The organism is Amycolatopsis sp. MEPSY49, from assembly GCF_051337345.1.
GTDB lineage: Bacteria > Actinomycetota > Actinomycetes > Mycobacteriales > Pseudonocardiaceae > Amycolatopsis.
The window spans coordinates 1496228-1607499 of the sequence record NZ_JBDLYJ010000001.1 but is presented as its reverse complement, the minus strand read 5'-3'; the positions used below and the strand labels follow the sequence as shown (position 1 = coordinate 1607499).

Genomic DNA, 111272 nt, shown 5'->3' with positions numbered 1-111272 from the left:
GAGTTCGGCGTCGTAGCTGTGCCGCCCGTCGCGCACCTCGGCGAAGAACGCGTTCAACGCGTCCGAGTCCGAGCGATCGACCCCGTTCCGGGCGGCGGTCATCACCCAGTACTTGCTCAGGCCGAAATTGCGCTCGTCGGCCATCGCGGCCGGAAACTCGGCCATCGCCTTCGTGACGGCACCTTCGAGATCCACCAGTGGCTCGCCCATCGGGTCGGCCAGCTCGGTGTCGTGGAGGTAGCGAAGGAACAGCCGCAGCGTCTCGGGCACGAGAACGGCCTCGTCCGCGGTGGCCGAGAGCGTGCGTGGCACGTACTTCAGCAGGAAGTCGCTGACCAGCGCGGCGGTCCAGTACGCGAGCCGCCCGTCGATCGAGGTGTGGCGGAACTGGAGCGCGGAGACCATGGCGAAGGGGTCGATCTCCCGGCCTTGAGCGGCGGCCCAGGTGGCGAAGCGCCGGACCAGGAGATCCTGCCCGGCTTCGTAGCCGTCGTAGTCTTCCTCGTCGTAGTAAGTACGCACTCGGCTTCCCATCCTGTCGCTTGCCGACGAAGGTAGCGACGAGAGCCGGCACGGCCACGCGAGGGGCATCGGGTGCGTCAGGCAGCCGACCTTCCAGAGGGTCGCCGGAAACATCTCACTCCCTGATCGCCCCTTCGCCTGCCAAGATTCACTACAACGAGTGACGTGCGGTTGCCGGTCGTGGTCGGTTGCCGAGGCGCTGGTGGTCCAGAGCGCGTCGGCAGGCCTCGCCGTACCCCTGGCACCTGTCAGGTAGCCTGTCCGAGTAACGCAAGCCCTCGTAGCTCAGGGGATAGAGCACCGCTCTCCTAAAGCGGGTGTCGCAGGTTCGAATCCTGCCGGGGGCACAAAACCCCTGGTCGGGGTCATGACCAGGGGCTTCGCGCTAGGCCAACCCTCGCTTAACCCTCATCTTTGGGAAGCTCGATCTTCGGACGCTCAGCCAGCGCCGGACCGACGTCCTCGCCCACAACGCCCCGTTCCATGTAGTCCTCTTGAGTCGTGCTGATTCGCTCGTGTCCGAGGTAGTCGGCAATCTCGCGAGCGGTTAGGCCGGCGTCATCAAGGACCCCGGCGACGTAGTGCCGGAAGTCGTGCGGGTGCAGACCCTTGTACGGCGTCTTCGCAACGACCATCCGGAACCGCGCCCGGGTGTTATCCGGGTCCCGCAAGGTGCCGGTCGCCGACGAGAACACCCATTGCGTCTCAGCCTCCGCGTGACGACGTTTGAGGATGTCCATCACCCAGGCAGGCGGACGGATCGTGCGCATGCCCGCACGGCTCTTGGTGTGGTCCTGCACGAACAGACCCCGCCCGGTTACCCGGATCGCGGTCCCGTGGAACCGGATCGTGCCGGCGTCGAAGTTGACCGAGGTGTCCCAGTCGAGCGCGAGCAGTTCGCCGATACGGCAGCCGAGCCCGGACAGCACGTCGACCATGTCGACCAAGTCCCATCGCTTCGCATCCTCGGCCGCGTGGAACACCCCGAGAATTGGACTGATGGTCTTCGCGTTGACCGTACGTTCTTTCTTGCGCTTCTTGGCACCCAGACTCTCGATCTCACGGACCGGGTTCTTGTCGAGCGCGTCATGTCGGACGACCAGAGCGAAGATCCCGGACAGCACCACTTTGACGTGTGATGCCGCACCACGACCGTTGCGATCCCGCGTCTCCGTGATCAGGCGATTGACTGTCGAAACACGGATGTCCCGGATGCGAAGGTGCCCCATGGGCGTTGCCAAGTAGCGGTTCCACGTGTCGCGGTACTCCCGCTTGGTGCGCGCGGCCTTGCTCGATTCGTCAATCGACTTCAACCACATGTCCGCCGCGACGGAAACCTTGGTTTCCGCCTTGATCTCACCGTCGCCCGACCTTCGCGCGCGATCACGTAAGGCTTCAAGCAGGTTGTTGATCGCTTTGGCCTTTGTCGACCCGACCCGTTCGACCGGTCGCGTAACGCCGTCGTAGTCCTTGTAGTTCGCCACGGCCCGCGTTCCGCCGTGCGGTAGGTCGTACGTGCGGATCTTTCCCCAGGTTCCCAGTGGGAGCGATGGCCTGCCCATCAGACCACCCCTTGCTGATCGACCCACGAGTCGACGTCCTCGGAGCGGTAACGGACGTACTTGCCAATGCGGCGGCCGGTCGGCCCGTAGCCCTTGGTGCGCCACTGGTAGAGGGTGTTCTTCGGGATGCCGAGGTAGTCGGCAACATCTTCGATACTGAGCAGCTTGCTATTCATGGTCGTTTTCCTTGCTGTACTTGAGTTTGCGGTCGTCTCGGATGCGTTCGGCGATACCGGCGGCGAGTTCGCGTTCGGCGTCGTCGCGGTAGCCGGAGCCGTCGAAGCACCAGTCGTTGACCACGGCGATCGAGTCGGCCCGGCCGTCGAGCCCGAGGCGTTCGAGGGTTTCGGCGAGCCGGAAGGCCTGACGGTCACCTCGGATGGCCTTGAACGTCGTGGAGTAGGCCAGGGACTTGGTGAGGAAGTGGCCCCGGAAGGCGAGCATGTGCGCCCACCGGCGGAGCTTCAGGTCCTCGTACGCGGGCAGCTCCCCGAGATCCCAGGCGGTTTGGATGATCCGGCGGTGATGGGTGGTCACCTTGAGGTGGTCGATGTCGAGCTGGGAGCGGATCGGCCGGTCGGCGGCTTCGCTCTTGCCGGTGCCCTTGGTGGCGTACTTCGCGATGTACGCGGCGAGCCGAGCTTCGGAGATCTGGCCGGCATCGTCCTCCAGCTCAGCCGACGCGGCAGGCTCGATCCGGCGGACGTCGACCTGAGTGCCCCACGTCAGTCGCAGCTCGGTCCCGTCCGGGTACGCGGTCCGCACGAGGACGGCCCCAGCAGCCGCGTAGACGGCGTCTTCGAGCAGGTCCGGGTGCGCCCACCGGGGAGCCGGAGACACCGCACCATCGGGGCCGTCGAGGCGGACCACGGCGTGGAAGTGCACGAGCCCGCGCCGCTGGTATTCGGCGACCTTGCCGTAGGAGAGCCGAGCCTGTTCGGCGAACTCGCGTGCCTTGAGCCCGGCCCGTTTGGCGATCTCCCGGCGCAGCCGCATCGTGAAGCGCTGCCACAGCACGCCGGCGTGGGCCTGCCAGAGCACCGACCCGACGTAGTCGTAAGCCTCCGGGTCCCGCGGGGAACCAATGCGGGTGTCGTCGTCGTGGTGGTACTCCCCACAGCCGCACGGCCGACGCTTCCCGGACTTCGTGGTGTGGGCGGTGTGGACGGGGCCGAAGGACGGGGCGGTGAGGGTGACGAACGCGCGGGGCCGGTCGCCCACAGAGGTCGGGATGCCCTTGTGGCCGCCGATGAGCCCGGCGCGGATGAGGTGGAAGGCGTCGGCGGCGTAGCGGTCGGAGCAGGCCGGGCAGACCCCGGACCGGCGGTTGCCGCACGGGGCGAAGATGTCCCCGCCGTGGTGATGCAGCACGGCGCCGGTGGTGGCGTCCTGGAGCTGGTGCGCCCCGGAGAGCCGGATCGGGCGGGCGCAGCCGTTGACGGCGCGGACCTTGGCTCGCCAGTCGTGGTAGTCGTGTGCCTTCACGCGGGCGGCGAGGCGGTCTTCCAACGTCAGCATGTTGAAGCCTTTCGGTTGGCGGGCATGAAAAACGGCGCGGGAGCCGGGTTGGTGGCCGGGCTCCCGCGCCGTAGGCGGGTGCGTCGAGCTGGTTCAGCTGGTGGTGAGTTCGTGCAGGATCTGCGCAGCCATCGGTTCCGGGACGCGGACGACTCGGCGGATCTCCTCGATGGTCAGCTCCCGCCCCTCACTACGGGCGGTCTCGGCCACGGTGTTGATCCGACTGGTCAGCTCGGCGGGGAGCTTGAGCCGGGGCCGGGCCGGAGCGACCACAGTGGCAGGCGCAGGTGCAGGGTGGGTGACGACGTCGGTCCGGGAGGCGGTCACGGTGACCGGTACGGGATCCGCAGCGGGTCCCGGTGCCACCGTGGTCTCCGGGGCCGGGGCGCGGCGCATGAGGAGCTTGACGACGACGAGGAACCCGAGTGCCGGCATCGCCGCGACGAGCCATCCGGCCGGGGTGGGTTCGGCGAGCGCGACCTGTGCGGCCATCTGCACGCCGAACCCGGCCACCAGCACGGCGAGCGGGAAGGTGAGCTTGCGGGTTCCGCCGGCGCGGTGGTCGCGCTGGATCTCGAACCCGGCGACGATGACGATGCCCTCGATCACCACCGCGTCGGCCCAGGCGGTCCAGCCGAGCTGTCCGTGGTGGACGGCCCAGTCGTGGGTGTGGGTGAACCCGGCCGCCGCGCCGATGGTGCCGAGGACAACGGCGACCAGGATTCGGATGGTGTCCACCAGCCGACGAGTCCGGTTCGTACTGTCCGCAGTGGACATGATGAGTCTCCTTTCGTGCCTGTTATTGATGGGCCTGGGTCGTCACGCGGCGATCAGGGCGGCCGGCGCGTCGAGAGCGGCGTGTAGGGCGTCGCCGATGTGTCGGGTGTAGGCGGGCGGGATGGCCTGGGCGAGTTCGTGCCGGACGTCGGTGTGATGGATGCCCATCGCGTCCTGCCAGTCGGTGACGGTGCCCTTGCCGCCGCCGTCGCCGTAGACCGCGACCATGTCCCCGTCGTGGCGGACGCCGTGACGCCAGCCGGCCACCCGGTGCCCTCGGTGGGACTGGTGCGGGTGCCCGAGCACGAGCACCCCGTCGATCTCGAAGTACCGGTGGCGGAACACCCGCAGCCCGAACGTGAGCCCGCACAGCACGAGGTCTCGACGCAACGCGGAGCCTTGAACGTTCTCCATCACGGTCGGGATACCGGTGCGCGTCCGGATGTCGGCGAGCGCGGTGCGGGTGGCCGGGATCAGGTCGGCGTGGTCGTCGTGCCACCCGACGCGCTTGCGGTTGCCCGCAGTCAACGCCGTGGCGTTCAGGCACGGCGGCGAGGCGTGGATGGCGTCGAACTCGTGGCCGTGGTCACGGATGAACTCGACGGCGTCGCCCTGGTGGAACTCGTAGGGGTAGTTCGGCTGCGCTGCGATATCCACGCCGACGACCTCGAACCCGGCATCGTGGTAGCCCTTCGCGGCGCCGCCAGCGCAACAGAAGGCGTCGAGGATGCGCTTGCGAGCCATCACGCACCACCGAACGAAGCGAGGTTCGACCAGCGTTGGAGCATGTCCCGACCGCGTCGAGTCAGCCGCAGCGGCAGGACGGGTTTGCGGACGACGCCGTGCAAGCACGAGACCGTTTCCCGGGCCGGACTGCGTTCGACGTAGCCGATGGACACCAGGTGCATCACGACGTCGTCCTCCTGAGCGGCCCGGCAGTGGCCCTCGCCGTCGAGCACCATCACGCGGTCGGTGTCGTCCAGGAGCCCGAACTTGCCGTCCCGGACTTCCGCGAGCACGTCCTTGGCCACCAGCGGGTTCCCGGGCGACCCGAGCGGCTTGCGGCGTCCCCGAGCCGGTGGGCAGGCGCGGCCGGTCGTCGGTGCCGGCGTCGGGGCGGGAGTGCCGAACAGGCCGAGCTGTCCGGGGTCGGCGCGACGGGTCATCGGATGCGCTCCCGTCCGATGTCGCCGAACTCGCGGTTGCGGAACTCGGTGATCCCAAGCACCAGCCGAGCCCGACGCAGCCGAACACGGCGGCCACGATCCAGAACAGCACCGAGTCGCCCTGCGCGAGGTAGATCAGCCACAGCACCAGGCCGGCCGGGGTGCCGTACTTGGCGTAGAGCCAGGCTCGCCACACGAAGAATCCGAGACGCCACATGGTCAGTCCTCTTTGTCGGGTCGGTGGGTCGGGCAGAACACGAGCTGTTCGGACGTCCAGCGCCAGCCGGGCTCGTGGGTGAGGTACTGGCCCAGGTCCTGCCAGTCGGCGAAGCGCATTCGGTCGTTGTTGGAGAACTCGCCGCACACGACGCAGCGGGCGTAGTAGGCGACGCTGTACTCCGCGATGAGGACCTTGTCGCCCGGCTCCCGCAGCACGCTCGCCCACGTTGCGGCGTCCTCGCGGGAGGAGTACAGGCGATCGCTGAGCCGCTGCAGACCGGCCTTGAAGTCCACTTTCTCGATCGCGAAGTGCGGCGCGTGGACCACGGCCGGGTAGTTGACCTCTGCCATCACGCCACCACCGACAGACCCGGAGCCGGGCGGCCGGAGCGGATGAACGCGATCAGTTCGTCGATCTCGCGGTCGTCGACGTAGGCGGCGCGAACGCGCTGCGGGACGCGGATGCGCTGCCGGATCACGTACCCGATGCCGGCGGTGTCCGCGACGTTCGGGATCTCATCCGCCAGCGCCCCACGCAGCCGAGCACCGTCCCCGAGGACCATGTCCACGTGCGACTGAGCGGTGACCCGCAAGCACACCCGGGTCGGGAACAGCTCCCGGACCGGGACCACGTCCTTGGCGGGTTCCTGCACCAGCGCAGTCATGAAGTGCCCCGTGGCGCGCCCCTGCGAGCCGACGATCGCAAGCAGCTTGCGCAGGTTCCGGGCAATGGTCCCGTCACCGTAAGCCAGCAACGCCCCGATCTCGTCGATGATCAGCAGGTTCAGCGGGGTCTCCCGCGACACCTCGATCTTGCGGCGCCCGGTCCCGGCGAACGACTGCTGTACGGCGCGCAGGTCCGCGACGTACTCCTCCACCAGCTCCGCGCACGCCTGCTCGGTGTCGGCGTAGCGGTAGGCGACGTCGGCATCCCCGAGCTTGCGGAACTCCAGTTGCTTCGGGTCGCAGATCCACAGCCGGACTAGACCGTCCCGGATCAGCGGAGCCAGGGCACGCAGCTCGGAGAAGACGATCGAGTTCTTGCCGGCCCCGGTCGCTCCCGCGATGAACAGGTGCGACCGCAGCCCGAGCCGCCAGTCGGTGCCGTACTCGGTTTCACCGACGTAGATGTCGTCGATGTCGACCGCGTCGGACCCCTCGGGCATCTCCGGAGCCGGGATGGTCTCGGTGAACGGCTCCGAACGCTCGATGATCAGAGCGACGTAGCCGGGCTTCGGGCGCTCGAACGCGATGCGCTGCACCCTCAGCGTGTCCGCGAGCCGTTCGAGGTTGTCCTCGATCGTGCGGCGTCCCTGCCCACGCGGCAACGCCAACGTCACGACGTCCACCGACGAGGAGTAGGACCGCAGCCGGGTGATGCGCGGGAACAGGTCCTCGCCAGTCTTGCGGTCGGTGACGTACATATCGCACGCCTGCAAGGCCCGGGTGAAGCGCGGCCCGCAGTAGACCGACCAGCGGCGGCGCCACGCTCGAAGCCGCGGGGCAGCGAAGTGGTCGAAGGTGTCCGGGTGCGCCCGGTACCAGCAGAGCAGGGTGCCGGCGGTTCCGCCCGCGATGCCACCGATGGCGGTCCAGCCGAGCTCGAGCCCGGACCCGAGGACGGTTGCCGGGGCGACGGTGGCACCGGGGTGGCGGAACAGCCACTTCAGCGCTCGGAATTCGGTCCCCGTCTTGCGGGACGACTTGGGGGTGTTCATGGGGTTGGTGGTCCTCTCGAACAGCACGAGACCGGCCCCGCGTCCCGTGGTGGGAGGTAGCGGGGCCGGTCGCGCGCGAAACGGATCATGTGCGGTTGGTCAGGCTTTGATGGCGGTCCGGGCGTCGGTCAGCTCAGTGGTGAGCGTGCCCATCGCGCGGGCCATGCGGTCGTGCGCGGCCTTGAACCCGTTCTTGTGCAACGGCATCCCGCGCATCGAGTCCTTGAGCTGGGTCAGCGTGGAACCGAGGTCATCGACGACCCGGTCGACCTGGTGTGCCATGTCAGAACCTCCAGTCTCGGGAGACCAGCTCGGCCTCGTGCTTCTTGCCGAGCACGCGCAGCCGGTCCAGTTCGTCGAACGCCTTGGTGCGCAGCGCCTTGAGTTCGTCCTTCGTGGCGATGGTCCAGGATTCGGCCATCGCGCCGTCGTCGTAGCGGTCGATGAGCTTGTCGACCTCGCCGAGGACTTCGGCGACCATGTCCAGGTTGGACACGAAGGTCGCGTAGCGCTGCTGCGCTCGCCGGTTTTCTTGTTCAAGGCGGCCCCTCCGGGGCCGCTCGGCCCCAGCTCATTGCCCCGGCCAAGCCCTCGCGGGGGCGTGCGGCCTGGCGGCCGGTCCCCCGCGAGTCGGCCGGGGCGAGTGGGCCGAAGGGTTCGGGTAGGCCGCGGATCCGAGAAGAGATGTCCTCGCCGGACGGGCAGGTCTCCGAGATGGCCGACAGGGCTCGCACGTTGCGTCCGTGGTTGGCCAGACGGCACCTCGTCAACCTCCCAGAGGGCTATCACGCCGCATCAAGGGGGCGGTTTCGAAGTTCGGTCACGAAGGCGGAGAAGTGCCCCCTTGACCCGACGTGATCGGGCTGCGCCAGGTCGACGAGATGCCGAGAGGCCACCCACTAGCAGGTGAAGGAATTAGCAGTGGTCCGGCGATCGCACCACGGTTCGGATCGGCCTGATGCACGCCGGCCAGGACTTCGGCCGGCAAGCTGATGAACTTCAACGGCGCGTCAGACACCCCATCTGGCTGTTACGGATGCAAACGACAGACCGCGACTGTACAGACTGTCTGATCGAGCTAGAGTAAGCAACATGTCTGAGCACGAACAGGATTCGACACCCGATACGGTCAACAATGAAGCTTCAATGGCGCAGGGTCGAACTCTAGTGCTCGCTGCCTTCACAGAAGCTCGCTCGTCAGGACGTCCCAACTGGAACGTTATGACCACAGCCGTCCTCAAGAATCGCATCCTCGACGCGACCGATCGAACTTTCAAGGAGCGCGAGTACGGCGTTTCTACAATACTTGAATTCGTCCACCTGTTCCCCGAACTACTTTCCGTCGATTCGACTAGCAAACCTCCGCTAGTCACTCTTACGGCCACCGAATCCCTACCTGAACTACCTTCAAGCGAGCACGAAGAGGACACCCACAGGCGCAACCCAAGAGTTCGCCCCGACCTGTGGCGAGCGATTGTAGACTACCGCAGCGAGAATAGCTACGTATGGGATACGGTTGCTCGCATTGCACGCGTTGCCGACGCCGAAGACGAGAACCCTGAACTGCCAACCCTTTCCTCCAGCACCGTTGCACGGATGAGAGTCAAATTCGCAGAGGAAGTCAGACCGACGGGCGTTGCCGAACAGATTCTCAACGAATGGCTTGAAAGAAACTACAGTAATACTTTTTTGCCAACGCCCCTCAGGGGCCAGTGGGCAGGCTTCTTCCGCCAAGAAGTCCTAGAACGCATCCGTCGATTTTTCGACGAGAACGGATTAGCTCTCCCCGAGGATCTACTAATTGAAGATTCTCATCCGCCAGCCAAGACAACAAACAGTAGCGTCAGCAATGACACGGAACTGACAAGGTTGCGATCCCTAGTCCAGCGATGCGTTGCCGTGATGACGAAGGAGGAACTGTCAGATCTTCGAATTAGCCCAAGCGTAATGGTGCGCGCGATTAACACGGGAGCATAGTATGCCTCCGTGGAGCAACGCAAAACCTCTCATTTTCTTCGTTGCCCCACCGAAAAAGAGAGAAAATTCCCAGCAGGAACAGGGGCGTCGTTCCGTGCAGACGTGGGCAGAACGGCAAGATTGGCTCATTAGAACAAGACGCACCGTCGACACTCGCGTCCTCGAAGGCGAAAATAGCGGCCGTCTTCTTGAAATGGTCGAACCCCTGGATGCAAACGACCTTTACCATTTGATGCATCGTCATCCGACCGCAGTCATACAAATTGGTAATCCAGCGATAAGACTAAACCCGTCCGCCCCCGTAACAATGCGTAACGCAAAAAAGCTCCAAATGTTTGTGCGTTACAAGGCATTCTGGTCACCACTTGGGCGAGTCGATTCAAGCTTCAATCCAGAAATCCTTCTTGAAGAATTTTCCTCGTGGATCACCTCAACGGATTGCACAGGCGAACGAGACGCGCGCTGCATGCCACTTCACGTTGTAAGCCCTGACCGCGACTGGTCAAACCTGCATGTCGCCGCAGGAATTACAGAGTTCGAAAAAATTCACGGACGAGCAACGAAAAGAACGGACGAAGACGGGCGACACTGGAGAACTCCGAACGCCCTACATGGCCGCGAAGTAGCGACCGTAGCAGGCATGGATCTGCGCGCAGGATTCCACTGGGACGTCGTCAGCACAAATGGCGCAAGCAGTCTTCACACTAGTTCAGAAGTTTGGAAATTCGCACGGGATTCCTATTGCAACGTTTACCCCGACGCATCTATCAGGCGAGGACAAAGCGCGGGCAAGTCAGCAAAATTGGTATGGCAAGCAGAACGACCAGCAAATACCCAGAAGGGCGGCGGGAAAAACCGAACCGCGAAGCGACCGGGGCGCCGCTAAGGCGACTTCGAATATACACAGATCCCCGTTGGCCAACGTGACCTGGGGCATGTGGCGCTCTTAGCTCAGGCGATGTATCGTGGGCCTTGATCCGCTGAGGGTAACCTCACCGGAGTCAGGCGCGGCTAGGCCAGTCGCGTCTGAAGCTCGCTAGCAGCGTAGTGGCGACAAGGGTGTGCAGTTCAGACGAGCCCCCGAAGCATGGTCTTCGGTCATGCACATGCCGACACCGCCACGGCCCGAGAGGAGAGCTAGCGTTGCCTGTCTAGAGGCTCGCATATGACTGGATGCCCTGATGGCGAGATCGCTATCGGGGCATCTTTCATTGACCAGGTCTTGCCGTCGCAGACGCGGTACAAATCCGGCACAGGTGGCACCGACCAGCAACGACCACCAACCGGCACAACCCGCAGGTCAGAGCCCCTCACCCGAGCTCCGTCTAGCAGGCACGCAGTTCACCAACGACTGCCGCAGCAGTACGTAGGTCACAAGGCCGAGTGAGGCTGCGGTCCTCAGTACCGCGATCGCCGGGTGCTCTGACCATGCTGCTCGGCGCCGTTGACTCTCCCAGACTGGGCCAATGCACCCCTGACGCGTTCGACACACGCTGCCGGCTCGCGCCGCAGGTCGTGGTCCCAGATCCGTACCACGGACCAGCCGAGCGCTCGAAGTTCTTCGTTGACCTGTGCGTCTCGTCTCTGGTTGCGCTCGATTTTAGTGAGCCACTTCACACTGAGGCGGTCGGGGTGGATACGTGAGGGGTGGCCATGCCAGAATGCACCGTCGACGAACACGGCGACCTTCCACCGGGTGAAGGCGACGTCAGGGCGGCCTGGGATGGCACGGAGGTCGACACGGTACCCGGTAAGGCCAGCGTCGCGCAGCAAGCGCCGTAACGCGAGTTCGGGTTTGGTATCGCGACCCTTGACCGCAGCCATCCGGACGGATCGCTCCTGGGGAGTCAGGAAGTCCGACATGCACCCGTCCTCGTAACCTCGTCACGGCGTGTTGAGTGTGGCACACGCGGCCGGCCGCACGGTCGCGATAAGGTGTCGCCCATGCGGTCGGTGGAACTTTTTGCTGGTGGAGGCGGGCTCGCCTTGGGGACACATCTCGCAGGCTTCACCACCGAGGTGGTTTCGGAGTGGAACCGCTGGTCCTGCGACACGCTCCGGGAGAACCAGTTCGCCGGTCACCCCCTCGTTCAGGGCATGAGCATCCAGGAAGGCGACGTTCGCGCCGTCGACTGGAATGCTCTCGGGGACGGGGTGGACCTGGTCAGCGGGGGACCGCCCTGCCAGCCCTTCAGCGGCGGCGGCAAGGGCAGGGCTGCCGATGATCCACGTGACATGTTTCCGGCCACCGCCGAGGTCATCCGCACGCTTCGCCCCCGGGCTTTCATCGTCGAGAACGTACGCGGGTTGACTCGCGCGGCCTTCGCTGACTACTACGCCTACATACAGCTGCGGTTGGCACATCCTGAGCTGCAACCGCGCGACGATGAGCAGTGGACAGATCACTACGCTCGGTTGCAGGCGGAACACACCTCCATCCGCTCCGACCTTCAATACCGGGTCGTGCCCACGGTGGTCAACGCCGCAAACTACGGCGTACCCCAGCAGCGATGGCGCGTGTTCTTCGTCGGGTTTCGCACCGACGTTGACGCGGAATGGTCGTTCCCGGAGCCGACGCACTCCGCCACGGCCTTGCGCTATCAGCAAGAGGTCACCGGCGAATACTGGGAACGGCACAAGGTACCAAAGAAGGACCGCATCTCGCCCCTGCCGGGCAGCTCCACCGTCCCCATGCTTGATGGCGGGAAGTCGCTCGGCAAGCCCTGGCGTACGGTGCGGGACGCAATCAGCGACCTGCCCCGCCCCAGCCTCAATGGAAGCAAGAAATATCTGAACCACGTTCTCCAGCCAGGTGCCCGTTCTTATCCGGGCCATACTGGATCGCCGCTCGATGCTCCGGCCAAGGCGCTGAAGGCCGGTGTACATGGCGTGCCCGGCGGAGAAAACATGTTGCGGCGCGCGGATGGCAGTGTCCGGTACTTCACTGTCAGGGAGGCCGCACGGTTACAGACGTTTCCCGACCGCTACAACCTCCATGGTCCATGGAGCGAGGCGATGCGTCAGCTGGGAAATGCGGTACCGGTGCTGCTCGCGCAGATAGTCGCGTCGTCCGTAGCCGAGCACCTCGCCCTCGCCGAACTGCGCGCGCACACGACGAAGCCAGCCCGTGGACGCCAGCGTAACGAAGCGGCGACTGCCTAATGAAACCCTCTTACCAGGCGGAACCCTTCAATCCCCTCGCTATGGACAATCTCGCGCACAGCATCGTGACTAGGATGATGGAGACGGAAGCCACACCGCTGGACGACGTGCTGCGGTTCGTGGGTGCCGGCCTATACGCCATCTACTACAGCGGCTCGTTCCCGGCCTACGAGCTGCTGCGACGCGCGAACGAGGACAAGCTTGTCGTCCCTATCTATATCGGTAAGGCCGTGCCCAAGGGCGGCCGCCGCGGGATCGAAGTCACCGCGCATACAAACAGCCGAGCACTCTCAGACCGCATCCGCGAACACGCCAACAGTGTCCGGGCCGCTGACAACCTCGATATTGCCGACTTTCACGCCCGCTGGCTCGTCGTCGAAGACATTTGGATTCCCTTGGGCGAATCTGCGCTCATCCGGGAACATAGACCGGTCTGGAACGCGCTGCTCGACGGTTTCGGCAACCACGATCCGGGCAAAGGGCGCAGAGCTGGCATCCGCACACGTTGGGACACCCTGCACCCTGGACGACCCTGGGCGCCCAACTTCCCACCACGGGACGAAACACCTGACGCCATCGAGCAGGACGTTCGCGAGTACCTTCGGTCGCGGTTGTAGTTGGATGGGGTCCGAGCGTCAGTTGGCGGTCGACAGACACCTACCGGATCGGTCCGACCGAGTGTTTTCGGCCAGGAGTGTTAACAACTACAGGCTGCCGGCGTTCCCACGCTTTACCCTCACCAATCAATGACAGGCGACTGCACAGGAGCATTGATGACGCACGTTTGCGTTTGCTATCAGTGCAGGCCACCACGCCTGACGGTGAGCGTCGATAGCCAACGGCAGACAAGCAGTCATAAAGCGGGTGTCGCAGGTTCGAATCCTGCCGGGGGCACCTTCAAGCACGGGCCAGGCGCAGAGCGACGCCGAGCATCACGCCGGACGCCACGACGAACAGCAGGGTCGTGCCGCCGAGCAATACGGTTTCTCCGCGGCGATTCGCCGTGCGCAAGCGGTGGTTCGCAGCCAGCGCCACCACGGCCGCCGCGATGGGAACTGCCCACGACCAATGGGGATAACGCACGATGCCCCAAATGGCGAACCCCGCGAATACCAGACTGAGGAGCCAGACGCCGAAATACGCTTTGCGGAGAATGGCGTCGGCGTCGAACAGCGGTGAGCCGTTTCGCGGGTCAGCCATCGAGCCAGTCCACCTCGGAAAAGTCTTCGTCTTCATCCGCGGAGGCCGGACGCGCTCGGCGGCGCGGCGCGGGTTCGTCCTCCGAGGACGCCAGCCGCACCAAGGCAATTCGTCCTGCTTCGGCCTGTGCGTCCTTCTCGGCTTCGGACAGGTTGCCGTACCACACGGCGAAACCTCGCGTGTTTGCGGCGAGGACATCCGCGTACAGGTTCGTGCTCAGGATTCCGCGTGGAGACACGTTGCCGGCCAGGAGCTCGCGGGCCATCTCCGCTGCGGCCGGGTTGGCCATGGAAGCCGCCAGCTTGGTCAAGAGCGCTTGCCGGGCGCGGTTCTGCACCGGGTCCGGGGAGAATTCCGGTGACACGGTCAGGCTCCCGGGTGGTCGTAGCCGGCGGGCAGGGGGTGGGCTCCGAAGTTGCCGCCGGAGCCGATGACGTCGAGGACGCCGCCGTGGATCAGGCGGATCGTGTTCTGGACGTTCATCAGCAGGTTCGTCATCTGCTTCCAGCCGTCGACCACGTTCTTGCATTCCAGCGCGGCGAGGCTCCAGAGCACAGCCGGCCCCACGACTGTCTCGGCGAGGACTCCGCCCGCGGCGAGTTCGACCGCGCCCCAGAAGATGCTGTCGAAGATGTCCTGGATGACGTCGTTGATCGTTTCGGAGAACTCCCAGACACCCTGTGCTGCTTCGCGGTACTTGTCACGCAGGGTGCCTGGGCCCGCCGCGTAGCCATCGACGGTGCCGGCAAGCCCGTTGAAGTACTGGAAGGCCTCGTTGGCCGCGTTTCCCGTCCAGCTGGTCAGCAAGGTCGTGACGTTCGTCTTCAGGTCATAGGCGAGGTCACCGCAGAAGAGGGACAACGAGTTCAAGGCGTCCGACGCCTTCGCGAACTGCTCCCAGTCGCCGGCCACCCAGTTGGAGAACTCCTCGACGGGGTTCACCTGGATGGTTGCGTCCAGAAACTGTTGCGTCCAGTAACCCGCGCTGATCAGGTTGCCCAAGTCGTTCACGAGCTGGACGGGATTGGTGAATTCGGCCGCTTGGGGAGGCTTCAACCGTTCTGCCGGATGGGTGATCTGGCGGACGGCCTGGGTGCTGGTATCGGCGGGCAGACCCGGTACCGACGGCATCCGCGGCGGGCTTCCAGGGTCGGGGTACGTCCGGTCCAGCCGCTCGGCCGAGCCTTGGTCGACGCGGTCGTACATCTGCCGGACGCGGTCGAGTTCGGCACTGCTCGCCTCGCACACCGATGCGAGGCCGGTCAACGCCTTGACAATTTCGCCCTTGGCCTGCTCGTGGCTGCCGACCAGTTCGGCGATCAGCCCCGGCTGTGCGCCGATCTGGAGGTTGGCCTCGGCGAATCCTTCAGCGGCCTTCGCGTCGCCGTGGTGGTTTCCGAGGACTCCGCCGTACTGCGCGACTTGGAAAGTGTCCACTGTGAACGCCACCGGGCTGCTCCCTAGCGTAGTCGATCAACCGCAGAGAGTATGACAGCTCAGGGCCGAGGCGCCCACCGCACGCCGTAGGCCAGGCCTGGCATCAGGCCGCGGGATCGCAAATGGACCTCCCCCGCCGAGTCCACTTGCTCCGGACGTCCCTGGTACCCCGGGTCCGACACGTCCCTCTGGAACGCCCCCTCCAAAGCCCAAACCCCCACAGGAGCACCAGCACCGAAACGAACCCGCAGGTCGAACGAGTCGCAAGGCTGCCGAGGCACCGTCACCATGTACGGCCGCAGCGACTGGGGGCGGAACAGCAGCGCCACCTCCCACGACTCGCCCCGGGACAACGGGCGCGGCAGCTCCACCCCGTACCCCCAGCGCGAGGACGTCTCCATCCCGCGATCGACCAACGAACCGCCGTACAGAACAGTGACTGCAGGACGCCCGGCGGGGAGCGATACCGCCAGGTCCACGAACTCAAGCCCGTCCTGATCCGCCACGATCCGGCGCCGCTCGAGGACCAGGAGCTCGTCCACCACGCAAGCGATCGACAACGACGACGTGTGCCAGCGATCCGAAGGCGAAGCGACCGGCGACGAAGATGACGAAACCAGCTCCGCCAGCAACACGATCGCCTCGTCCACTCGACGGCGGACCGTCCGCGGGTCACGGTCCACCCGGGATGCCGCCCACCGCACCCGGTCCTGGTACAGCGGCTGGCGGGCCTCCGCGGAAATCGCGAAGGCCGCCAGCGCCGCCAGGCGCAAGTCGTCCGGCAGCTGAGACGCCAGTTCGGACAGACGGCCGGATACCTTCTCCCGGATCGCCACCTGGCCGTCGTCCGAAGACACCGCGCAGGCCGATCTCAAGAACGGCCCGACTCGGCCGTCGAGACGGCCCGCCAGCCCTCGGCCCTTGCGCAGCGTCTTCAGCTCCTGGACCAGCTCGGCGCGCTCCACTGGCTTTCTCCTTCAGTGCGTCTCCATCGTCAGCACCCCCTTGTGGACAGCCTGCGGGCGGGCGGTGGACCGGAAGTGGACAGAACGTGCATCACCGACGCGATCAGCGCCGTTCCCAGGCGGACGCCGTCCCGGCTCAAGTAGCAACGGAACGTCCCGATCCGCCCCAACGCCTCTTCGTCCGCGTCACCGACTCCGAACGTCACCACTCGAGGGCGGTGCGACCAGGTCGGATCCGACAGGAACGAAAACGCCGGCGGCCAGGTCACCGGGTCCGTCGGCTGGCCGTCGGACAGGAAGAACACCATCGGGCGGTGCACCCGGACCCGGTGCGCCGCGAGCAAACCCAAGTCCTCCTCGATCACCGCGCGCAGGAACGTGAACGCCGGCCCGAAGTTCGTTCCCGCGCACGCCCCGGGCGCGGGAAGGTCCACCAGGTCGTCCATGGGCAGCATCCGCTGCACGACCGAAGGCTCCGCCCCGAAGCCGATCACGCTGCACAGCACCCGGTCGGTGATCGACGCGTCCGCGTGCACCGCGCCGCGGAACTCGCGCAGGCCCTGGTTCAGCTCTTCGAGGTGGTCGGCCATCGAAAGCGAGACGTCGCACGCCACGTAACACGGCAACACGTCGGACCCCATACCGGTTTCTCCTTCACCCCTGATTCGACCGGCGGAAGCCTCGCAACCCGGTGTGTATCGAACGTGCAAGAAATGCGGATCACCGAAACTCCAACGGCCGATTGCGCGACATCAACAGGGGAAAGCAAGCTGACGCCGGGGAGGCTGCGTGGAGTTCCGGATGCTCGGCCCGCTGGAGGCGTGGCACGACGGCGCGCCGGTGCCGCTGGGTGACCAGCAGCAGCGGTTCGTCCTCGTCGTGCTGCTCCTGAACGCGAACAAGCCGGTGTCGACCGCGCGGCTCACGGAGATCGTCTGGACCGGGAGGGAAACCAAACCCACCCTGGTCCGCGGCTACGTCAAGCGGCTGCGCGACGTCGGCGTCGGCATCGAGACCACTCCCACCGGCTACCTCCTGCGGCTCGGCGACGACCAGCTCGACACCGTCCGGTTCGACCGGCTGCGCGACGAGGCCGGCCGCGCCGACGACCCGCGGCGGAAGATCGAGCTGCTGCGGGAAGCCGTCGGCCTGTGGCGGGGCCGGTTCCTCGAGGACATCGACATCGACCGCGTCGGCGGGCCCGAGGTCGTGGTCCCGGAAGAGACCCTGCCCGACGCCGTCGGCGACCTCGCCGAGCTGGAGCTCGACACCGGCGACCACCGCTCGGCACGCGACCGGCTGCGGCCGCTCGTGCGGTCCGATCCCGCCAGCCAGAAGCACGCCGGGCTTCTCATGCGCGCCCTGCTCGCCGGCGGCGATCAGGTCGGCGCGCTGCGCGTGTTCCAGAGCACCCGTACCGCCCTCGCCGAGCTGCGGATGGAGCCCGGTCCCGTGCTGCGCAACCTCGCCGCGCGCGCCGAGCACGGCGAACCGCCCAGCTCGCTGCCGTCGCGGCCCGGCGGGTTCACCGGGCGCGCCGCGGAGCTTGCTGCACTCGAGAAAGCCGCGGCCGGGAGCGCCGTTTGGATCAGCGGCGCGCCCGGCGTCGGCAAGACCGGCCTCGCCGTCGAGGCCGCGCACCGGCTGCGCGACCGCTTTCCCGACGGCCAGCTGCTGGCCCGCCTCAACGGCTTCACCCCCGGCGTCGCCGAGACCAGCGTCGGCGACGCGCTCACCGAGCTGCTGGTCGAACTCGGCGTGCCCGCCGAACAGATCCCGGCCACCGTCGGCCGGAAAGCCACGCTCTACCAGACGACATTGTGGGGGACGCGCACGCTGGTCGTGCTCGACAACGCCGCGACCCCGGAGCAGATCCGGCCGCTGCTGCCCGAGGCCGACGGCTGCCTCGCCGTCATCACGAGCCGGCGGATGGGTGACGTCGGCGAGCCGGTCCGGCTGTCGCCGTTGCCGCCGGACGAAGCCGCCGAGCTGTTCACCGCGCTGACCGACCCGCCGCGGGTGCGCGGGCGGGCGGCCGACGTCGCGCTGGTCGTCAAGCGCTGTGGGTACCTGCCGATGCCGATCCGGGTGGCGGCCGCGCTGTTCCGGCGGCACGAGCGGTGGCCGCTGGAGCACCTGCTGCACCTGCTCGAAGAAGGCGGGCCGTGGGGCGAGGAGGACGGCATCGCCGCCGTCCGGGTGTCCTACCAGCAGCTCGGCGAGCCGCAGCGCGCCATGTTCCGGCTGCTCGGCAGCCTGCCCGGGCCGGACGTCGGCGTCGCGGGCGGCGCCGCGCTGGCCGGCTGCGACGTCGCCGAAGCGCGGCTGCTGCTCGACGACCTGCACGAGGTCAGCCTGCTCGAGGAGGCCGCGCCGGAGCGGTACCAGATGCTGGACCCGCTCAAGGAGTTCGCCGCCGTCGAACCGGCGTCCGAGCAGGCGCTGGTGCGGCTGCTGGACTTCTACCTGGTGACGCTGGCGGCCGCGGTCGGCGCCGCGTACCCCTTCGACCGGGCGCAGCTGCCCGCGCCCGACCGCTCCTGCCCGGTGACGCCGCAGTTCGCCGACGAAGCCGCCGGCCTGCGGTGGATCGTCGCCGAACGGGACAACCTCGTGGCCGCGATCCGCTACGCCGCGCGGCACGGCCTGCCCGAGCACACCTGGCGGCTGGCCGTGCTGCTGTGGCGCTACTTCAACACGACCAACCAGTTCGAGGACTGGATCGGCACGCTCGAACTCGCGTGGGAGACCGTCTCGGCCGACCCCGGCAACGACCTCGGCCAGGCGCACGTCCTGCTCCGGCTGGCCACCGCGAACGACCGGCGCGGGCACCTCGCGCAGGCACTCGAGCTGGCCGCGCGCGCGTTGCCGAAGTGGCGGCGCCTCGGCGATCCGCGGGGCGAGGCGGCGACGTTGTGCGCGCTCGCGATCCCGACGATGGAGCTGGGCAAGCACGAGCAGGCGATCGCCCACCTCGAGGCGGCGCTGGAGAAGTACGAGCAGAGCGAGGACCGGCGGGGCGAGGCCCACGCGTTGAGCATGCTCGGCTACCTCAACGAGCTGCACGGCAACCTCGACGTCGCGCTGCGCCAGCACTCGGCGGCCGCGCGGTTGCTGCGCGAAGTCGGGCACGTCCAGGGTCTGGCGCACGCGGTGAACAACCTGGGGTCCGTGCAGGAGCATCTGGGTCTGCTTTCGGAGGCGCTGGCCAGTTACACGGAGGCGCACGGGCACGCCGCGGAGGTCGGCGACCACTGCGTCGAGGCCTACGCGCTGAACAACATCGGCAACGTGCACCGGCAGCAGGGCCGGTTCACCCAGGCGGTGCGCTACCACGACAAGGCGCGCGAGGTGGCGGCGAACGTGCCGGACGCCGACCTGCGCACCCAGCTCTACCTCGACCGCGGCGCGACGGCGTTGGCCCGCGGCGCGCGGCAGGACGCCTTGACGGCGTGCGAAGCGGCGTTGGACCTCGCCGTCGGTGCCGGCAACCGCACCTACCAGGCTCGGGCGCATCTCGGTGTCGCGGAAACGCTGCACGCGATGGGCGAGCACGACCGCGCCGTCAAGCACTGGGACGCGGCCGCGACCGCCTTCGCCGAACTCGACCTGCCGGAAGCGGGCGAAGTGCGTGACGAACGCGCGGCCTTGGACTGCGCCTGCGCTTCGCGGTGACCGGGCCGGCCGGGTTCACGGCCGGCCCGGCCGGCACGTCAACCGTGCCAGGGGTTGCCGTCGGTGCCCGCCGGCGGCGGGGTGCTGCTCGACGGCGGCGTGCTGCCGCCGCCGTCCGCGGACGCCGTGGTGGAACCGATGATCGGCGCCGCGGCGATGATGCAGAGCGCGAGCACGGGGCCGCCGATCTTGGCCAGCTTCTTGGGCATGGACATGACGAATCCTCCAAGGGAATGGGGTTTGACCAGGGATTCCGGAGGAAGTTCCGGCCCTGCAACCAGGATTCGTCACGCGGATTGGCGCAACAAGGCGTTTCCTGTTTCCTGTTCCAATAGGAAACAGTCAACTGCCGGGAAACAGAAGAGCGCCGATGAGCAGAAGGCCGCCGGCCGCGGCGAGGGCCGTGGTTGTCGTCGTCGCGTTCAGGAGAGCACCCAAGACCGCCACGCCCAAGACCGCTCCCGTTTGGCGGGACGCGTTCAGTGCTCCGCCCGCGATGCCTGCCAACTCACGCGGTGCTGAGCCGACCACAGCCGTCAGCAGCGAAGGGATCGCCAGCGAGACTCCGAAACCCAGCAGCGCCAACGCGACCACCGACAAAGCGGGAAAGAACGCCTGAAGCAACGCGCCTGACGACATCAGCAAGAAACCCGCGACCGCGGGAATACGCGAACCGATCCGGGCCACCAATCTGCCCGTGAAGATCGGGTTGAACGCCGTCGGGATCGTCAGCGGCAGAAATGCCAATCCGGTCGTCGACGGCGAATACCCGCGCGACTGCTGGAAATACAACGACAGCACGAACAGCACGCCCGACAGGCCGAAGTTCACGATCGCGCCCGCCAGGAGGTTCCTGGACAGCAACGACACCGGCAGCATCGCGTCCGGACGGCGTTGCGAGGCCACGAACACCGCAGCCGCCGCCGAGGACACCAGCAGCAACCAGAACATCGACTCCACCAGGGCGTATGTCAATGTCGACAAAGCGACCACCGCGGATACCTGGCCCACCCAGTCGACCCGGCCCGGCTTGGGCGGCGTCGGCGGCGCCGAGCGGGACAGCGCCACAGCGAGCAGCGCCACCGGGACGTTCACCAGGAAGATCGCGCGCCAGCCGAAGGCCTGCGTCAGGACGCCGCCCAGTAGCGGGCCCGCCACCAAGCCCGTTCCGCTCACCGCCGCCCAGACGCCCATCGCCTTGGCGCGAGCGGCAGGCACGGGATAGGCCGCAGCGATCAGCGACAGCGAGGATGGCACCAGCAGCGCGCCCGCCACGCCGAGCAACGCGCGCAACGCGATCAGCGCCACCGGCGATGGAGAAACCGCCGACAACAAGGACAACGCGGCGAACGACAGCAAGCCTGTGAAGAAAACGCGGCGGGCGCCGAAGCGGTCCGACCACGCTCCGGCCGTCAGCAGGAACGCCGCGAACGTCAGCGTGTACCCGTTCGAAATCCATTGCTGGTCCGCCAAAGACGGCGAGAGGGACGGCAACGCCACCGTCACGATCGTCGTGTCCAGCATGACCAGGAAGTAGCCCAGCGAGAGGCCCGTGAGAAGTCTTGCCACACCACGAAGCCTGGACGCTCCGTGACACCGGCGGAAGCAGGGAGTTACGATGGCGGGTATCGGGAACGCCGATGGGGGCCCTCATGGAACTGCGCCACCTGCGCACCTTCCGCGTCGTCGCGCGGACGCTCAACCTCACCCACGCCGCCGCCGAACTGCACTACGCGCAGTCCAGCGTCAGCGAACAGATCCAGGCCCTCGAAGCCGAGCTCGGCGCCAAGCTCTTCGACCGGGCCACCCGGACCCTCACCACCGCCGGGAAACGGCTGGAAGGGTACGCCGACCAGGTGCTCGAACTCGTCGAGGAAGCCAAGGCCGCCGTCGACGACGAACGCGGCGAACCTGACGGCGACCTGACCATCGGCGCACTCGAAACCCTATGCGCGCACTGGGTTCCCGGCATTCTCAGCGACTACCGGACGCGGTGGCCGAGCGTCAAGCTGGCCTTGAAGGCAGGCGGACGCGGCGAGCTGTACCACGGCGTCCGGGAGTCCGAAATGGACGTCTGCTTCACCTTCGGCGACGCACCGGGCGATCCCGCCTTGGCCAGCCGGAAGATCGGCGAGGTGCCGCTCGTCGTCCTCGTCCCGCCGGGAAACCCGTTGGCACTGAGGGAAAAAGTAGTTCCCGAAGACCTCCGCGGGGTCGGGTTCCTGGCGACGCCGAAGGGCTGCGGCTTCCGGGAAATGCTGGACCGGCTCGACGGACCCGTCATCGACACCGAGGTCGGCAGCCTCGCCGCTCTCGGGCGGTGCGTCGCCGCCGGGATGGGCTGTGGGCTCGTGCCCGCCCTGGTCGACCACCCCGGCGCCGTCGCCGTTCCGCTCGCCGGCGCGACCACCGACGTCACCATGACGTGGCGGCGGCGCGACGAACGCAAACCCAGCATCGCCGCGCTGCTCGCTAGCGCTTGACCACCGACAAGCCGTCCGCCACCACGACTCCGTTGTGGACGACCGTGCGATCCTTGCCCCGGTCCATCACCGCGCTCGTCGGCGTTTCGCCGTCGACCAGGACCAGGTCCGCTCGATCGCCGACGGCCAGGCCGGGACGATCGGAGACGCCGGCCAACCGCGGGACGTCGTGGCTCATGATCGACGCGCCACCCATCGTGGCCACCGCCAGTGCCAGCTCGATGTCCGCGTCACGGCGGAAGCCGCGGGTGAACGCCAGCTGCCACGTCCGGTCCAGCAGGTCGCAGTTGCCGTACGGGCTCCAGTAGTCCCGCTGGCCGTCCTCGCCGAGTCCGATGCGGACGCCGGACGAGACCAAGTCCAAAAGAGACAACTGGCCGGCGGCGGAAGGTGCCACCGTCGTCATCGCGATGTCCAGCGAAGCGAAGTCGTCGATGACCCGTCGGCTGACCGACTCGGAAATCGAACCCAGGTCGTAGGCGTGCGACATCGTCACCTTGCCACGCATGTCCAGCGCCCGGACGCGCTCGATGACCAGGTCCGTCGAGAACAGGCCCAGGTGCCCGGGTTCGTGCAGGTGGATGTCCACTTCGGCCTGGTGCTTCTCGGCCAGGCCGAACACCGCGTCCAGGTGCCCCTTGGGGTCGCGGTCCAGCGTGCACGGGTCGATGCCGCCGATCACCGTCGCGCCGGACCGCATCGCCGCGTCCAGCAGCTCCAATGTGCCCGGTTCCCGCAGGATGCCGGCCTGCGCGAACGCCATCACCTGCACCTCGGCCTGCGCGGCGAACTTCTCCCGCGCGGCCAGGACCGCGTCGAGCTTCTCGAGCCGGCAGTCGACGTCGACCTGCGCGTAGCTGCGGACCCGGGTCGTGCCGTGGGCGATCATCCGCTCGAGCGTCCCCGCGACCCGCTCGGGCAACGGAACCTCCGCCGAGCGCCAGTTCTCCCGGTCGTTCGTCATCATCGCCACCACGCCCGGACCGCCGGTGTGCGGCCGGAACGGCAGCCCGATCCGCGTCGAGTCCAGGTGCACGTGGACGTCGCTGAACGCCGGGAACAACAGCCGGCCACGGCCGTCCAAAGTGGCCGGCGTCCCAGGCGAGTGCGGCCGGACCGCCGCGATCCGGTCGCCGCTCAGCTCGACGTCACTGCGCTCGCCGCCCCACGGGCGGACATCACTGATCACCACCGAAGACACGTTACTTGCCGAGCGCGTCCACACCGGCCTGGGCGAACGCCTCGTCCTGCGCCCCGGACGGCGCACCCGCGACGCCCACCGCGGCGATGGGGGCGCCACCGGCCGTGACCGGGACCGCGCCGGCCAGGAACAGGGTGCCGTCGATGTCCTTCAGCGTCGGGGCCTGCTGCAGGCGGCCGACCAGCTCGGACGTCTTCGCGTTCCACGACACCGCCGTGAACGCCTTCTCCTGCGCCGAACTGTAGGACTGCGGGCCCGCGCCGTCGCCGCGCAGCGTCACGATCGTGTTGCCGTCGCGGTCCACCACGGCGACCGACACGTGCTGGCCCGCCTTGCCGGCGGCGTCCAACGCCGCCTGCGCGGCCTTCGAAGCGGCGGCGATCGACAGGTGCGACGTCTGGATGACGCCCTTGGGCGTGGCCGGGGCCGCCGGAGCCGCGGTGGCCGGGACAGCGGCGAACGAAACAGCGCCTACGGCGGCGAGCCCGGAGACGGCGGCCGCGACGCGGATACGGGTCGAGTTCATGGTTTGCTCCTCGTCATCAAGCGGTTCGATGACTCCAGCTTCAGCCCGGAAGCGGGTGGTTCCGGTCGGCGTCCCGGCTGACACCGGGGTCATCCGATCGGCTGATGCGCGGCCTCCGGACCGGGTCGACGCTGGTGCCGGACGAGGAAGGAGCCAGCATGGAAGGCATGAGAGACGCCCGGTGGCTCGCCGCGGCCATGCACTCGGCGTTCTTCCTGCTCGTGCTCGGCTCGGCCGTCCGGTACCTCACGCGCCACGACGGCACTCCGCTGGCCCCGTGGGTGATCGGGTTCACCGCGGCGCTGGTCGTCGCGTACGGCGCCGGCCTGCTCGTCGACCGGCACCTCGCCTGGCTGACCGTGGTCCTGGCGCTCTGGGTCGTGCTCGTGGTGCTCGCCCCCAGCTTCGCGTGGTCGGCGATCCCGCTGCTGGTCACGGGCCTGCGCACGCTGCCGACCGGGCAGGCGCTGGCCTTGGTCGCGGTGATCACGGCACTGGTGGTCGTCTCGCAGAACCGGCTGGCCGACGGCTTCGACCCGAACCTCACCATCGTGCCGATCGCGATCGCCGTGGTCACCGCCGCGGTGATCACCTACATGCGCCGCCAGGCCGAGCGCCTGCGCGAGTCGGAGAGACGCGCCGGCGTGCTGGCCGAGCGCGGCCGGGTGTCCCGGGAGATTCACGACGCGCTCGCGCAGGGCCTGTCCAGCCAGGCGATGCTGCTGCAGGCCGCCGACCAGGCGTGGGACCGGCCCGAACTGGCCCGCGAACACCTGCGCGCCGCGCAGCGCGTCGGCGCCGGGAACCTGTCGGAAGCCCGGCGGCTCGTGCAGGACCTCGCGCCCGCCGACCTCGCCGGCGCCACCCTCGAAGAAGCCTTGCGAGCTGTGGCCGGCCGGGCCGGGCTGCCGGTCGAAATCCGCGTCGACGGCGCCGGGCGGCCGCTGCCCGAGCGCGTCGAGTCCACTTTGGTCCGCATCGCCCAGGGCGCGCTGGCCAACGCGCGCGAGCACGCGGATGCCGGCAGCGTCGTGCTCACCCTCACCTACCTCGACGACCAGGTCGTGCTCGACGTCGCCGACGACGGACGCGGGTTTCTGGAACCGGCTCCGGACGGTGAACGAGGACACGGGCTCCCGGCCATGCGCGTCCGGGCCCAGCAGCTCGGTGGCAGGCTGACCGTCGAATCCGCGCCCGGTCAGGGCACGGTGATTTCGGCCGCGATCCCCTTGGAGACCTCGTGAGCATCAGCGTGCTGGTTTGCGACGACCACGCCGTCGTGCGAGCCGGGCTGCGCGCGCTGCTCGCGGGCGCGGACGGCATCGAGGTCGTCGGCGAGAGCGCGAGCGGGGAGGAAGCCGTCGCGACCGCCGCCGCCCTGCGCCCGGACGTCGTCCTGATGGACATCCAGCTCGGCGACGGCATCGACGGGATCGAGGCGACGCGGCGGATCCGGAGCACCCCCAGCGCGCCCCGGATCCTCGTCCTGACCACTTACGACACCGACGCGGACATCAGCCGCGCGATCGCCGCCGGGGCCACCGGCTACCTCCTGAAAGCCGGGTCCGCCACCGAGCTGTACGCGGCGATCGAGGCGGCCGCGGCCGGGCGCACCGCGGTGTCGCCACCGGTCGCCGACCGGATGATGGCCCAGCTGCGCGCGCCGCGGCCGTCGCTCACCGCCCGCGAACGCGACATCCTCCGCCAGCTCGCCCAGGGACTCGGCAACAAGGAGATCGCCCGGGCGCTGTTCATCAGCGAGGCCACCGTGAAAACCCACCTGAGCCGGATCTACGCCAAGCTCGAAGTGGACACTCGCGCCGGCGCGGTCGCCGTCGCCAAGGAACAGCGACTGCTGGACTGATCAGGCATTGTCCAAGATGGACAAGTCCGCTTCGGACAGTTCCAGGGTGAAGGCCGGGGCGATCGACTCGTAGTGCTCCCACGTGCGCGGGCCGATCAGCGGGATCACTCCCTTGTGGAGCAGCCACGCCAACGCCACCTGGTTGCCGGACGCGCCCAGCGACGACGCCACCTTCGCGACCGCGGCCAGCCGGGCTTCGGAGTCCGGGCCCGCGTACGCACGCCAGATCTGCGTGGACTCGCGGTAGGCAGCGTCGTCGTAGATTCCGCGCAGCAGCGAGGAATACGCCGCCAGCGAGACGTCCGGGTGCGCGGCCAGCCAGTCCAGCAGTTCGCCGCCCGCGATCGAGGGGACGTCGGCGCCGGCCGGGCGCAGGTACGAGTGCTGCAGCTGAACCGCCACCGGGGACGCCCAGCCGTTGGCCAGCGCCAGGGAGCGGATGCGCTCCAGCCGCCACGTGCGGACGTTGCTCCAGCCGATGTACCGCACCTTGCCCGACCGCACCAGACCGTCCAAAGCGGACAGCGTCTCCTCCGGCGGCGTCGAACGGTCGTCGACGTGGACGTAGTACAGGTCGATGTGGTCCGTCCCCAGGCGCCGCAAGCTCGCTTCCGCCTCGCGCCGGATCACCGCCGCGCTCGCGCCCTCGTACGTGCGCTCGCGCGCGGCCCAGTCCGTCGTGCCGTCCGGGCGGGAAGCCGCGCGGGCCGCGGGGAGGTCCGTGATGCCCGCCGCCACCTTCGTCGCCAGGAAGACCCGGTCGCGGCGACCGCGCAACAGCTTGCCGAGGACGGACTCGCTCTCGCCGCCGGAGAACTGCTCGCCCACCCACCAGGCGTAGCAGTTCGCCGTGTCCAGGAAGTCGCCGCCCGCGTCGAGGTACGCGTTCAGGATGCGGGCCGACGCCGGTTCGTCGGTCGACGTGCCCATCAGCATGCAGCCCAGCGAAACCTGGCTCACGTACTGGCCGGTCCGGCCCAGTTCCACCTTCTTCATGACCACGAACCTAAAAGAAGATCGGTCCGGTACTACAGTCCAATACCGTGGCCGGATCACAGACCAATTGGGACGTCCTGCTCGAGCTGACCGGGCCCGGTCCGCGGCACGAGCAGCTCACCCGGGCCCTGCGCAAGGCCATCCGCGACGGCGTCCTCGACGACGGCGTCGCGGTGCCGCCCAGCCGCCGGCTCGCCGCCGACCTCGGGTGCTCGCGGTGGGTCGTCACGCAGGCCTACGCCCAGCTCGTCGCCGAGGGGTACCTCGCCGGGCGCACCGGGTCGGCCACGCGCGTCCGGCGGGTCGGCGACGCCGTCGCACCGAAGCGGCCGGCGCCGGTCAAGCAGCCGCGTTACGACCTCGCGCCCGGGCTGCCCGACCTGCGGCACTTTCCGCGGCAGGGGTGGGCGGACGCGGTGCGCGGCGTGCTCGCGACCGCGCCGCACACCGACTTCGGCCTGCCCGAACCGGGCGGCCACCCGCGGCTGCGGAAGGTCCTGGGCGACTACCTTCGGCGCGTCCGCGGCGCCGCTCCCGGTGACGTGCTGATCTGCGGCGGCGTCACCGACGGCGTGGCCCGCGTCTGCCGCGCCCTGCTCGAGAACGGCGTCACGCGGCTGGCCGTCGAAGATCCCGGCTGGACGCGGTTGCGACGTGCAGCCGAAAACACCGGGATGGCGATCGACCCGGTGCCGGTCGACGGCGAAGGCCTCGACGTCGCGCGGATCCCCGCCGGAACGCGGGCCGTGCTCGTCACGCCCGCGCACCAGTTCCCCACCGGCACCGTCCTCTCGCCCCGGCGGCGCGCGGACCTGATGGCCTGGGCGCGGGACGTCGACGGGCTGGTCCTCGAAGACGACTACGACGCCGAGTTCCGGTACGACCGGCGGCCCGTCGGCACCCTGCAGGGCACCGATCCGGGACGGGTCGCGCTCTTCGGTTCGGTCAGCAAGACGCTCAGCCCGGCGCTCGGGCTCGGCTGGGCGGTCGTCCCTCCACAGTGGACTTTGCCGGGACACGCGCCGCCGGTGCTGGACCAGCTCGCGCTCGCCGGCTTCGTCGAAAGCGGCGGCTACGACCGGCACCTGCGGGCCGCGCGACTGCGGTACCGCGCGCGGCGCGACCGGCTCGTCGACGCGCTCGGCCCCGCCCGGCTGTCCGGTGTCGCGGCCGGGCTACACCTCGTCCTGCACCTCGAACGGGACGCGGCTGAAGTAGTGCGCAACGCGCGCGCGAAGGGCGTGAAGGTGGCCGATCTCGACGACTACCGCGTCGCGCCCGGCGAGCCCGCGCTGGTGCTCGGCTACGGCAACCTGGCTGACAACGCTGTCGAGCCCGCCGCCCGGTTACTGCGCGAAGCCGTCGGCTGAGGTCTTCTCAAACGCCCATCGAGGTGGAAAGCTGCTGTCCGAACGACGGGCCTGACCAAAGGTCCGCTTCTGACAACGTTGTCACCTTCCGGGAGGTGCGCCCATGTGGTCGCAGAGCAGACGGATGGCCGCCGCGGTGGCCGCGGGGGTGGTGGTCGCCGGCCTGGCGCCCGCCGTCGCGCAGGCCGCGCCCGCGCCGGTCGATCCGGTCGGCCTGGTCAACCCGTTCGTCGGCACGCAGAACTTCGGCAACACGTTCCCCGGCGCGAGCGCGCCCTTCGGCATGGTGCAGGTCAGCCCGGACACCGGCGGTCAGGGCGGCTACGACTACCTCCAGAACGCGATCTACGGCTTCAGCCAGACGCACCTGTCCGGCGTCGGCTGCGGCGTCATGGGCGAGCTGCCGATCATGCCGACGACCGGCGCCGTCGACAACGTTGACAAAGACGCCTACAAGTCCGAATACAGCCATGACGACGAGCATGCCGAGCCCGGCTACTACCGCGTCGGGCTCAAGAAGTACGGCGTGAACGCGGAGCTGACGGCGACCGCGCGCACCGGCTGGCAGCGCTACACGTTCCCGTCGACCGGGCAGGCGAACGTCCTGTTCAACACCGGTCAGGCCAACCAGTCCGTCAAGGACTCCGAGATCCACGTCGTCGGCGACCGGACCCTCGAAGGCCGCGTCCGCGCGGGCGGGTTCTGCGCCGGACACGACGAGCACACCGTCTACTTCACGGCGACGTTCGACCGGCCGTTCAGCTCGTTCGGCACCTGGCGCGGCTCGACGCGCACCGACGGCAGCCGCGACGCGGCGGGAGCCGGGAACAACGGCGCCTGGGCGAGCTTCGACGCGAGCACCGACCACGACGTCGTGCTGAAGGTCGGCCTGTCCTACACCGGGCTCGACGGCGCGCGGAAGAACCTGGCGGCGGAGACGTCGAACTTCGACTTCGACGCGACGCGGGCGGCGCTGCACCAGCAGTGGGCGGATCGCCTCGGCGCGATCAAGATCGGCGGCGGCACGACCGAACGCCAGACGGCGTTCTACACCGCGCTCTACCACGCGCAGCTGCACCCGAACCTGGCCGGCGACACCGACGGCGCGTACACCGGCTTCGACGGCAAGGTACACACCGCGAGCGGCTACACGCCGTACCAGAACTTCTCGCTCTGGGACACCTACCGGCCGCAGAACCAGTTGCTGGAAATGCTCGAACCGCAGGTCGCGCGGGACGTCGCCCTGTCGGTCGTCGCCATCGGGCGTGACGGCGGGTGGCTGCCGCGCTGGGCGCTGGCGGAGAGTGAAACCAACATCATGACCGGCGACCCGGTGACGCCGTTCCTCGTCGAGGCGTGGTCGAAGGGTCTGCTCGCCGGGCACGAAGAAGAGGCGTACGCGCTGCTCAAGAAGAATGCGACGAGCACGCCGCCCGCCGACTCGCCGTACAACGGCCGTTCCGGCGTCGACTACTACAACGACCGCGGGTACATCCCGAGCGGACTGGAACTCGGCAAGGACTGCGCGGCCAAGGGCGGCGACAACGACTGCGAGCACCCGGCGTCCGCGACCATGGAGTACTCGGCGGCCGACGCGGCGCTGGCGCTGATGGCCCGCGGGCTCGGCCACGGCGCCGACGCGAAGATGTTCGCCGACCGCGGGCAGTGGTACAAGAACCTGTGGGACACCTCGATCCAGCAGTTCCGCCCGCGCACCACCGAGGGCACGTTCCTCACGCCGTACAACCCGGTCGACGCCGACCACCAGTTCCACGAGGGCGGCGCCTACCAGTACCAGTGGCTCGTGCCGCAGGACCCGGCCGGGCTCGTCTCGCTGATGGGCGGCAAGAAGTCCACCGAGAAGCGGCTCGACTCCTTCTTCGCCTACGACAACCTGCTGAAGGACCCGGCCGGCACCGCGCGCAACGACTGGATCTCCAGCCCGTACGACTACTACGGCAAGGCGACGTACAACCCGAACAACGAGCCCGACCTGCTCGCGCCGTACATGTACCTGTGGGCGGGCGCGCCGGCCAAGACGGCGACCGTCGTCCGCGCGGCGATGACGTTGTTCACCACGGGCCCGGACGGCATGACCGGCAACGACGACCTCGGCACGATGTCGGCCTGGTACGTCTTCTCGTCGCTCGGGCTGTACCCGACGATGAGCGGCGCGAACTTCCTCGCGCTGTCGAGCCCGCAGTTCGAGACGGCGACCGTCCGGATCGGACAGTACGGCCGGTCTCAGGGCGGCACGCTGACGGTGAACGCGCCGGGCGCTTCCGACGCGAACCGGTACGTGCAGAGCGTTTCGCTGAACGGCCGGAACGTCCGGGAGACGTCGCTCGACTGGTCCGCCGTGGCGCACGGCGGGGTGCTGAACCACAAGCTCGGGTCGAAGCCGTCTTCGTGGGGTACCGGGTCGGAGCCGCCGTCGGTGAACAACGCCGTGGGTGACCTGCGGCGGCACGTCGACGCCTCGCTGCGGCAGACGTCCGTCGTGATCCCGGCGGGCGCGGCGCAGCAGGTGCACCTCGACCTGGACGTCGTCGCGCAGAACCCGGGCCTGCAGCCGGTGACGGTTTCGGCGACCGCGCCGGCGGGCTGGAAGGTTCGCGTGCAGCCGGTCGACCTGATCTGGTCGGGGCGGCTGCCGGTGCAGAAGACCGTGCCGATCACGGTTTCGGTGCCGTCGGGGACCGCTTTGGGCACGTACCCGGTGCAGGTCAAGGTGTCCGGGCTGGGCGCGAACACGGTGTCGAAGTCGGCCACGGTCGAGGTCCGGACGCCGTCGGCTTGCGTCGCGGGCACGTCCTGCGCGGTGGATCTCGGCCGCGACTACAACCACGACGGCACGGCGACGGTGGCGGCGTCCACGGAGGGCAACTTCGACGGCGGCGGCTGGAGCTACGACGCTTCGCTGTTGCCGCCGGCCGGCCCGGTGACCTGGGACGGCGTCACGTACGCGGCTCCGGACGCTTCGGGGACTTCGCCCAACTTCGTGGAGGCTCGCGGGCAGTCGTTGCTGCTGCCGGCGGGACAGCACGGCGTCTTGCGGCTGGTGGGGTCATCGCACAACGGCCCGGTGTCGACGACGCTGACCGCGCACTACACGGACGGCACGAGCGCCGACCTCGCGGTGACGTTCGCCGACTGGGCCGGGTCGGGTGCGTCGGTGGTGCTCGACATGCCGCACCGCATCAAGGCGGGCAGCGGGGTCGACGGGCCGCCGGTCCGGCTGTTCGGCATCTCGGCGGCGTTGGACAGCGGTAAGACACTGCAGTCGGTGAGCCTGCCGAACGACCCGCGGGTCGAGATCTACGCGCTCACCCTGGCGTGATGGTCCGGTTCGCCGGGTCCGTCCCGGCGAACCGCTCCACCAGGTCAGGGAAGCCGAACACCGTGATCCGCGCGATGCCGCCCTTGCCGAGGGTCAGGACCGCGACGCCGAACGGCTCGCCGCGGTACCAGGTCGCCGCGGCGGGTTGGCCGTTTGCTCGCGTTGGCGTCATGTGCCACTCGCCCGGTTCGCCCATTACGTGTCGCAAGAATGCGACGCAAGTCGCCTTTCCGGCGAACCACGAGCGCGACGGCACCGGCTCGATCACCGCGTCGTCGCGCAGGATCTGCTCCAGCGCCGCCAGGTCCGAGTTCGTGAACGCGTTCATGTAGCGGTTCAGGAGTTCACGTTGTTCGGGCTCGGTCGGCTCCTCGACTTCGGAGCCGCCCGCGTCCAGGGTCGCGCGGGCGCGTTGGAGCATGCTCTTCACCGCCGCCACGGACGTGCCCAGCAGCTCCGCGACCTCGGCCGCCGGGAAGGCCAGCACCTCGCGCAGGATCAGCACCGCCCGCTGCCGCGGTGGGAGCAGCTGCAGCCCGGCGATCAGGGCGAGCCGGACGCCGTCGCGGGCCACGGCGATCTCCGCCGGGTCCGCGGACGACGGCGTGACCAAGGCATCCGGGATCGGGCGCGGCCACCGGTCACCGGGCTCGGCCGGGACCGGCGGCGCGTCGGGGTCCGAAGCCGGTGCGCCCAGCCCGGACGGCAGCGGCCGCCGTCCCCGCTGCTCCAGCGCGGTCAGGCACGCGTTCGTCGCGATCCGGTAGAGCCACGACCGCAGCGACGAACGGCCCTCGAAGCGGTCGTACGCCCGGAAGGCGCGCAGGTAGGTCTCCTGCACGACGTCCTCGGCCTCGTCGGGGGTGCCGAGCATGCGGTAGCAGTGGGCCAGCAGCTCACGCCGGTACGGCTCGAAATCCACGGTCACACTCTTGCCGACCGGCGCGGGCGGCGAAAGGAATCGGTCAGGCCCGGATTTCCGGCGACTGCGGTGGCCGGTCCAGCCGGCGGAACTCGACCCATTGGCGGCTGGCCCGGGTGAGCAGCAACGCGCTCACGCAACGGGCGGTCCGGGTCCCGCCCGGCGACTTCGAGGAACCCGCGTTCGGAATCGAGAGGGGACGCCATCGGGTCAGGCCAGGACCCGCGGCAAGCGTCAGGCGACGATGCGCGGCTCGGACGCCAACCTCGACAACGCCTCCGTCAACCGCCGCGCGGCGACGTCCCACTCCTCCAGTGCGCTGCCCCTACCCAACGCCGCCGTTCGCAACGACCGTCTCAGCTCCGGGTCCGCGTACCAGCGGTGCAGCGCGTCCGCCAGCGCGAACGGGTCGTTCGGCTCCACCAGGACCCCCGGCATCTCGCCGTCCGCGTCGACGCCGAGTGCGTCGTACACGCCGCCGACCTCGGTGGCCAGCACCGGGATGCCGCGGGCCAGCGCCTGCGCCACGAACATCCCCGACGTCGCCGCGCGGGCCGGGATCACCAGCAGGTCCGCCGCGTTGTACGCCGCGCCGAGGTCCACCGCGTCGCCGGCCAGCGTGATGCGGCCGCCGAGGCCGAGCCGCTCGATCGACCAGCCCAGCTCGTCGACGTACCCCCGGTCCACCTCGAGCGAGCCGGCCATGACGCACGACAGCGCCAGGTGGTCGACCTCGCCGAGGGCCTGGACCAGCAGGTCCTGGCCGTTGCGGCGGGTGACGTCGCCGACGCACAGCAGCCGGGAGACGCCGTCGGCGCCCGCCGCGAGCGGGGCCGCGTCGGTCCCCGGCTTGGCCACGTACACCCGGCCCGGGTCGAGGTCGTGGCGGTCGATCAGCAGCCGGGCCAGCCACGGGCTGGTCGCGACGACCATCCCGGCCATCCGCAGCGTCTCGCGCTCGCACGCGTCGAGCTCCGCCGCGTGCGCAGGGTCGAGGCCGGGCTCGTCGGCGAGGGCCTGGTGCACCAGCACGGCCAGCCGCAGCCGCCGCGCGTGCGGGACGACGATCTCGGGCACGCCGGACGCGATCACGCCGTCGAGCAGCACGACCGTCCGGTCCGGCAACGCGGCCAGGGACCTGGCCAGGCGACGGCGGGCCGTCGCGTCCGGCTCCGGCCAGTCGCCGGCGATCGGCAGCTCCAGCACCGGCTGGCCGACAGCGGGCAGGTTCTGGCACATGCGCTTGTCGTACGTGTCCGCCGCCGGCGGCACGGCGGGGAGGAGGAACACCATCGGGTCGGCAGGCCTCATCGCTCAACCTCCAGCGTGGATCGACGGCGGGACGGCTCACCCGTCACACGCGGCCGAGAGCTGAACGGTTCAACTCTGGCCGTCGATCATCCAAACGCCGTTCACCTGGACCATGGTGAAGGTGTTCGTGTTGGTCTCCGTGCCGCCGCTCTTCTTCACGTAGGTGATCCGGGCGGTCACCCGGCCGCCGCTCTCCGAGATCGGCGCGGCGGTGACGCTGCTGTACTTGCTCCAGAAACCCTCGTAGGTCGCCATGGTCTGGTGCTTGGCCGCCTTGAAGTTGTCCGTCAGCAGGGTCCAGGCCTGCGAGAGGTTGTTCGGCAGCAGCGAGTAGTAGCCGACGAGCGCCTGGCCGGCGGTTTTCGTCGCCGACACCGGTGAGACCGGCGGCGATGTGACCGGGGGCGACGTGGGCGGGGCAGCGCCGGCCGAGGAGGTCTCCGGGGCCGTGCTCGGTGCGGGGGCCGTCGAAGGCGTCTCGGAGACCGACGTCTGCGGCGACGCGGGCGGGGCGGCGTTGTCGACCGGCGGCTTCTGGCGCACGATCAGCAGGATCGCGACGACGACCGCGACGCACAGCAGCGCCGCGCCCGCCCCGACGGCGATCAGGCCCTTGCGCGCCCCCGGCGTCACCGCGGCGACCTCGCCGGATGGCGGCACCGCGACGGTGGCCGGCACGGTCGGCACCGCGGACACCGCGGCGGCCTCCGTCTCCGGGATCGTCGCCGCGAGCACCGACTCCCCGGGCTCCGCGTCCGGCAGCAGCGCCCGCAGCTCGCGCTCGACCTCGTCCATCGACGGCCGCTCGGCCGGCTCGGTCGCGAGCATCCGCAGCAGCAGCGGCGTCAGCCTGCCCGCCTTCTCCGGCGGCTCGATCTCCCCGCTGGACGCCTTGTAGAGCAACGCGATCGGGTTGTCCGCCGTGCCGTACGGCGACTTCCCCTCGACTGCCGCGTACAGCGTGGCGCCGAGCGAGAAGACGTCGGAGGCGAAGCTCGCGTCCTCGCCGCGGGCCACCTCGGGCGCCAGGTACGCGGGCGTTCCGGCGATCTCGCCAGTGGCCGTCAGTTTGACGTCACCGATCGCGCGGGAGATGCCGAAGTCGGTGATCTTCGCCGTGCCGTCCTCGGACACCAGGATGTTGGCCGGCTTCACGTCGCGGTGCACGATCCCGGCGCGGTGCGCGCCGGCCAGCGCGGAGCTGATCTGCGCGCCGACGCGGACGGCGTCGTCCACCGAAGCCGGCTCCTCGCCGATGACGACGGCGAAACTCTTGGACGCCAGGTATTCCATGATCAACCACGGCCGGTCCTCCTCTTCGAGGACGGCGAACACGGTGATCGCGTGGGAATGCTGGAGCCGCGCGGCGATCCGCGCCTCGCGCATCGCGCGGTTCTTCGCCTCTTCGGTGCGGCTCTCGTCGTGGTCGTGCGGGAGCAGGAGTTCCTTGATCGCGACGGTGCGGTCGAGCATTTCGTCCTGGGCGCGCCACACCGTGCCCATCGCGCCGCCGCCGATCGGCTCCAGCAGCCGGTACCGATCGCGGATCCGGCGACTTTCCACGAGCATCCACCATTCTCAAAAAGTGTGCCGACGAGATCCGGCCAGCATGCCAGGATCATCCGCCGGCCGGTACCAACGTAGCCGAAAACCTCGGACGGACAGCGCAATCGAGCGCTGTGGCGCTGCCCACCGTGTACCCGCAAATCCTAACGAACAACCCCGTACGCCCGATCAAGTGCGTCCACGATCTCCTTGCGCAGCCCCGCGGCGACCGCGATCGTGGACGACGAACCGACCGTGTGCTCGCTGCCGTCGCGGTCCACGACGGCCCCGCCGGCCTCGCGCACGAGCAGCACGCCGGCCATGGTGTCCCACGGGTTGTTGGACAGGATCAGTGCGGCGTCGAGCTTTCCGTCCGCCACCCAGGAGAGGTCGATCGCCGCGGTGCCGAGCATCCGGATCTTCTGCGCCCGCGCGCCGAGGTCCGACAGCAGCCGCAGCCGGGTCGCGTTCTTCTCTTCCGCCAGCCGGCCGATCGCGAAGTCGCCGACGGCGATCATGGCGTCGGACATTTCCGTCGCGGCAGATGCGCCGACGCGCTCTCCGTTCGCGAAAGCACCTTCGCCGCGAGCGGCCGTGTACGTGACACCGAGGTACGGCAGGGCGATCGCGGCGACCGTGCTGTGCTCGCCGTCCACCAGGGCCAAGGAAATCCCGCAGAGCGGAATTCCGCGGGCGAAGTTCGCGGTGCCGTCGATCGGGTCGAGCGCCCACCAGCGGCCGCCACCGTCACCGCTGCGGCCGCGCTCCTCGCCGAGGACGCCGATCTCCGGCGTCTCCGCGGTGAGGAACTCCCGCAGCGCGTCCTCGACCGCCGTGTCGACGTCGGTCACCAGGTCTCGATCGCCTTTCGCGGAAACGGAAAAACTCGGGCGCGACCGGACGATCGCGGTCGCCTTCGCCACGGCTTCGCGCGCGACGTCGAGTAGTGCGGCATGCTCGCTCATGACTTCCAACCTAGTGAAGGGACGTGCTCATGACCGACCTCTTCCCGCTCGCCACCAGCGTCGACGAGCAGGAGCGGGGCGCGGGGGTCGCGGTGCTGCCGATCGGCAGCTTCGAGCAGCACGGCGCGCACCTCCCCCTGGCGACCGACACGGTCATCGCGGCGACGCTCGCTCGCGCGGTGGCCGAGGCGTACCCGGTACTCCACCTGCCGCCGATCACGATCTCGTGCTCGCACGAGCACGCGGGGTGGGCCGGCACGGTGAGCATTTCGGCCCGCACGCTGCACGCCGTGGTCACCGACGTCGCCGCGTCGCTGAAGGCGTCCGGCGTCGAGCGGCTCGTGCTGGTCAACGGCCACGGCGGCAACTACGTACTGTCCAATGTGGTCCAGGAAGCCGCCGGCGCGCTGGCGCTGTTCCCCGGCGTCGCGGACTGGCAGGCCGCGCACACCGCCGCCGGCCTGCGGACGTCGCTGGACGACGACATGCACGCGGGCGAGCTGGAGACGTCGATCCTGCTGCACGCCCACCCGCACCTGGTGCGGCCCAGCCACGAGGAAGCCGACCACGTCACCGACCGGGAGCACCTGCTGACGCTGGGCCTGCGGGCGTACACGGAGTCGGGGGTGGTCGGCCGCCCCTCGCTGGCGACCGCGGCGAAGGGGCACGTCGTGCTGGACACGCTGGTCCAGCGCTTCGCCGGCGTGCTCGAGGTCCTAGGCGCCTGAAAAGACCTGGTCCAGGTGTGGCAGCAGGTGGGCCATCCGCTCGGCTTTCGTCCGCAGGTAGCGCAGGTTCTCCGGATTCGGCGGGACCAGCAGCGGAACCCGCTCGCTGATGCGGATTCCGTAGCGGGTGAGCTGTTCGACCTTCGCCGGGTTGTTCGACAGCAGCCGCACCGAGCGGACGCCGAGGTCGGTCAGGATGCCCGCGGCCGAGTGGTAGTCGCGGGCGTCGACCGGCAGGCCCTGCGCCACGTTCGCGTCGACCGTGTCGAGCCCCTCGTCCTGCTGCAGCCGCATCGCCTCGAGCTTCGCCAGCAGGCCGATGCCGCGGCCCTCGTGGCCCTGGACGTAGACCAGCACGCCCGAGCCCTCTTCGACGATCCGGGCCAGTGCCGCCGCCAGCTGGTCGCCGCATTCGCAGTGCGTCGAGCCGAAGACGTCGCCGGTCAGGCATTCGCTGTGCACCCTGGTGAGGGTGCCGATGGGCGCGATCTCGCCGTAGACCAGCGCGACCTGCTCGAGGCCGGTGCGGTCGAGGTAGCCGACCGCGCGGAACGTCCCGTGCCGGGTCGGCAGCCGGGTCTCGACCACCCGCTCGACCACGGCCCGGTGCGGTACGTCCCCGATGACGTCGCTTGCTGTCATGGCCTCCACCTCTCTATCCCCGCACTTTCACGTGAAAGTGCGGGGCTGGTCGTGCGGCACTTTCACGTGAAAGTGCCGTCCGGCGCACCCCAGCGACGCTCCGGACGAGCAGGACACCGGCGCCGGGCAGGCTCGCGACCAGCGTGAGCACGCCGTAGACGACGGCGACGGTGACACCTTGGGCGGCGCCCAGACCGGCCGCGCCGAAGAGCAGGGCGCAGACGCCCTCGCGCGGGCCGAAGCCGCCGACGTTGAGCGGGAGGCCCATCGCGAGCAGCGCGAGGACCATCAGGGGCACGAGCTGCCACACCGGCGCGGCCACCCCGGCGACGCGGGCGGCGACGACGAACAGCGCCAGGTGCCCGGCCAGCGTCGCGGCCGACAGGAAGCCCACACCGGGCCACGTCTCGCGGGTGAACAGGCCGAGCCGCAGGTCGGCCAGCGTGACGGCGAAGCCGCGCCGGACCTTCGACTCGCTGTGGATCCAGCGGCCGCCGAACAGCCGGCCGGCGACGACCGCGGCGACGGCGGCCAGCACGACGACCACCCCGGCGATCGTCACGACCTCGCGGAACGCGCCCGGCACGACGTCCGGCGAGACCAGCACGACGGCGACGGCGGACGCGATCAGCACGAGCTGCCCCGCGGTGCGCTCCAGGACGACGGCGCGCACGCCGCGCGGCACGTCGCCCGAGTCGCGGCCGTGCTGCACCGCGCGGTGGACGTCGCCGAGGACGCCCGCGGGCAGCACGCCGTTGAGGAACAGCGCGCGGTAGTAGTCGGCGACCGCGGTGCGCAGCGAAAGCCGCAGGCCGAGCCGGGTGGCGACGATCTGCCAGCGGCCCGCGCTGAACAACGTCGTCGCGAAGCCGATGACCAGGGCGGCGAGCACGCCGGGCGCGCTGATCCGGCCGAGGCCGTCGAGGAACGCGTCGCTGCCGAGCTGCCAGACGAGGACGCCGAGGATGGCGAAGGCGCCGAGGATCCGCAGCCAGGCCAGCGCGCGCTTCACGCCGCCACCTCCAGGCTCGGCGGCAGGACCAGCAGGTCGCCGTGGTGGATGACCGCGCGCAGCTCGCCGGCCCGGGCCATTTCCAGCCGGCGCTGCAGGTAGACGTCGGCGACCGGCCGCAGCTCCGGCAGCTGTTCGACGGCGGCGCCGACCCAGCCTTCGAGCCACTGCCGCTGCAGTTCCGCCTGGTCCGGGCCGAGCCGCCAGGCGCTTTCGGCGCGCACGACCGTGGCCCCGAGCCGGCCGAACGCGGTCGCGGCGACGTCCACGGCGTTCGGGCCAAGCAGCCGGCGGCCGCCCGTGATCCGGCGCTGGTGGGCGTTGAACGCGGCGGCGATGGCGGGGTCGAGCGGGTCGGCGGGCGAGAGCTCCACCCGGCCGGTCACCGAAAGCATCAGCAGCGCCGCGCAGCCGGCCTCGACGACCGCCTTGGCCAGGCCCGTGACCTCGTCCCGGGTCAGCAGGTCGAGCAGGGCGGACGCGGTGACCAGCGACGTCCCGGCGAGGTCCGCGGCCCGCAGCGCGGTGACGTCGCGCTGCTCGGCGACGACGTCGACGGGGCTGCCGTCCAGGGCGAAACCCGGCAGGGCGGCGCGCGCGTGGTCGAGCAGCGCCGGGTCGCGGTCGTGCAGGATCCAGTGCTGCGTGCCGGGCAGCCGCGCGGCCAGCCATCGGCCGAGCGAGCCGGTGCCGCAGCCGAGGTCGCGGACGGTGAAGTCTTCGGGCAGGTGCGCGCGCAGCGGCTCGAGCAGCTCGGTGGCGCGGGCCGCGGCGTCGGCCGGTTCCCGCAGGTACAGCCATTCGGGGGCGAAGGTGGCAGTGCTGACTGATTCGCTCGCAAGCTCACTCATGCCGCCGCCTCCTGCCGCTGCAGGACGTCGGCGATCCGGCGGGCGGTGTCGTCCCAGCTGGTCAGCGTCTCGCGGCGCAGCCTCGCCGAGGCGCGCAGCCGCGTGCGGAGGTCGGGCTCGGTGAGCCAGCGGCGCAGGGCGGCGCCGAGCGCCTCGACGTCGTCGCCGGGCACGAGCATCCCGGGCACCGAGCCGTCCGGCGCGACGCCGACGGTGTCGGGCAGCGCGTCGACGTCGGTGGTCAGCACCGGCACGCCGCGGGCGAGGGCCTCGGTGACGACCATGCCGAAGGTCTCGGCGCGCGAAGGCAGCACGAGCAGGTCGGCGGTGTGGTAGGTCGCGGCCAGCGCCGCGCCCGTGCGGGGGCCGGTGAGCGTGAAGCGGGGACCGAGCCGGTGCTCGCGCAGCCGCTCGACGTACTTCGTCTCGCGGCGGATCCCGCCGACGCACTCGCAGGTCCAGCGCAGGTCGGCGACGGTTTCGAGGGCCTGGGCGAGCAGGCCCTGGCCCTTGCGCGGGGTCACGGTGGCGACGCAGACCAGCCGGGACATCCCGTCGGTGCCGACGGCGGGCGGCGCGGGGTCGACGCCCGGCGGCACGGCGTGCACGCGGTGCGGGGCGAGGCCGTGGTGCTCGACCAGCCGGCGCGCGGCCCACTCGCTGGTCGCGACGACCGAACTCGCGGCCCGGAGCGTGTCGCGCTCGAGCGCGTCGAGTTCGGCGGCGAGCGCGGGCGGCAGGCCCGTCTCGTCGGCCAGCGGCAGGTGCACGAGCACCGACAGCGAGAGCCGGCGCGCCTGCGGGACGATCACCTCGGGCACGCCGCAGGCGACCAGGCCGTCCAGCAGGACCGCGGACCCGGTGGGCAGCGCGGACAGCAGGTGGCCGAGGACCGCGCGGGCCTCGGTGTCCGGCCGCGGCCAGGTGCCGGAGACGGCGATCTCGTGGACGTCGAAGCCGGCCTCGACGAGCCGGTCGCACATCCGCCGGTCGTAGGTGTTGCCGCCGGACGGGACGGACGCGTCGTCGACGTCCCCGGGCAGGACCACGTAAAGGGAGTTCACAGCGCACGCTCGTAACTCGCCCAGGCGACGTGCGATTCCTTCAGCGAGACGGCGATGCCTTCGAGGCCGCGCGCGCCTTCGCCGAGGCGTCCGGCGTGGACGGCGTCGGCGAGGCGGTCGGCGATGACCTTCGCGAGGAACTCGGTGGAGGTGTTGATGCCCTTGAACACCGGCTCGTCGTCGAGGTTGCGGTAGTTCAGGTCGCTCAGCACCGCCCCGAGCTCTTCCGTGGCCTTGCCGATGTCCACGACGATGTTGTCCTCGTCGAGCTCGGCGCGGCGGAAGGTCGCATCCACCACGAAGGTCGCGCCGTGCAGGCGTTGCGCGGGACCGAAGACTTCCCCGCGGAAGCTGTGGGCGACCATCACGTGGTCACGGACGGTGATGCTGAACACCAAGACCTCCGATGCGTTCGGGTGGACGTGGTCACTGCGGCTGATACACAACACGGAGGCAGAGGGCGGAAAGTTCATTCGCGGCCAACCGGGGTAACACGGTTGGAAGATCTTCAAACATGCATTCGCCGGTGACCAGCGCTTCGAACGCCGGATCGGCCAGCAGTTCGAGGGCCAGGCCGAGCCGCTGGGCGTAGTCGCGGTCGGGCCGCGCGACCGTCCCGACCTGGCTGCTGCGGATGGTCAGCCGGCGCGAGTGGAAGTTCTCCCCGAGCGGCACGCTCACCCGGCGGTCGCCGTACCAGGACATTTCGACGACCTCCCCTTCCGGCGCGAGCAGCTCCAGCGCCTTCGCGAGCCCGGCTTCGGACGCGCTCGCGTGCACGACGAGGTCGCAGTCACCGTGTGCTTTCTCCGGCGTCGAGAACTCGACGCCGAGCGCTTCGGCGATCTCCGCGCGCGACGGGTCGACGTCGATCAGCTGCACGCGGGTGGCCGGGAAGCCTTGTAGCAGTTTCGCGACACTGCAGCCGACCATCCCGGCGCCGATGACGGCGATCCGGTCGCCGAGCTTCGGCTTCGCGTCCCAGACGGCGTTCACCGCGGTCTCGACGGTGCCGGCGAGGATCGCGCGGCCGGGCGGAACGGCGTCCGGAACGAGTGTCACGGCGCTCGCCGGGACGACGTACGCGGTCTGGTGGGGGTAGAGGCAGAAGACCGTCTTGCCCTGGAGCTCGGCCGGGCCCGCCTCGACGACGCCGACGTTGAGGTAGCCGTACTTCACCGGACCGGAGAACTCGCCCTCCTGGAACGGCGCGCGCATGACGTCGTGCTGGCTCTCCGGCACCCCGCCGCGGAAGACGAGCGTTTCGGTGCCGCGGGAGACGCCGGAGAAGAGCGTGCGGACGAGGACTTCGCCGTGTTCCGGCTCACGGAGCGTCACGGGCCGGAGCGCGCCTTCGCCGGGGCTTTGAACCCAGAAAGCCTGTTCCACGTGTTCTCCCTTGCAGGCGACCGGAGGCTGGTGTCGCCGCCACCTTATGAGCAGCCGTGCCGATTCGCGGAGTAAAAGATGATCAAGAACGAGGTTTTCCTACGCTCGGCGGTACCCCTGTCGGTGCTCGCCGCCGGGGTCTTCGCGAGCGGTGTCCTCGCCGGGGCGACCGGGCTCGCGTACGGCGTGGCGCTGGTGTTGCTGACGGGCTGGGGCCTGCGGCGCAGCGGCCGGGGCGCGTTCGGCCCGGCGGACTGGATCACGTTCGCCCGCGCGGTCCTGGTGGGCTGCGCGGCCGAGCTGATCGCCGCCGGCGGTCACCCGCTGTGGTGGCTCGTCGGGCTGGTCGGGGTGGCCCTGGCGATGGACGGCTTCGACGGCCAGGTCGCCCGCCGCACGGGCACGGCGTCGGAGTTCGGCGCGCGGTTCGACATGGAGGTCGACGCGTTCCTGATCCTGCTGCTGTGCATCCAGGTGTCCCGGACGCTGGGGCTGTGGGTGCTGGCGATCGGCTTGATGCGCTACGCGTTCGTGGCGGTTTCGTGGGCGTTGCCGTGGCTGACCGCGCCGCTGTACCCGAGCATGGCGCGCAAGACCGTGGCCGCGGTGCAGGGCGTCGTCCTGCTGGTGGCGGTTTCCGGCCTGCTTCCTTGGGCTCTCTCGTTCGCCCTGGTGGTGGCGGCGTTGGGGTCGCTGGTCTGGTCGTTCGGCCGGGACACGGTCTGGCTGGCCCGCCACCGCGTCGCCGAGCAGCGCCCGGTCGCGGTCGTCCAGCTCCCGCGGCGCCTCCACGGCCCCGCCTGGCGCGGCCACAACCAGGCGGCCTAGCCCGATTCGCGCGCGGCCCGGGCTCGGCGCTTGCCCTCGTGCATCGCCACCACCCGGGCGATCGGGATCGTGTGCCCCTCCGCCACCAGGTCTTGCGGCAGCGTGAACGGCTCCGGCATCTCCGCCGTCCACGCGTCCGCGGCGTCGCCGAGCAGCCCCGCGGCGGTGTGCACGGTGAAGTCCGCGGGCTTGACGCCGTCGAGCTCGGCCCACGGGACGGGGAACGACACGGGCGCGCCCGGCCGGTGGCGGGGGCTGTAGACCGACACCACCGTCGCGCCGCCCGCGCGAGTGGAATCCAGGAACACCTTGCCCTCGCGGCGGTCCTTGACGAACTCCGTCGTCCCGAGCGCCGGGTCGATGCGCTCGGCGCGGGCCGCGACCGCCCGCGTCGCCGCCGCGATGTCCTCGATCGCCTGGCCGGGCGCGAGCGGCACGAAGACGTGCACGCCCTTGGAACCGCTGGTCTTCACCGCGCCGTCGAGGCCGTCGTTGCGCAACGCTTCGCGCACCAGCTTCGCGGCGCCGACAGCCAGCGAGAACGGGCCGTCCTCGGGCGGGTCGAGGTCGAGGATCAGGTGCGTCGGGCCGTTGCCGGGTTCGCCGCGGTGGAGCGAGGTGTGGAACTCGATCGCCCGCTGGTTGCCGAACCAGATCAGCGTGCGCAGGTCGTTGCACAAGGCGTAGTGGACGTCCCGTTTGGACGTCTCGGCCCACACGCTGACCCGCTCGACCCAGTCCGGTGTGTACTTCGGCAGGTTCTTCTGCATGAACGGGCCTTGCCCGCGCAGCACCCGCAGCACGGTCAGCAGCCGGTCGCGCAGCTCGGGCAGCATCCGCTCGGAGACGGCTTCGAGGTAGTCGAGCCACTCCCGCTTGGTCACCCCCGCGCCGGGGAAGACCTCCTGGTCGAGACTGCTCAACTTGACGCCGTGACGCACCCGACCTTCTTCCCCACCACCACCCTCAACGGAGGCGCTTCGCGCCGCTGGCACATCCTTGTCGCTCATCGGCCCACCCTCGCGCTCCCACGCCAGGCGGTCAACTCTCAAACAAGCGGACGGCCGGTCCGCAGCCGCCGGCGCAGGTCCCAGAGGCAGAGGTTGTACGGGAACCGCCGCAGCGGGCCGGGCAGCACGCGCGTCACCCGGCCGACGCTCGCGAGGAACGCCTCGAACCGGCGCTGGTCGGCGGCCGTCCAGGGCAGGCGCATCTCGTCGCGGAAGTGCTGCGGGAGGAAGCCGGTCGTGACGAAGCGGCTGAACCGCCGGCCGAGCGCGGCCGCCGGCGGGGGCAGGTACCGCAGGTCGACGAGGTCGGTGAGGTACCGGCGGACGGTGTCGTCGATGCCGATCGCGGCGACGCCGGCGGCCCAGTACTCCTCGAAGGCGGCGCGGTCGGCCGGCCACATCTCCGGGCGGACCTGCAGCGTGGTGCCGAGCCGGGCGGCGTCCCGGTAGAACGTGGCCGGTTCCCCGCCGACGAAGGCCAGGTAGACGTCTTCGAAGCCCTTGTACAGGCAGGCCGCCACCCACAGCTGCAGGTCGGTGTCGAAGGCGTTGTAGGCGACGGGGCTCTCGGCGTTCGAGCGCACCTGGGCGTGGGCCGCGTTGACGCCACGGCGGTAGGCGGCACGCTCGGCGTCGGTACCCATCGAGGCGACCGCGAGGTAGGTCAGCGTGGTCCGCGTCCGCTTGAGCGGGTGCCGGAAGAGGTTCCCGCTGTCGACCTTGCTTTCGAGCACGCCGTACCCGACGGGCGCGCGGGCCAGCTGCATGATCACGTTGGCGGTGCCGGCCAGCAGCCCCGCCCCGACGACAGCGTCCCGGAGCTCGGTCACGTCTCCAGGGAACGACACTGTTGACGACGTGTCAAGAGCGGTAGCTGCTCCGGGCGAACGCGATCAGGGCCCGGGCCGCCGGACTCAGCGGCCCATCGGTCCGCCAGGCCAGCGCGAGCACACCTCGCAGCCCGGGCCCGGTGATCGTGACGACCCGCAGCTGCCCTTCGTGATAGCGGCCCAGCGACTCCGGCACCACCGCCACCCCGAGGTCGCGCATCGCCAGCTGCACCAGGACGTTCGGGTCGGCCGCCTCGAACGCGATCCGCGGCGTCAGCCCCTCCCGCACGAACGCCGCGTCCAACGCCGTGCGCAGGCCCGTGCCCTTCGGCAGCGCCATCAACGGCAGCCCGGCCAGGTCCGCGATCGTCACGTCGGCGCGGTCGGCGAGCAAGCCCGACGTCACCGCCACGAACGGCTCGTCGATCAGGACCTGCGTAGCGATGCCCGGGGGCGGGTCCGTCGCCAACCCGACCACCGCCAGGTCGAGCCGGCCTTCGCGCAGGGCCACCAGCATCGTGTCCGAGTTCGCCTCCGAGAGGGTGATCTCCACCGCCGGGTAGCGCTCGTGGAAGCGGGCCAGCAGGTCCGGCAGCTTCACCGGCCCCGCCGACGTCACCGCGCCGATCGCGACCTGGCCGCGGACCAGCCCGGCCAGCTCGTCGACGGCTTCGCGCACTCCTTTCACCGCCGCGAGCGCCGCCCGGGCGTGCGGCAGCGCGGCGGCACCGACGTCGGTGAGCCGGACCGTGCGGCCCGACCGGTCCAGCAGCTCCTGCCCCAGCTCGCGCTCGAGTCGCCTGACCTGCGCACTCACGCCGGGCTGAGCGACGTGCAGCCGTTCCGCCGCGCGCGTGAAGTTGCCTTCCTCCGCGACGGCGACGAAGTACGCGAGGTGATGCAGTTCCATAAGCGCTGATTCTAGTGCTTAGAAAGTCTAGATCTTGGACTTCTGGCCACGGTGGCTCGAAGCTGGGGACATGCTGACATTCCGCCCCGGCGACGACGGTTACGCCGAAGAGATCGCCGGTTTCCAGACGTCCGTGGCCACGCACCCCGCGGTGGTCGTCGCCGCCGAGAACGCGGACGACGTCGCCGCCGCCGTGAAGTACGCCGCCGAGCACGACTTGCCGGTCGCCGTCCAGGCCACCGGACATGGCCTGACGGCCGGCACCGACGGCCTGCTGATCAGCACGCGCCGGATGACCGCTGTCGAAATCGACGCCAAGACCGCGCGAGTCGGAGCCGGAGTTCGCTGGGGCGCCGTGATCGAGGCCGCCGCGAAACACGGCCTGGCCCCGCTGAGCGGCTCGTCGCCCGACGTCGGCGTCGTCGGCTACACGCTCAGCGGCGGCTTCGGGCTGATGGCCCGGCGCTATGGTCGCGCCGCCGACCACGTCCGCGCGATCGAGGTCGTCACCGCCGACGGCGAATTCCGCACGGTGACGCCGCGGGACGACCTCTTCTGGGCCCTGCTCGGCGGCCGCGCCGGGTTCGGCGTCGTGACGGCGCTGGAGTTCGGCCTCGTCGAGGTGACCGAGCTGTACGGCGGCGGGCTGTACTTCGACGCGGCGGACCTGCCCGCGGTGCTGCGCGCGTGGCGGACGTGGGCGGTGACCGCGCCCGACGAGCTGACGACGTCGATCGCGGTGGTCGCCCTGCCCGACCTGCCGTTCCTGCCGGAGCCGATCCGCGGCAAGCACGTCGCGAACGTCCGGATCGCGTACCTCGGCGAGGACGGCGACACGCTCGTCGAGCCGCTGCGGACGGCGGCGCCGGTGCTGCTGGACACGCTGAAGCGGTTGCCGTACACGGATTCCGGGTCGATCGCGAGCGACCCGCCGCACCCGCACCCGTACCACGGGACGAACGCGACGGTGGAGGTCCTGAACGACGCGATGCTGGCGGCGGTCGTCGAGCACGCGAACCCGGAGACGGTGCTGATCATCGACCGGCTGGGCGGCGAACTGACCCGGCGTCCGGTGACCGGCGTCGGCTGGGACTCGGCGGCGGAGTTCGTGGTGCGGGCGCTCTCGGTCGTCGAGGACGACGTCGACCCGATCCGCCGGGCGCACGCGAAGCTGTTCGACGCGCTGGCGCCGTGGTCCACGGGCCGGCTGCTGCCGTTCCTCTACGGCGAGCACTCGGCCGCGGACCTGGCGACAGCCTTCCCCGCCGGGGACCGCGCCCGGCTGAAGCAGCTCAAGGCGAAGTACGACCCGGCGGGGCGGTTCGGCTGAGCGTCAGCGCTCGAGGACGACGATCGGGATGAGCCGCGTGGTCTTCTTCTCGTAGTCGGCGAAGCCCTCGGCGTGCGCGACCATGCCCGCGTACAGGCGGTCGCGCTCGGCGCGGTCTTCGATGACGGTGGCGGTGGCCTCGAACTTCTCGGTGCCGACCTCGACGGTGACCTTCGGGTTGGCGACGAGGTTGTGGAACCAGGCCGGGTTCTTCGGCGCGCCGCCCATGGACGCGGCGACGACGAGGCGGTCGCCGTCGCGGGTGTAGACCAGCGGCGACAGGCGCTCCTGGCCGCTCTTCGCGCCGATCGTCGTCAGCAGGAGCACGTTCTTGCCCTCGAAGTAGCCGCTGACCTTGCCTTCGTTGGCCCGGAACTCCTCGACGACCTGGTTGTTGAAGTCGTTCATGTCGGCTGGCGCTGTCATGGAATCCCCTGTTCTGGCCGGTACGCTCGTTCGTGTCCCGAGGTAGGCTCGGAACAGCGAGAAGTGTTTGCTTTGCAAACAAAGCTACCGACGGGAGGCAGGCGGTGTCAACGGAGGCCGGACCGAGTGTCGAGGACGGTGTGCGCCGGCTCCTCCTCCTGATGCCGCGCCTGGTGGGCCGCGCGAAGCGGACACCGGTCCCGGAAGAGCTGAACGGCTGCGCGCTCGCGCCGCGGCACCTGTCGCTGCTGTCGTACCTGTTGTTCGACGGCCCGATGACGGTCACCGAGCTGGCCGGCCGGCTCGAGGTCGCGCCGACGACGGCGAGCCTGATGGTCGGCGACCTCAGCCGCCAGGGCGTGCTGAACCGCGACGAGGACCCGGCCGACCGCCGCCGCACGATCGTGAGCATCACGCCGGACAAGCGCCCGGCGGTCGACCAGTGGCTGGCGCGCGGCGCGAAGGCGTGGAGCAACGCGCTGGCGCCATTGACGCCGGCCGAGCGCCAGCTGGTGATCTCGACCCTGGAGGCCTACGAGCGCGGCACCTGCGAGGGCCCGGCCTGCTAGCTCCGCCCCGCCAACGACGTGAATGACTCATTCATGTCGCCTGACGACATGAATGAGTCATTCACGTCATCGGGGCTCAGTCCTCCGCGCGCTTTTCGCGGGCCAGCTTGCGCTGCGCCTCCGCGCGTTCGCGGCACTTGCGGAGGAACTCCTCGTCGTCGTCCGGGTTCCCGGCCGCGAACCGGCCCGGGCGGTCGTACTCCGGGTACGCCGGCGCGTTCCGCTCGTACGGCCCGCGCGCCCGCGCCGCCTGCTGCGGACGGCCCGCCACCAGCCAGACGATCGATCCCACCAGCGGCACCACGAGCACGACCAGCAGCCACAGGCCCTTCGGCAGGTTGCGGCAGGAGAACTCGTCCGTCGTGATCACGTCGACCAGGCAGAAGATCCACAACCCGAGCGTGACGAAGCCCAGCAGGCCATCCAAGTACAGCATTTCCCGCGCCTTCCCCCAAGAAGATGAAGGCGTAATTAGTAGCAGAACCCGCCGAGGGGTCGGCCGCGGGTCGCCCGCAGCACACCCGTCGCGAGCGCGATCGCGTGCGCCTGCCCCGGGCACTCGCGCGGGCCCGCGCCGAACGGCGTCCCGGCCAGCGGCACCAGGACGTCCTCGCCGCGCACCCGGCGCCGGGTGTGCGCCACCGGCGGGTCCGCGCGCAGCACTTCCGCCACGGCCTCCTCGGGCCGCTTTCCCGCCCGCACCAACGGAACCGCCTTGCCGATCAGCCCGGCGGTGGCTTCGCAGGCCTGGATCAGCAGGCCGATCCGCGCGGCGACGAGTTCGTCGGTCGTCCCACCGCACGCCGTCACCAGCCGGCCCAGCGCGGCTTCCGCTTCCGCGGACGACGGCACGTGCGGGTGGTAGACGGCCGCGACCGCCACGACGTCCGAAGGCACCACCGGCAGGCCCAGTTCCCCCGCCAGCACCCCGACGACGACCTCGCGAGAGTCGCCTGCCGTTTCGGAAGCCTTGAGCCGCAACACCTCCGGGTCCACCTCGGCCAGCAGCGAAACGCCGAGGGCGCGCCGGCGGGCGTGGTCGGGACCATTGCTGAAGCGGGAAACCGAAGCCCGCAGCCAGGCGACGCTCCCCGGCGGAACGTCGACGGGAACGGGCGGAACCGGAGCGGAAAGCGATGTCATGCGGCGAAGGTAGCCACGGAAAACGTCGGCGACGGCCGAAGCTTCTACAGCGTCTTCCGGGGCTGCGCCCCGGGCCGGGGGCTCCGCCACCCGGAACCCCCGAAAAGCTACAGGAGCGACGCCGGGAACCACGTCGCTTGCGGACCGCCGCACCGCGTCACCCGCGGCACGGCGTGCTCGAACCACCAGGCCTCGGTGACGCGGCCGTCCGGCAGCCGGTACGTCGGCGGCCCGGCGACGCGCGCGAGCCCGGCGGCCTGCAGCGAACGCGCGCTCGCGATGTTGCCGACCTCGGCGCCGGCGCGCACCCGCGGGAGGCCGAGGTGGTCGTGCGCCAGCGTCAGGCCGGCGGCGAACAGGACCCGGCCGTTGCCGCGGCCGCGGTAGTCCGGCGCGAGGTAGCCCCCGGTCTCCGGGCCGCCGTCCTCGCCGGTGTGCACGCTCACCAGGCCGACGCACCGGTTGGCCTCGACGTCGATCATCACGAGGTCGACGGACTGCGGATCGGGCGACACCCAGTCGGGCCCGGTCCCGGGCACGACGCGCAGGGCGTCGGCCCGCGCGCCCCGCGCGACGATGGAGTCGGCCTGCCAGCCGAGCCACCGCTGGGCTGCGGGATCACTACCGCAGGCGACGGCGGCGGCGTACTCCCACGCGGTCGGCGTCCGGAACAGGAACCGCCCCTCGCGCAGCACGTGGCCCTGCCGGTCGCAGGTCCGCTTGGTCATCAGACGGCCGCGGCGGGTGAGCCGGTCGAAGATCCCCTTGGTGGCTGGCAGCATCGCGGCGAAATCGTAGCGGAGCGACCGGCGCGCGAGTCGTCATCGTGGCTCGAGGACGGGGCCGCCGGCCCCGAGCTACCCCTTCTCCTTGAGCAGCGCCAGCACCTCGTCGAGCTTCCGCTCGACGTCGTCCACCCGGGCCGTGGTGTTGATCAGGTTCTCGTCGATGTGCCGGATGAAGTCGGTGACGGTCGCGCGGGCCTTCGGGTCGTCCGGGTACTTGAACGACTGCCAGCCCGGGTACCGGCCGGCTTCGCGGCTGCCGGTCAGCTGTTCGACCACTTCGTCGAGTTTGCGGCTCTGGTCGGGGGTCATGTCCTCATCTCCTGTCATCGCGGCTTCACCGCCGGCGGCGGCGAGCTTCGTCAGCACCGCGGCGCACCGCGCTTCGCCGGCGACGATTTCGAAGTGCATCGGGTCCCGTCTGCCCGTGTAGTCCCCGCCCCAGCGCACACACCCTTCGGTGCGGGCGACGATGGCGTGGATGGCGGCGACCTGGCCGGGCCGGAAACTCGCGGCGGGATCCGAGCCGAGCGGGTGCGCCGGGGCGTTGAGGTCGAGTGCGGTTCCGCTGGCGTGGTTGGACAGGTCGGTGGACCCGATCACGTTGCGGTTGGCGTAGCCCCAGCAGCCGGGCCAGGCCAGGGGCTCGACCAGCGCGTGGAACTGGCGGCCCACCCACACCAGCAGGTCACCGGCCGGGCCGGCGCGAAGCTCCACCTCGCCGCCCGGCAGGGCTCGGTTCACCGGGGTGATCGGGGCCGAATAGCCGTTCTGGCTCGTGGGCATGGTCGTCCTCCTGTCGACGGGCGGGTCGCCGGGATCCGCGGACGCCTTGCCGGAGAAGTCGGGCCGCCGGCCGCGGTGGTTACGGCATCGCGCGGTTCGTGCCCCTCAGGGCACCCGAAGGGGCTCCGGGAGGCGTATCCCGGCAGGCCGCCCAGGCGTTATTGTGGCCCGATGACGGCCGTACCCGAGGCAACCGAACTGGACGGCTCCGGCCGTGCGGCCCAGCCTCGCCAGCTCATCGTGACGGTGTACGGCCTCTACTCGCGCACCGAGGGCGGCTGGCTCTCGGTCGCCTCGCTGATCGACCTGCTCGCCGCCGTCGGCGTCGACGAGCCTGCCGTGCGCTCGTCGATCTCGCGGCTGAAGCGGCGCGGGATCCTCGAAGCCGTCCGCCGCGGCGCGACCGCCGGCTACGAGCTCTCCGACGACGCCCGCGAGATCCTGCGCGAAGGTGACGAGCGGATCTTCCGCCGCGGGCGCGCGACGCCGGCCGACGGCTGGCTGCTCGCGGTGTTCTCGGTGCCGGAGACCGAACGGCACAAGCGCCACCTGCTGCGCACCCAGCTCGCCCGGATGGGCTTCGGCACGGCCGCTTCGGGCGTCTGGATCGCCCCCGCCCACCTGCACGCGGCGACCGAGGAAGCGCTCACCCGGCTCGGCCTGGCCGGGTACGCCGACCTGTTCCGCGCCGACCACCTGGCCTTCGGCGACGTCCGGGCGAAAGTCCGCGACTGGTGGGACCTCGACCGGCTCGACGACCTCTACACGACGTTCCTCGACGAGCACGGCCCCGCGCTGCGCCGCAAGTCCGTGACCGACGAGCAGGCCTTCGCCGACTACGTCCGCGTCCTGACCGGCTGGCGGCGGATGCCCTACCTCGACCCCGGTCTGCCCGCGGAGTTCCTGCCCCGCGACTGGTCCGGCATCCGCGCGGCCGACCTGTTCTTCCAACTGCACGCGCAGCTCGAAGACCCGGCCCGCGCGTTCGTCGCGAAGTCGATCAACTTCGGCTGACGACCGCGAAGCCCTGCACCTCGACCAAGGCCTCCTCGTCCCACAGCCGCGCGACGCCGATGCCGGCCATCGCCGGGTACTCCGTGCCCGCGAGCCGCTTCCACACCGCGCCGATCTCGCGCGCGTGGGCGCGGTAGTCCGCCATGTCGACGATGTAGATCGTCACGCTGCACAGGTCCTTCGGCGTGCCGCCGGCCGCGCGCAGTGACGTCAGCAGGTTGCCGAGCGCGCGCTCGAACTGCTCGACGACCCCGTCGCCGACGATCTTGTTCGACGCGTCCAGCGCCGTCTGGCCGGCGAGGAAGACGACCCGGCCCTCGGCCACGACCGCGTGCGAGAACCCGGACGGCTTGCCCAGCTCCGGCGGGTTGATGCGTTCCATGCGGCACACCGTACGCCATCTTTCGCGTTATTGACGGTCGTACCGGTGACGACATATCCTCGACGACGTGCGTATCGCGGTCATCGGTGGCGGCCCGGCGGGTCTGTACTTCGCCGCGCTGGCGAAGCAGCTCGGTCCCGGTCACGAAATCACCGTCTGGGAACGCAACGCGCCGGACGACACGTTCGGCTTCGGCGTCGTGTTCTCCGACGAGACGCTCGGCGGCATCGAGCACGCCGACGCGGCGGTCCACGAGGCCATGAAGGCCGAGTTCGCCCGGTGGGACGACATCGACGTCCACTACCGCGGCACGGTCACCACCTCGGGCGGCCACGGCTTCGCCGCGATGAGCCGCAAGCGCCTGCTCGGCATCCTGCAGAGCCGCTGCGCCGAGCTCGGCGTCGGCCTGCACTTCCGCGAAGAGGCGCCGGCCGACCTCTCGGGCTACGACCTGGTCATCGCCGCCGACGGCGTCAACTCGGCGATCCGGGCCCGGCACGCCGAGACGTTCCGGCCGAGCGTCGAAACCCGCCGGTGCCGGTACATCTGGCTGGGCACGGACCTGGTGTTCGACGCCTTCAAGTTCTACGTCCTCGAGACGCCGGCCGGGATCATGCAGATCCACGGCTACCCGTACGGCCGCGACGGCAGCACGTTCATCCTCGAGGTGCAGGAGGACGTCTGGCAGCGGACGTTCGGGCCGATCGCGTCGACCTCGCTGCCGCCCGGCCAGAGCGACGAGAAGTCCATCGCGCTGATCCGCGAGCTGTGCGCCGACGTCCTCGGCGACCACCAGGTCATGGCGAACAACTCGAAGTGGGTCTCGTTCGGCACCGTCCGCTGCGAGACGTGGGTGCACGACAACGTCGTCCTGCTCGGCGACGCCGCGCACACCGCGCACTTCTCGATCGGCTCCGGCACGAAGCTGGCGATGGAGGACGCGCTCGCGCTCGCCGCGTGCCTGCACGAAAACGACGGCGTCGCCGAGGCGCTGAAGGCGTACGAGCTGGAGCGCCGCCCGGTCGTCCAGTCGACGCAGCGGGCGGCGCAGGCGAGCCTGGAGTGGTTCGAAAACATCGCGCAGTACACGCACCAGGAGCCGCCGCAGTTCGCGTTCAACCTCCTCACGCGCAGCCGCCGGGTCACCCACGACAACCTCCGCCTGCGCGACCCGGAGTTCGCCGCCGAGCTGGACCACTGGTTCGCGCGGTCGCTGGGGACGACGTCGCGGCCGCCGATGTTCCAGCCTTTCAAGCTCGGTGGGCTGGAGCTGCCGAACCGGATCGTCGTGTCCCCGATGGACATGTACTCCGCGGTCGACGGTGTCCCGGGTGACTTCCACCTGGTGCACCTGGGCAGCAAGGCCCTCGGCGGCGCCGGGCTGGTGATGACCGAGATGGTGTGCGTTTCTCCCGAAGGCCGGATCACGCCCGGTTGCGGCGGGTTGTACACCGCCGAACAGGAAGCGGCCTGGAAGCGCGTCGTCGACTTCGTGCACGCGCAATCCCCGGCGCGCATCGGTGTCCAATTGGGACACTCGGGGCGCAAGGGTTCGACGAAGCTGATGTGGGACGGCATCGACGAGCCGCTCCCCTCTGGCAACTGGGAAGTCTGCGCCCCTTCGGCGTTGCCGTACTCCTCGCGGAACCAGGTGCCGCGTGAACTGTCCACATCGGAGCTTTCGGAAATCCGAGACCAGTTCGTCGAGTGCGCGCGAGCGGCCGCCCGCGCCGGGTTCGACGTCCTGGAACTGCACTGCGCGCACGGCTATCTGCTTTCGTCGTTCCTCTCGCCGCTGACCAACCACCGGACCGATGCCTACGGCGGCTCGCTGGAGAACCGGCTGCGGTTCCCCTTGGAGGTCTTCGACGCCGTCCGCGCGGTCTGGCCCGCCGAGCGGCCGATGACCGTCCGGATCTCGGCGACCGACTGGTGCGAGGGCGGCGTCGACGCCGACGAAGCCGTCGAGATCGCGCGCGCGTTCGCGTCCCACGGCGCCGCGGGCATCGACGTCTCGACCGGCCAGGTCGTCAGCGAGGAGCGCCCGCAGTACGGCCGCAGCTACCAGACGCCGTACGCGGACCGGATCCGCAACGAGATCGGCGAGGAGTACGGGATCGCGGTGATCGCGGTCGGCGCGATTTCGTCGTACGACGACGTCAACTCGCTGATCCTGGCCGGCCGCGCGGACCTCTGCGCACTGGGCCGCACCCACCTTTACGATCCACAGTGGACGCTGCACGCGGCGGCCGAGCAGGACTACCCGATGCCGTGGCCGAAGCCGTTCGCCGCCGGCAGCCGCAAGCCGCAGACCGGCCGCAGCGACGGACCGGAGCCGCGCCTCGACCTCGTCCGTTCCGGGCCGGTGGGGACCGCCCATGCCCGCTGGCGACCGGGAGCTTCGTCATGACGTTCACCCTCGACCCCGACCAGCGGGCGTTCGCCGCCGAGGTGCGGCGGCTGGGCGCGGAGCAGCTGCGCCCGCTCGCCGAGTCCGGTGTGGAGGGTGCGGTGAACCGCCCGCTCCTCAAGGAGATGGGCGCGCTCGGCCTGCTCGCGCGGCTCTTCCCCGGCGTCTCTTCGGGGTCGCCTTCCCGCCAGGCGGCCGCGACCGATCTGTGCATCCTGCGGGAGAACCTGGCCACGGTGAACACCGAGGCCGAGACGGCGCTCGCGTTGCAGGGCTTGGGAAGCTACCCGATCCTGCAGTCCGGACAGGACAGTCAGGTGGCGAAGTGGCTGCCCGCGGTCGCGGCCGGGGACGCGGTGGCGGCGTTCGCGCTGACGGAGCCGGAAGCGGGTTCCGACGCGGCGGCGCTGTCCCTGGCCGCGGAAGCCGACGGCGACGGCTGGCGCCTGACCGGCTCGAAGATGTGGATCTCCAACGCTCCCGAGGCCGACTTCTACACGGTGTTCGCGCGCACCACCCCGGGCGCCGGTTCGCGCGGGGTGAGCGCGTTCGTCGTCCCCGCCGACCGCCCGGGCCTGGGCGGCGAGCACCTCGACCTGGTGAGCCCGCACCCGATCGGCACGGTGACGTTCGACGGCGTCGAGGTCCGGCGCGAGGAGCTGCTCGGCGAGGAGAACCGCGGGTTCGCGGTGGCGATGCGGACGCTGGACCTGTTCCGCCCGAGCGTCGGCGCGTTCGCCGTCGGAATGGCCCAGGCGGCGCTGGACGCCACTGTTTCCCATACGAGTCAGCGGGAAGCGTTCGGCGGTCCCCTGATCAAGCAACAAGCGGTGGCGCACGCTTTGGCGGAGATGGCCACCCGCACGGAGGCGGCACGCCTGCTGGTCTACGCGGCCGCGGGAGCGTACGACGCGGGCGAGCCGAACCTCGGCGGCCGCGCGGCGATGGCGAAGCTGTTCGCGACAGAGGCCGCCCAGTTCGTGGTCGACTCGGCGGTCCAGCTGCACGGTGCCCGCGCCTTGCGACGCGGGCACCTGCTCGAGCACCTCTACCGCGAAGTCCGAGCGCCGCGCATCTACGAAGGGGCGTCGGAGATCCAGCGGACGATCATCGCACGCTGGCTGGCTTCCGCGCGGGCCGGTGCTCCAGGATCAGCTGGCTGACGATCACCGCGAACGCCAGCCCACCCCAAGCCGAGATGGCCCCGACGCTCTGGCTGTAGGCGAGTTCGCTGCCCCCGAACGTGGTCGGGATCTGCGGCTCCAGCACGATCATCGCGATCGGCGAGATCACCCGGTTGACGATGATCGAGAAGGTCAGCGTCACGCTGCGGATCATCCACTTGCGGTGGTCGCCGAAGCGCCGCTCGCGCACCGCCCGCCAGCCGGCGATGGTGCAGCCGATCCACAACACCGCGGCGAGGACGTCGCTGACGCGCGTGACCGGGCCGAACGGGCTCTGCGACCCGATCGTGAGAGCCATCAGCCCGGACGGCAGCACGCCGGCGAAGACGTACGCGCGGCCGACGTTGCGGTGGATCACCGGGTGGGTCCGCCGCAGCCAGGGCCAGATCTGCAGGACCGCGCCGCCCATGGCGATCGAACCGAAGATCACGTGCCCGACGAGGAACCAGTAGTGCGCCGGAAAGCCGTCGGGCTGCGGCACCCGCGACTGGGCCGGGTCGAGGGCCAGGTAAGGGGGCAGCGAGAAGGACAGGAAGGCCAGCACGAGCAAGGCCAGCGGACCGATCCACGGCCGCCTCCACCAGGCCTTTCGCGCCGTCTGAGGTACGGGCCGGGCCGCAGTTCGGACTGCCATGATTCCCCTCCGTCGTCGGGTTCCGTCCCAGCCGACGTTAGGGGTTGACGAGCGGCGCGAACCATGGTGCGCACCACCGACGCGGGGGTGGGGCGTACCCCACCCCCGATCGAGTGAGCTTGCTCAGCTGCCGCGGACGCGCCGCACCGTGTCGCGGTAGAAGTAGCCGCTCTGCTTGATCGTGCGCTCCTGCGTCTCGTAGTCCACCCGGATCAGCCCGAACCGCTTCGCGTACCCGTACGCCCACTCGAAGTTGTCCAAAAGGGACCAAGCGAAGTACCCACGCACGTCAGCACCCGCCTCACGAGCCGCCGCGACCGCGGCGATGTGTGACGCCAAGTAAGCCGTGCGCTGCTCGTCGCGGACGAAACCCGACGAGTCCGGGTCGTCGTCGAACGCCGAGCCGTTCTCCGTGATGTACATCGGCAGCCCCGGGTAGTCGCGACCCAGGCGCGTCAGCAGCTCCGTGAACTTGCCCGGCAGGATCTCCCAGCCCATCGCCGTCGTCGGCTCGCCGAACGGGACCACCCGCGATGCCGGGACGCCCTCGTCGTCGACCGCGCGGCCCGCCTCGTCCACGCCCGAGAACTGCTGGCCGAAGTAGTAGTTCACGCCCAGGAAGTCCAGCGGCGTCGAAATCACCTCCAGGTCGCCATCCTGAACCGGAAGACGAACCCCACGTGAAGCCAGGTCCTCCACCACGTCGGCCGGGTAGCGGCCGTGGACCAGCGGGTCCAGGTAGATCCGGACGCCGAGGCCGTCGGCCTGACGCGCCGCGCGGACGTCCTCCGGGGAGTCCGTCGCCGGGTCCGCCGTGCACATGTTCAGCGTGATGCCGAACTCCGTGTCCGCCGGTGCCGCCTCGCGCATCCGCTGCACCGCGAGCCCGTGGCCCAGCAGCAGGTGGTGCACCGCGTGCAGTCCCGCCGCGTAGTCCCGCCGCCCCGGCGCCATCACGCCGTGGACGTACCCGTGCATCGCCGAGCACCACGGCTCGTTCAGCGTCGTCCAATGGCGGACCCGGTCCTTGAGCCGGTCGAACACCAGCATCGCGTAGTCCGCGAACCGGTACGCCGTGTCGCGCGCCGGCCAGCCGCCCGCGTCTTCGAGCTCCTGCGGCAGGTCCCAGTGGTACAGCGTCAGCCACGGCGTGATCCCGCGGCTCAGCGTCTCGTCGACGAGCCGGTCGTAGAACCCGATCCCGGCTTCGTTGACGCCGCCGCGGCCGCGCGGCTGGACCCGGGGCCACGCAACCGAAAACCGGTAGGTGTCGGCCCCGAGCTCGCGCACCAGCTCGATGTCCGAGGGCATCCGGTGGTAGTGGTCGCACGCCACGTCACCGTTGTCGTTGTTGTCGATCGCCCACGGCACCTGGCAGAAAGTGTCCCAGATGGACGGAGTGCGCCCGTCTTCCGCGACCGCGCCTTCGATCTGGTACGCGGCGGTGGCGACGCCCCAGCGGAAGTCCGGCGGCAGGGAGTCGATCAGCGCCTGCTGTTCGGCGGTCGCGGCGGTGGTCTCGGTCAAGGCGGGTCTCCTCCAAGTGGGACCGGATAGGACAGACGGCGTTCAGGGGGTCGCGACCGGGTGCAGGAAGCAAGCCACTTCCCGCGACGGTTCGCCGCCGGGCAAGCCCAGCACGGGCACCTTCGAGTCGCACGGTTCGAAGGCCTTGGGGCACCGCGGGTGGAACGCGCAGCCGGCCGGCATCCCGCGCGTGTCCGGCGGCGAGCCCGGGATCCCGGCCAGCTCGCGCCGGGGCCCGCGCAGCGCGGGGAACGAGTTCAGCAGGCCGTGGCTGTACGGGTGCAGCGCGTCCTTGTACAGGTCGGCCGCCGGTGCCTGCTCGACGATCCGGCCGCCGTACATGATCGCGATCCGGTCCGAGAACTCGACCAGCAGCGAAAGGTCGTGCGTGATGAACAGGACCGAGAAGCCCAGCCGTTCGCGCAGCTCCACCAGCTGGCCCAGGATCTGCCGCTGCATGACGACGTCGAGCGCGGTCGTCGGCTCGTCCATGATGACGATCCGCGGTTCGAGCGCGAGCGCCATCGCGATCATCACGCGCTGGCGCATGCCGCCGGAGAGCTGGTGCGGATACGCCTCCAGCCGGTCGGCCGAAATCCCGACCAGCTTGAGCAGGTCGCGGGCCCGCGCCACGCGGCTCACCCGGGTCGACTTCGGGTCGTGCGCCTTGATGACGTCGACCAGCTGCGTGACGACCTTGTGCACCGGGTTCAGCGAGTTCATCGCACCCTGGAACACGATGGACGTCTCCGCCCAGCGGAAGCCGCGCAGCTGCTTGTCCGTCAGCTTCAGGACGTCGTAGGGCTCGCCGTCCGCGGGGTGGTAGATCACCTGGCCGCCGCGGATCACACCCGGCGGCGCGAGCAGCCGCGTCAGCCCGTAGGCCAAAGTGGACTTCCCGCTGCCGCTTTCCCCGGCCAGGCCGAGGACTTCACCGCGGTGCAGCGTCAGGTGCACGTCCCGGACCGCGCGCACGGCCTCGTCGCCGACGCCGTAGTCGACGTCCAGGCCCTTGATCTCCAGGACCGGGTCCATCATGGCTGTTCCTCCCGCCCGAGCACGGGCGTGAAGCCCACGCGCATGCGATGCGTCCGCCCGTCGGCGCCCTTGACGCGGGCCTTGCCGCTGCCGCGCAGCCGCGGGCTGACGAACTCGTCGATGCCGAAGTTGAGCAGGGACAGCGCGGTGCCGAGGAACGCGATCGCCAGCCCGGCCGGCACGAACCACCACCACGCGCCCTGCGCGAGGGCCTGCTGGCTCTGCGCCCAGAACAGGATCGTGCCCCAGTTCCAGTTGGACAGGCCCGAGACGCCGACGAACGCGAGCGTGATCTCCGACATCACCGCGAAGATCACCGTGCCGACGAAGCTGGACGCGATCACCGCGGTCAGGTTCGGCAGGATCTCGAAGAAGATGATCCGCCACGTCGACTCGCCGGTCGCCCGCGCCGCCTCGACGTATTCCCGGCCGCGCAACGAAAGTGTCTGCGCTCTGAGGACCCGCGCGCCCCACGCCCACGACGTGAAGCCGATGATGACGGCCACCAGGTAGTCGCCGCCGGTGGGCACCGCGCTGCCGATGATGATGATCAGCGGCAGCGCCGGGATCACCAGGAACACATTGGACAGTGCGGAGAGCCCTTCGCCAGGCGTCCCGCCGAGGTACCCGGACGTCACGCCGACGAGCACCGCGAGGATCGTCGCCACGATCCCGGCGGTCAGCCCGACCAGCATGACGCTGCGGGTGCCGACCACGACCTGGCTGAAGATGTCCTGGCCGAGGTGGGTCGTGCCGAACCAGTGCCGGCCCGACGGCGCTTCCATCAGGTCGTTGCTGCGCGCCGACGGGTCGTACGGCGCGATCCAGTCGCCGATGACCGCGATCACCACGAAGAAGACGATGACGGCGAGGCCGGTGACCGTCTTGCCGCCGGTCAGGAACCGGAACCGGCGCCGCTTCGCGCGCCCGGCGATCGCGTCGACGGGGAGGGCCTGGGCGGCTTTGACGTCCGCCGCGGGTACGGCCATGTCAGCCCTCCTTCCGGGTGCGCGGGTCGAGCGCGAGGTAGGCGACGTCGGCGAAGAGGTTCGCCACCAGCACCGACAGCGTGATGATCAGGAAGATGCCCTGCATCAGCGGGTAGTCCTGCGAACCGACCGCCTGGAACAGCTGGTAGCCGACGCCCGGGTAGGAGAAGACGATCTCCACCAGCAGCGTGCCGCCCACGATGAACCCCAGCGCCAGCGCGAAGCCGGACACACTGGGCAGCAGCGCGTTGCGCGCCGCGTACCCGACCATCACCCGGCGCTCGGGCAGGCCCTTGGCGTGCGCGACCGTGACGTAGTCCTCCGACGCGACGGTGACCATCATGTTGCGCATGCCCAGGATCCAGCTGCCCATCGAGCTGATCAGGATGGTCAGCGCGGGCAGCAGGCTGTGCTGGATCGCGCTGCCGATGAACGTGCCGTCCCAGCCCGGGATGGTGCCCGGGTCGTAGCCGCCGGACGACGGGAAGAAGCTGCCCGGGCCGGCCAGCAGCGTCAGCGCGATCAGGCCGAGCCAGAAGTACGGGATCGACGAGAGGAACGTCGTCACCGGCAGCAGGCCGTCGACCCACGAGCCGCGCTTCCAGCCGGCGACCACGCCGAGCCCGGTGCCGAGCGCGAAGCCGACGATCGTCGTGATGCCGACCAGGATGATCGTCCACGGCAGACTGTCGCTCAGCAGGTCGGACACCGGCGTCGGGAAGAACGTGAACGAGATCCCGAGGTCGCCGCGGAAGAGTTGGCCCCAGTAGTCGAAGTACTGGGAGATCAGGCTTTCGTTCTTGTCGAGTCCGAAGAGGACGTACAGCGACTGGACCGCGTCCTGGCTGATCATGCCCTGGTTCTTCGCGATCAGCGACTGCACCGGGTCGCCCGGGATCATCCGCGGGATGAAGAAGTTGATGGTGACGGCGGCCCAGGCCGTGAAGACGTAGAAGGCCAGCCGTTGCAGCAGGTACCTCATCGGGCGGCCCCGTCGTACAGCCAGCACGCGGCCCAGTGGCCGGGCGCGTCGTCGACCTCGAACCGCGGCGGCAGGTCGGTCTTGCACCGCTCCATCGCCACCGGGCAGCGCGGGTGGAACCGACAACCGGACGGCGGGTCGATCAGGCTCGGCGGCTCACCACCCGAATCCGGCACTTTCACGTGAAAGTGCGGGTTGTCCACACCCGGGCCCGGCACTTTCACGTGAAAGTGCGGGTTGTCCACAGCCGGGTCGGCTCCGCCCGCGATCCGGTCGGGGTCGGGTGCGGAGTCGATGAGCAGCCGCGTGTACGGGTGCGCCGGGTGCTGCGTGATGGTTTCGCTGTCGCCGCCCTCGACCATCCGGCCGGCGTACATCACCATCGTCTCGTCGGCGAAGTAGCGCGCCGACGCGATGTCGTGGGTGATGTACAGGATCGCCAGGTGGAGGCGCTCTTTGAGGTCCCGCAGCAGGTTCAGCACGCCGAGCCGGATGGAGACGTCCAACATGGACACCGGCTCGTCGGCCAGCAGCGCCTCCGGGTCGGCCCCGAGCGCCCGCGCGATCGCGACGCGCTGGCGCTGCCCGCCGGACAGCTCGTGCGGGAACTTGTCGATGTACCGCTCGGGCGGCGTCAGCTGGACGCGGGAAAGCAGTTCGTGCAACGACTTCTCGAGGTCGTCGCCCGCCCGGCCGTGGATCTTCAGCGCCCGCGTCAGGTGGTACCGCACGGTGTGCACCGGGTTCAGCGACGCGAACGGGTCCTGGAAGATCATCTGGACCTGCCGGGCGTACGCGCGGAACGTCCGGCCGTGCTTGACGTTCACGGTCTCGCCGTGCAGCCGGATGTCGCCGCCGGTCCGCGGGTAGAGGCCCGCGAGCAGGCGGGCGACGGTCGACTTGCCCGAACCGGACTCGCCGACCAGCGCGGTGACCCGGCCCCGCCGCAGCGTCAGGGTGACGTCGTCGACGGCCTGGACGGCGCGCTTCGGACCGGTGAGGGCCGCGCGTCCACGCCGTCGCACGGGGAAGTGCTTCGTGAGCCCCGCCGCCTCCAGAACGACGGGGAGGTCCCCCTCCGACCCGACGGCGATGGGGTCGGAGGGGGCCGGAGCGGCCGCGTCGCCGCGGCCGTCCCCGGTCTCCGTCATGACTGAATCCGCCATCAGGCCGCGGGCTTCAGGTGCAGGACGATGTCGAGCGCGTTGCGCAGCGTGGGCTGCGCCGGGCCGTACGGGTTGGCCTCGTCCGGCCAGCCGACCCAGTTCTTCGTGCTGTACTCGCCACCGGAGTTGGCCGCCGAGGTCGGGACCATCGGCTGCTGGTCGATCATGATCTTCTGCAGCGTCGCCATCGCGGCGGTGCGGGACGCGTCGTCCTCGGCGTTGGCGTAGGTCTCGAGCGCCTTGGTCGCCTCGTCGTTCTTGAAGCGGCCGTAGTTGCCGTTGATGCCACCCTGGCCGGTCGGCTTGTAGCGGTTGCCGTCCATGACGTCGCGGTACATGTCGTACGGCGTCGCACCGTCGTTGGTCCAGTGCATCAAGCCTTCGAAGTCACCGGTGTCGACCGACTTGATCCACGCGTCCTGGTTCATCTTCTCGACCGTGGCGGTGATGCCGATCTGCGCCAGGTTGTCCTTGATGATCTCCAGGTCGGTGATGTAGTCCGACCAGCCGGACGGGACGGTCAGCTTGATCGTGACCGGCTTGCCGCTCGGGTCGGCCAGCTTGTCGCCGTTGAACTTGTAGCCCGCACCGGTCAGCAGCGACTTCGCGCCCGGGACGTCGACCTGAACCGTCTGGCCCTTGTACTGCGGCGCGATGAACGGGTCGCCCGCCGGCGTCGGAATGCCGGTGACCTGGTCGTTCTTCGGGTAGAAGTAGCCGGCCTCGCCCTGGTTGAAGATGTCGTCGCGGTTGATCACCTTGTTAACCGCCTGGCGCAGCTTCGCGTCGTTCCACGGCGCCTTCTCGGTGTTGAACCACAGGCCGTGCACGGCCAGCTGCGCCGGGAACCACAGCTTGTAGTGCTGCGGGTCCTTGTTCGTGTAGACGGCCTTGTAGTTCGGGATGAAGACGAAGCTCCACTCCGACGCCCCGCTGACCAGCGCCGCGACCTGCGCGTTGTTGTCGGTGTAGGAGGTGTAGCGGATCTCCTTGACCTTCGGCGCTTCCTGCCAGTAGCCGGCGTCGCGGCGGGTGACGATCATCGTCTGCGGCGTGAACGACTTGAGCGTGTACGGCCCGGTGCCGATCGGGTTCTTCACGGTGTCGAGGGCCGGGTCCTTCACGGACTGCCAGACGTGCTTGGGCACGACGAGCGTCTGCAGGATCTTGAGCTGGTTGACGAACTGCGAGGTCTCGAAGCCCAGCGTCACCTGGTTGCCGGCCGCGGCGATGTCCTTGTACGGCACGGCGTCGACGTTCAGCGCCTTGTTGTCGCGCAGCAGCTGGAACGTGTAGGCGACGTCCTCGGCGGTCATCGGCTGGTTGTCGGAGAACTTGACGCCGTCACGGACGGTCAGGACCAGCTTCTTGTAGTTGTCCGACCAGTCCCACTTCGTCGCCAGCCACGGCTTGCCGGGTTCCTGCGGCTTGACGCGGTTGTGCATGACGAGGGGCTCGTAGATCATCCACCGGTACCCCATGTTCGACAGGGCGGACGTCTCGAGGAACGGGTTGTTGTTCTCGGACTGCGGGCCGTCGGGCTTGCCCACGTTGAGCACCTGGTCCGGGTTGCTCTGCGCGGCGTTCGAGCTGCCGCCCGAACACGCGGTCAGGCCTCCGAGGGCCATCACGGCCACGAGCGCTGCGACGATGGAGCGCTTGACTCGCATCGTTCCTCCTAGTCATCGACGACGTGCGTAAGTGTCGACTGGTAGCGAGCCCCGACCGCCGGCGACCGAACGACGCCCAGAAGTCAACCCGGGTGACTCGGGTCACGTCAATAACACGGCGGTAACGTTTTGTGCCTAAGTTTAAGTAATAAAAGAACTGGCGGTCTGGACCTGTTGCGATGACTACTCCTTGCGACGCAAGGAAATCAGCCGGTCCGGCCGCCGTTCGCGAGCAGCTGCGCGATGGGCAGGGTGGCCGCGCCGAGCGCGACCGCGTCCGGCCCGAGGCTGCCGAGGACGACCTCGGTGCGCCCGGCCAGGTAGTCGAGCGCGTGCCGGCCCACCGCGTCGCGCACGGCGGGCAGGATCGCCGGTCCCATGATCGCCCCCGCCGAGCCGGAGAGCACCACCCGGTCCGGGCTGAGCAGGTTGATCAGGTTCGCGATGCCGATCCCCAGGTACTCGCCGGTCTCGGCGAGGACGTCGGCGGCGGGACCCTCGTCGCGGGCTTCCTCGACGATCCGGGCCAGCTCGTTGTCGCTTTCGTCCCCGATGACCGGTTGCTTGCCGACGCGGTCGGCGTAGTGCCGGACGACCGCCTCGGTGCCGACGTAGGCCTCCAGGCAGCCGTGCGAGCCGCACCGGCAGGCGGCGCCGGCCGCCTTGACGACGGTGTGGCCCCACTCGCTGGTGGTGATGCCGGGGTGCGACGGCCCGGCGGTCGCGACGGCGGCTCCGACCCCCACGCCGAGCAGGGCGACGATGGCGCGTCCGGCGCCCCGGCCGGCGCCGCGCCAGGCCTCCACCTGACCGAGCGTGCGGGCGCGGTTGTCCAGGTGGAGGGGCGCCGAGATGTGCGGGTGGATCAGGTCGGCGAAGGCGACGCCGCGCCAGCCGAGGGTGGGCGCGTGCACGATCCCGCCGTCGCGGACCGCACCGGGCACGCCGATGCCGACGCCGAACACCGCGTCCGGTTCGCGCCCTTCGAGCACTTCCGCGATGCCGGTTCGCACCAAACCGGCCACTTCGTCCGGATCGAGCCGGGTGCCGACGAGCGGGTGGCGGACCGTGCCGAGCGTCCCGAGCGCGCAGTCGAACAGGCCGACCTCGACGTGCGTCTCGCCGACGTCGACGCCGACGACGTGCCCGAAGTCCGGCCGCACGGCCAGCAGCGTCCGCGGCCGCCCGCCGTCGGATTCGACCGAGCCGGCTTCCGCGACGACGCCGTCGGCGATGAGCTCGGAGACGACGTTGGTAACGGTGGCGGCCGAAAGTCCCGATTCAGCTACTAGTTCCAGCCTGCTGACGGGACCGCGGAGGTAGAGGGAGGACAGGAGTGCCGCGCGGTTGTGCCGCCGGAGGTCTCGAGTTGTCTGGCGTACCACCTGGGTCACCTGGGCGATTGTGCCAGACACCGCCCATGTCACTATGGGTTCGGGACTTAGTTCACCACTTAATACATAGCCACAACTTAGGGTGATCAGGCATCCTGGTCGCAGCCGGTAAGAGCTTCAGATGGGTTGCCCATGGCGAGCAAGCGCACCACCGTCCGTGATCTGCGGCGGCACAACCGTTCCCTGCTGCTGTCGAAACTGTACTTCGACGGCCCGCTGTCGCGGCACGAACTGAGCCAGCTCACCGGATTGAGTGCGGCGACGGTCAGCAATGTGACGGCAGAACTGGGCGAAGAGCGCCTGATCACGGAGGCGGGCCAGGTCGAGTCGGACGGCGGCCGGCCCCGGGTACTGCTGCGCGTCGACCCGGCGTACGGGCACGTCGCAGGTGTGGACATCGGCGAAACGGGCGTCAAGGTGGAGCTGTTCGACCTGGCGATGACCCGCCTGGCCACGGTGGACCACCCCCTCCCGAAGGCCCCGGACCCGGCAACGGCGGTCGAGCAGGTGACATCGGGGCTGCGCGAGGTGTTCGCGAGCGCGGGCATCGACGAGTCGGCGGTGCTGGGCGTGGGCATCGGCGTCCCGGGCACGGTCGAGCAGGGAGCGAGGGTCCTGGTCCACGCGCCGACGGTCGGCTGGGACGCGGTACCGCTGGTGTCGCTGTTGCAGGACGCGGGGGTGTCGCTCCCGCTGTTCGTGGACAACGGAGCGAAGACCCAGGGCCAGGCGGAGATGTGGTTCGGCGCGGGCCGCGGAGCGCGTCACGCGGTGATAGCGCTGATCGGTTCGGGCGTGGGCGCGGCGGTGGTGACGGACGGAACGACGTACCGGGGGTCGACGAGCAGCGCGGGCGAGTGGGGCCACACAACGATCGCGTACGGCGGGCAGCAGTGCCGCTGCGGCGCGCTGGGGTGCCTGGAGGCGTACATCGGCGCGGGCGGAGTGCTGGCGAGGTATCGCAAGGCGCGGGGGAAGGAAGTACCGGGCGAGGACGAGCAGGCCCAGTTCGCGGCCCTGCTGGAGGCGGCCCCCCGCTCCAAGACGGCGGCGCGGGTACTGGACGAGACGGCCGGCTACCTGGGGGCCGGGATCGCGAACTTGATCAACTTGTTCAACCCGGAGCGGATAGTGATCGGCGGGTGGGCGGGGTTGGCGCTGGGCGAGCAGCTGCTGCCGAGGATCCGCTCGGCGGCCGGCGAGCACGCGTTGCGGCACCCGTTCAGCCAGACATCGATCCAGCTGGGATCCCTGGGGTTGGACGCGGTGGCAACAGGAGCGGCAACATTACCGGTGGCGGACCTGCTGGAGCAGGGAGCGACGTCGAAGCTGGCCAAGCCAGGGGCACCGAACTCGGACGCAGCCTGAGCGAGCGCGACCAGCCCTCGCCAGACTCCAGACGCAAGGGGAAGCCGAGAACGGGCACGGTCGAGGACCCAGACTCCCCCGCACCCCGATCCGAAGCCAGAACACGGCCGGCAACGCCGGGTCAAGGCATCTTTCCCGCCTTGACGCGGTGTTGCCGGCCGTAGTCACAATGAGGGCTTCGGGGTGCCGGAGGGCTACGAACCGCAGCTTCGGGGTGCTGAAAGCGCGCAACAGGGCTTCGGGGTGCCGGAAGTGGGCCATGGAGCTTCGGGGTGCCGGAAGTCCCACCACGGATCACCGAGCAGGGCCCGCCCTCCCCGGGGGATCCACCCCGCTCCAGCGTATCGAGACCCCCCGACGAAAACACCGGAAAGCCACCCGGCCGCCCCCGGTTGTCCACAACACGCCACCCCTGTGGATGACCGACCCGCCGGCAAGGCTCCACAGCAAGCGAGCACGAGACGCCGAGCGCGAACGCGAAGCCGCAGGGCACCGAACACTGCCCAAGCCAGGCCACAACACCCATGCCCCGCTGACCGGGAACCACCCCCACCAGCACCGCAACGAGATCCCCGGTCACCCACCCACCCTTAATTCGGGTTGAAAAAAAATGACCGGCCGACGGTTGCCCACCTTGTCTGGACCATGCATACTTTGTTGCCAGGCACAACAAAGCGCCCGTCGTCGCCCGCCAAGTCCGACCCCGCCCAGGACCGCGAGCACCGGCTGATCGGTCGCGCCTGCCGCCGCCCCGGCATGCGAGACCACCTCCCCTCCCCGCGTTCCGTGCTGCGCGCGGAACGCCGTTCCCCCCAACGGTGAGAGAGGCGACAACGATGTCCACCTCATTCCGAAAAGCCCGAAAGAGAACAGCCGCGCTCTTCGCCGCGGCCTCCCTGCTCCTCCTCGGCCAGCAGGTCCTGGCCCCAGTGGCAGCCGAAGCCGCCGCCACCTTCACCGACGACTTCAACGGCCCCGCGGGCGCCGCCGTCGACGGGTCGAAGTGGCAGCTCGAAACCGGCGACAACGTCAACAACCACGAGCGGCAGTACTACACCTCCGGCACCAGCAACGCCCAGCTCGACGGCCAGGGCCACCTCGTCATCACCGCCAAGAAGGAAAACCCCGGCAACTACAACTGCTGGTACGGCCGCTGCGAGTACACCTCCGCGCGGCTGAACACCGCCGGCAAGTTCAGCCAGGCCTACGGCCACTTCGAGACGCGTATGAAGCTGCCGCGCGGCCAAGGCATGTGGCCCGCGTTCTGGATGCTCGGCGGCGGCAACTGGCCGACCGACGGCGAGATCGACATCATGGAGAACGTCGGGTTCGAGCCGAACACCGTGCACGGCACCATCCACGGCCCCGGTTACTCCGGCTCCGGCGGCATCGGCGCGGCCTACAACGGCCCGAACTTCTCCGACGACTTCCACACCTACGCCGTCGACTGGTCGCCCAACCAGATCAAGTGGTACGTCGACGGCAACCTCTACCAGACGCGCACACCGTCCGACCTGAACGGCAACCGCTGGGTCTACGACCACAACTTCTTCATCATCCTCAACCTCGCCGTCGGCGGGTACTGGCCCGGCGACCCGAACAGCAGCACGCAGTTCCCGCAGCAGCTGGTCGTCGACTACGTCCACGTCACCAACGACACCGGCGGCGGCACCCCGGGCGGGCGCACCGGGCGGATCACCGGCATCGGCGGCAAGTGCGTCGACGTCGCCGGCGCGAACACCGCCAACGGCACGCCGATCCAGATCACCGACTGCAACAACAACGCGGCGCAGAACTGGACCATCGGCACCGACGGCACGATCCGCGCCCTCGGCAAGTGCATGGACGTCAGCGCGGCGGGCACCGCCGACGGGACACCCGTGCAGCTCTACGACTGCAACGGAACCGGTGCCCAGCAATGGGTCGTGACCGGCGCGAAGGACATCGTGAACCCCAACGCGAACAAGTGCCTCGACGCCACCGGCAACAGCTCCGCGAACGGCACCCGCCTGCAGATCTGGACCTGCGGCGGTGGCGCCAACCAGAAGTGGACCACTCCCTGATCCGTCCCCTCGGGTAGGCGGACCCCGCCCGGTCCGCCTACCCGGCACTCTTTCCTTCCCCCACAAGGAGAATCCCAGTGCGACGATTCCTCGTCGCGCTAATGGGGTGTGCCCTGTTAGCGCTTTCCTTCCTCACCACCGGCTCCGCCCAAGCCGCCGTCGAGGCAGGACCGTCGGCGAGCCAGCTGCTCGCGAAGACGCAGACCTGTCAGCAGATCTCGAACGGCAAGTACTCCTTCGACGAAGGCGGCACGGCGACCGTGCCCGTCTGCCAGTCGGGCGGCGCGGTGTTCTTCACCGCCGACATGGACATCGACTGCGACGGTGTCCGGACGACCCAGTGCAACGAGAACACCGACTGCTGCTTCTACCCCGACACCGCGTTCCACACCTCGACCGACCAGCCGCTGAACGCGGCCCAGCTGCCGTACATCGTCCTGCCGCAACCAACGTCCACCTGGGACTACCGCAACTACGGCATCGACGGCGGTTCGGTCGTGGCGGTGATCTACAACAACCAGGTCACCTACGCCGTCGTCGGCGACACCGGCCCGACGAGCATCATCGGTGAGGCGTCCTACGCGACCGCCGTCAACCTCGGCATCAACCCGGACCCGTCCAACGGCGGCACCGAGGGCCCGGTGACGTACATCGTGTTCCCGAACACGCACGTCGACCCGATCGAGAACTACGCGAACGCCACGAGCCTCGGCGAGCAGGTCGCGACGCAGTTCGCCGGCGGCACCACGACGCCGCCCACGCAGAACGCCGGGCAGATCACCGGCATCGGTGGCAAGTGCGTCGACGTCGCCGGCGCGAACAACGCCAACGGCACCGCCGTCCAGCTGTACGACTGCAACGGCACCACCGCTCAACAGTGGACAGTCGGCAGCGACGGAACCGTGAAAGCGCTCGGCAAGTGCCTCGACGTCACCAGCGCCGGCACCGCCAACGGCACGCCGACCCAGCTGTGGGACTGCAACGGTTCCGCCGCGCAGAAGTGGTCGCCCAACGGGTCACGCAACCTCGTGAACGCCGGCTCCGGAAAGTGCCTCGACGCCACCGGCAACTCGAGCGCCAACGGGACCCGGCTCCAGATCTGGACCTGCGGCACCGGGACGAACCAGAAGTGGACGCTGCCATGAAGAAACTGCTCACCCTGATCGGCGTGACCGCGCTCGCCGCGGCCACCTTCGCCGCACCCGCGCAGGCCGCGGGCGAAACCGTGAACGTCTGGCTCACCACCACCAGCGACGCCGGCGGCCGGACGGTCACCCGCGGCCTGCAGCAGCAGACACCGGTGACGTTCGCCTCGGGCACCGGAACCGGTGGCGTGACCATCAACATCAACGAAAACACCACCTACCAGCAGTTCGAAGGCGGCGGAGCGTCCTTTACGGACACCGCGGCCTGGTTGATGAACTCCAGCGGGGCCCTGTCCCAGGCGACCCGCGACGACACGATGCGCAAGCTGTTCGACCCGAACACCGGCATCGGGCTGAGCTTCATCCGCAACCCGCTCGGCGCGTCCGACCTGGCCCGCTACAGCTACACCTTCGACGACATGCCGGCCGGCCAGACCGACCCGAACCTGACGCACTTCTCGATCGCCCACGACCAGGCCGACGTGCTGCCGCTGACCAAGCAGGCCAAGCAGCTCAACCCGCAGGCCAAGATCATGGCGTCGCCGTGGAGCGCGCCGCCGTGGATGAAGGACAACGACAGCTACCTGCTCGGCTGGGTCGAGTCGCAGTACTACCCGGCCTACGCGCAGTACTTCGTCAAGTACCTCCAGGCCTACCAGGCCGCGGGCGTGCCGATCGACTACGTCTCGATGCAGAACGAGCCGACGTGCTGCGCGAGCTACCCGTCGACCAACTGGAACGGCGCCGGGCTCGCGTACTTCGCGAAGAACAACCTGCTGCCCGCACTGCAGGGCGCCGGACTGTCCACAAAGGTCCTCGCACTCGACTGGAACTGGGACACCTACGCCTCCTACGGCGCGCCCACCCTGGACGACTCGGCGATCCGCAACCACCCGAACTTCGGCGGCGTCGCCTGGCACGGGTACGGCGGCAACATCGCGCAGCAGACGACCACGCACAACCAGTACCCGAACGTCAACGCCTACTCGACCGAGCACTCCGGCGGCACCTGGATCTCGAACCAGCAGGCCGAGGACATGAACAACATCGTCGACTACACGCGCAACTGGTCGAAGAGCTTCGTGAAGTGGAGCCTCGGCGTCGACCAGAACATGGGCCCGCACAACGGCGGCTGCGGCACCTGCACCGGCTTGATCACCGTCCACAACGGAGACTCGCGCAGCGGGCAGGTCGACTACACCGTCGAGTACTACACGATGGGCCACCTGACGAAGTTCGTGAAGCCCGGCGCGTACCGGATCGACTCGAACGACAACTCGACCGTGCGCAACGTCGCCTGGAAGAACCCGGACGGCTCGAAGGCGCTGATCGCGTACAACTCCGGCACGGGCAACCAAAGCGTGCGCGTGAACTGGGGCAACTCGTCGTTCACCTACACCCTGCCCGGCCACACGTCGGCGACGTTCACCTGGAACGGCACCCAGGGCAGCGGCGGCACCACCGGCAAGACCGGCCCGATCACCGGCCTCGGCGGCAAGTGCATCGACGTCGCAGGTGCCAGCAGCGCCAACGGCACAGCGGTCCAGCTCTACGACTGCAACGGCTCCAACGCCCAGCAGTGGACCGTCGGCACCGACGGAACCCTGAAAGCGCTCGGCAAGTGCCTCGACGTGACCGGTCAGTCCACAGCGGACGGTGCGCAGCTGCAGCTCTGGGACTGCGGCGGCACCGCCAACCAGCGATGGGCGGCCACCGCGGCCAAGGACCTCGTCGGCGCGGGTTCGAACAAGTGCGTCGACGCGACCGGCAACACCAGCGCCAACGGCACCCGGCTGCAGATCTGGACCTGCACCGGCGCCGCCAACCAGAAGTGGAACGTGCCCGCATGAAGAAACTCGCAGCATTCGGTGCTCTCGTAGCAGCGGCGTCGGCGCTGGTGCTCGCCCCGGGCGTCGCGCAGGCGGCGACCGGTCCGATCACCGGCATCGGCGGCAAGTGCCTCGACGTCAGCGCGGCGAGCACCGCGAACGGCACGGCGATCCAGCTGTACGACTGCAACGGCACCAACGCCCAACAGTGGACAGTCGGCTCCGACGGATCCCTGCAGGCGCTGGGCAAGTGCCTGGACGTCACCAGCGCGGGCACCGCGAACGGCACGACGGTCCAGCTCTGGGACTGCAACGGCTCCACCGCCCAGAAGTGGACGGCCAACGCGGCGAAGAACCTGGTCAACACCGGTTCGGGCAAGTGCCTCGACGCGACCGGCAACTCCAGCGCGAACGGGACGCGGCTGCAGATCTGGACGTGCGCGAGCACGGCCAACCAGCAGTGGACGCTCCCGTCCGGGAACACGACACCGTCGCCGGGCGTGATGGCCGTCGCGCCGTACCTCTACAACGGCTGGGGCAACCCGCCGAGCCCGCAGACGATCCAGAACGCCACCGGCGTCAAGTGGTTCACGCTCGCGTTCATCCTGTCCAACGGCTACTGCAACCCGATGTGGGACGGCGGCCGGGCGCTCACCGGCGGCGTCGACCAGAACACGATCAACGCGGTCCGCGCGGGCGGCGGCGACGTCATCCCGTCGTTCGGCGGCTACTCCGGCAACAAGCTGGAGTCGTCGTGCGGCAGCGCGGGCGAGCTGGCGGCGGGCTACCAGAAGGTGATCAACACCTACGGCCTGAAGGCGATCGACATCGACATCGAAGCCGACGCCTACAGCAACCCGACGGTGCAGCAGCGCACGGTCGACGCGCTGAAGACGGTGCGGGCGAACAACCCGGGCATCAAGCTGTACGTCACGTTCGGCACCGGACAGTCCGGTCCGGACAGCAGCCTGGTGAACCGGGCGGCGCAGTCCGGCCTGACGGTCGACGGCTGGGTCATCATGCCGTTCGACTTCGGCGGCGCCGGCCAGAACATGGGCACGCTGACCCAGCGCGCCGCCGAGGGCCTCAAGAACGTCGTCAAGTCGGCTTACGGCTACGACGACGACACGGCCTACCGGCACATGGGCATCTCGTCGATGAACGGCATCACGGACAACAACGAGACGGTCACGCTGAACGACTTCACGACCATCCTGGCCTACGCGAACCAGCACCACCTGGCCCGGTTGACGTTCTGGTCGGCCAACCGCGACCGCCCGTGCCCGGGTGCCTACCCGAACGACGACACGTGTTCGGGCGTTTCCCAGCAGGCGTGGGACTTCACGAGGATCTTCGCCCGCTACGCCGGCTGACGGCGTGAACGAGCAGGCCCGGCCGGGACACCGGCCGGGCCTGTTCCGCGTGCGTAGGGCTGCCGGGCCGTGGCACTGGGGAGGCCCCGGCCCGGCAGCGGTGGGCTCCGCCTGCCGCTGGGGGTCTCCGGCGGCGAAACCGCTTTCGCAGGCTAGCGAGCCGGAGCGGAATTGGGGATGGTCAAAATACCGGGGTGCCCGAACGGGCAGCCGTAGACTGGCCGCCGTGCCCGAACCGACAGTGGACGACGTGCTGGCCGAGCTGGCCGCCCTCGACGACCCCAAGGCCCGCGCGGTCAACGAGAAGCACGGCGACGACCACGGCGTCAACCTCGGCAAGCTGCGCGCGGTCGCGAAGCGGCTGAAGACGCAGCAGGACCTCGCGCGCGAGCTTTGGCGGACCGACGACACCGCGGCGAAGCTCCTGGCCACGCTGATCTGCCGCCCGAAGGCGTTCGAACGCGACGAGCTGGACGCCATGCTGCGGACCGCGCGCACGCCCAAGGTGCACGACTGGCTCGTGAATTACGTGGTGAAGAAGAGCCCGCACGCCGAAGATCTGCGCCGGGCGTGGTTCGCCGATCCGGATCCCGTGGTCGCGAGCGCCGGCTGGGCGCTGACCACCGACCGCGTCGCGAAGCACCCCGAAGATCTCGACGGCCTCCTGGACACCATCGAGAAAGAGATGCGGGACGCTCCGGACCGGCTGCAGTGGGCGATGAACCACTGCCTGGCCCAGATCGGGATCGAGCACGAAAGCCACCGCGCGCGGGCCATCGAAATCGGCGAACGTCTGCAGGTGCTCAAGGACTACCCGACGCCGCCGAACTGCACGTCGCCGTTCGCGCCGGTCTGGATCGCCGAAATCGTGCGCCGCCGGGGGTAGCTACTCCGCCGCGACCGCCGCCCGGGCCGCTTCGGCGCGGTCGGCATACGCGCCGACCAGCTGCTCCTCGGCGTCTTCGAGGTACTTCATCAGCAGCTGCTCGGCGCCCGGCCCGTCGCCGGCCTCGATGCGGTCCAGGATCTCGTGGTTGCGCGGCAGGTAGCGCTCGTGGAAGCGCCGCGGCTCGGCCATGATGTGGAAGACCAGCCGCAGCTCGGCGGTCAGCCTGCCGACCAGCTCGTTGACGCGCTCGCTGCCCGACAGCGCGGCCAGCTCCTGGTGGAACCACACGTTCGCGGTGCCGAGGTCCTTCCAGTTGCCGGTGCGCGCGGCCTCGTCGCCGATTTCGACCTTCTCCTTGATCCGCTGGAAGGTCGCGGGCTTCGCCGTCACCCCCCGGACGGCGGCGCACTCGATGATCTTGCGGACGCGGTAGATGTCGACGACGTCCTCGACGCTCGGGATGCGGACGAAGACGCCGCGGTTGAGTTCGTGGGCGACCAGCCGCTCGTGGGTGAGCAGGCGGAACGCCTCGCGCAGCGTGTTGCGCGAGACGCCGAGCGCGTTGCCGATGTCCTGCTCCGACAGCCGCCCGCCGGGCAGGAAGAAGCCCTCCGCGATGCGCTTGCGCAGGACGCCGGCGACCCGCTCGGCGGTGCTCTGGCGGCTGACCAGGCCGCGGTCGGCCGCCAGGCCCGGGAGCACGCTGTCTTCGATGACCACGTCCACGATGGTACCCGTCACACTGAGGACGATCCAATTGCACTCTTGTGGAATTGTTCAACGATCCTTACTGTGTGAGGCACGCCACGATGAGAGACACTGGCCAGGAGGTGCCCAAATGACTGCGACAGCTACCGAGGCCCGGCCGTTCGACTGGTTCCGCACGCTCGGCAAACGCGGGCGTCGCGCCTTCGTGGGCGCCTTCGGCGGATACGGGCTGGACTCGTTCGACTACCAGACCCTGCCGCTCGGCCTGGCCGCGATCACCGCGTACTTCGGCATATCGAGCGGCGAAGCCGGCCTGCTCGGCACGACGACGCTGGTCGTGTCGGCCGTCGGCGGGGTCGGCGCCGGCATGCTGGCCGACCGGATCGGCCGCGTCCGCACGCTGCAGATCACCATCGCGATGTACACGATCTTCACCGTGCTCTGCGGGTTCGCCCCCAACTTCGAGACGCTGCTGGTCTTCCGCGCCCTGCAGGGCCTGGGCTTCGGCGGCGAGTGGGCGGCCGGCGCCGCGCTGGTCGCGGAGTACTCGTCGGCCAAGTACCGCGGCCGGACCGTGGCGTTCGTGCAGAGCGCGTGGGCGGTCGGCTGGGGCCTGTCGGTGATCGTCTACACGGTCGTGTTCAGCGTGGCGAGCGACGACGTCGCCTGGCGGATCATGTTCTGGACCGGCGTCATCCCCGCGCTGCTCGTGCTGTGGGTGCGCAAGAGCGTCAGGGACGCGCCGCGCGCCGAAGAGCGGCTGAAGACCGAACGCCCGAAGGGCACGCTCGGCCAGATCTTCAAGGCCGACCTGCTGCGCACGACGTTCTTCGCCGCGCTGCTCGCCACCGGCGTCCAAGGCGGGTACTACACGATCTCGACGTGGCTGCCGTCGTACCTGAAGAAGACGCGCGAGCTGACCGTGATCGGCACCGGCGGCTACCTCGCGTTCCTCATCACCGGTGCGTTCGTCGGGTACGTGTGCGGCGGCTACTTGACCGATCTCTTGGGGCGCAAGAAGACCTTCCTCACGTTCGCGCTGCTCTCGGCCGCGCTGATCGTCGCGTACACACAGATCCCCAAGGGCGCCAACGGCCTCGTGCTCGTCCTCGGGTTCCCGCTCGGCTTCTCGATGTCGGCCATCTTCAGCGGCTTCGGCGCGTTCCTGGCGGAGCTGTACCCGACGGCGCTGCGCGGGACGGGACAGGGCTTCACGTACAACTTCGGCCGCGCGGTGGGCGCGATCTTCCCGACCGTGGTGGGTTTCCTCGGCGCGGGCGGCGCGATCGTGTTCGGCGCGCTGGGCTACGGCATCGCCGTGCTCGCGCTGCTCGGCCTGCCCGAGACCCGGGGCATCGAACTCGTCGACTGAGGGGGACTCTCATGACGACCTTTGACGAACCCGCGACGTTCACTCCCGCTCAAGCGCGCGAGGCGTTCCGCCGCGGCACCGCCCGCCCCACCACGGGCTGGGCCAACGGCTTCACCCAGACCAACCTGATCGCGGTACCCGAGGACTGGGCCTACGACGTCCTGCTGTTCTGCACCCGCAACCCGCAGCCGTGCCCGCTGCTCGACGTCACCGACCCCGGCGACCCGGCCACCCGGCTCGCCGAGGGCGCGGACCTGCGCACCGACCTGCCGCGCTACCGCATCTGGCAGAACGGCGTGCTGGCCGGCGAGGTGTCCGACGCGACCGGGCTGTGGCGCAGCGACATGGTCGCCTTCTCGATCGGCTGCAGCTTCACGTTCGAGACGGCGCTGGCCGCCGAGGGCGTCCCGCTGCGGCACGTCGACCAGGGCCGCAACGTCGCGATGTACGTGACGAACCGGCCATGCGAACCCGCCGGGCGGCTGTTCGGCCCGATGGTCGTGTCGATGCGGCAGATCCCCGAGGACCGCGTCGACGACGCCGTCCGGATCACCCGCGCGATGCCGGCCGTGCACGGCGCGCCCGTGCACATCGGCGACCCGCGGGCGCTGGGCATCGAGGACCTGTCCCGGCCGGACTTCGGGGATCCGGTGGACGCGGAACCCGGGGACGTCCCGGTGTTCTGGGCCTGCGGGGTCACGCCGCAGGCGGCGCTGATGGCGTCGCGGCCCCCCTTTGCGATCACGCACGCGCCGGGGTACATGTTCATCACGGACCGGCTCGACAGCGAATACCGGGTGGGCTGACATGGATCTGAACAGCGATCTCGGCGAGGGCTTCGGCGCCTGGAAGATGGGCGACGACGAAGCCATGCTCGACATCGTGACCAGCGCGAACGTCGCGTGCGGCTTCCACGCCGGCGACCCGTCGGTGATGCGGCGGGTCTGCGACCTGGCGGCCGAACGCGGGGTCGCGATCGGGGCGCACGTCGGCTACCACGACCTGGCCGGGTTCGGCCGGCGCGCGCTCGACATCGCGCCGGACGAGCTGGCGAACGAGGTGCTCTACCAGATCGGCGCGCTGGACGCGTTCGCCCGCGCGGCGGGCAGCCGCGTGACGTACGTGAAGCCGCACGGCGCGCTGTACAACACCGCGGCGGCGGACGTCGAGCAGGCGGCGGCGATCGTCGACGGCCTGCGCCGGTACGACCCCGCGCTCGCGCTGCTCTGCCTGCCGAACTCGGAAATGCAGCGGCAGGCGGAAAAAGCCGGTGTGGTGGCGTACGCGGAGGCGTTCGCGGACCGGGCGTACACCGCCGAAGGCAGGCTCGTCTCGCGCAAGCAGCCCGGCGCGGTCCTGCACGACGGTTCGGCGGTGGCCGAGCGCGCGGTGGCGATGGCCACCGGCGGCGGCGTCGTGACGGCGGACGGCGGGCAGCTCGACCTGCTCCCGGACTCCCTGTGCGTGCACGGGGACACGCCGGGGGCGGTCGACCTCGCCCGGCGGATCCGCGAAGGCCTGACCGCCGCGGACGTCCCGCTGACCGCGTTCACCGGATGACCGTCCGGCTGCTGCCGTGCGGGCGAAGCGCGGTACTGGTGGAACTGGACGACGTGCTGGGCTTCCAGGCGGCGCTGGCGGAGTTGTCCCTGGACGGCGTCGACGAACTGGTCCCGGCGGCCCGGACACTGCTGGTCCGCTTCGACCCCGCGGTGACGGACGCGGACCGGCTCGGCGCGGTGCTGCGCGAGGTGTCCCCTGTGGACAGTGCGGTGGCCGCGTCGGCCGAAGTGGTCGTCCCGGTGGTGTACGACGGCGAGGACCTGGCCGACGTCGCGGCCGAGGCCGGCTTGTCCGTGGCGGCGCTGATTTCCCGGCACAGCGCGGGTGCCTACGTCTCGGCGTTCTGCGGGTTCGCACCGGGGTTCGCGTATCTGTCCGGTTTGGACCCGGCGCTGCACGTCTCGCGCCGGTCGGCACCCCGGACGCGCATCCCGGCGGGCTCGGTGGCGATCGCGGGCGAGTACAGCGCGGTCTACCCGAGCGCGTCACCGGGCGGCTGGCGGCTGCTCGGCCGGACGGACGTGCCGGTGTGGGACGTCGAGCGCGACCCGCCCAACCTGCTGCCGCCGGGCACGCGCGTGCGGTTCGAGGCGGTGGGGCTGTGAAGCTCGAAGTGGTGCGGCCGGGGTTTTCGACGACGGTGCAGGACCTCGGCCGGCCGGGGCACGCCGCGCTCGGCGTCTCCCGGTCCGGCGCCGCCGACCGCGCGTCGTTCGAGCTGGCCAACCGGCTCGTCGGGAACCCTCGCGGGGCCGCCGCGCTGGAGGTGACGCTGGGCGGCTTGGTTTTGCGCGCTTCGGCCGTCACGACGGTCGCGGTGACCGGGGCTGTTTGCGCGGTTTCGCCGGGCGGCATGAACGGTCCGGTCACGCTCTGGCCGGGCGACGAACTCGTACTGGGCATGGCATCGGAGGGTTTGCGCTGTTACGTCGCGGTGCGCGGCGGCATCGACGCCACGCCGGTGCTCGGTTCGCGGTCGACGGACACGCTGGGCAAGCTCGGCCCACCGCCGCTCACGGCCGGGATGCTGCTGCCGGTGGGCGCGCCCTGTGCTTTCCCGGTGGTCGACTTGGCGCCGCGTGCGGCTTTGCCTACCACGCCGGTGTTGCGTGTGACGCCGGGACCGCGTCGCGACTGGTTCGCCGATCCGGACGAGCTGCTGTCCACTGTGTACACGGTGTCCCCGGACTCGGATCGCGTCGGCATCCGGCTGACCGGCCCGCCTCTTGCCCGGGTGCGTCACGACGAGCTGCCGTCGGAGGCGTGCGTACCGGGATCGCTGCAGGTGCCGCCGTCGGGCCGCCCGATCCTGTTCCACGCGGACTCCCCGACGACGGGCGGCTACCCGGTGATCGCGGTCGTCGAGGAGGCCGACCTCGACGTCGCCGCCCAGCTGCGCCCGGGCCAGACCCTCCGGTTCACGTGGTCGTGACCACCAGCCAGGCCACGTTGGTGAGGATGATGGCCAGCCACAGCGGCCAGGTGCGCGTGCGCGGCAGCCGTCCCGGTTCCGCCAGGTAGGCGTCCAGGGCCTCCGCGACCTGGTCGTCGATCTCGTCGCGCAGCCGCGCGTTCAGCTCAGACATGCGCCTGGACCGCAGCCGGGCGCGGGACCGCCACCGACAGGCACGCCAGCGCCAGCGGCACCTCCAGACCGGCCATGAGCAGCGAGAACACGACGTCGTCGCCGGCCGTCACGACGTCGAACCAGGCGTCGGCCAGCAGCAGCGTCGCCGTGCCGATCGCGGCGAACGGCGTCCGCGGGTCAGCGCGACCGAGCAGCCACGCGGTGGCCAGCAGGCCGAACGCCTCCGCCGCGTCGAAGCCCGTCCACGCCAGCCGCCAGTTCCGCGCCTCCACGACGTCCGGCAGCGTCATCCCCAGTACCGCGATCCACGGGAGCAGGCACAGACCCGCCGCCCAGAACAGTCTTTTCATCACGACCCCCGATCTCCCGATCCAAGGTAGCCGATTGCAGAGATTCTTTGCAAACAATCTTTGTAGTAGGCTCCGGCCATGGTCGACCGTCCCGAACGCCGCGTCCTCACCGGCGCGGACCTCAAGGCCTTCTACAAGGCACTGGCCAACCCCGTCCGCCGGGACATCCTGTCCTACCTGGGCAAACACGGCGAAGCGAACTCGACGAGCGTCGCGAAGGCCCTCGGCGAGAGCACCGGGACGACCTCGTACCACCTCCGCCGGCTCGCCGACCTCGAGCTCATCGCGGAGATCGAGGAGCGCTCGACCGGCCGCGAACGCTGGTGGCGGTCGCTGATGAAGGACATCTACACTCCGCCCGGCCTCGAGCTGACGCCGGACGAGCGCGAGGCCGCGCGCAAGCTCGGCGCGCTCAAGATGAGCCACGACCTCGGCCTGGTCACGCGCGCGTACGCGGGTTACGACGACGCGAAGGGCTGGAACCAGATCTACCGCGCGGGCCTGACGCTGACGAAGGAGCAGATCACGTCGTTCGTCGAGGAGTACCAGAACCTGATCTGGAAGTACGTCACCGAACCGGGCCACCACCCGCCGGGCTCGCGCGCCCTCGCCGTCCGGCTGATCGTCGTGCCGGAGGAAGAGTCCACAGCGGACTAGAGACCCGAGACGCGCAGCGTGATGTTGAGCCGTCCGGTCAGGCCGAGCGCCGGGTCCGCCGTGCCCGGCAGCGTCTTCGGCACCCCGTGGTAGGCGAGCCGCGACGGGCCGCCGAACACGAACACGTCACCCGAGCGCAGCTCGACGTCGGTGTACGGCCGGCCGCGCGTCTCGGTGTTGCCGAAGCGGAACACGCACGCGTCGCCGAGGCTGAACGAGACCACCGGCGCCAGGCTGCGCTCGTCCTTGTCCTGGTGCAGCCCCATCTTCGCGGCGGCGTCGTAGAAGTTGACCAGCGCGATGTCCGGTTCGTACGCCTGGGCCTCGCCGTACGCGTCGGCCAGCGCGCGGCGGCCGAGGTCGCCGAGCCAGTCCGGGAACGGCAGCACCGGCGTCCCCTCGCCGGTCGTGCGCGAGTAGCCGTACGGGTACCAGTGCCAGCCGAGGCAGACGGACTTCACCGACATCACGCCGCCGTTGGGCAGCCGGGTGTGGCGGTAGCCGGCGAAGCCGCGGCAGGCGGCGACGAGCTCGCGCTGTTCGTCGAAGCCGAGCCAGTCGGGCACGTGGACGGCGCCGGGCGCGAGTTCGGCGCGCGGGCGCGGCAGGAGAGCGTCCATCACCTCGATTGTGCCGGAGACTCCCGCCGGACACGTTCGGTGAGCGTGGTAGGCACAACTCGGTGACCGCGGAACGTCACACCCGCGATAGTGAACAGCCGCAGGAGCCGCCCGAACGGACCAACCAGGCGCTCCTGCGGCCGAATCCCCTCGCTATGGGCCACCATGCCTAGACGTTCCCACACCTGAATGTCACAAGACCAGCGTGGATCAGCTACGAACCGGTCACTTGACCTGGGCGACGCGGATCAGTCACGAAACGTCACGACGGTGACGCCCGCTTGCGCCGGCACGGGGTCGTTCATCGCGGCCAGCGCGGCCGGGACGTCGTCGAGGCCGATCCGCCGGCCGATGAGCGCGGCGAGGTCGATGCCGGCCGTCTCGACCACGCGCAGCAGCTCCGGGTACTCGTGGGCCTGCAGCCCGTGGATGCCGACCAGTTCCAGCTCGCCGCCGATGACCCGGTGCATCGGGATCGGCGCGATGCCCTGCGCGGGCGGCATCAGCCCGGCCTGGACGTGCCGGCCGCGTTTGCGGAGGCTGCCCACGGACGCCGCGCAGGTCGACGGCGCGCCGAGGCAGTCCAGCGACACGTGCGCGCCGCCGCCGGTCAGCTCGCGGACGTGCTCGGCGACGGCTTCCGGGCCATCGAATGCCGACGAGTCGACGGTCAGCTTGGCTCCCGACTTCGCGGCCAGCTGGAGGGCCGACGGCGAGACGTCGACGGCGACGACCTTCGCACCCGCCGCGACGGCCAGCAGCACCGCGGAGATGCCGACACCGCCGCAGCCGTACACCGAGACCCACTGCCCCGCGGTGACCCGGCCCTGCCGCAGCACCGCGCGGAACGCCGTCCCGAAGCGGCAGCCGAGCGCGGCGGCTTCGGCGGCGCCGAGGGAGTCCGGCAGCGCGACGAGGTTCGTCTCGGCGTGCTCGATGGCGACGCGCTCGGCGAACGAACCCCAGTGCGTCGCGCCGGGCTGGAACTCGCGGTCGCAGATCTGCTGGTCGCCGCGGGCGCACTGGGGGCAGGTGCCGCAGGCGCAGACGAACGGCACGGTGACGCGCGCGCCGAGCTCCCACCCGCGCACACCTTCGCCGAGCGCGACGAGCCGGCCGGCGAGCTCGTGCCCGGCGACGTGCGGCAGCGTCACCGCGGTGTCGTGACCCTGCCACGTGTGCCAGTCGCTGCGGCAGACGCCGGTGGCGTCGACCTCGATCACCGCGCCACCGGGCGGCGCCACCGGCTCCGGCACGTCCCGCACGACCGGCGGGACGCAGAACTCCTCCATGACGACAGCTCGCATGGATCCGAGCCTACGTGCTCAGCTGAGCGGTTTTCCTTTGGTATCGCTCAATTGAGCGTCGGTGGCTGCGCGTGGAACCGGGCCCTGCCGCGCGGCGGGCCGAGGAGCTTGCTGAGCGAGCCGTCGGGCACGTTCAGGATGTCCTCGAGATTCCGCAAGGCCTCCAACGATTCCGGCCGCTCGGGCCGGCACCGCCCGGACTGCCAGTGGCTGAGGGTGGCCAGGCTGACCGTGGTTCCCCTGCCGCGCAAGCGATAGCGGATCCGGTCGAGGCCGAGGCCACGAGCCCTGATCGCCGCGCGCAACGCGACGTCGAACGGCCCGGCGGCCAGGAGGTGACCCAGTTCCGCCTGCTCCCCCCGGTCGATGGTGCGAGTTCGCTGACCGGTCATCACAACGCTCCGAAGCACTCCCGAGTACGAAAATTGGAGCGTAGGCCCAGCTTCGCAAGATCGGAAGGGCCCTCACCCACCTGCGAGCCGCACCCGCGCGGCGATCGCGGCGAACGGTTCCGCGTAGCCCGAGTTGATCGTCACGTAGGAAATCCCCCACCGCTCCCGCCAGCCGAGAAGCCTTTCCGCCGCTTGACCTGGATCAGCGGGCAGCACGGTGACGGCCCCGGCGGCGGCGAGTTCCGGGACGTCGACCCCGGCCCACCGCGCGATTCCGGGCGAGGACGCGTCCCCGACGGCCATGAGGTTCAGCCCGAGCTCGATGTCCGGCAGCCGTTCTTCAGCCAGCTTACGGAATCGATCCACAATGGACTCGGCGTCGGCTTCGGTGGTTTTCGGCGGCCAGGTGAAGGTGAGGGTGTCGGCTTCTTGCGCGGCGAGCGCCAGCATTTTCGGCCCACCGCCGGCGAGCACCAGCCGCGGCCGGTCCCCGGTTTCCTTGAGGACCGCGATGGTCTCCGCCATCCGCGTGATGCGCTCACCCGGTCCGCCGAACTCCCGCCCGAGGCTTTCGGCGTGCGCTTCGGCACCGGGCCGCCCGACCCCGAGCCCGAGTTCGAAGCGACCGCCGGTCTGCTGGTGCAGGGTCTGGACCTGCCAGCGGAGGGCCCGGGCGTCCCGGAAGGGATCGGCGAGCACGAAGGTCCCGAGCCGGAGGTCGCTGGTGACCGCGGCGGCGGCCCCGAGCAGGACGAAGGGATCGGCGGTGCCGACGGGATCGGTGGCGAGGAGGGTGTCGTAGCCGAGGTCCTCGACGCGCTTGGCCTGGGTGGTCCAGGCGGTCAGATCGGGCGCGAACCCGGCGACGATGCCGAAGCGGAAGGGTTTCATGGGCCAATGGTCGCGGCGGCGGGCCCGTCACCACATCCGCTTCACGACGTCATTCGCGCGTACGCCGCCGGACGTCCGAAGCGCCCCAATGTGGCCTTCGGTGCGTCAGACGCACCCAAGGCGGCCTTCGGTGCGTGTGACGCAACCAATGTGGCCTTGGGGCCCTCGGGCTCAGCGCAGGGTGACGGACAGGGCCTGCGCGATCTCCTTGCCGATGGCGTGGGTAGCGGCATCCGGCGGCGAGCCCACCTTCACCACCATCGGTCCCCCGAACGGCTGGCGCTCCACGACCTCGATGCGTTCGCCCAGGTTGATCGCGTGTTCCGTCAGGTACCGCAGCAGTTCCGGGTCCGTGTCCCACACCCGGACGATCTCGCCCACCGCGCCCGGCTCGAGGTCGTCGAGGATGCGGACCGCGAGCTCCTCGACGCTGCCGTCCGGTGCCGGGATCGGGTCGCCGTGCGGGTCGCGGACCGGGTTGCCCAGCTTCGCCGCGATGCGCTCGACCAGGCGGTCCGACACCGCGTGCTCCAGCGCGTCGGCCTCCGCGTGGACCTCGTCCCACGTGTAGCCGAGTTCGGACACCAGGTACGTCTCGATCAGCCGGTGCCGCCGCAGCACCGAGCGCGCCAGGAGGCGGCCGTCGGCGGTCAGCTCGATCCCGCGGTACGGCACGTGGGTGACCAGCCCGAGCTGGGACAGCTTGGTGACCATCCCCGACGCCGAGGACGGGCTGACCTCCAGCCGGCCGGCGAGCGACGTGTTCGTGACCGCCTCACCCCGCTCGACCAGGCCGTAGATCACCCGGACGTAGTCCTCGACCGACGAGGACCTCCGGACCGAACCATCTCCCATGCCGCATACTTTACGGTGCTACGTACTTTCTCGTGAAAGCTCACGGCCGCCAGCGGTAGCGGATCCAGCCCGGGACCGGCTCCGCGCCGAGCTGGGCGTAGAACGCCTCGCCTTTCTCGTTGCCCGCCTGCATGTCCCACTCGACGCGGCCGCTCGTGCGGTTGCGCAGCTCGTCGAGCAGCTCGCTGCCGAGCCCGAAGCGGCGGTGCGCCGGCCGGACGAACAGGTCGTCGAGCCAGATCCCCGGCCGGGCCTCCCACGTGGAGAAGTTCCAGCTGCAGAAAGCGAAGCCGGCGACCGTGCCGGGCTCGCCGGGCGGGGTCGCGATCAGCACCCACGCCTTCGGATCGGGCCCGAAGAGGTGACCGCTCATCTCGGCGCGGTCGAGCTTCAGGTCGTGGTTGTCCTCGTAGACGGCGTGCTCCTCGATGAGCGCGCAGATTTCGTCGACGTCTTCGAAGACGGCGTCGCGGACGGGCATCTCGCCTCCCGTTTTTGTCGGTGGTGGTCGTTACTGTCGGGCTCGGAGGTGGTCGATGTCGCCGGAGGAGAAGTTCGAGGACCTGGTCGACGAGTTCACCGGACGCCCGGGCATCACGCCACCCGGCACGACCGGCGGGTTCGGGCGCACGGCGTTGCGCGCGCACGGCCGGATCTTCGCGATGTTCGTCCGCGGGCAGCTCGTGCTCAAGCTGCCCGGAGCCCGGGTGGACGAGCTGGTCGAAGGTGGGCACGGGGTGCGCTTCGACGCCAACAAGGGCACCCCGATGAAGGAATGGCTGGCGCTGGACACGGGATCGGCGCAGCCCTGGTCCGCGCTGGCGGAAGAAGCACTCGAGTTCGTGGGAAGGAAGTGAGCCATCACGCTTGATAACGCAGTTCGCCGCCGACGGCGGTGCCTTGCACGCTGAGTCCCCCAAAAGCGAGCGCGTCCAAAGCGGACTCGTCCAGGGGCGAACCGGACAGCACGGCGAAGTCGGCGAGCTTCCCGGGTTCGAGCGTGCCCAGGTCACGCTCGGCGAAGGTCGCGTACGCCGAGCCGTACGTGTACGCGCGCAACGCCTGCTCCGGCGTCAACGCCTCTTCGGGTGCGAAGGGGGCGCCTGACGCCGTGCGCCGACGCACCATGTCGGCCAGCGCGAGCAGCGGCGCGCCGTTCACGACGGGCCGGTCCGAGGACGCGGGAAGCACGCAACCCGCGTCGAGGACGCTTCGCAACCGGTAGCACCACGGGACGCGCGCCTCGCCCAGCGCGGCGCGCATGCCGTCGCCGAGCTCGTTGACGAACCGCCCCTGCGGCGACGGGATGATGCCGAGCGACGCGAGCCGGGACAGCTCCGCGGGCTGGAGCACCGCGCAGTGCTCGATGCGGTGCCGGTGGTCCGCGCGCGGCGAAGCGGCCAACGCGGCTTCGTAGGCGTCGAGGACGACGGTGATCGCGCGGTCGCCGATCGCGTGCGTCGCGATCTGCCAGCCCGCCTCGTGGGCGCGGCGGATCGTGCGGGCCAGCTCGTCCTCGGGCACCTGGAAGTAGCCGCGGTTATCGGGCTCGCCGTCGAAGGGCTCGTGCATCGCGCAGGTGCGCCCGACCAGGGAGCCGTCGGCGAACAACTTCATCGGGCCGACGCGCAGCCACTCGTCGCCGAGGCCGGTGCGCAGGCCGAGGTCGAGGCCGAAGCCGGCGTCGTCGGGCAGGTCGTGGAGGACGCTCGCGGCGACCATCACCGTGCTGCGCACGCGCAGCACGCCGCGGTCGCGCGCCTGCTGGTAGGCGGCCAGTTCGGCGGGGGTCTCGCCGACCAGGCCGCCGCCGATCCCGGCCTCCTGGACGCTGGTGATGCCCTCCGAGAGGTACCGCTCGGAGGCGCGCTCGAGCCCGCGCACGACCCGCTCGACGGGCGTCGGGTACGTCAGCGGCCGCAGCAGCAGCTGGGCCTGCTCGCGCAGCAGCCCGGTCGGCGAGCCGTCGACGTCCGGCACGACGTCGCCGCCGACCGGCACGTGCGCCAGGTCGAGCTGGTCGAGCACGGCCGTGTTGACCACGGTCATGTGCCCGGACGTGTGCTTGAGCCGCACGAGCATCCCCGGCGCCGCGCGGTCGAGGCCGTGCCGGTCGGGGTGCCCGCCGGCGAGCTTGTTCTGGTCGTACCCGCTGCCGACCACCCAGCTCCCGCGCGGCAGCGACGCGGCGCGCGCGGCGACGGCGTCGTAGACCTCCTCGACGCTGCGGCAGTCGCTGAGCGGGACGTCGTCGAGGCCCATCCCGAACCACGCCATGTGGTTGTGCGCGTCGTGGAAGCCGGGCACGACGAAGCCGCCGGCGAGGTCGACCCGCGAACGCGCCGAGAGCGAAATGGCGTCGTCGCCGAGCGCGACCACCCGGCCGTGCAGGACGGCGAGCGCGCTTGTCACACCCGCGCCCGTCCACACCGTGGCGTTCTCGTAGACCGCATCGACCCGCATAGCTCCGCCTTCCTCCCCACCACCACCCTCAACGGAGGCGCTTCGCGCCGCTGTGCCCTTCAAAGCTATCGATCGATCGATCGAACGTCTAGCATCGCCCTCATGCCCACCGTGGACTTCGCCGTCGAGGACGGCATCGCGCACATCCGGCTGAACCGGCCCGAGCGGCTGAACGCGGTCGCCGCCGTGCTGGTCGACGACTTCCTCGCCGCCCTCGAGGCGGCCGCCCGCAGCGACGCCCGGGTCGTCGTCCTGTCCGGGAACGGACGGGCCTTCTGTGCCGGCCACGACCTCAAGGAACCCACCCCCGCGGGTGATTCGCGGACGCGGCTGGACCGGCTCCAGGACGTCACGCGTCGGCTGCGCGGGCTGCGCCAGCCGGTGATCGCGGCGGTGCACGGCTACGCGATCGGCGCCGGCGCGGAGTTCGCGCTCGGCTGCGACCTGATCCTGGCCGCGGAGGACGCCGTCTTCGCGTTCCCCGAGGTCTCGCTGGGCCTGAGCGTCACCGGTGCGGCGTCACGGCTGCTGCCGCTGCTCGTCGGCCCGCTGAAGGCGAAGGAGCTGCTGCTGCTCGGCGAGCGCTTCGACGGCCGGAAGGCCGCCGAGCTGGGCATGGTCAACGCCGCCGTTCCCGCCGACCAGCTGCAGGCCGAGGCGCTGAGCTGGGCCAAGCGGATCGCCGAGCACCCGCCCGCGGCCGCGGCGATGGCCAAGCGCGTTCTCGACGCGAGCACGGACGTCGAACCGGCCCTCGAACTCGAGGTCAGCCACGCCCTGATCACCGAGCACTCGGCCGCGGTCGCCGCGTCGACGGAAGCTTTCCGGAGCCGGACGTGACCCCGCTCGCCGAGATCGGGACGCTCGCCCAGCTCGTCACGCGGGCCGCGCAACTGTGGCCGGAGCGCACCGCGTGGATCTTCGACGAGATCGGGGAGCGCTTCACCTTCGCCGACGTCGACCGGCGCAGTTCCGCGATCGCCGCGGCGCTGGCCGAACGCGGCATCGGCCCCGGCGACCGGGTCGCGGTGATGCTGCGCAACCAGCCCGAATTCCCGCTGACCTGGCTGGCGCTGGCGAAGATCGGCGCGCAGCTGGTGCCGGTCAACACGAACTACCAGGAGTTCGACGGCGCCCACGTCCTGCGGCACTCGGGCGCGAAACTGGTCGTCGCGGCCGCGGAGTTCACCGACCTTCTCAACCGCATCGGCGCGGCCGAGGTCGTCACCCCGGACGCACTTTCACGTGAAAGTGCCCACCTGGGGCCCGCACTTTCACGTGAAAGTGCCGCCTTTACCGCGGTGCCGGAGACGCCGGTCAACATCCAGTACACGTCCGGCACGACCGGCGCGCCCAAGGGCTGCGTCCTGCCGAACCGCTACTGGACGACCCTCGCGGTGAGCCTGGCGACCGACTTCCCCGCCGTCGGCGAGGACGACGTCATGCTGACCGCGCAGCCGTTCCACTACATCGATCCACAGTGGAACGTCGCGTTGGGACTCGCCGCCGGCGCCACCCTCGTCGTGCTGGACCGCTTCCACCCCAGCACGTTCTGGGCGAAGGTCCGCGAGCACGGCGTCACCTGGTTCTACTGCCTCGGCCTGATGCCGACGCTGCTGCTGCGACAGGAACCGTCCGAAGCCGACCGCGACCACCGGGTGCGCGCGATCTGCGCGTCCGCGATCCCGCACGAGCTGCACGCCGAGCTCGAACGGCGCTGGGGCGTGCCGTGGTACGAGGCGTTCGGGATGACCGAAACCGGCGGCGACATCCGGATGACCGCCGCCGACCACGACGAGACCGTCGGCACCGGCTGCATCGGACGGCCGAGCCGCGACCGCGAGGCGATGATCGCCGGCGGCGACGGGAAGCCGCTGCCGCGCGGGGAAACCGGCGAGCTGCTGATCCGCGGGATCGGCCTGATGCACGGCTACCACGACGACCCGGCCGCGACGGCGAAGGCGTTCGAGAACGGCTGGTTCCACACCGGCGACCTCGCGCGGATGGACGACGCCGGCCGCGTCTACTACGTCGGCCGCACCAAGGACATGATCCGCCGCAGCGGCGAGAACGTCTCCGCCGACGAGGTCGAACGCGCACTGCTGCTGCATCCCTCGGTGAAGCTGGCCGCCGTCGTCGCGGTGCCCGACGAGCTGCGCGGCGAGGAGATCAAGGCGTACGTCGTCTGCGACGGCGAGCGTCCGGAACCGGCCGCGCTGGTCGAGTTCTGCTCGGAAAAGCTGGCGTACTTCAAAGTTCCACGATTCTGGGCGTTCGCCGACGAGCTGCCGATGACGCCGTCGGAGCGCGTCGCCAAGGGAGAGCTGCGGAAGGTGGCCGACCCGCGCGCCGGGTCATGGGACGCGAAGGCGGCAGCATGGCTGTGACCAGCCGGGAGCGCGTCCGCGCGGCGGCGGTGAAGCTGTTCGCCACCAAGGGTTTCCACGGCACGGGCATCCGGGATCTGGCGCAGGAGGCCGAACTCTCGTCGGCGAGCCTGTACCACTACATGGGCACCAAGGAGGATCTGCTCGCGGAGATCATGCACACGGCGCTGAACCGCCTGCTGGACGCCGCCCGCGAGGCCACGGCCGGCAGCCCGGATCCGGTGCAGCGGCTGCGCACGCTGGTCGCGTTGCACGTGCTCGCGCACGCGGTCGGCCCGGCGGAAACCCGGGTGGTGGACAACGAAGTCGACGTGCTGTCCCCGGCCGCGCGCGAGCCGGTGGTGGCGTTGCGGGACGCGTACGAGAACCTGTGGGCGGCGGCGATCGAAGAAGGCGTCGCGGCCGGGGTCTTCCACACCGAACACCCGGCGGTGACCCGGCTCGCGCTGCTGGAGATGTGCAGCGGGGTCGCCCGGTGGTATTCCCCGCGCGGGCCGCTGGCGCTGGACCAGCTCGCGGAGCACTACGCGGAGCTGGTCTCGCGGGCGCTGGGCTGCCCGTCCCCGCCGGGTGTAGCCGACTTGCGACGCTGCCGCGAAATCGTCGCGAAAGAGTGGGGCATGTCCGTTTAGCGGCGCTTTTACCTGTGTACGCCTTGCCCAGACGGCGTGCGTGGGGGACGCTCGAAGGGTGACTGAGGAAACGATCCAACTGGAACTGGACGACTCGGGTCTCGCGCCGGGCCTCCCGGCGCCGGCACACCCCCGCGATCAGGTGCAGGATGTCCCCTATCGCCCCGTCGAGTTCCGCGATGACGATCTCCCCACCGCCCTGGAACGGTGCTCCGCATGGCTACGGCAGGCGCAGGAGTGGCTCGGCGAGCCGCTCGACGTCCTCGCCATCCACCTCGACTACGACGACCGCCAGGGTTCGCCGTACTACGACGTGAAGCTCCTGTGCAACGAAGAGGACCTCGCGGGCGTCCCGATCGCCATTCGCAACAAGCAGTAAGCAGTACGCAGCCGAACAGCCGTCAAGGCCGCCGGAGAGGGCGGCCTTGACGGCTTCACGCGTTCTGGGGTCAGAGCGCCCCGCCCACCTTGACGTGCCCCTTGAGCAGGTTGCGGGCGATCGTGCGGCGCTGGATCTCGTCGGTGCCTTCGTAGATGCGCAGCAGCCGCAGCTCGCGGTACCACCGCTCGACCGGCAGCTCCCGCGTGTAGCCCATGCCGCCGTGGATCTGCAGGACGCGGTCGACGATTTCGTTGGCCTTCTGGCCGCCGTACAGCTTCGCCATCGACTGCGCGTGCCGCGAGTCGAGGCCCTGGTCGACCTGCCAGGCGGCGTTGAGCACCAGCCACCGCAGCGCCTCGAGCTCGACCCCGGAGTCGGCGATCATCCACTGGATGGCCTGGCGTTCGGCGATCTTCTGCCCGAACGTCTCGCGCGTGTTGGCGTGCTCGATGGCCATCGTGATCAGCCGCTCGCACGAACCGATCGCGCGCGCCGGCAGGAGGTAGCGGCCCTGGCCGATCCACTGCATGGCGAGCTCGAAGCCGCGACCCTCCTCGCCGAGGATCTGCGTCTCCGGGACGCGGACGTCCTGGAAGATCAGCGACGCCGGGCCCCACTCGCCCATGGTGTCGATGTACTCGGACTTCCAGCCGGCCTCGCGGTCGACGAGGAAGCACGTGACGCCGCCGTTCGCGCCCTTCTCCGGGTCGGTGATCGCGAAGACCATGGTGAAGTCGGCTTCGTTGCCACCGGTGATGAAGGTCTTCTCGCCGTTGATGATCCAGTCGGTGCCGTCCTTGCGGGCGGTGGTCCGGATGGCCTTGGCGTCCGACCCGGCACCCGGCTCGGTGATCGCGAAGCACGACTTGCGCTCGCCCGAGATGGTCGGCAGCAGGTAGGTCTGCTTCTGCTCTTCGTTGGCGTGGAACAGGATGTTGTCCGCGGCGCCGCCGAAGCGGAACGGCACGAAGGTCCGGCCGAGCTCGGCCTCCAGCAGCGCGGCCATCACGGCGGACAGGCCCATGCCGCCGTACTCCTCCGGGGTCAGCACGCCCCAGAAGCCGGACTCCTTCGCCTTGAGCTGGAGGTCCTTGAGCTCTTCGCCGGTCAGGCCGGGCTGGTGCGCGCGCTCACGCCGCAGGACTTCCTGCTCGAGCGGGATCAGCTCCCGCTGGACGAACGTGCGGACCCAGTCGCGCACTTCCCGTTCTTCGGTGCTGAGAGAGAAATCCATGGGTGAGCTGCTCCTCCGACACTGGCTAAGCGCTTGCTTAGTCCAGGGTACCTCCTGGCGACGTGATTACCCCAGACCTCTCCCCGAATTCGTGACAACCGCTCCGGCGCCCGGGAGGATCGGGGGCGTGATGGAGATCGTGGTCCGCTGGTCGTCCCCGCTGCCCGCCGAAGAGCGCTTCCTGCGCCTGCTGGACGACGTCGAGCAAGGCCGCTTCGAGGCGTACCGGCAGGACGCCGACAAGCGCCGCTTCCTCACCGGCCGCGTGCTGGCCAAGACGGTCGCCGCCGAGTGGCTCGGGGTCCCGGTGGACTCGGTGAAGTTCGACGCGACCTGCGAAGACTGCGGCAAGCAGCACGGCCGGCCGCACGTCCCGGGCGCGGACCTGACGCTGTCGATCTCCCACTCGGGCGACCTGATCGGCGTCGCGGCGACCCCGTCGGTCCCGGTGGGCCTGGACGTCGAGACGGCGACCCGGAAGGCCGACGACGGCCTGATCGAGTACGCGCTGAGCCCGGCCGAGGCGGCCCACCTGACCGGCCTGACCGACGCGGAGAAGGCGAACGCGTTCTTCGTCTACTGGACGCGCAAGGAAGCGGTGATGAAGGCCACCGGCAAGGGCCTGCGCATCCCGCTGAAGAGCATCACGTTCTCCCGCTTCGACGAGCCGGCGAGGCTGGTGTCCTCCGGCGAGGCGGCACTCGACCCGGCCCGCACGCGGTTGGTGGACCTGAAGGCCGCGGACGGCTACCGGGCGGCCATCGCCGTCCTGACCACCGACGAGCTGTCCGTGACCGAGGAACTCTGGGCCCCCTAGACGCTGTCCTCCAGGCCCATCGCCACCAGCAGCGTGCGGAACTTCGCCGTCGTCTCGTCCAGCTCCACCTGCGGCTCGGACGCCGCCACGATGCCGCCGCCCGCGTACAGCCTCATCGACGTCGACGCGATCTCCGCGCAGCGGATCGCCACCGCCCACTCGCCGTCGCCTGCCGCGTCCACCCAGCCGACCGCTCCCGCGTAGTAGTCGCGGTCGAACGGCTCCAGCTCCTGGACCAGCTCGCGCGCGCCCTCGGTCGGGGTGCCGCAGATCGCCGGGGTCGGGTGGAGGGCCGCCGCCAGGTCCAGCGCCGTGACGTCCGGGTCGGCCAGCTCGCCCGTGATCGGCGTGCGCAGGTGCCAGATCGCCGGGGTCGTCACCAGCTCCGGCTCGGCCGGGACTTCGAGGGTCCGGCAGAACGGCCGCAGGGCCTCGACCAGGTAGTCGATCACCACCGCGTGCTCCAGCTGGTCCTTGCGCGACGTCCGCAGCGCCTCGCCGTTCGCGCGGTCGGTCGCCGGGTCGGCCGAGCGGGGCATCGAGCCCGCGTGCGGCGACGAGAACACCGTGCGCCCCGTCCGGCGCAGCAGCAGCTCGGGCGTGGCGCCGACCAGCGTGCGGCCGCCGGGCAGCTCGGCCGCGTACGTGAAGTGCCGGGGGTTGCCGGCCGCCAGGTTGCGCACGACGCGCTCGGCCGGCACCGGCGAAGAGAACTCGAGGTCCAGCGCGCGGGCCAGGACGGCTTTCCGCAGGTCACGCTCGCCCAATGCGAGAACGGCGGCCTGGACGGAAGCCATGTGCTGCGTCGGCGAGGGCACCGCACGCACCCGCACGGGCGCCGGCAGGACCTCACGCGCGAGCGAAGGCGCGCCCTCGGCGCGGTGGACGGTCCGGGGCACGACCAAGTGGCCCGGCACCTTCGTGTCGGGTCCGGTGTCGAACGGGAGCACACCCACGGCCAGCGGGGCTCCGGTCGAGGCCAGGACGCCGGGTATCGCCGCGGCGAGCTGCCGCGGGTCCGTGTCCGTGACGGTCCGGAGCACGCCCTGCGCCAGGAGTGCGCGCTGGGCCGTCGTGAAGAGGAAGTCGCCTCGCTGGTAGCGGGCGGCGAGGTCGAGTGCCGGGGTCGCCGGGTCAGGAGAACTCACAAGACCAGCGTCCCAGGCTTCGGGAGATCCGCGAGGGGAGTGTCACGAGCGACACTCCCCTCGCGGGAGCTCCTGACGACGAGCTACTTGAGCGCGTCGATGAGCGCCTCGCGCTGGCGCTCGCCCAGGCCGGCGGCGCGCCGGTCCGGGTCGATGCCGGCCTGCTCGAGCAGGGCGGCGACCTTCACCGCGCCGAGGCCGGGGACGGCCTTCAGCAGCTGGGTGACCTTCGTCTTCCCGATGGTCTTGTTCTCCTTGGCCTGCTTGAGCACCTTTTCGATGCTCTCCTTGCCGGACTTGATCGACGCGAGCAGCTCCGAACGCGCCTTGCGAGCCTCGGCGGCCTTGGCCAGGGCCTCGGCGCGCTGCTCCGGAGTCAACGTAGGCAGAGCCAACGTAGTGTCCTTTCCTCTCAGGTCTCCGCTTTCGCGGCCGACAGCTTTTCTGAGTGCTTGCTCCTGCAAGCGCTGCTCAGCCGTCTCTTGCCACGGCCCCAGTAAACGCCACCGGCTTCGTGGCCGTGCAACCGACACGCACTTATTACCCCCGGAGGTGATACCGGGCAACCCGCTCCGGCCTGCGGAAACGCTCCCAAGAAGCGGCCGGAGTGGCCAGACTCACCCGGAAGTGAAGCTTCCGTTACGGCGCGCATTTCCTCGCCTATAAGGAAAAGCGTAAAAATTGATGATCTTGATCATCGTCCGGTCGTCGCCCGATCGCGCGACGACCGTGACCGAACGGAGCCGTTGTTGACCATGCCCGCTTCACCCGATCCGCACTAGAGTCGGCGCAACCCCAGTCCACCGGCGAACGACCCCCGGGAGCGACCATGTTGAGCACCATGCAGGACGGCCAGCTGTCGCTGGCGAACCTGCTCCGCCACGGCACGTCGGTGCACTCGGCGAGCGAAGTCATCACCTGGACCGGTTCAGAAGCCCGTCGCGAGACCTACGGCGACCTCGGCCGCAACGCCGCCCGCCTCGCGAACGCGCTCCGGAGCCTCGGCGTGACGGGCGACCAGCGTGTCGGCACGTTCATGTGGAACAACGCCGAGCACATGGCCGCCTACCTGGCCGTCCCGGCGATGGGCGCCGTGCTGCACACCCTGAACATCCGGCTGTTCCCCGAGCAGCTGACCTTCGTCGCCAACCACGCCGAGGACCAGGTCGTCATCGTCGACGGCACGCTGGTCCCGCTGCTGGCGAAGCAGCTGCCGGAGTTCAAGACCGTCCGGCACGTCATCGTGGCCAACGGCGACGCGGCGGCCCTTCAAGCACCCGACGGCGTCCAGGTGCACGCCTACGACGCGCTGCTGGCCGACCAGCCGGACACCTTCGACTGGCCGGACGTGGACGAGCGCTCCGCCGCGGCGATGTGTTACACCTCGGGCACGACGGGTGACCCCAAGGGCGTCGCCTATTCACACCGCTCGATCTGGCTGCACTCGATGCAGGTCTGCATGAGCGACAGCATGAACCTCGCGCAGAGCGACAAGGCGCTGGCCATCGTGCCGATGTTCCACGCGATGGCGTGGGGCCTGCCGTACGCGGCGCTGATGGTCGGCGCGTCGCTGCTGATGCCGGACCGCTTCCTCCAGCCGGCGCCGATCGCGGCGATGCTGGCCGCCGAGAAGCCGACGTTCGCCGGCGCGGTCCCGACCGTCTGGCAGGGCCTGCTCGCCCACCTCGAGGCGAACCCGCAGGACATCTCCCACCTGCGCGAAGTCGTCGTCGGCGGGTCGGCGGTGCCGCCGTCGCTGATGCACGCGTTCCAGGAGAAGCACAAGGTGTCGATCCTGCACGCCTGGGGCATGACCGAGACGTCGCCGCTGGGCAGCGTCGCCCGCCCGCCGGCGTCCGCGACCGGCGAGGACGCGTGGAAGTACCGCTACACGCAGGGCCGCTTCCCGGCGTCGGTGCGGGCCCGGCTGATCGACGACGACGGCGCGGTGCTGCCCTGGGACAACGACGCCGTCGGCGAGCTCGAGGTCCAGGGCCCGTGGATCGCGGGCTCCTACTACGGCGGCTCGCAGGTCGACCCGGACAAGTTCCACGACGGCTGGCTGCGCACCGGCGACGTCGGCAAGATCAGCGCCGACGGCTACCTGACGCTGACCGACCGCGCCAAGGACGTCATCAAGTCCGGCGGCGAGTGGATCTCCTCGGTCGATCTGGAGAACCAGGTGATGGGCCACCCGGCGGTGGCCGAGGCCGCGGTCGTCGGCATCCCCGACGAGAAGTGGGACGAGCGGCCACTGGTCGCCGTCGTGCTCAAGGAGGGCCAGACGGCCACGCCCGAGGAGCTGCGGGACTTCCTGTCCGACAAGGTCGCGAAGTGGCAGCTGCCGGAGAACTGGACGTTCGTGGACGAAGTGCCCAAGACGAGCGTCGGCAAGTTCGACAAGAAGCGCATCCGCGCGTCCTACTCCGAGGGAAAGCTCGACATCGCCCAGCTCTAACGGGTAAATCTCCGGCGAGTCTTCATGCCTCCGCGGGCCACCATGAGGGAGCCTGACCCCTCATGGTGGCCTTCGGAGCACGTCGGAGGGGTTCTGGGGATGCACAACAGGCGGAGTTTCCTCGCGCTCGCGGGTGTCGGAGCGCTGACCGCGGCCTGCGGATCGAACACGGGACGGCAGGGGACCCCGCCGCCCTCGACGGCGTACTCGGCGGGCCCGCCGCCGTCCGACGCACCCAAGGTCACGCTCCAGCAGTGGTACCACGCGTACGGTGAGGACGGCGTCCAGGAAGCCGTCAAGCGGTACGCCGCGAGCTACCCGGGCGCGAGCGTCAACGTCCAGTGGAACCCCGGCGACTACGACTCGAAGATCGTCACCGCGCTGCAGAACAGCGCCGTCCCGGACGTCTTCGAGGCGCAGGTCAAGATCGACTGGGTGCGGCAGAACCAGGTCGTGTCGCTCGACGACGTCATCGCGCCGGTCCGGAACGACTTCAGCCCGGCCGTGCTCGCCGCGCAGACCGTCGAGGGCAAGGTCTACGGCATCCCGCAGGCCGTCGACACGCAGGTGCTCTTTTACCGCAAGAGCCTGCTGCAGGCCGCCGGCGTCCAGCCGCCGCAGACGGTCGACGAGCTGATCGACGCGGCCGCGAAGCTGACGAAGGACGGCGTCAAGGGCTTCTTCGCCGGCAACGACGGCGGCGTCGGCGTCCTCACCGGGCCGCTGCTGTGGTCGGCGGGCCTCGACTACCTCAAGAACGGCAACCGGGAAGTCGGCTTCGACGACCCGCGCGCGGCGACCGCGCTGGCGAAGCTGCACACGTTGAACGCCAACGGGTCCCTGCTGCTCGGCGCGCCGGCGGACTGGTCGGACCCCGGCGCGTTCGTCGACGGGCTCGCCGCGATGCAGTGGACCGGGCTGTGGAACGTGCCGAAGATCCGGCAGGCGTTCGACGACGACTTCGGCGTCCTGCCGTTCCCCCGGCTCGACGGCACGGGCGCGCCCTCGGTGCCGGTCGGCGCGTACGGCGCGATGGTCAACGCCAAGAGCGCGCACGTCGCCGAGGCCAAGGCGTTCGTGAAGTGGCTGTGGATCGACAAGACCGACGACCAGCTGGAGTTCGCGACGAAGTTCGGCTTCCACGTCCCCGCGCGCCAGAGCCTGGTGGGCCAGGCGAACAGCCTCGCGACGGGGCCGGCCGCCGACGCGGCACGGTTCGTCCGGGAGAACGGCCACCTCGTCGGCGGTCCGGTGTGGACCCAGCAGTCGAACACGGCGCTGTCCGACGCGGTCGCGAAGATCGCGAAGGAGGGCGCGGACCCGGTCGCGCAGACCAAGACGGCGGTCGAGGTCGCGAAGTCCGAGCTCAAGCGCCTGTTCGGATGAAACGGCGCGACGCCCGCGCGTTCTGGCTGTTCGTCGGGCCCTTCCTGCTGGGGCTGGCGATCTTCGCGTACCTCCCGATCGGCTGGAGCGCGTACCTGTCCTTCTTCGACGCGCGCAACACGGTGACACCGACCGAGTTCGTCGGGCTGGACAACTACGGGCACATGCTGACCGACGAGCCGTTCCTGTCGAGCCTGGGGACGTTCAGCGTGTTCGCGGTGTTCATCGTGCCGCTGACGTTCGCGCTGTCGCTGGCGCTCGCCCTCGGCGTCAACCGGCTGCGGTTCGCGCGGGCGTTCTTCCGGTCGGTGTTCTTCCTGCCGTTCGCGTGCTCGTACGTCGTGGCGTCGCTGATCTGGAAGACGTCGTTGTTCTCGGGTGTCAGATATGGACTGGCGAACACGGTGCTGTCGATCTTCGGCGCCGATCCGGTGGCCTGGACGGGGACGGTGGACCCGCCGCTGTACTGGATCGTCCTGGTGACGGCGCGGCTGTGGCTGCAGCTCGGGTTCTACATGATCCTGTTCATCGCGGCGCTGCAACGGATCCCGCGGCACCTCTACGAAGCGGCCTGGCTCGACGGCGCGAAGCCGGGCTGGCAGGTGTTCCGGTACATCACGCTCCCGCAGCTGCGCGCGACGGCGGTGGCGGTGCTCCTGCTGAACCTGATCAACGCGTACCAGGCGTTCGACGAGTTCTACAACATCATGGGCGATTCGCGGGGCTACCCGCCGTTCGCGCGGCCACCGCTGGTGTACCTGTACTACACGTCGCTGGGTTCGGGCGGCCAGGACCTGGGCCGCGGCAGCGCGGGCGCGGTGATCCTGGCGCTGATCATCGCACTCGTGACGGTGCTGCAGGGCCGGGTGTTCCGCTTCGGACGGGTGTCATGAAGGCGGTCGTGCGCTGGACCGCGCTCGTCGTCGCGGCGGTGCTCTTCCTGCTGCCGTTCTACCTGCTGGTGCGCAACGGCCTGGCGTCGCGGGCGGAGATCACGGCTCCCGAGTGGACGCTCTTCCCGTCCACAGTGCACTGGGAGAACTTCTCGAAGCTGTTCTCGCTTTCGGACGTTCCCTTCGCGCGCAGCTTGCTGAACTCGGCGATCGTGGCGGCCCTGCAGACCCTCGGCCTGCTGGTGATCTGTTCCCTCGCGGGGTACGGCCTGGCCCGGATCCCGTACCGGCACTCGCGGTTCGTGTTCTACGCGGTGCTGGCGACGCTGATGATCCCGACGTCGGTGACGTTCGTGCCCAGCTTCGTGGTGGTCTCGTCGCTGGGCTGGCTGTCGGACTTCCGCGGGCTGGTGATCCCCGGGCTGTTCAGCGCGTTCAGCGTGTTCCTCTTCCGGCAGTACTTCCTGGACTTCCCGCGCGAACTGGAGGAGGCCGGCCGGGTCGACGGGCTCAGCCGGTGGGGCGTGTTCTGGCGGATCGTGGTCCCGAACTCGAAGGGGTTCTTCGCGGCGATCGCCGTGATCACGGTGATCGGCAGCTGGAACGCGTTCCTGTGGCCGTTGATCATCGCCCAGTCGCCGGACTCGTGGACCGTCCAAGTGGCACTGTCCGGTTTGCTGACGTCGCAGAACCCCCAGCTCAACCTGCTGTTCCTCGCGGCGGCGGTGTCGATCCTCCCGATCGTGCTGCTGTTCGCGTTCCTGCAGCGCTACCTGGTCCGTGGGGTGACGGAATCGGGCCTGACGGGCTGAGTAACGTGCGTGACCGTCCGGGCGACTTCGCTGGGGACGGACAGAAGTGGGTGCACTGTGACCAATTACGACCCTTACCAGCCGGATCAGCAGTTCCCTGCGCCGGCCGAGCCGGTGTACCCGCCTTCGGCGCCGCAGTACGCGGTCCAGCCGTACGTGACCCAGCCGTACCCGGCCTACGGGCCACAGCCGATGTACGGAGCCGCGTACCAGCCGATGATCACCAGCGGCATGGCGGTGGCCGGCATGGTCGTCGGCATCATCGCCCTGGTGACGTTCTGGATCCCGTTCGTCGACCTCGTCCTCGGGTTCCTGGCGATCGGCCTGTCGTGGGGCGGGATGATGCAGGCGGACCGGCCGGGCTACACCGGCAAGGGCATGGGCATCGCCGGCCTGGTCTGCGGGATCGTCGCGGTCATCCCGGCGCTGATCGTGATGCTGTTCTTCTTCGGTCTGTTCGCCGCCGCCGGGACCGCGTGCGGAATCGCCTGCTGACCAGCACCACCGTCAGCACGAGCGCACCGCCGTCGGTCACCACCGACGGCAGCAGCCGCACCCAGCCGTAGAGGTCGAACGTCGCCTGCCACACCGGCGGCGGGATCGCGAACACGCCCGCGCCACCAGCTCGGCCTCGATCACCACGAAGTTCTGCAGTGCCGTGCCGATCGCGAAGACCAGCGAGCACCCCGCGATCCACCAGCGCATCCCGTCAGATCGCCGCCAGATCACCGACGCCGCTCGCGCCCTCCTCGACGAGGTCGGCCTGGCTGAGCTGAGCACCCGCCGGCTCGCCGCGCGGCTCGGGGCCGGCTCGCCGACGCTCTACTGGCACGTCAAGGACAAGGCCCAGCTGCTCGACCTCCTCGCCGAAGCCGTCTGCGAAGACGCGTTCGTCATCGACGAGACACAGGACTGGCGTCGCCAGCTCGAGCAGGGCCTCCGCCAGTTCCGCGCGATCGTGCTGAAGCACCGCGACGCCGCGACACTGCTGCGGGAGCGCCCGCCCGGCCCGAACCGGCTCGCCCACATCGACCGGACCGCCCGGATCCTGCTGGAAGCCGGCTTCACCCCCGAAGACACCGCGGGCGTCGCCCGGCTGCTCACCGCGCACGTCCTCGCGTCGGTCGAGCAGCCGCGGAAGCCAGACCCCGAAGCCGCGAAAGCCTTCCAAAAGAGCCTGAAGGACTACCCGAACGCTCGCGCCCTCGGGTTCGCCCGGCTCACCGCCGACGACCTCTTCGCGCTCGGCACCGAAGTCATCCTCGACGGGCTCGCCCAGCGGCGGAAATGACCACGACCTTCGGCGGTACACCCCACCCCGAAGCCTGTGACAGGGTGGATTGAACTGTCACGGTGAATGTTTTTCACGTTCACCCCGCGTCCACCCACGTCCGGCACGGTGCTGGGCAACCGAGAAGACTGGGGAGCGAACAACCATGGCCGAACTCACCCGGCGCGCCGTCACCACCGCGAGCGCCGCCGGTCTCGGACTGCTGCTGTGCACACCCACCGCGAACGCCCTCGACCGCGCGCTGCGGCTCACGAGCACGCGCTCGGTCACCACGTCGGGCACCACGCTCGAGCAGGTCGCCACCGCCGTCACCGCCGGTCCGGCCTACACCCGGCTGCAGGGCGGGCCCGGCTGGCCGCTCGTCGTCCGCGGCGACCTCGCCACGCCGAAGGCCGGGCGCGACGACCGGCGCCGCGCGCTCAGCGCGTTCGTGCAGTTCACCGACCTGCACATCACCGACACCGAGAGCCCCGCGCGCTTCGAGTACCTGCACCCGTTCATCGGCTCCGCGCACCGGCCGCAGGAGGCGCTCGGCACCGTCGCCACCAGCGCGCTCGTCGAGCGCGTCAACAGCGTGCGGCAGGGCCCGTTCACCGGGCGGCCGTTCGACCTCATGGTCACCACCGGCGACAACACCGACAACCACGAGCTGATCGAGCTCGACTGGTTCCTCAAGGTCCTCAACGGCGGCAGCGTCACGCCGAACTCCGGCGACCCGAACGCCTATGAGGGCGTCCAGAGCTCGGGCAACGACGAGTACTGGAACCCCTCGATCCCCGGCGTCGGCGACGACTACTCCGCCAAGGGCTTCCCGCAGCTCCCCGGCCTGCTGGAAGCGGGCATGAAGACGTTCACCGCGCCCGGCCTCGACGTCCCGTGGTTCTGCACGTTCGGCAACCACGACGACAGCATCGTCGGCTCGCTGCCGGCGCAGATCCCCGGCATCGACGCCTGGTACACCGGCCGGTACAAGGTCATCGGCAAGGACGAGACCACCGCGAAGAAGCTCGCCGACGCCATCAACAACGGCTCGAGCGTCCCGGTTTCCGAGCTGTTCGGCGGCTCGGGCACGATCCGCGAGGTGACGCCGGACGCGCGGCGCCGCCCGTTCGACACCGGCGAGTTCGTCCGCGCGCACCTCGACTCGGCCAACACCGGCCCCGGCCCGGTCGGGCACGGCTTCGGCAGCGCCAACGCCGACGGCAAGAACGTCTACTACACGTTCCGGATCGCGCCGGGCATCACCGGGATCAGCCTCGACACGACGACCGACGCCGGGTTCGCCGACGGCTCGATCGGCCTCGCGCAGTACAACTGGGTCGAGGCGACGCTGAAGCGGGGCAGCTCGACGTACTACGACTTCTTCGGCCGCAAGGTCACCCACAGCGTCACCGACGAGCTGTTCCTGCTGTTCAGCCACCACACGAGCGGCACGATGACCAACCTGCTGCCGGACTCGCGCCACCTGCTCGACCCGCGCCTGAACGGGGACGCGTTCGTGGCGCTGCTCAAGCGGTTCCCGAACGTGCTGGCGTGGGTCAACGGCCACACGCACCTCAACAAGATCACGCCGCACGCCGGGAACACGCCGCAGCAGGGCTTCTGGGAGATCAACACGGCGTCGCACATCGACTTCCCGCAGCACGCGCGGATCGTCGAGGTCGCGGACAACGCGGACGGCACGTTGTCGCTGTTCACGACGTTGATCGAGGCCGAAGCGCCGTACGCCGTGGACTACGGATCCCGGACGCCGCAAGCGCTTGCGTCGCTGTACCGCGAGCTGTCGTACAACGACATCCACACCGACCTCGGCCGCGTCGGGAACCCCGCGGACCACAACACGGAGCTGCTGCTCGTCAACCCGCTGAGCTGAGCGCGTTACCCCGGAGGTAATCGCCCCGCGGCCGGTCTTCGGGCAGGCTGCGGGGCATGACCGATCCCGAGGGCACCCAGCTCTTCCACCGTTCCATGCCGTTCTCCGAACGCCTCGGCGTCGAAGTCCTGGAGCACGGGCGCGAGCTCGTCCGCAGCCGGCTGAAGTGGGACGAAAGCCTTTGCACGCTCGGCGGCGCGCTGCACGGGGGCGCGCTCATGGCGCTGGCCGACTCGACCGGCGCCGTGTGCGCGTTCCTCAACCTGCCCGAGGGCGGCCACGGGACGACGACCGTCGAGTCGAAGACGAACTTCCTGCGCGCGGTGCGTTCGGGCTACGCCGTTGCGTCGTCCAGACCACTGCACGCCGGGCGCAAGTTCGTCGTGGTGGAGACGGAGATCCACGACGACGACGGCAAGTTGGTCGCGAAAGTGACACAGACCCAGGCCGTCCTCTAGGTACCTGTTTACAGACCCGGCCGGAGCGGCGAAAATCCCTGGCTACTGGGTGGGTCTATCAGGGAGCCGGGATGCGCGTACGCAAGTTGTTCACCTTATTGTCGGTAGTCGTGTTAACAGCTGTAACCGCGCAAGTCGCCGAGGCCGCGCCCGCCCGGCCCCACGACGACGAGGCGATCGACTACCACGAATGGAACGGCGGGCGCTTCCACGAGGGCGGCTTCGCGGGGCTCGCGCTGACCCGCGACGGCCTGCGCATCACGCGCCCGGCCGGCACGGTGGAGCACACCGAACCGGAGCTGGGCACGACGAGAACGTACGAGTACGGCCAGTGGACGTCACCGGAGTACCGCGAGGGCTTCGGCGCGACCCAGCTGGTCGCGTCCTGGAACGCGCAGACGCCGGCGAAGACCTGGCTGCAGGTCGAGGCACGCGGCCGGACGTCGACGGGCGTCGAAACCGCGTGGTACGTGATGGGCCGCTGGGCCAGCGGCGACGCCGACATCCTGCGCACCAGCGTCGACGGCCAGGACGACGCGAACGCGGCGGTCGACGTCGACACGCTCGTCATGAAGACCGGCGTGACGCTGAAGTCGTACCAGCTGCGGGTCAACCTCTACCGCGAAGCCGGGTCGCACGCGACGCCGTCGGTGACGTCGCTGGGCGCGATGACGTCGGCGGTGCCGGACCGCTTCGACGTCCGGACGACGAAGCCGGGCCGCGCCACCGGGATCGAGCTGAAGGTGCCGGCGTACGCGCAGAACCTCCACAAGGGACAGTTCCCGCAGTACGGCGGGGGCGGCGAAGCCTGGTGCAGCCCGACGTCGACCGAGATGGTGGCCGAGTACTGGGGCAAGAAGCCGTCGGCGGCGGAGATGTCCTGGATCCCGGCGGACTACGTCGACCCGTCGGTGGCGTTCGCGGCGCGCTACACGTACGACCACGCGTACGACGGCACGGGCAACTGGCCGTTCAACACGGCGTACGCGGCTTCGCGTGGCCTGCGCGGCCACATCACGCGGCTGCACTCGCTGAACGAGCTGGAGAACTACATCGCGCGGGGCATCCCGGTGATCACGTCCCAGTCGTTCCTGGCGTCGGAGCTGGACGGCGCGGGGTACGGGACGGCCGGGCACATCATGGTGGTCGTCGGCTTCACGAAGGACGGCGACGTGATCGCGAACGACCCGGCGTCGAGCAGCAACGACCGCGTGCGCAACGTGTACCAGCGCGACCAGTTCGAAAAGATCTGGCAGCGGACCAAGCGGTACCGCGCGGACGGGTCCGTGGCGAGCGGCCCGGGCGGCATCGCGTACATCATCACCCCGGCCTGACCGGGATCGGCGGGGCGCCGGGTGGCGCCCCGCCGGGCTTCACCAGGTCTTGCCGGCCTGCTCCCGGATCGCGCGGTTGATCCGGTTGAAGAAACCGGTGAGCGCGATGTGCAGGACGATCGCCGACAGCTGCTTCTCGTCGAAGTGCTTGGTGGCGGCCGCCCAGATCTCGTCGGTCACGCCCGGCTGGCCGTCCTCGATCCGCGTCGCCGCTTCGGTCAGCTCCAGCGCGGCCCGCTCCGGCTCGGTGAAGAACGGCGTCTCACGCCAGGTGACGACGGCGTGCAGCCGCTCGTCGGTCTCGCCTTGCCTCTTCGCGGACTGGACGCCGGCGTAGGTGCACGGCGCGCAGCCGTTGATCTGGCTGGCCCGCAGGTGGACCAGCTCGAGCAGCAGCGGGTCGACGCCGGCGGCGTGCACGGTCTTGAACAGCTGCTGGACCGCGCCGGTGACCTCGGGACTGCTGGTGCTCTTGAGCCGTGCTTCCATTGTTCCTCCTGCTGTTACCTGTGGTGATCCGGATCCGTCATCCCCATGACGGAGCGGAACCGAGGAAGGTAACGACATGCCCGACACGATGACCGAGGTCTTCGAGGCGCAGCGCGACCGGCTGCGCGCGGTGGCCCACCGCGTGCTGGGTTCGCACGCCGACGCCGAGGACGTGGTCCAGGAGGCGTGGTTGCGGCTGTCGCGCCAGGACGCGTCGACGATCGGCAACCTCGACGGCTGGCTGACGACGGTGGTCGGCCGGATCAGCCTGGACGTGCTGCGTTCGCGCCGGTCACGTCCCGAAGCGCCGTACGACGAGATCGTGGTGGCGGTCGACGAAAGTCCTTCGCCGGATTCCGATGCCGAGCTGGCGGATTCGGTCGGGCTCGCGCTGCTGGTGGTCCTGGAGTCCCTGGCCCCGGGCGAGCGGCTGGCGTTCGTGCTGCACGACCTGTTCGCGGTGCCGTTCGAGGAGATCGGCCGCATCCTCGGCAAGTCCCCGGGCGCGACGAAGATGCTGGCGAGCCGGGCGCGCAAGAAGGTCCGGACCCCGGCGGGTCCGTCCGGCGCGGGAAGGTCGCAACGCGAGGTGGTGAACGCGTTCTTGCGGGCGGCCCGCGACGGGGACTTCGAGGACCTGCTGCGGGTCCTGGACCCGGACGTCCGCTTGACGGTCGACACCCCGGACGGCGTGGTGGTGGTCCTGGGGGCGACGAACGTAGCGGCGGGCGCGCGCATCGGAGCGGCGGCGGGCGGCCAGGAGGTCCTGGTCGGCGGGTTGCCGGGAGTGGTGGCTTGGCACGCGGACGGCACGCCGATGTCGGTGGTGGCGTTCACGGTGGTGGGCGGCCGGATCACGGGCATCGCGGCGGTGGCCGACCCGGCGCGGCTGGCGTCGATGGAGCTGCCGGAGCCGCCCGAGGCGCTTCGATGACGAGCAGCCAGTTGCGTAACACGCAACCCGTTGCGCACAAATCACCAAGACTCACTCATGCGGATGTCGCCATCTCCGCATGATCCGTGATTAGCTGCGGGCAGAGCCAGCAAAGCCGGAAGGTGGATTCGCATGCCGTACGAGGTGCAGGGGGTCGTTTCGCGGGCGAAGGGCGAGCCCGTCTCGCTGGAGACCGTCCTCGTGCCCGATCCCGGGCCCGGTGAGGCCGTCGTGAACGTGCAGGCCTGCGGGGTCTGCCACACCGACCTGCACTACCGCGAAGGCGGGATCAACGACGAGTTCCCCTTCCTGCTCGGCCACGAGGCCGCCGGCGTCGTCGAGGCCGTCGGCGAGGGCGTCACCGATCTCGCCCCCGGCGACTACGTCATCCTCAACTGGCGCGCCGTCTGCGGCACCTGCCGGGCCTGCAAGCGCGGCAAGCCCTGGTACTGCTTCTCGACCTTCAACGCCGCCCAGCCGATGACGCTCCAAGACGGCACCAAGCTGTCGCCCGCCCTCGGCGTCGGCGCCTTCCTCGAGAAGACCCTCGTCCACAGCGGACAGTGCACGAAGGTCAACCGCGAAGCCGAGCCCGCGGTCGCCGGGCTGCTCGGGTGCGGGGTCATGGCCGGGCTCGGCGCGGCCATCAACACCGGCGCCGTCACGCGCGGTGACTCGGTCGCCGTCATCGGCTGCGGTGGGGTCGGGGACGCCGCCATCGCCGGCGCCAAGCTCGCCGGCGCCACCACCATCGTCGCGATCGACATGGACGACCGGAAACTCGACTGGGCCAAGGACTTCGGCGCGACGCACACCGTCAACAGCAAGGGCCTGTCCGAAGAGGCGGTCGTCGAAGCCATGCAGGACGCCACCAACTCCTTCGGCCCGGACGTCGTCATCGACGCCGTCGGGCGCCCGGAGACCTGGCGGCAGGCCTTCTACGGGCGCGACCTCGCCGGCACGGTCGTCCTCGTCGGCGTCCCGACGCCGGAGATGCGCCTGAACGACCTGCCGCTGATCGACTTCTTCTCGCGCGGTGGCTCGCTCAAGTCGTCGTGGTACGGCGACTGCCTGCCGAGCCGGGACTTCCCGATGCTCGTCGACCTCTACCTGCAGGGCCGGCTGCCGCTCGACAAGTTCGTCACCGAACGCATCGGCGTCGACGGCGTCGAGCAGGCCTTCGAGCGCATGCACCACGGTGACGTCCTGCGCAGCGTGGTGACCTTCTGACCCTCTTCACCGACGACGAGTACCCGGCCGAGCCCTACCCGGGGACGCGGCCGGGCTACTCGTTCGTGCACGTCGACGGCGTCGGGCATCCCCTGGACAAGGCGCCGGACGGCTGGCGCGACCGGATGGCCGTGCTGGCCTACGGCTCGAACGCGAACCCGTCGAAGATCACCTGGCTGCGCGGGCGGCTCGGCCTGGAAGGCCCGGTCGTCGTCGCGCACGCGCGCTGCGCCGGGCTCGCCGCAGTGTGGGCCGCCGGGTTCCGCGTGGTCGACGACCAGCGGCCGGCCACCCTCACCGCGCTCGACGGCGTCGAGGAGCACGCCATCTGGTTCGTGACGCCGGACCAGCTGGCCGTGCTCGACCGCTGCGAGGGCCGCGGCACGCGCTACCACCTGGCCCGGCTGACCGAACCCGACATCACGCTCGAAGACGGCACCCGGCTGACCGAGGTCCACACGTACGTCGGCGCCGCGCCGATCCGTTACCCGCTGCTGGTGGACGGCAAGCCGGTGCGGACCACCGACGTCCCGCAGGCCGAAGCGGCGAAGCTCGACGGCGTCGCCGCGGACGGCCACGGCGTCCCCTGCGAGATCCTCAAACCAGCTTACCCGGGTTGAGGATCCCGGACGGGTCCACTGTGGACTTCGCCGCGCGCAGCACCTCGACGCCCAGCGAGCCGATTTCCGCCTGGAGGTACGGCGCGTGGTCGACCCCGACGGCGTGGTGGTGCGAAATCGTGCCGAGGCCGGTGATCGCCTCGCACGCCGCCGCTTTCGCGCGCTGCCACTGGCCGACCGGATCGGTCTCGTCGCGGGCCGTCAGCACCGTGAAGTAGAGCGACGCGCCCGTCTCGTACGCGTGCGAAATGTGACACATGACGATCGCGCGGCCCAGCGACGCCGTCAGCGCCGCGCGGACGTCGTCACGCAGTTCATCCACATTGGACCAGTACGCCGCGGTCTCCAGCGTCTCGACGCAGATACCCTGATCCAGCAACGCATCCCGCTGCCGGGGGCCGGCGAACCGGCCGTGACGCCACGACTCGCCGAGCGCCTTGCCGACGCGCACGGCCCCCGCCGCCTTCAACCGGCGCGTCGTCTCGCGGCGGCGCAGCGCCACGTCGTGCGCGGTGCCTTCCCAGCCGACGATCAGGAAGCACGGGTGCGGCACCCCGCGCGCGGCGAGGTACCGGCGCAGCGCCGTCGTCTTGAGGCCGGCGTTCAGCGCCAGCGAGACCTCGGTTTCGTCCACATCGGACAGCCGGGTGACATCGGCGAGCGCGTGGTGCTGCGCGAGGTCGCGGACGGCTTCCCGGCCCGCTTCCCAGCCGGGCAAGGCATAACCTTCGTAGCGGCGGACCGGCGGCGCCGGGCGGACCCGCAGCGAAACCTCGGTGATCACGCCGAGCGTGCCTTCGCTGCCGATGGCGAGCTGGCGCAGGTCCGGCCCGGCCGCCGACGCCGGCGCGACACCGAGCTTCCACTCGCCGCGCGGCGTCGCCAGCCGCACGCCGGCGACCATGTCCTCGAACCGGCCGTAGCCCGACGAGGCCTGACCGGCCGAGCGCGTCGCCGCGAATCCGCCGATCGTGGCGCGCTCGAACGACTGCGGGATGTGCCCGAGCGTCAGGCCGCGCTCGCCGAGGAGGCGCTCGGCCTCGGGACCGCGGACGCCGGCCTGTAGGACGGCGATACGCGATTCGGCGTCGACCGACACCAGCGCGTCGAGCCGGACCAGGTCGAGCGCGATCACCGACGCCTTGTCACCGCGCAGCGCCGCGACACCGCCGACGACCGAGGTGCCGCCGCCGAAGGGCACGACGCCGACGTCGTGCGTCACGCAGACGTCGAGCACCGCCTGGACCTCGTCGGGGTCCGCGGGCAGCACGACCGCGTCGGGGACCGGGAAGTCCGCGCCGGGAGAACGGCGGCGCAGCAAGTCGAGGTAGGACAGTCCGGTCGCGCGCGCCAGCCGCCCCGCGTCGTCGACCAGCACATTTTCCGCGCCGACCACTTTCGACAACGCGTCGGCAGCAGATCCGTCCAGTTTCGGTGACGGTATTTCCACCGGCAAATTCCCGGCTGGGGCAGCACCGGGAGCCGTCTGGCCGATACGCTGTTCAAGCCACTTGGCCGCCCGCGCGGGCAGCCGGGCGGCGTCGGCGGCTTCCGGAGTCCAGGACCGTCGAAGGCGGTGGTCAATGAGCGCGTTCACCGATACAGTGTGACACATGGACGTGAAACGTCACACCACCTCGACCGCGGGATCGTCCGCGCTCGCGGACACCCGCAACCGCCAGACGGCGACGCGTGTGGCCGATGACGTGCTGCTCGACGCCGCGCGCTCGTGCGTGCTGGCCGTCGGTGTGCGCCGCACCACACTCGCCGAAATCGCCCGGACCGCGCGCGTCAGCCGGATGACGGTCTACCGCCGGTTCCCCGACGTCCGCAGCGTGCTCGCGGCGCTGATGACCCGCGAGTTCAGCGGGCTGCTGCGCACGGCGAGCGAGCGCGGCGCCGACGCCGCCAACAGCCGCGAGCGGCTCGTGCTCATCGCGTCGGCCGGCGTCCGCGCGCTGTCGGCCGACCCGCTGTTCCGCACGCTGCTCGACGTCGACCCCGAACTGGTCCTCCCGTACATCGTGGAGCGGCTGGGCGCGACGCAGAAGTTCGCCGAGCAGGCGCTGCACGGACTCCTGGAGGCGGGCCACCAGGACGGCTCGATCCGGCGCGCGCCGGTCGCGGTGCAGTCCCGGTCGGTGCTGCTGGTGGTCCAGTCGTTCGCGTTCTCGCTGCGGCCGGCCACGGCTGACGTGGGCGAGGCGGCGCTGCTGGCGGAGTTCACCCACGTGCTCGACGCGGCGCTGAAGCCGTGACGTCCGGCTCGCTCAACGCGCGGCGCCGCGAACGGGAGCTCGCGGAGCTGGCGGCGGGCGAGCGGCTCGACGTCGTCGTGGTCGGCGGCGGCGTGACGGGAACGGGCATCGCCCTGGACGCGGCTTCGCGCGGGCTGTCGGTGGCGCTGGTCGAGGCGCACGACCTGGCGTTCGGGACGTCCCGCTGGTCGTCGAAGCTCGTCCATGGCGGCCTGCGCTACCTGGCACACGGCGAGCTGGGGTTGGCCCACGAGAGCGCGGTCGAGCGCGGCATCATGATGACGCGCACGGCCCCGCACCTCACGCGCGCGATGCCGCAGCTGTTCCCCTTGTACCCCAGTACATCCCGGGCACAGCAGGCTTTGGTGGCGGCAGGCCTGCGAGCTGGCGACGGCCTCCGCCGCGCGGCGCGGACGCCGTCGTCGGTGCTGCCGCGGCCGCGCTCGATCCCGGCCGCCGAGGCGTTGGCGTTGGCACCCGGGCTTTCCCCGCGAGGTTTGCGCGGCGCACTGCTGGCGTACGACGGCGCTTTGGTCGACGACGCCCGATTGGTGGTGTCGCTGGCGCGGACGGCGGCGTCGTTCGGAGCCCGGATCTTGACGCGGTTGTCGGCGACATCGCTGACGGCGGACCGGGTCTCGGCGGTCGACGGCGTGTCGGGTTCCACTGTGGACATCCGCGCGCGCCAGGTGATCAACGCGACGGGGGTGTGGGCGGGCACGCTGACGGGATCGGTCCGGCTGCGGCCGTCGCTGGGATCGCACCTGGTGCTGGCGCCGGGAACCGTCCCGATGGGCACGACTTCGTTGAACATCGGCGTGCCGGGCGAGACGAACCGGTTCGTGTTCCTGCTCCCCCAGCCGGACGGGCGCGTCTACTTGGGACTGACCGACGAGCCGATCGCCGGCCCGATCCCCGACGTGCCGGTGGTTCCCGAGTCCGATGTGGACTTCCTGCTGTCGTTGGCTTCATCGGTGCTGGCGCGTCCGTTGACGCGTGCCGATGTGGCCGGTTCCTTCGCGGGGTTGCGACCACTGGTGGAGGGTGGTGGGCGTTCGGCGGACCTCTCCCGGAAGCACGCTGTGCTGGCGGGGTCGGACGGGTTGCTGACCGTGGTCGGCGGGAAGCTGACGACGTACCGCCGGATGGCCGAGGACGCGGTCGACGCCGCGGTGAAGCTGGCCGGCCTGAGCGCTTCGCCGTGCCGGACCGCGCGGTTGCCGCTGCTCGGGGCGGCGCCTCGATCGAGTTTGTCCCTTGTGGACGCGTCGCCGCGGCTGGTGGGCCGGTACGGGACGGAGGCCCCGCGGGTGGCGGCGCTGGGCGAGCTGGACGCGGAGTTCGCGGCCCCGGTGGCACCAGGGACGGACATCACGGCGGCCGAGGTGGTGTGGGCGGTCCGGAACGAGGGAGCACTCGACGTGGCGGACGTACTGGAGCGCCGGACACGGCTGGCGTTGATCCCGTCGAACGCGGAGGCCGCGCGGGCGCGGGTCGCGGAGCTTGTCGACAAGTCGCTCGCCGGCCTGGCCTGACCGACTCCCCAGCGCCCCAATGTGGCCTTCGGTGCGTCTGGCGCACCGAAGGCCACATTGGGTGCGCCAGACGCAACCAAGGCCGCCTTGGGGCGCTTGAGCTGACCGCCATCCAACCCGGCTTGATGTGCACTTAACTTGACGACTCGTTGGGTTTTTGCAACAGTACGTTCATGAGTCCGGTCAGACGCGGCAAGGAGCTGCCGATCTACAACCGGCTTCCCGTGCTCCGGGCCGAACGCGGCCTGAGCCGCGCCGCGCTCGCCAATGCCGTCGAGGTCAACCCGCAGACCATCGGCGCTCTCGAGCGGGGCGACCACTATCCGAGCCTGGACCTGGCCTTCCGGATCTGCGCGGTGTTCGACCTGCCCGTCGAAGCGGTGTTCAGCCGCGAGCCGTTCACGCCGTTGTCCACCCAGGTCTACCGCGAGGGGGGAGCATGACCACGAAACTCGGCGCCTACTGGGAACGCCAGCTGGACAAGATGGACCAACGGGAACTCCGGCACGCCAAGCGGCTGCCCGGCTGGCGCACGCGGAAGCACCGCCGGACCC

The 111272-nt window shown here is 70.1% G+C and carries 115 protein-coding genes and 1 tRNA gene (2 of these 116 running past the window's edge); 52 read left to right on the top strand and 64 right to left on the bottom strand.

Annotated features, from left to right (window positions below; translation table 11 throughout):
- A protein-coding gene (locus ABFJ78_RS08050; protein WP_436385169.1) for a hypothetical protein crosses the window boundary here: on the bottom strand, positions 1-636 show its start. The gene continues 1491 nt to the left of window position 1, outside the view; 636 of the gene's 2127 nt are visible here — the first part of the coding sequence; it begins with the start codon at positions 634-636; the stop codon falls past the left edge of the window.
- Between the two features lie 160 nt (positions 637-796).
- On the opposite strand from ABFJ78_RS08050, the gene ABFJ78_RS08045 reads away from it, so the two are divergent.
- Positions 797-869 (top strand) — tRNA-Arg (locus tag ABFJ78_RS08045).
- Positions 870-923: 54 nt separating this feature from the next.
- Here ABFJ78_RS08045 and ABFJ78_RS08040 read toward each other — a convergent pair.
- The 10 genes from ABFJ78_RS08040 to ABFJ78_RS07995 all read right to left on the bottom strand — a co-directional run bounded on the left by ABFJ78_RS08040 (position 924) and on the right by ABFJ78_RS07995 (position 7978).
- Positions 924-2006 carry a site-specific integrase gene (locus ABFJ78_RS08040; protein WP_436385168.1) on the bottom strand — a complete coding sequence of 361 codons (1083 nt, stop codon included), beginning with the start codon at positions 2004-2006 and terminating at the stop codon, positions 924-926.
- A 77-nt stretch (positions 2007-2083) separates the two neighbouring features.
- A complete protein-coding gene (locus ABFJ78_RS08035; RefSeq protein ID WP_329054973.1) occupies positions 2084-2260 on the bottom strand; it encodes a helix-turn-helix transcriptional regulator in 177 nt (58 codons plus the stop codon).
- Positions 2253-3602 (bottom strand): replication initiator, encoded by a 1350-nt coding sequence (locus ABFJ78_RS08030; RefSeq protein WP_436385167.1) that lies wholly within the window; start codon positions 3600-3602, stop codon positions 2253-2255. The genes ABFJ78_RS08035 and ABFJ78_RS08030 overlap by 8 nt, the downstream gene beginning before the upstream one ends.
- A gap of 93 nt (positions 3603-3695) precedes the next feature.
- The gene (locus tag ABFJ78_RS08025) at positions 3696-4379 is read right to left on the bottom strand and encodes a DUF2637 domain-containing protein (protein ID WP_436385166.1); all 684 of its coding nucleotides are present in this window, start codon (positions 4377-4379) and stop codon (positions 3696-3698) included.
- A 42-nt stretch (positions 4380-4421) separates the two neighbouring features.
- Positions 4422-5123: a DNA methylase gene (locus tag ABFJ78_RS08020; RefSeq protein ID WP_436385165.1), complete on the bottom strand. Its 702-nt coding sequence runs from the start codon at positions 5121-5123 to the stop codon at positions 4422-4424.
- Positions 5123-5545, bottom strand: coding sequence for a hypothetical protein (locus tag ABFJ78_RS08015; protein ID WP_436385164.1), 423 nt, complete (start codon positions 5543-5545; stop codon positions 5123-5125). The genes ABFJ78_RS08020 and ABFJ78_RS08015 overlap by 1 nt, the downstream gene beginning before the upstream one ends.
- A gap of 219 nt (positions 5546-5764) precedes the next feature.
- The gene (locus tag ABFJ78_RS08010; protein WP_436385163.1) at positions 5765-6115 is read right to left on the bottom strand and encodes a hypothetical protein; all 351 of its coding nucleotides are present in this window, start codon (positions 6113-6115) and stop codon (positions 5765-5767) included.
- Positions 6115-7482 carry an FtsK/SpoIIIE domain-containing protein gene (locus ABFJ78_RS08005; RefSeq protein ID WP_436385162.1) on the bottom strand — a complete coding sequence of 456 codons (1368 nt, stop codon included), beginning with the start codon at positions 7480-7482 and terminating at the stop codon, positions 6115-6117. The genes ABFJ78_RS08010 and ABFJ78_RS08005 overlap by 1 nt, the downstream gene beginning before the upstream one ends.
- Positions 7483-7581: 99 nt before the next feature.
- Positions 7582-7764 (bottom strand): hypothetical protein, encoded by a 183-nt coding sequence (locus ABFJ78_RS08000; RefSeq protein WP_436385161.1) that lies wholly within the window; start codon positions 7762-7764, stop codon positions 7582-7584.
- 1 nt (position 7765) lies between these two features.
- A complete protein-coding gene (locus ABFJ78_RS07995; protein ID WP_436385160.1) occupies positions 7766-7978 on the bottom strand; it encodes a hypothetical protein in 213 nt (70 codons plus the stop codon).
- Between the two features lie 596 nt (positions 7979-8574).
- On the opposite strand from ABFJ78_RS07995, the gene ABFJ78_RS07990 reads away from it, so the two are divergent.
- Positions 8575-9459, top strand: coding sequence for a hypothetical protein (locus ABFJ78_RS07990; protein WP_436385159.1), 885 nt, complete (start codon positions 8575-8577; stop codon positions 9457-9459).
- A 1-nt stretch (position 9460) separates the two neighbouring features.
- The gene (locus ABFJ78_RS07985; RefSeq protein ID WP_436385158.1) at positions 9461-10345 is read left to right on the top strand and encodes a hypothetical protein; all 885 of its coding nucleotides are present in this window, start codon (positions 9461-9463) and stop codon (positions 10343-10345) included.
- A 512-nt stretch (positions 10346-10857) separates the two neighbouring features.
- Here the strand turns inward: ABFJ78_RS07985 and ABFJ78_RS07980 are convergent.
- Positions 10858-11322, bottom strand: coding sequence for a very short patch repair endonuclease (locus tag ABFJ78_RS07980; protein ID WP_436385157.1), 465 nt, complete (start codon positions 11320-11322; stop codon positions 10858-10860).
- An 81-nt stretch (positions 11323-11403) separates the two neighbouring features.
- Between ABFJ78_RS07980 and ABFJ78_RS07975 the strand changes: the two genes are divergently transcribed.
- Both ABFJ78_RS07975 and ABFJ78_RS07970 read left to right on the top strand, forming a co-directional pair.
- The gene (locus tag ABFJ78_RS07975) at positions 11404-12621 is read left to right on the top strand and encodes a DNA cytosine methyltransferase (protein ID WP_436385156.1); all 1218 of its coding nucleotides are present in this window, start codon (positions 11404-11406) and stop codon (positions 12619-12621) included.
- A 74-nt stretch (positions 12622-12695) separates the two neighbouring features.
- Complete coding sequence (locus ABFJ78_RS07970) at positions 12696-13238, top strand: Eco29kI family restriction endonuclease (protein ID WP_436385155.1); 543 nt, start codon at positions 12696-12698, stop codon at positions 13236-13238.
- Positions 13239-13518: 280 nt separating this feature from the next.
- On the opposite strand, the gene ABFJ78_RS07965 is transcribed toward ABFJ78_RS07970, so the two are convergent.
- The 5 genes from ABFJ78_RS07965 to ABFJ78_RS07945 are packed head-to-tail and all read right to left on the bottom strand — an operon-like array spanning position 13519 to position 16864.
- On the bottom strand, positions 13519-13821 hold the full coding sequence (locus ABFJ78_RS07965) for a hypothetical protein (RefSeq protein WP_436385154.1): 303 nt from the start codon (positions 13819-13821) through the stop codon (positions 13519-13521).
- Positions 13814-14185 carry a hypothetical protein gene (locus ABFJ78_RS07960; RefSeq protein WP_436385153.1) on the bottom strand — a complete coding sequence of 124 codons (372 nt, stop codon included), beginning with the start codon at positions 14183-14185 and terminating at the stop codon, positions 13814-13816. Before ABFJ78_RS07960 ends, ABFJ78_RS07965 begins: the two co-directional genes overlap by 8 nt.
- 2 nt (positions 14186-14187) lie before the next feature.
- Positions 14188-15270, bottom strand: a complete 1083-nt coding sequence (locus tag ABFJ78_RS07955) for a hypothetical protein (RefSeq protein ID WP_436385152.1) — start codon at positions 15268-15270, stop codon at positions 14188-14190.
- Positions 15271-15317: 47 nt separating this feature from the next.
- On the bottom strand, positions 15318-16223 hold the full coding sequence (locus ABFJ78_RS07950; protein WP_436385151.1) for a hypothetical protein: 906 nt from the start codon (positions 16221-16223) through the stop codon (positions 15318-15320).
- Between the two features lie 29 nt (positions 16224-16252).
- A complete protein-coding gene (locus tag ABFJ78_RS07945; protein ID WP_436385150.1) occupies positions 16253-16864 on the bottom strand; it encodes a vWA domain-containing protein in 612 nt (203 codons plus the stop codon).
- A gap of 148 nt (positions 16865-17012) precedes the next feature.
- Here ABFJ78_RS07945 and ABFJ78_RS07940 point away from each other — a divergent pair, with 148 nt between their 5' ends.
- Positions 17013-19898, top strand: coding sequence for a tetratricopeptide repeat protein (locus ABFJ78_RS07940; protein WP_436385149.1), 2886 nt, complete (start codon positions 17013-17015; stop codon positions 19896-19898).
- A gap of 38 nt (positions 19899-19936) precedes the next feature.
- Here the strand turns inward: ABFJ78_RS07940 and ABFJ78_RS07935 are convergent, their stop codons facing one another.
- Entirely contained in the window at positions 19937-20113 is a 177-nt protein-coding gene (locus ABFJ78_RS07935) for a hypothetical protein (RefSeq protein WP_329054933.1), read from the bottom strand.
- 127 nt (positions 20114-20240) lie between these two features.
- Positions 20241-21467, bottom strand: coding sequence for an MFS transporter (locus ABFJ78_RS07930; protein WP_436385148.1), 1227 nt, complete (start codon positions 21465-21467; stop codon positions 20241-20243).
- Between the two features lie 83 nt (positions 21468-21550).
- Between ABFJ78_RS07930 and ABFJ78_RS07925 the strand changes: the two genes are divergently transcribed.
- Positions 21551-22381 (top strand): LysR family transcriptional regulator, encoded by an 831-nt coding sequence (locus ABFJ78_RS07925; protein WP_436385147.1) that lies wholly within the window; start codon positions 21551-21553, stop codon positions 22379-22381.
- Here the strand turns inward: ABFJ78_RS07925 and ABFJ78_RS07920 are convergent.
- The gene (locus tag ABFJ78_RS07920) at positions 22371-23573 is read right to left on the bottom strand and encodes an amidohydrolase family protein (RefSeq protein WP_436385146.1); all 1203 of its coding nucleotides are present in this window, start codon (positions 23571-23573) and stop codon (positions 22371-22373) included. The two genes, ABFJ78_RS07925 and ABFJ78_RS07920, sit on opposite strands and share 11 nt — an antisense overlap.
- A 10-nt stretch (positions 23574-23583) precedes the next feature.
- Complete coding sequence (locus ABFJ78_RS07915) at positions 23584-24108, bottom strand: GlcG/HbpS family heme-binding protein (RefSeq protein WP_436385145.1); 525 nt, start codon at positions 24106-24108, stop codon at positions 23584-23586.
- A 158-nt stretch (positions 24109-24266) separates the two neighbouring features.
- Between ABFJ78_RS07915 and ABFJ78_RS07910 the strand changes: the two genes are divergently transcribed.
- Complete coding sequence (locus tag ABFJ78_RS07910; RefSeq protein WP_436385144.1) at positions 24267-25352, top strand: sensor histidine kinase; 1086 nt, start codon at positions 24267-24269, stop codon at positions 25350-25352.
- Complete coding sequence (locus ABFJ78_RS07905) at positions 25349-25972, top strand: response regulator (RefSeq protein ID WP_436385143.1); 624 nt, start codon at positions 25349-25351, stop codon at positions 25970-25972. Before ABFJ78_RS07910 ends, ABFJ78_RS07905 begins: the two co-directional genes overlap by 4 nt.
- Here the strand turns inward: ABFJ78_RS07905 and ABFJ78_RS07900 are convergent, their stop codons facing one another.
- Positions 25973-26968, bottom strand: coding sequence for an aldo/keto reductase (locus ABFJ78_RS07900; protein WP_436385142.1), 996 nt, complete (start codon positions 26966-26968; stop codon positions 25973-25975). It abuts the gene before it with no gap.
- Positions 26969-27015: 47 nt separating this feature from the next.
- Between ABFJ78_RS07900 and ABFJ78_RS07895 the strand changes: the two genes are divergently transcribed.
- Together ABFJ78_RS07895 and ABFJ78_RS07890 are read left to right on the top strand one after the other, a co-directional pair.
- Positions 27016-28338 (top strand): PLP-dependent aminotransferase family protein, encoded by a 1323-nt coding sequence (locus tag ABFJ78_RS07895; protein ID WP_436385141.1) that lies wholly within the window; start codon positions 27016-27018, stop codon positions 28336-28338.
- A gap of 103 nt (positions 28339-28441) precedes the next feature.
- Positions 28442-31678, top strand: coding sequence for a GH92 family glycosyl hydrolase (locus tag ABFJ78_RS07890; RefSeq protein WP_436385140.1), 3237 nt, complete (start codon positions 28442-28444; stop codon positions 31676-31678).
- On the opposite strand, the gene ABFJ78_RS07885 is transcribed toward ABFJ78_RS07890, so the two are convergent.
- The 4 genes from ABFJ78_RS07885 to ABFJ78_RS07870 all read right to left on the bottom strand — a co-directional run bounded on the left by ABFJ78_RS07885 (position 31665) and on the right by ABFJ78_RS07870 (position 36421).
- A complete protein-coding gene (locus ABFJ78_RS07885; protein ID WP_436385139.1) occupies positions 31665-32600 on the bottom strand; it encodes a sigma-70 family RNA polymerase sigma factor in 936 nt (311 codons plus the stop codon). The genes ABFJ78_RS07890 and ABFJ78_RS07885 overlap by 14 nt on opposite strands.
- A gap of 234 nt (positions 32601-32834) precedes the next feature.
- Positions 32835-33893 carry a glycosyltransferase gene (locus ABFJ78_RS07880; protein ID WP_436385416.1) on the bottom strand — a complete coding sequence of 353 codons (1059 nt, stop codon included), beginning with the start codon at positions 33891-33893 and terminating at the stop codon, positions 32835-32837.
- 87 nt (positions 33894-33980) lie between these two features.
- A complete protein-coding gene (locus ABFJ78_RS07875) occupies positions 33981-35480 on the bottom strand; it encodes a protein kinase domain-containing protein (protein WP_436385138.1) in 1500 nt (499 codons plus the stop codon).
- A 140-nt stretch (positions 35481-35620) separates the two neighbouring features.
- Positions 35621-36421, bottom strand: a complete 801-nt coding sequence (locus ABFJ78_RS07870) for an inositol monophosphatase family protein (RefSeq protein WP_436385137.1) — start codon at positions 36419-36421, stop codon at positions 35621-35623.
- A 29-nt stretch (positions 36422-36450) separates the two neighbouring features.
- Between ABFJ78_RS07870 and ABFJ78_RS07865 the strand changes: the two genes are divergently transcribed.
- On the top strand, positions 36451-37149 hold the full coding sequence (locus ABFJ78_RS07865) for a creatininase family protein (RefSeq protein ID WP_436385136.1): 699 nt from the start codon (positions 36451-36453) through the stop codon (positions 37147-37149).
- Here the strand turns inward: ABFJ78_RS07865 and ribA are convergent.
- Genes ribA through ABFJ78_RS07835 form a run of 6 tightly spaced genes read right to left on the bottom strand, consistent with a single transcriptional unit; the run spans position 37138 to position 42107 of the window.
- The gene (gene ribA / locus ABFJ78_RS07860) at positions 37138-37791 is read right to left on the bottom strand and encodes a GTP cyclohydrolase II (RefSeq protein WP_436385135.1); all 654 of its coding nucleotides are present in this window, start codon (positions 37789-37791) and stop codon (positions 37138-37140) included. The two genes, ABFJ78_RS07865 and ribA, sit on opposite strands and share 12 nt — an antisense overlap.
- A 13-nt stretch (positions 37792-37804) precedes the next feature.
- Complete coding sequence (locus ABFJ78_RS07855; RefSeq protein ID WP_436385134.1) at positions 37805-38803, bottom strand: lysylphosphatidylglycerol synthase transmembrane domain-containing protein; 999 nt, start codon at positions 38801-38803, stop codon at positions 37805-37807.
- On the bottom strand, positions 38800-39654 hold the full coding sequence (locus ABFJ78_RS07850; protein WP_436385133.1) for a methyltransferase domain-containing protein: 855 nt from the start codon (positions 39652-39654) through the stop codon (positions 38800-38802). The genes ABFJ78_RS07855 and ABFJ78_RS07850 overlap by 4 nt, the downstream gene beginning before the upstream one ends.
- A complete protein-coding gene (locus tag ABFJ78_RS07845) occupies positions 39651-40718 on the bottom strand; it encodes a glycosyltransferase family 4 protein (RefSeq protein WP_436385132.1) in 1068 nt (355 codons plus the stop codon). The genes ABFJ78_RS07850 and ABFJ78_RS07845 overlap by 4 nt, the downstream gene beginning before the upstream one ends.
- Positions 40715-41113, bottom strand: a complete 399-nt coding sequence (locus ABFJ78_RS07840) for a 6-pyruvoyl trahydropterin synthase family protein (RefSeq protein ID WP_372663059.1) — start codon at positions 41111-41113, stop codon at positions 40715-40717. The genes ABFJ78_RS07845 and ABFJ78_RS07840 overlap by 4 nt, the downstream gene beginning before the upstream one ends.
- Before the next feature lie 31 nt (positions 41114-41144).
- Complete coding sequence (locus tag ABFJ78_RS07835) at positions 41145-42107, bottom strand: zinc-dependent alcohol dehydrogenase (RefSeq protein ID WP_436385131.1); 963 nt, start codon at positions 42105-42107, stop codon at positions 41145-41147.
- A 78-nt stretch (positions 42108-42185) separates the two neighbouring features.
- Between ABFJ78_RS07835 and ABFJ78_RS07830 the strand changes: the two genes are divergently transcribed.
- Positions 42186-42935, top strand: a complete 750-nt coding sequence (locus ABFJ78_RS07830; protein WP_436385130.1) for a CDP-alcohol phosphatidyltransferase family protein — start codon at positions 42186-42188, stop codon at positions 42933-42935.
- On the opposite strand, the gene ABFJ78_RS07825 is transcribed toward ABFJ78_RS07830, so the two are convergent.
- The 3 genes from ABFJ78_RS07825 to ABFJ78_RS07815 all read right to left on the bottom strand — a co-directional run bounded on the left by ABFJ78_RS07825 (position 42932) and on the right by ABFJ78_RS07815 (position 45685).
- The gene (locus tag ABFJ78_RS07825) at positions 42932-43876 is read right to left on the bottom strand and encodes a DNA polymerase domain-containing protein (protein ID WP_436385129.1); all 945 of its coding nucleotides are present in this window, start codon (positions 43874-43876) and stop codon (positions 42932-42934) included. The two genes, ABFJ78_RS07830 and ABFJ78_RS07825, sit on opposite strands and share 4 nt — an antisense overlap.
- Positions 43877-43983: 107 nt before the next feature.
- Positions 43984-44775 (bottom strand): oxygenase MpaB family protein, encoded by a 792-nt coding sequence (locus ABFJ78_RS07820; protein ID WP_436385128.1) that lies wholly within the window; start codon positions 44773-44775, stop codon positions 43984-43986.
- Between the two features lie 31 nt (positions 44776-44806).
- Complete coding sequence (locus ABFJ78_RS07815) at positions 44807-45685, bottom strand: LysR family transcriptional regulator (RefSeq protein WP_436385127.1); 879 nt, start codon at positions 45683-45685, stop codon at positions 44807-44809.
- A gap of 70 nt (positions 45686-45755) precedes the next feature.
- On the opposite strand from ABFJ78_RS07815, the gene ABFJ78_RS07810 reads away from it, so the two are divergent.
- Positions 45756-47015, top strand: a complete 1260-nt coding sequence (locus ABFJ78_RS07810; protein WP_436385126.1) for an FAD-binding oxidoreductase — start codon at positions 45756-45758, stop codon at positions 47013-47015.
- Between the two features lie 3 nt (positions 47016-47018).
- On the opposite strand, the gene ABFJ78_RS07805 is transcribed toward ABFJ78_RS07810, so the two are convergent.
- Positions 47019-47441 carry a nitroreductase family deazaflavin-dependent oxidoreductase gene (locus tag ABFJ78_RS07805; protein WP_436385125.1) on the bottom strand — a complete coding sequence of 141 codons (423 nt, stop codon included), beginning with the start codon at positions 47439-47441 and terminating at the stop codon, positions 47019-47021.
- A 104-nt stretch (positions 47442-47545) separates the two neighbouring features.
- On the opposite strand from ABFJ78_RS07805, the gene ABFJ78_RS07800 reads away from it, so the two are divergent.
- On the top strand, positions 47546-48010 hold the full coding sequence (locus tag ABFJ78_RS07800; RefSeq protein ID WP_436385124.1) for a MarR family winged helix-turn-helix transcriptional regulator: 465 nt from the start codon (positions 47546-47548) through the stop codon (positions 48008-48010).
- A gap of 76 nt (positions 48011-48086) precedes the next feature.
- Here the strand turns inward: ABFJ78_RS07800 and ABFJ78_RS07795 are convergent, their stop codons facing one another.
- From ABFJ78_RS07795 to ABFJ78_RS07780, 4 genes are all read right to left on the bottom strand, one after another.
- Complete coding sequence (locus ABFJ78_RS07795; RefSeq protein ID WP_364451791.1) at positions 48087-48446, bottom strand: PLDc N-terminal domain-containing protein; 360 nt, start codon at positions 48444-48446, stop codon at positions 48087-48089.
- A gap of 35 nt (positions 48447-48481) precedes the next feature.
- Positions 48482-49153 carry a hypothetical protein gene (locus ABFJ78_RS07790; protein ID WP_436385123.1) on the bottom strand — a complete coding sequence of 224 codons (672 nt, stop codon included), beginning with the start codon at positions 49151-49153 and terminating at the stop codon, positions 48482-48484.
- Positions 49154-49260: 107 nt separating this feature from the next.
- Positions 49261-49935 (bottom strand): GNAT family N-acetyltransferase, encoded by a 675-nt coding sequence (locus ABFJ78_RS07785; RefSeq protein ID WP_400895395.1) that lies wholly within the window; start codon positions 49933-49935, stop codon positions 49261-49263.
- Positions 49936-50010: 75 nt separating this feature from the next.
- Positions 50011-50724 (bottom strand): M15 family metallopeptidase, encoded by a 714-nt coding sequence (locus ABFJ78_RS07780; protein ID WP_436385122.1) that lies wholly within the window; start codon positions 50722-50724, stop codon positions 50011-50013.
- 171 nt (positions 50725-50895) lie between these two features.
- Here ABFJ78_RS07780 and ABFJ78_RS07775 point away from each other — a divergent pair, with 171 nt between their 5' ends.
- Positions 50896-51738 (top strand): PaaX family transcriptional regulator, encoded by an 843-nt coding sequence (locus ABFJ78_RS07775; protein WP_436385121.1) that lies wholly within the window; start codon positions 50896-50898, stop codon positions 51736-51738.
- On the opposite strand, the gene ABFJ78_RS07770 is transcribed toward ABFJ78_RS07775, so the two are convergent.
- Positions 51725-52120 (bottom strand): RidA family protein, encoded by a 396-nt coding sequence (locus ABFJ78_RS07770; protein WP_436385120.1) that lies wholly within the window; start codon positions 52118-52120, stop codon positions 51725-51727. The genes ABFJ78_RS07775 and ABFJ78_RS07770 overlap by 14 nt on opposite strands.
- Before the next feature lie 67 nt (positions 52121-52187).
- Here ABFJ78_RS07770 and ABFJ78_RS07765 point away from each other — a divergent pair, with 67 nt between their 5' ends.
- Both ABFJ78_RS07765 and ABFJ78_RS07760 read left to right on the top strand, forming a co-directional pair.
- A complete protein-coding gene (locus ABFJ78_RS07765; protein WP_436385119.1) occupies positions 52188-54530 on the top strand; it encodes a bifunctional salicylyl-CoA 5-hydroxylase/oxidoreductase in 2343 nt (780 codons plus the stop codon).
- Complete coding sequence (locus ABFJ78_RS07760) at positions 54527-55693, top strand: acyl-CoA dehydrogenase family protein (protein WP_436385118.1); 1167 nt, start codon at positions 54527-54529, stop codon at positions 55691-55693. The genes ABFJ78_RS07765 and ABFJ78_RS07760 overlap by 4 nt, the downstream gene beginning before the upstream one ends.
- Here the strand turns inward: ABFJ78_RS07760 and ABFJ78_RS07755 are convergent.
- The 8 genes from ABFJ78_RS07755 to ABFJ78_RS07720 form a co-directional block, all read right to left on the bottom strand.
- Complete coding sequence (locus ABFJ78_RS07755) at positions 55638-56348, bottom strand: DUF2306 domain-containing protein (RefSeq protein ID WP_436385117.1); 711 nt, start codon at positions 56346-56348, stop codon at positions 55638-55640. The two genes, ABFJ78_RS07760 and ABFJ78_RS07755, sit on opposite strands and share 56 nt — an antisense overlap.
- Before the next feature lie 123 nt (positions 56349-56471).
- Positions 56472-57875, bottom strand: coding sequence for a GH1 family beta-glucosidase (locus ABFJ78_RS07750; protein ID WP_436385116.1), 1404 nt, complete (start codon positions 57873-57875; stop codon positions 56472-56474).
- 42 nt (positions 57876-57917) lie between these two features.
- Positions 57918-58913, bottom strand: coding sequence for an ABC transporter ATP-binding protein (locus ABFJ78_RS07745; RefSeq protein ID WP_436385114.1), 996 nt, complete (start codon positions 58911-58913; stop codon positions 57918-57920).
- Positions 58910-59902 carry an ABC transporter permease gene (locus tag ABFJ78_RS07740; RefSeq protein ID WP_436385112.1) on the bottom strand — a complete coding sequence of 331 codons (993 nt, stop codon included), beginning with the start codon at positions 59900-59902 and terminating at the stop codon, positions 58910-58912. The genes ABFJ78_RS07745 and ABFJ78_RS07740 overlap by 4 nt, the downstream gene beginning before the upstream one ends.
- A 1-nt stretch (position 59903) precedes the next feature.
- Positions 59904-60884, bottom strand: a complete 981-nt coding sequence (locus ABFJ78_RS07735; RefSeq protein ID WP_400895416.1) for an ABC transporter permease — start codon at positions 60882-60884, stop codon at positions 59904-59906.
- Positions 60881-62035 carry an ABC transporter ATP-binding protein gene (locus ABFJ78_RS07730; protein ID WP_436385110.1) on the bottom strand — a complete coding sequence of 385 codons (1155 nt, stop codon included), beginning with the start codon at positions 62033-62035 and terminating at the stop codon, positions 60881-60883. Before ABFJ78_RS07730 ends, ABFJ78_RS07735 begins: the two co-directional genes overlap by 4 nt.
- 14 nt (positions 62036-62049) lie before the next feature.
- Positions 62050-63720: an ABC transporter substrate-binding protein gene (locus tag ABFJ78_RS07725; protein WP_436385109.1), complete on the bottom strand. Its 1671-nt coding sequence runs from the start codon at positions 63718-63720 to the stop codon at positions 62050-62052.
- Positions 63721-63926: 206 nt separating this feature from the next.
- Complete coding sequence (locus ABFJ78_RS07720; protein ID WP_436385108.1) at positions 63927-65114, bottom strand: ROK family transcriptional regulator; 1188 nt, start codon at positions 65112-65114, stop codon at positions 63927-63929.
- A 132-nt stretch (positions 65115-65246) separates the two neighbouring features.
- On the opposite strand from ABFJ78_RS07720, the gene ABFJ78_RS07715 reads away from it, so the two are divergent.
- The 6 genes from ABFJ78_RS07715 to ABFJ78_RS07690 all read left to right on the top strand — a co-directional run bounded on the left by ABFJ78_RS07715 (position 65247) and on the right by ABFJ78_RS07690 (position 73778).
- Complete coding sequence (locus ABFJ78_RS07715) at positions 65247-66482, top strand: ROK family transcriptional regulator (RefSeq protein ID WP_436385107.1); 1236 nt, start codon at positions 65247-65249, stop codon at positions 66480-66482.
- An 836-nt stretch (positions 66483-67318) separates the two neighbouring features.
- Positions 67319-68545 carry an RICIN domain-containing protein gene (locus ABFJ78_RS07710; RefSeq protein ID WP_436385106.1) on the top strand — a complete coding sequence of 409 codons (1227 nt, stop codon included), beginning with the start codon at positions 67319-67321 and terminating at the stop codon, positions 68543-68545.
- A 77-nt stretch (positions 68546-68622) separates the two neighbouring features.
- Complete coding sequence (locus tag ABFJ78_RS07705) at positions 68623-69690, top strand: RICIN domain-containing protein (RefSeq protein ID WP_436385105.1); 1068 nt, start codon at positions 68623-68625, stop codon at positions 69688-69690.
- Entirely contained in the window at positions 69687-71540 is a 1854-nt protein-coding gene (locus ABFJ78_RS07700) for a ricin-type beta-trefoil lectin domain protein (RefSeq protein ID WP_436385103.1), read from the top strand. Before ABFJ78_RS07705 ends, ABFJ78_RS07700 begins: the two co-directional genes overlap by 4 nt.
- Positions 71537-72892, top strand: a complete 1356-nt coding sequence (locus tag ABFJ78_RS07695; protein ID WP_436385101.1) for a ricin-type beta-trefoil lectin domain protein — start codon at positions 71537-71539, stop codon at positions 72890-72892. The genes ABFJ78_RS07700 and ABFJ78_RS07695 overlap by 4 nt, the downstream gene beginning before the upstream one ends.
- Before the next feature lie 226 nt (positions 72893-73118).
- Positions 73119-73778, top strand: a complete 660-nt coding sequence (locus ABFJ78_RS07690) for a DNA alkylation repair protein (protein ID WP_436385100.1) — start codon at positions 73119-73121, stop codon at positions 73776-73778.
- Here ABFJ78_RS07690 and ABFJ78_RS07685 read toward each other — a convergent pair whose 3' ends face one another.
- Positions 73779-74501, bottom strand: coding sequence for a GntR family transcriptional regulator (locus tag ABFJ78_RS07685; protein ID WP_436385415.1), 723 nt, complete (start codon positions 74499-74501; stop codon positions 73779-73781).
- Positions 74502-74619: 118 nt separating this feature from the next.
- Between ABFJ78_RS07685 and ABFJ78_RS07680 the strand changes: the two genes are divergently transcribed.
- Genes ABFJ78_RS07680 through ABFJ78_RS07660 form a run of 5 tightly spaced genes read left to right on the top strand, consistent with a single transcriptional unit; the run spans position 74620 to position 78856 of the window.
- Entirely contained in the window at positions 74620-75861 is a 1242-nt protein-coding gene (locus tag ABFJ78_RS07680; RefSeq protein WP_436385099.1) for an MFS transporter, read from the top strand.
- An 11-nt stretch (positions 75862-75872) separates the two neighbouring features.
- On the top strand, positions 75873-76667 hold the full coding sequence (locus ABFJ78_RS07675; protein WP_436385097.1) for a putative hydro-lyase: 795 nt from the start codon (positions 75873-75875) through the stop codon (positions 76665-76667).
- Position 76668: 1 nt separating this feature from the next.
- Positions 76669-77421, top strand: coding sequence for a LamB/YcsF family protein (locus ABFJ78_RS07670; RefSeq protein ID WP_436385096.1), 753 nt, complete (start codon positions 76669-76671; stop codon positions 77419-77421).
- On the top strand, positions 77418-78029 hold the full coding sequence (locus ABFJ78_RS07665) for a 5-oxoprolinase subunit B family protein (protein ID WP_436385094.1): 612 nt from the start codon (positions 77418-77420) through the stop codon (positions 78027-78029). The genes ABFJ78_RS07670 and ABFJ78_RS07665 overlap by 4 nt, the downstream gene beginning before the upstream one ends.
- Entirely contained in the window at positions 78026-78856 is an 831-nt protein-coding gene (locus ABFJ78_RS07660; protein ID WP_436385093.1) for a biotin-dependent carboxyltransferase family protein, read from the top strand. Before ABFJ78_RS07665 ends, ABFJ78_RS07660 begins: the two co-directional genes overlap by 4 nt.
- On the opposite strand, the gene ABFJ78_RS07655 is transcribed toward ABFJ78_RS07660, so the two are convergent.
- Both ABFJ78_RS07655 and ABFJ78_RS07650 read right to left on the bottom strand, forming a co-directional pair.
- A complete protein-coding gene (locus ABFJ78_RS07655) occupies positions 78843-79010 on the bottom strand; it encodes a hypothetical protein (protein ID WP_436385091.1) in 168 nt (55 codons plus the stop codon). The genes ABFJ78_RS07660 and ABFJ78_RS07655 overlap by 14 nt on opposite strands.
- Entirely contained in the window at positions 79003-79362 is a 360-nt protein-coding gene (locus tag ABFJ78_RS07650) for a hypothetical protein (RefSeq protein WP_436385089.1), read from the bottom strand. Before ABFJ78_RS07650 ends, ABFJ78_RS07655 begins: the two co-directional genes overlap by 8 nt.
- A 78-nt stretch (positions 79363-79440) precedes the next feature.
- Here ABFJ78_RS07650 and ABFJ78_RS07645 point away from each other — a divergent pair, with 78 nt between their 5' ends.
- On the top strand, positions 79441-80019 hold the full coding sequence (locus ABFJ78_RS07645; protein ID WP_436385088.1) for an ArsR/SmtB family transcription factor: 579 nt from the start codon (positions 79441-79443) through the stop codon (positions 80017-80019).
- Here the strand turns inward: ABFJ78_RS07645 and ABFJ78_RS07640 are convergent.
- The 6 genes from ABFJ78_RS07640 to ABFJ78_RS07615 all read right to left on the bottom strand — a co-directional run bounded on the left by ABFJ78_RS07640 (position 80016) and on the right by ABFJ78_RS07615 (position 84565).
- The gene (locus ABFJ78_RS07640; protein WP_436385087.1) at positions 80016-80639 is read right to left on the bottom strand and encodes an alpha-ketoglutarate-dependent dioxygenase AlkB family protein; all 624 of its coding nucleotides are present in this window, start codon (positions 80637-80639) and stop codon (positions 80016-80018) included. The genes ABFJ78_RS07645 and ABFJ78_RS07640 overlap by 4 nt on opposite strands.
- 248 nt (positions 80640-80887) lie before the next feature.
- Positions 80888-81946 (bottom strand): zinc-binding dehydrogenase, encoded by a 1059-nt coding sequence (locus ABFJ78_RS07635; protein ID WP_436385085.1) that lies wholly within the window; start codon positions 81944-81946, stop codon positions 80888-80890.
- Positions 81947-81993: 47 nt separating this feature from the next.
- Positions 81994-82338, bottom strand: a complete 345-nt coding sequence (locus ABFJ78_RS07630; protein WP_436385084.1) for a transcriptional regulator — start codon at positions 82336-82338, stop codon at positions 81994-81996.
- A 72-nt stretch (positions 82339-82410) separates the two neighbouring features.
- A complete protein-coding gene (locus tag ABFJ78_RS07625; protein WP_436385082.1) occupies positions 82411-83229 on the bottom strand; it encodes an LLM class flavin-dependent oxidoreductase in 819 nt (272 codons plus the stop codon).
- A gap of 171 nt (positions 83230-83400) precedes the next feature.
- Entirely contained in the window at positions 83401-84084 is a 684-nt protein-coding gene (locus tag ABFJ78_RS07620) for a metal-dependent transcriptional regulator (protein WP_257920794.1), read from the bottom strand.
- A 40-nt stretch (positions 84085-84124) separates the two neighbouring features.
- A complete protein-coding gene (locus tag ABFJ78_RS07615; protein ID WP_372670380.1) occupies positions 84125-84565 on the bottom strand; it encodes a GNAT family N-acetyltransferase in 441 nt (146 codons plus the stop codon).
- 55 nt (positions 84566-84620) lie between these two features.
- On the opposite strand from ABFJ78_RS07615, the gene ABFJ78_RS07610 reads away from it, so the two are divergent.
- A complete protein-coding gene (locus ABFJ78_RS07610) occupies positions 84621-84941 on the top strand; it encodes a hypothetical protein (protein ID WP_436385081.1) in 321 nt (106 codons plus the stop codon).
- 4 nt (positions 84942-84945) lie between these two features.
- Here the strand turns inward: ABFJ78_RS07610 and ABFJ78_RS07605 are convergent, their stop codons facing one another.
- Positions 84946-86547 carry an amidohydrolase gene (locus ABFJ78_RS07605; protein WP_436385079.1) on the bottom strand — a complete coding sequence of 534 codons (1602 nt, stop codon included), beginning with the start codon at positions 86545-86547 and terminating at the stop codon, positions 84946-84948.
- Between the two features lie 102 nt (positions 86548-86649).
- Here ABFJ78_RS07605 and ABFJ78_RS07600 point away from each other — a divergent pair, with 102 nt between their 5' ends.
- The 4 genes from ABFJ78_RS07600 to ABFJ78_RS07585 are packed head-to-tail and all read left to right on the top strand — an operon-like array spanning position 86650 to position 89945.
- Positions 86650-87387, top strand: a complete 738-nt coding sequence (locus ABFJ78_RS07600) for an enoyl-CoA hydratase/isomerase family protein (RefSeq protein WP_436385078.1) — start codon at positions 86650-86652, stop codon at positions 87385-87387.
- Positions 87384-88934: an ATP-dependent acyl-CoA ligase gene (locus tag ABFJ78_RS07595; RefSeq protein ID WP_436385076.1), complete on the top strand. Its 1551-nt coding sequence runs from the start codon at positions 87384-87386 to the stop codon at positions 88932-88934. Before ABFJ78_RS07600 ends, ABFJ78_RS07595 begins: the two co-directional genes overlap by 4 nt.
- Positions 88931-89566 carry a TetR/AcrR family transcriptional regulator gene (locus ABFJ78_RS07590; RefSeq protein ID WP_436385414.1) on the top strand — a complete coding sequence of 212 codons (636 nt, stop codon included), beginning with the start codon at positions 88931-88933 and terminating at the stop codon, positions 89564-89566. The genes ABFJ78_RS07595 and ABFJ78_RS07590 overlap by 4 nt, the downstream gene beginning before the upstream one ends.
- A gap of 58 nt (positions 89567-89624) precedes the next feature.
- On the top strand, positions 89625-89945 hold the full coding sequence (locus ABFJ78_RS07585; protein WP_086680390.1) for a hypothetical protein: 321 nt from the start codon (positions 89625-89627) through the stop codon (positions 89943-89945).
- 70 nt (positions 89946-90015) lie between these two features.
- Here the strand turns inward: ABFJ78_RS07585 and ABFJ78_RS07580 are convergent, their stop codons facing one another.
- The gene (locus ABFJ78_RS07580) at positions 90016-91182 is read right to left on the bottom strand and encodes an acyl-CoA dehydrogenase family protein (protein WP_436385075.1); all 1167 of its coding nucleotides are present in this window, start codon (positions 91180-91182) and stop codon (positions 90016-90018) included.
- A 130-nt stretch (positions 91183-91312) separates the two neighbouring features.
- Between ABFJ78_RS07580 and ABFJ78_RS07575 the strand changes: the two genes are divergently transcribed.
- Complete coding sequence (locus tag ABFJ78_RS07575; RefSeq protein WP_436385413.1) at positions 91313-91999, top strand: 4'-phosphopantetheinyl transferase family protein; 687 nt, start codon at positions 91313-91315, stop codon at positions 91997-91999.
- Here ABFJ78_RS07575 and ABFJ78_RS07570 read toward each other — a convergent pair.
- Positions 91996-93147 carry an isochorismate synthase gene (locus ABFJ78_RS07570; protein WP_436385074.1) on the bottom strand — a complete coding sequence of 384 codons (1152 nt, stop codon included), beginning with the start codon at positions 93145-93147 and terminating at the stop codon, positions 91996-91998. The two genes, ABFJ78_RS07575 and ABFJ78_RS07570, sit on opposite strands and share 4 nt — an antisense overlap.
- Positions 93148-93230: 83 nt before the next feature.
- Positions 93231-93542: an integration host factor, actinobacterial type gene (gene mihF, locus ABFJ78_RS07565; RefSeq protein WP_051767699.1), complete on the bottom strand. Its 312-nt coding sequence runs from the start codon at positions 93540-93542 to the stop codon at positions 93231-93233.
- Positions 93543-93976: 434 nt separating this feature from the next.
- On the opposite strand from mihF, the gene ABFJ78_RS07560 reads away from it, so the two are divergent.
- The 9 genes from ABFJ78_RS07560 (at position 93977) to ABFJ78_RS07520 (ending at position 103652) form a co-directional block, all read left to right on the top strand.
- Positions 93977-95605 (top strand): long-chain fatty acid--CoA ligase, encoded by a 1629-nt coding sequence (locus ABFJ78_RS07560; protein ID WP_436385072.1) that lies wholly within the window; start codon positions 93977-93979, stop codon positions 95603-95605.
- Positions 95606-95704: 99 nt separating this feature from the next.
- Positions 95705-96991, top strand: a complete 1287-nt coding sequence (locus ABFJ78_RS07555; protein ID WP_436385071.1) for an ABC transporter substrate-binding protein — start codon at positions 95705-95707, stop codon at positions 96989-96991.
- Positions 96988-97884 carry a carbohydrate ABC transporter permease gene (locus ABFJ78_RS07550; protein WP_436385070.1) on the top strand — a complete coding sequence of 299 codons (897 nt, stop codon included), beginning with the start codon at positions 96988-96990 and terminating at the stop codon, positions 97882-97884. Before ABFJ78_RS07555 ends, ABFJ78_RS07550 begins: the two co-directional genes overlap by 4 nt.
- A complete protein-coding gene (locus tag ABFJ78_RS07545; RefSeq protein ID WP_436385069.1) occupies positions 97881-98696 on the top strand; it encodes a carbohydrate ABC transporter permease in 816 nt (271 codons plus the stop codon). The genes ABFJ78_RS07550 and ABFJ78_RS07545 overlap by 4 nt, the downstream gene beginning before the upstream one ends.
- Positions 98697-98753: 57 nt before the next feature.
- Positions 98754-99191 carry a DUF4190 domain-containing protein gene (locus ABFJ78_RS07540; RefSeq protein WP_436385067.1) on the top strand — a complete coding sequence of 146 codons (438 nt, stop codon included), beginning with the start codon at positions 98754-98756 and terminating at the stop codon, positions 99189-99191.
- A 163-nt stretch (positions 99192-99354) separates the two neighbouring features.
- Positions 99355-99987, top strand: coding sequence for a TetR/AcrR family transcriptional regulator C-terminal domain-containing protein (locus ABFJ78_RS07535; RefSeq protein WP_436385066.1), 633 nt, complete (start codon positions 99355-99357; stop codon positions 99985-99987).
- Between the two features lie 145 nt (positions 99988-100132).
- Positions 100133-101860 carry a TIGR03767 family metallophosphoesterase gene (locus tag ABFJ78_RS07530; RefSeq protein WP_436385065.1) on the top strand — a complete coding sequence of 576 codons (1728 nt, stop codon included), beginning with the start codon at positions 100133-100135 and terminating at the stop codon, positions 101858-101860.
- Between the two features lie 56 nt (positions 101861-101916).
- On the top strand, positions 101917-102318 hold the full coding sequence (locus ABFJ78_RS07525) for a PaaI family thioesterase (protein ID WP_436385063.1): 402 nt from the start codon (positions 101917-101919) through the stop codon (positions 102316-102318).
- 71 nt (positions 102319-102389) lie between these two features.
- On the top strand, positions 102390-103652 hold the full coding sequence (locus ABFJ78_RS07520) for a peptidase C39 family protein (protein ID WP_436385062.1): 1263 nt from the start codon (positions 102390-102392) through the stop codon (positions 103650-103652).
- Positions 103653-103691: 39 nt separating this feature from the next.
- On the opposite strand, the gene ABFJ78_RS07515 is transcribed toward ABFJ78_RS07520, so the two are convergent.
- Positions 103692-104141 carry a carboxymuconolactone decarboxylase family protein gene (locus ABFJ78_RS07515; protein ID WP_436385060.1) on the bottom strand — a complete coding sequence of 150 codons (450 nt, stop codon included), beginning with the start codon at positions 104139-104141 and terminating at the stop codon, positions 103692-103694.
- A gap of 76 nt (positions 104142-104217) precedes the next feature.
- On the opposite strand from ABFJ78_RS07515, the gene ABFJ78_RS07510 reads away from it, so the two are divergent.
- The 3 genes from ABFJ78_RS07510 to ABFJ78_RS07500 all read left to right on the top strand — a co-directional run bounded on the left by ABFJ78_RS07510 (position 104218) and on the right by ABFJ78_RS07500 (position 106925).
- Complete coding sequence (locus tag ABFJ78_RS07510; RefSeq protein ID WP_436385059.1) at positions 104218-105075, top strand: sigma-70 family RNA polymerase sigma factor; 858 nt, start codon at positions 104218-104220, stop codon at positions 105073-105075.
- Between the two features lie 132 nt (positions 105076-105207).
- The gene (locus ABFJ78_RS07505; RefSeq protein ID WP_436385057.1) at positions 105208-106305 is read left to right on the top strand and encodes an S-(hydroxymethyl)mycothiol dehydrogenase; all 1098 of its coding nucleotides are present in this window, start codon (positions 105208-105210) and stop codon (positions 106303-106305) included.
- A 65-nt stretch (positions 106306-106370) separates the two neighbouring features.
- Positions 106371-106925: a gamma-glutamylcyclotransferase family protein gene (locus ABFJ78_RS07500; protein ID WP_436385056.1), complete on the top strand. Its 555-nt coding sequence runs from the start codon at positions 106371-106373 to the stop codon at positions 106923-106925.
- Here ABFJ78_RS07500 and ABFJ78_RS07495 read toward each other — a convergent pair.
- Positions 106903-108522 carry an FAD-binding oxidoreductase gene (locus ABFJ78_RS07495; RefSeq protein WP_436385054.1) on the bottom strand — a complete coding sequence of 540 codons (1620 nt, stop codon included), beginning with the start codon at positions 108520-108522 and terminating at the stop codon, positions 106903-106905. The two genes, ABFJ78_RS07500 and ABFJ78_RS07495, sit on opposite strands and share 23 nt — an antisense overlap.
- A 97-nt stretch (positions 108523-108619) precedes the next feature.
- Here ABFJ78_RS07495 and ABFJ78_RS07490 point away from each other — a divergent pair, with 97 nt between their 5' ends.
- From ABFJ78_RS07490 to ABFJ78_RS07475, 4 genes are all read left to right on the top strand, one after another.
- A complete protein-coding gene (locus ABFJ78_RS07490) occupies positions 108620-109183 on the top strand; it encodes a TetR/AcrR family transcriptional regulator (RefSeq protein ID WP_436385412.1) in 564 nt (187 codons plus the stop codon).
- Positions 109180-110718 carry a glycerol-3-phosphate dehydrogenase/oxidase gene (locus tag ABFJ78_RS07485; protein WP_436385053.1) on the top strand — a complete coding sequence of 513 codons (1539 nt, stop codon included), beginning with the start codon at positions 109180-109182 and terminating at the stop codon, positions 110716-110718. Before ABFJ78_RS07490 ends, ABFJ78_RS07485 begins: the two co-directional genes overlap by 4 nt.
- 173 nt (positions 110719-110891) lie before the next feature.
- On the top strand, positions 110892-111161 hold the full coding sequence (locus tag ABFJ78_RS07480) for a helix-turn-helix transcriptional regulator (RefSeq protein WP_436385051.1): 270 nt from the start codon (positions 110892-110894) through the stop codon (positions 111159-111161).
- Positions 111158-111272 carry the 5' portion of a hypothetical protein gene (locus ABFJ78_RS07475; RefSeq protein WP_436385049.1) on the top strand. It continues 419 nt past the right edge of the window, so 115 of the gene's 534 nt are visible here — the first part of the coding sequence; it begins with the start codon at positions 111158-111160; its stop codon lies off the right edge, out of view. The genes ABFJ78_RS07480 and ABFJ78_RS07475 overlap by 4 nt, the downstream gene beginning before the upstream one ends.

Coding starts and splice junctions, on each gene's coding strand:
- ABFJ78_RS08035 (WP_329054973.1), bottom strand. CDS start 2,260: ATGAATAGCAAGCTGCTCAGTATCGAAGATGTTGCCGACTACCTCGGC.
- ABFJ78_RS08030 (WP_436385167.1), bottom strand. CDS start 3,602: ATGCTGACGTTGGAAGACCGCCTCGCCGCCCGCGTGAAGGCACACGAC.
- ABFJ78_RS08025 (WP_436385166.1), bottom strand. CDS start 4,379: ATGTCCACTGCGGACAGTACGAACCGGACTCGTCGGCTGGTGGACACC.
- ABFJ78_RS08020 (WP_436385165.1), bottom strand. CDS start 5,123: ATGGCTCGCAAGCGCATCCTCGACGCCTTCTGTTGCGCTGGCGGCGCC.
- ABFJ78_RS08015 (WP_436385164.1), bottom strand. CDS start 5,545: ATGACCCGTCGCGCCGACCCCGGACAGCTCGGCCTGTTCGGCACTCCC.
- ABFJ78_RS08010 (WP_436385163.1), bottom strand. CDS start 6,115: ATGGCAGAGGTCAACTACCCGGCCGTGGTCCACGCGCCGCACTTCGCG.
- ABFJ78_RS08005 (WP_436385162.1), bottom strand. CDS start 7,482: ATGAACACCCCCAAGTCGTCCCGCAAGACGGGGACCGAATTCCGAGCG.
- ABFJ78_RS08000 (WP_436385161.1), bottom strand. CDS start 7,764: ATGGCACACCAGGTCGACCGGGTCGTCGATGACCTCGGTTCCACGCTG.
- ABFJ78_RS07990 (WP_436385159.1), top strand. CDS start 8,575: ATGTCTGAGCACGAACAGGATTCGACACCCGATACGGTCAACAATGAA.
- ABFJ78_RS07985 (WP_436385158.1), top strand. CDS start 9,461: ATGCCTCCGTGGAGCAACGCAAAACCTCTCATTTTCTTCGTTGCCCCA.
- ABFJ78_RS07980 (WP_436385157.1), bottom strand. CDS start 11,322: ATGTCGGACTTCCTGACTCCCCAGGAGCGATCCGTCCGGATGGCTGCG.
- ABFJ78_RS07975 (WP_436385156.1), top strand. CDS start 11,404: ATGCGGTCGGTGGAACTTTTTGCTGGTGGAGGCGGGCTCGCCTTGGGG.
- ABFJ78_RS07970 (WP_436385155.1), top strand. CDS start 12,696: ATGATGGAGACGGAAGCCACACCGCTGGACGACGTGCTGCGGTTCGTG.
- ABFJ78_RS07965 (WP_436385154.1), bottom strand. CDS start 13,821: ATGGCTGACCCGCGAAACGGCTCACCGCTGTTCGACGCCGACGCCATT.
- ABFJ78_RS07945 (WP_436385150.1), bottom strand. CDS start 16,864: ATGGGGTCCGACGTGTTGCCGTGTTACGTGGCGTGCGACGTCTCGCTT.
- ABFJ78_RS07935 (WP_329054933.1), bottom strand. CDS start 20,113: ATGTCCATGCCCAAGAAGCTGGCCAAGATCGGCGGCCCCGTGCTCGCG.
- ABFJ78_RS07925 (WP_436385147.1), top strand. CDS start 21,551: ATGGAACTGCGCCACCTGCGCACCTTCCGCGTCGTCGCGCGGACGCTC.
- ABFJ78_RS07915 (WP_436385145.1), bottom strand. CDS start 24,108: ATGAACTCGACCCGTATCCGCGTCGCGGCCGCCGTCTCCGGGCTCGCC.
- ABFJ78_RS07910 (WP_436385144.1), top strand. CDS start 24,267: ATGGAAGGCATGAGAGACGCCCGGTGGCTCGCCGCGGCCATGCACTCG.
- ABFJ78_RS07900 (WP_436385142.1), bottom strand. CDS start 26,968: ATGAAGAAGGTGGAACTGGGCCGGACCGGCCAGTACGTGAGCCAGGTT.
- ABFJ78_RS07890 (WP_436385140.1), top strand. CDS start 28,442: ATGTGGTCGCAGAGCAGACGGATGGCCGCCGCGGTGGCCGCGGGGGTG.
- ABFJ78_RS07880 (WP_436385416.1), bottom strand. CDS start 33,893: ATGGTGTTCCTCCTCCCCGCCGTGCCGCCGGCGGCGGACACGTACGAC.
- ABFJ78_RS07875 (WP_436385138.1), bottom strand. CDS start 35,480: ATGCTCGTGGAAAGTCGCCGGATCCGCGATCGGTACCGGCTGCTGGAG.
- ABFJ78_RS07870 (WP_436385137.1), bottom strand. CDS start 36,421: ATGAGCGAGCATGCCGCACTACTCGACGTCGCGCGCGAAGCCGTGGCG.
- ABFJ78_RS07865 (WP_436385136.1), top strand. CDS start 36,451: ATGACCGACCTCTTCCCGCTCGCCACCAGCGTCGACGAGCAGGAGCGG.
- ribA (WP_436385135.1), bottom strand. CDS start 37,791: ATGACAGCAAGCGACGTCATCGGGGACGTACCGCACCGGGCCGTGGTC.
- ABFJ78_RS07850 (WP_436385133.1), bottom strand. CDS start 39,654: ATGAGTGAGCTTGCGAGCGAATCAGTCAGCACTGCCACCTTCGCCCCC.
- ABFJ78_RS07830 (WP_436385130.1), top strand. CDS start 42,186: ATGATCAAGAACGAGGTTTTCCTACGCTCGGCGGTACCCCTGTCGGTG.
- ABFJ78_RS07815 (WP_436385127.1), bottom strand. CDS start 45,685: ATGGAACTGCATCACCTCGCGTACTTCGTCGCCGTCGCGGAGGAAGGC.
- ABFJ78_RS07810 (WP_436385126.1), top strand. CDS start 45,756: ATGCTGACATTCCGCCCCGGCGACGACGGTTACGCCGAAGAGATCGCC.
- ABFJ78_RS07805 (WP_436385125.1), bottom strand. CDS start 47,441: ATGACAGCGCCAGCCGACATGAACGACTTCAACAACCAGGTCGTCGAG.
- ABFJ78_RS07795 (WP_364451791.1), bottom strand. CDS start 48,446: ATGCTGTACTTGGATGGCCTGCTGGGCTTCGTCACGCTCGGGTTGTGG.
- ABFJ78_RS07790 (WP_436385123.1), bottom strand. CDS start 49,153: ATGACATCGCTTTCCGCTCCGGTTCCGCCCGTTCCCGTCGACGTTCCG.
- ABFJ78_RS07785 (WP_400895395.1), bottom strand. CDS start 49,935: ATGCTGCCAGCCACCAAGGGGATCTTCGACCGGCTCACCCGCCGCGGC.
- ABFJ78_RS07780 (WP_436385122.1), bottom strand. CDS start 50,724: ATGCCCACGAGCCAGAACGGCTATTCGGCCCCGATCACCCCGGTGAAC.
- ABFJ78_RS07775 (WP_436385121.1), top strand. CDS start 50,896: ATGACGGCCGTACCCGAGGCAACCGAACTGGACGGCTCCGGCCGTGCG.
- ABFJ78_RS07770 (WP_436385120.1), bottom strand. CDS start 52,120: ATGGAACGCATCAACCCGCCGGAGCTGGGCAAGCCGTCCGGGTTCTCG.
- ABFJ78_RS07760 (WP_436385118.1), top strand. CDS start 54,527: ATGACGTTCACCCTCGACCCCGACCAGCGGGCGTTCGCCGCCGAGGTG.
- ABFJ78_RS07755 (WP_436385117.1), bottom strand. CDS start 56,348: ATGGCAGTCCGAACTGCGGCCCGGCCCGTACCTCAGACGGCGCGAAAG.
- ABFJ78_RS07745 (WP_436385114.1), bottom strand. CDS start 58,913: ATGATGGACCCGGTCCTGGAGATCAAGGGCCTGGACGTCGACTACGGC.
- ABFJ78_RS07740 (WP_436385112.1), bottom strand. CDS start 59,902: ATGGCCGTACCCGCGGCGGACGTCAAAGCCGCCCAGGCCCTCCCCGTC.
- ABFJ78_RS07735 (WP_400895416.1), bottom strand. CDS start 60,884: ATGAGGTACCTGCTGCAACGGCTGGCCTTCTACGTCTTCACGGCCTGG.
- ABFJ78_RS07730 (WP_436385110.1), bottom strand. CDS start 62,035: ATGACGGAGACCGGGGACGGCCGCGGCGACGCGGCCGCTCCGGCCCCC.
- ABFJ78_RS07725 (WP_436385109.1), bottom strand. CDS start 63,720: ATGCGAGTCAAGCGCTCCATCGTCGCAGCGCTCGTGGCCGTGATGGCC.
- ABFJ78_RS07715 (WP_436385107.1), top strand. CDS start 65,247: ATGGCGAGCAAGCGCACCACCGTCCGTGATCTGCGGCGGCACAACCGT.
- ABFJ78_RS07710 (WP_436385106.1), top strand. CDS start 67,319: ATGTCCACCTCATTCCGAAAAGCCCGAAAGAGAACAGCCGCGCTCTTC.
- ABFJ78_RS07700 (WP_436385103.1), top strand. CDS start 69,687: ATGAAGAAACTGCTCACCCTGATCGGCGTGACCGCGCTCGCCGCGGCC.
- ABFJ78_RS07695 (WP_436385101.1), top strand. CDS start 71,537: ATGAAGAAACTCGCAGCATTCGGTGCTCTCGTAGCAGCGGCGTCGGCG.
- ABFJ78_RS07680 (WP_436385099.1), top strand. CDS start 74,620: ATGACTGCGACAGCTACCGAGGCCCGGCCGTTCGACTGGTTCCGCACG.
- ABFJ78_RS07675 (WP_436385097.1), top strand. CDS start 75,873: ATGACGACCTTTGACGAACCCGCGACGTTCACTCCCGCTCAAGCGCGC.
- ABFJ78_RS07670 (WP_436385096.1), top strand. CDS start 76,669: ATGGATCTGAACAGCGATCTCGGCGAGGGCTTCGGCGCCTGGAAGATG.
- ABFJ78_RS07665 (WP_436385094.1), top strand. CDS start 77,418: ATGACCGTCCGGCTGCTGCCGTGCGGGCGAAGCGCGGTACTGGTGGAA.
- ABFJ78_RS07655 (WP_436385091.1), bottom strand. CDS start 79,010: ATGTCTGAGCTGAACGCGCGGCTGCGCGACGAGATCGACGACCAGGTC.
- ABFJ78_RS07650 (WP_436385089.1), bottom strand. CDS start 79,362: ATGAAAAGACTGTTCTGGGCGGCGGGTCTGTGCCTGCTCCCGTGGATC.
- ABFJ78_RS07645 (WP_436385088.1), top strand. CDS start 79,441: ATGGTCGACCGTCCCGAACGCCGCGTCCTCACCGGCGCGGACCTCAAG.
- ABFJ78_RS07640 (WP_436385087.1), bottom strand. CDS start 80,639: ATGGACGCTCTCCTGCCGCGCCCGCGCGCCGAACTCGCGCCCGGCGCC.
- ABFJ78_RS07635 (WP_436385085.1), bottom strand. CDS start 81,946: ATGCGAGCTGTCGTCATGGAGGAGTTCTGCGTCCCGCCGGTCGTGCGG.
- ABFJ78_RS07630 (WP_436385084.1), bottom strand. CDS start 82,338: ATGACCGGTCAGCGAACTCGCACCATCGACCGGGGGGAGCAGGCGGAA.
- ABFJ78_RS07625 (WP_436385082.1), bottom strand. CDS start 83,229: ATGAAACCCTTCCGCTTCGGCATCGTCGCCGGGTTCGCGCCCGATCTG.
- ABFJ78_RS07620 (WP_257920794.1), bottom strand. CDS start 84,084: ATGGGAGATGGTTCGGTCCGGAGGTCCTCGTCGGTCGAGGACTACGTC.
- ABFJ78_RS07615 (WP_372670380.1), bottom strand. CDS start 84,565: ATGCCCGTCCGCGACGCCGTCTTCGAAGACGTCGACGAAATCTGCGCG.
- ABFJ78_RS07610 (WP_436385081.1), top strand. CDS start 84,621: ATGTCGCCGGAGGAGAAGTTCGAGGACCTGGTCGACGAGTTCACCGGA.
- ABFJ78_RS07605 (WP_436385079.1), bottom strand. CDS start 86,547: ATGCGGGTCGATGCGGTCTACGAGAACGCCACGGTGTGGACGGGCGCG.
- ABFJ78_RS07600 (WP_436385078.1), top strand. CDS start 86,650: ATGCCCACCGTGGACTTCGCCGTCGAGGACGGCATCGCGCACATCCGG.
- ABFJ78_RS07580 (WP_436385075.1), bottom strand. CDS start 91,182: ATGGATTTCTCTCTCAGCACCGAAGAACGGGAAGTGCGCGACTGGGTC.
- ABFJ78_RS07575 (WP_436385413.1), top strand. CDS start 91,313: ATGGAGATCGTGGTCCGCTGGTCGTCCCCGCTGCCCGCCGAAGAGCGC.
- ABFJ78_RS07560 (WP_436385072.1), top strand. CDS start 93,977: ATGTTGAGCACCATGCAGGACGGCCAGCTGTCGCTGGCGAACCTGCTC.
- ABFJ78_RS07555 (WP_436385071.1), top strand. CDS start 95,705: ATGCACAACAGGCGGAGTTTCCTCGCGCTCGCGGGTGTCGGAGCGCTG.
- ABFJ78_RS07550 (WP_436385070.1), top strand. CDS start 96,988: ATGAAACGGCGCGACGCCCGCGCGTTCTGGCTGTTCGTCGGGCCCTTC.
- ABFJ78_RS07545 (WP_436385069.1), top strand. CDS start 97,881: ATGAAGGCGGTCGTGCGCTGGACCGCGCTCGTCGTCGCGGCGGTGCTC.
- ABFJ78_RS07530 (WP_436385065.1), top strand. CDS start 100,133: ATGGCCGAACTCACCCGGCGCGCCGTCACCACCGCGAGCGCCGCCGGT.
- ABFJ78_RS07525 (WP_436385063.1), top strand. CDS start 101,917: ATGACCGATCCCGAGGGCACCCAGCTCTTCCACCGTTCCATGCCGTTC.
- ABFJ78_RS07520 (WP_436385062.1), top strand. CDS start 102,390: ATGCGCGTACGCAAGTTGTTCACCTTATTGTCGGTAGTCGTGTTAACA.
- ABFJ78_RS07515 (WP_436385060.1), bottom strand. CDS start 104,141: ATGGAAGCACGGCTCAAGAGCACCAGCAGTCCCGAGGTCACCGGCGCG.
- ABFJ78_RS07510 (WP_436385059.1), top strand. CDS start 104,218: ATGCCCGACACGATGACCGAGGTCTTCGAGGCGCAGCGCGACCGGCTG.
- ABFJ78_RS07505 (WP_436385057.1), top strand. CDS start 105,208: ATGCCGTACGAGGTGCAGGGGGTCGTTTCGCGGGCGAAGGGCGAGCCC.
- ABFJ78_RS07480 (WP_436385051.1), top strand. CDS start 110,892: ATGAGTCCGGTCAGACGCGGCAAGGAGCTGCCGATCTACAACCGGCTT.